This is a genomic window from Bacillus sp. IBL03825 (genome assembly GCF_024712505.1).
GTDB classification, from domain to species: Bacteria; Bacillota; Bacilli; order Bacillales; family Bacillaceae_G; genus Bacillus_A; species Bacillus_A wiedmannii.
The window spans coordinates 115,343-230,685 of sequence record NZ_JAMXKE010000002.1; the positions used below are offsets into that span (position 1 = coordinate 115,343).

General features: G+C 32.8%; 88 protein-coding genes and 18 pseudogenes (1 of these 106 cut by a window edge). 74 read left to right on the forward strand and 32 right to left on the reverse strand.

Going from position 1 to position 115,343, the window contains the following annotated elements; genetic code table 11:
- On the forward strand, window positions 1-438 hold the final stretch of the coding sequence (locus NHG49_RS28235) for a hypothetical protein (protein WP_258126948.1). 465 nt of this gene lie to the left of the window's left edge; 438 of the gene's 903 nt are visible here — the last part of the coding sequence; its start codon lies beyond the left edge, outside the window; it ends in the stop codon at window positions 436-438.
- A gap of 547 nt (window positions 439-985) precedes the next feature.
- Here the strand turns inward: NHG49_RS28235 and NHG49_RS28240 are convergent.
- Window positions 986-1,309, reverse strand: a complete 324-nt coding sequence (locus tag NHG49_RS28240) for a helix-turn-helix domain-containing protein (protein ID WP_098867365.1) — start codon at window positions 1,307-1,309, stop codon at window positions 986-988.
- Window positions 1,310-1,469: 160 nt separating this feature from the next.
- Between NHG49_RS28240 and NHG49_RS28245 the strand changes: the two genes are divergently transcribed.
- Together NHG49_RS28245 and NHG49_RS28250 are read left to right on the forward strand one after the other, a co-directional pair.
- A complete protein-coding gene (locus tag NHG49_RS28245; RefSeq protein WP_098867366.1) occupies window positions 1,470-1,658 on the forward strand; it encodes a helix-turn-helix transcriptional regulator in 189 nt (62 codons plus the stop codon).
- 116 nt (window positions 1,659-1,774) lie between these two features.
- Window positions 1,775-2,185 (forward strand): hypothetical protein, encoded by a 411-nt coding sequence (locus NHG49_RS28250; RefSeq protein WP_098867367.1) that lies wholly within the window; start codon window positions 1,775-1,777, stop codon window positions 2,183-2,185.
- 697 nt (window positions 2,186-2,882) lie between these two features.
- Here the strand turns inward: NHG49_RS28250 and NHG49_RS28255 are convergent.
- The 4 genes from NHG49_RS28255 to NHG49_RS28270 form a co-directional block, all read right to left on the reverse strand.
- Window positions 2,883-4,244 carry a YncE family protein gene (locus tag NHG49_RS28255; RefSeq protein WP_170264842.1) on the reverse strand — a complete coding sequence of 454 codons (1,362 nt, stop codon included), beginning with the start codon at window positions 4,242-4,244 and terminating at the stop codon, window positions 2,883-2,885.
- 431 nt (window positions 4,245-4,675) lie between these two features.
- Window positions 4,676-5,320 carry a GNAT family N-acetyltransferase gene (locus tag NHG49_RS28260; RefSeq protein ID WP_001019433.1) on the reverse strand — a complete coding sequence of 215 codons (645 nt, stop codon included), beginning with the start codon at window positions 5,318-5,320 and terminating at the stop codon, window positions 4,676-4,678.
- Between the two features lie 100 nt (window positions 5,321-5,420).
- The gene (locus NHG49_RS28265; RefSeq protein ID WP_001152302.1) at window positions 5,421-7,076 is read right to left on the reverse strand and encodes a pyridoxal phosphate-dependent decarboxylase family protein; all 1,656 of its coding nucleotides are present in this window, start codon (window positions 7,074-7,076) and stop codon (window positions 5,421-5,423) included.
- A 484-nt stretch (window positions 7,077-7,560) separates the two neighbouring features.
- The gene (locus NHG49_RS28270) at window positions 7,561-8,487 is read right to left on the reverse strand and encodes an aldo/keto reductase (RefSeq protein WP_258126949.1); all 927 of its coding nucleotides are present in this window, start codon (window positions 8,485-8,487) and stop codon (window positions 7,561-7,563) included.
- Between the two features lie 365 nt (window positions 8,488-8,852).
- Between NHG49_RS28270 and NHG49_RS28275 the strand changes: the two genes are divergently transcribed.
- Window positions 8,853-16,451 carry a non-ribosomal peptide synthetase gene (locus NHG49_RS28275; protein ID WP_258126951.1) on the forward strand — a complete coding sequence of 2,533 codons (7,599 nt, stop codon included), beginning with the start codon at window positions 8,853-8,855 and terminating at the stop codon, window positions 16,449-16,451.
- A gap of 239 nt (window positions 16,452-16,690) precedes the next feature.
- Here NHG49_RS28275 and NHG49_RS28280 read toward each other — a convergent pair whose 3' ends face one another.
- Entirely contained in the window at window positions 16,691-17,317 is a 627-nt protein-coding gene (locus tag NHG49_RS28280) for an ATP F0F1 synthase subunit alpha (protein ID WP_098715503.1), read from the reverse strand.
- A 164-nt stretch (window positions 17,318-17,481) separates the two neighbouring features.
- Between NHG49_RS28280 and NHG49_RS28285 the strand changes: the two are divergent.
- The 3 genes and pseudogenes from NHG49_RS28285 to NHG49_RS28295 form a co-directional block, all read left to right on the forward strand.
- Window positions 17,482-18,039, forward strand: a pseudogene (locus tag NHG49_RS28285) (S-layer protein); the annotation flags it as partial.
- A 9-nt stretch (window positions 18,040-18,048) separates the two neighbouring features.
- Complete coding sequence (locus tag NHG49_RS28290) at window positions 18,049-18,462, forward strand: CDI toxin immunity protein (protein WP_258126952.1); 414 nt, start codon at window positions 18,049-18,051, stop codon at window positions 18,460-18,462.
- 258 nt (window positions 18,463-18,720) lie between these two features.
- On the forward strand, window positions 18,721-19,110 hold the full coding sequence (locus tag NHG49_RS28295; RefSeq protein ID WP_258126953.1) for a hypothetical protein: 390 nt from the start codon (window positions 18,721-18,723) through the stop codon (window positions 19,108-19,110).
- Window positions 19,111-19,327: 217 nt separating this feature from the next.
- Here the strand turns inward: NHG49_RS28295 and NHG49_RS28300 are convergent, their stop codons facing one another.
- Entirely contained in the window at window positions 19,328-20,002 is a 675-nt protein-coding gene (locus tag NHG49_RS28300) for a hypothetical protein (RefSeq protein WP_242290328.1), read from the reverse strand.
- Between the two features lie 471 nt (window positions 20,003-20,473).
- On the opposite strand from NHG49_RS28300, the gene NHG49_RS28305 reads away from it, so the two are divergent.
- The 3 genes from NHG49_RS28305 to NHG49_RS28315 all read left to right on the forward strand — a co-directional run bounded on the left by NHG49_RS28305 (window position 20,474) and on the right by NHG49_RS28315 (window position 22,286).
- Window positions 20,474-20,656, forward strand: coding sequence for a hypothetical protein (locus NHG49_RS28305; RefSeq protein ID WP_242290327.1), 183 nt, complete (start codon window positions 20,474-20,476; stop codon window positions 20,654-20,656).
- A 143-nt stretch (window positions 20,657-20,799) separates the two neighbouring features.
- The gene (gene tnpA / locus NHG49_RS28310) at window positions 20,800-21,201 is read left to right on the forward strand and encodes an IS200/IS605 family transposase (RefSeq protein ID WP_242290326.1); all 402 of its coding nucleotides are present in this window, start codon (window positions 20,800-20,802) and stop codon (window positions 21,199-21,201) included.
- 5 nt (window positions 21,202-21,206) lie between these two features.
- Window positions 21,207-22,286: an RNA-guided endonuclease InsQ/TnpB family protein gene (locus NHG49_RS28315; protein WP_258126954.1), complete on the forward strand. Its 1,080-nt coding sequence runs from the start codon at window positions 21,207-21,209 to the stop codon at window positions 22,284-22,286.
- Window positions 22,287-22,709: 423 nt separating this feature from the next.
- Here the strand turns inward: NHG49_RS28315 and NHG49_RS28320 are convergent, their stop codons facing one another.
- The gene (locus NHG49_RS28320; RefSeq protein WP_000219732.1) at window positions 22,710-23,006 is read right to left on the reverse strand and encodes a hypothetical protein; all 297 of its coding nucleotides are present in this window, start codon (window positions 23,004-23,006) and stop codon (window positions 22,710-22,712) included.
- A gap of 547 nt (window positions 23,007-23,553) precedes the next feature.
- Here NHG49_RS28320 and NHG49_RS28325 point away from each other — a divergent pair.
- Complete coding sequence (locus NHG49_RS28325) at window positions 23,554-23,916, forward strand: PH domain-containing protein (RefSeq protein ID WP_242290130.1); 363 nt, start codon at window positions 23,554-23,556, stop codon at window positions 23,914-23,916.
- Window positions 23,917-24,384: 468 nt separating this feature from the next.
- Here NHG49_RS28325 and NHG49_RS28330 read toward each other — a convergent pair whose 3' ends face one another.
- Both NHG49_RS28330 and NHG49_RS28335 read right to left on the reverse strand, forming a co-directional pair.
- Window positions 24,385-25,104 (reverse strand): S-layer homology domain-containing protein, encoded by a 720-nt coding sequence (locus NHG49_RS28330; RefSeq protein WP_242290129.1) that lies wholly within the window; start codon window positions 25,102-25,104, stop codon window positions 24,385-24,387.
- Window positions 25,105-25,667: 563 nt separating this feature from the next.
- Window positions 25,668-26,657, reverse strand: a complete 990-nt coding sequence (locus tag NHG49_RS28335; RefSeq protein WP_258126955.1) for an S-layer homology domain-containing protein — start codon at window positions 26,655-26,657, stop codon at window positions 25,668-25,670.
- A 294-nt stretch (window positions 26,658-26,951) separates the two neighbouring features.
- On the opposite strand from NHG49_RS28335, the gene NHG49_RS28340 reads away from it, so the two are divergent.
- Window positions 26,952-27,953 (forward strand): LacI family DNA-binding transcriptional regulator, encoded by a 1,002-nt coding sequence (locus tag NHG49_RS28340; protein WP_016136255.1) that lies wholly within the window; start codon window positions 26,952-26,954, stop codon window positions 27,951-27,953.
- Between the two features lie 86 nt (window positions 27,954-28,039).
- Here the strand turns inward: NHG49_RS28340 and NHG49_RS28345 are convergent, their stop codons facing one another.
- Complete coding sequence (locus tag NHG49_RS28345; RefSeq protein ID WP_048562795.1) at window positions 28,040-29,320, reverse strand: MFS transporter; 1,281 nt, start codon at window positions 29,318-29,320, stop codon at window positions 28,040-28,042.
- A 492-nt stretch (window positions 29,321-29,812) separates the two neighbouring features.
- Between NHG49_RS28345 and iolG the strand changes: the two genes are divergently transcribed.
- The 9 genes and pseudogenes from iolG to NHG49_RS28390 form a co-directional block, all read left to right on the forward strand.
- Window positions 29,813-30,838 (forward strand): inositol 2-dehydrogenase, encoded by a 1,026-nt coding sequence (gene iolG / locus NHG49_RS28350; RefSeq protein ID WP_064475215.1) that lies wholly within the window; start codon window positions 29,813-29,815, stop codon window positions 30,836-30,838.
- 103 nt (window positions 30,839-30,941) lie between these two features.
- Window positions 30,942-31,940 carry a 5-dehydro-2-deoxygluconokinase gene (gene iolC, locus NHG49_RS28355; protein ID WP_064475216.1) on the forward strand — a complete coding sequence of 333 codons (999 nt, stop codon included), beginning with the start codon at window positions 30,942-30,944 and terminating at the stop codon, window positions 31,938-31,940.
- A 78-nt stretch (window positions 31,941-32,018) separates the two neighbouring features.
- Window positions 32,019-33,482 carry a CoA-acylating methylmalonate-semialdehyde dehydrogenase gene (locus tag NHG49_RS28360; RefSeq protein WP_258126956.1) on the forward strand — a complete coding sequence of 488 codons (1,464 nt, stop codon included), beginning with the start codon at window positions 32,019-32,021 and terminating at the stop codon, window positions 33,480-33,482.
- A gap of 154 nt (window positions 33,483-33,636) precedes the next feature.
- Window positions 33,637-35,571: a 3D-(3,5/4)-trihydroxycyclohexane-1,2-dione acylhydrolase (decyclizing) gene (gene iolD / locus NHG49_RS28365; RefSeq protein ID WP_258126957.1), complete on the forward strand. Its 1,935-nt coding sequence runs from the start codon at window positions 33,637-33,639 to the stop codon at window positions 35,569-35,571.
- A gap of 122 nt (window positions 35,572-35,693) precedes the next feature.
- Complete coding sequence (gene iolE / locus NHG49_RS28370) at window positions 35,694-36,590, forward strand: myo-inosose-2 dehydratase (RefSeq protein ID WP_258126958.1); 897 nt, start codon at window positions 35,694-35,696, stop codon at window positions 36,588-36,590.
- A gap of 128 nt (window positions 36,591-36,718) precedes the next feature.
- Window positions 36,719-37,564, forward strand: coding sequence for a class II fructose-bisphosphate aldolase (locus NHG49_RS28375; RefSeq protein WP_258126959.1), 846 nt, complete (start codon window positions 36,719-36,721; stop codon window positions 37,562-37,564).
- A 105-nt stretch (window positions 37,565-37,669) separates the two neighbouring features.
- Window positions 37,670-38,461, forward strand: a complete 792-nt coding sequence (locus tag NHG49_RS28380) for a 5-deoxy-glucuronate isomerase (protein WP_258126960.1) — start codon at window positions 37,670-37,672, stop codon at window positions 38,459-38,461.
- 175 nt (window positions 38,462-38,636) lie between these two features.
- A pseudogene (locus NHG49_RS28385) lies at window positions 38,637-39,526 on the forward strand (Rpn family recombination-promoting nuclease/putative transposase).
- Window positions 39,527-39,764: 238 nt separating this feature from the next.
- Window positions 39,765-40,289 (forward strand): annotated as a pseudogene (locus NHG49_RS28390) (metallophosphoesterase); the annotation flags it as partial.
- Between the two features lie 552 nt (window positions 40,290-40,841).
- Here the strand turns inward: NHG49_RS28390 and NHG49_RS31940 are convergent.
- Window positions 40,842-40,961: pseudogene (locus NHG49_RS31940) on the reverse strand (SunI/YnzG family protein); the annotation flags it as partial.
- Between NHG49_RS31940 and NHG49_RS28395 the strand changes: the two are divergent.
- A pseudogene (locus tag NHG49_RS28395) lies at window positions 40,952-41,468 on the forward strand (M15 family metallopeptidase); the annotation flags it as partial. The pseudogenes NHG49_RS31940 and NHG49_RS28395 overlap by 10 nt on opposite strands.
- A gap of 320 nt (window positions 41,469-41,788) precedes the next feature.
- Here NHG49_RS28395 and NHG49_RS28400 read toward each other — a convergent pair.
- Window positions 41,789-42,193 (reverse strand): DUF3221 domain-containing protein, encoded by a 405-nt coding sequence (locus NHG49_RS28400; RefSeq protein ID WP_222661654.1) that lies wholly within the window; start codon window positions 42,191-42,193, stop codon window positions 41,789-41,791.
- Window positions 42,194-43,057: 864 nt separating this feature from the next.
- Between NHG49_RS28400 and NHG49_RS28405 the strand changes: the two genes are divergently transcribed.
- The 3 genes from NHG49_RS28405 (at window position 43,058) to hlyIIR (ending at window position 46,864) form a co-directional block, all read left to right on the forward strand.
- Complete coding sequence (locus NHG49_RS28405; protein WP_222661653.1) at window positions 43,058-44,293, forward strand: N-acetylmuramoyl-L-alanine amidase; 1,236 nt, start codon at window positions 43,058-43,060, stop codon at window positions 44,291-44,293.
- A gap of 301 nt (window positions 44,294-44,594) precedes the next feature.
- Entirely contained in the window at window positions 44,595-45,833 is a 1,239-nt protein-coding gene (gene hlyII / locus NHG49_RS28410) for a hemolysin II HlyII (RefSeq protein ID WP_258126961.1), read from the forward strand.
- Between the two features lie 425 nt (window positions 45,834-46,258).
- Window positions 46,259-46,864, forward strand: coding sequence for a hemolysin II regulator HlyIIR (gene hlyIIR / locus NHG49_RS28415; protein WP_258126962.1), 606 nt, complete (start codon window positions 46,259-46,261; stop codon window positions 46,862-46,864).
- A gap of 193 nt (window positions 46,865-47,057) precedes the next feature.
- On the opposite strand, the pseudogene NHG49_RS28420 reads toward hlyIIR, so the two are convergent.
- Window positions 47,058-47,205 (reverse strand): annotated as a pseudogene (locus NHG49_RS28420) (Lsa family ABC-F type ribosomal protection protein); the annotation flags it as partial.
- A 444-nt stretch (window positions 47,206-47,649) separates the two neighbouring features.
- Between NHG49_RS28420 and NHG49_RS28425 the strand changes: the two are divergent.
- From NHG49_RS28425 to NHG49_RS28455, 7 genes and pseudogenes are all read left to right on the forward strand, one after another.
- The gene (locus tag NHG49_RS28425; protein WP_258126963.1) at window positions 47,650-50,379 is read left to right on the forward strand and encodes a sensor domain-containing protein; all 2,730 of its coding nucleotides are present in this window, start codon (window positions 47,650-47,652) and stop codon (window positions 50,377-50,379) included.
- Between the two features lie 907 nt (window positions 50,380-51,286).
- Window positions 51,287-52,012, forward strand: a pseudogene (locus NHG49_RS28430) (hypothetical protein).
- Between the two features lie 328 nt (window positions 52,013-52,340).
- The gene (locus tag NHG49_RS28435) at window positions 52,341-52,970 is read left to right on the forward strand and encodes a hypothetical protein (protein WP_258126964.1); all 630 of its coding nucleotides are present in this window, start codon (window positions 52,341-52,343) and stop codon (window positions 52,968-52,970) included.
- Window positions 52,970-53,605 carry a hypothetical protein gene (locus NHG49_RS28440; protein ID WP_154131519.1) on the forward strand — a complete coding sequence of 212 codons (636 nt, stop codon included), beginning with the start codon at window positions 52,970-52,972 and terminating at the stop codon, window positions 53,603-53,605. Before NHG49_RS28435 ends, NHG49_RS28440 begins: the two co-directional genes overlap by 1 nt.
- A 343-nt stretch (window positions 53,606-53,948) precedes the next feature.
- Window positions 53,949-54,330 (forward strand): annotated as a pseudogene (locus tag NHG49_RS28445) (hypothetical protein).
- 16 nt (window positions 54,331-54,346) lie between these two features.
- On the forward strand, window positions 54,347-54,979 hold the full coding sequence (locus NHG49_RS28450) for a nuclease-related domain-containing protein (RefSeq protein ID WP_258126965.1): 633 nt from the start codon (window positions 54,347-54,349) through the stop codon (window positions 54,977-54,979).
- A gap of 302 nt (window positions 54,980-55,281) precedes the next feature.
- Window positions 55,282-56,022 carry an epoxyqueuosine reductase QueH gene (locus NHG49_RS28455; protein ID WP_374987934.1) on the forward strand — a complete coding sequence of 247 codons (741 nt, stop codon included), beginning with the start codon at window positions 55,282-55,284 and terminating at the stop codon, window positions 56,020-56,022.
- 150 nt (window positions 56,023-56,172) lie between these two features.
- Here NHG49_RS28455 and NHG49_RS28460 read toward each other — a convergent pair whose 3' ends face one another.
- Window positions 56,173-56,331 (reverse strand): hypothetical protein, encoded by a 159-nt coding sequence (locus NHG49_RS28460; RefSeq protein ID WP_222661644.1) that lies wholly within the window; start codon window positions 56,329-56,331, stop codon window positions 56,173-56,175.
- A gap of 563 nt (window positions 56,332-56,894) precedes the next feature.
- Here NHG49_RS28460 and NHG49_RS28465 point away from each other — a divergent pair.
- The 5 genes and pseudogenes from NHG49_RS28465 to NHG49_RS28485 all read left to right on the forward strand — a co-directional run bounded on the left by NHG49_RS28465 (window position 56,895) and on the right by NHG49_RS28485 (window position 58,858).
- Window positions 56,895-57,406: pseudogene (locus NHG49_RS28465) on the forward strand (thermonuclease family protein).
- Window positions 57,407-57,457: 51 nt separating this feature from the next.
- Window positions 57,458-57,656 (forward strand): annotated as a pseudogene (locus tag NHG49_RS28470) (hypothetical protein).
- Between the two features lie 75 nt (window positions 57,657-57,731).
- A pseudogene (locus NHG49_RS28475) lies at window positions 57,732-58,001 on the forward strand (hypothetical protein).
- 43 nt (window positions 58,002-58,044) lie between these two features.
- Window positions 58,045-58,464 (forward strand): annotated as a pseudogene (locus NHG49_RS28480) (disulfide oxidoreductase).
- A gap of 100 nt (window positions 58,465-58,564) precedes the next feature.
- On the forward strand, window positions 58,565-58,858 hold the full coding sequence (locus tag NHG49_RS28485) for an ArsR/SmtB family transcription factor (protein ID WP_098585287.1): 294 nt from the start codon (window positions 58,565-58,567) through the stop codon (window positions 58,856-58,858).
- 388 nt (window positions 58,859-59,246) lie between these two features.
- Here NHG49_RS28485 and hfq read toward each other — a convergent pair whose 3' ends face one another.
- The 3 genes from hfq to NHG49_RS28500 all read right to left on the reverse strand — a co-directional run bounded on the left by hfq (window position 59,247) and on the right by NHG49_RS28500 (window position 60,979).
- Entirely contained in the window at window positions 59,247-59,432 is a 186-nt protein-coding gene (gene hfq, locus NHG49_RS28490; protein WP_222661642.1) for an RNA chaperone Hfq, read from the reverse strand.
- Between the two features lie 318 nt (window positions 59,433-59,750).
- Complete coding sequence (locus NHG49_RS28495; protein WP_173602309.1) at window positions 59,751-59,909, reverse strand: hypothetical protein; 159 nt, start codon at window positions 59,907-59,909, stop codon at window positions 59,751-59,753.
- Entirely contained in the window at window positions 59,906-60,979 is a 1,074-nt protein-coding gene (locus NHG49_RS28500; protein ID WP_258126968.1) for a Rap family tetratricopeptide repeat protein, read from the reverse strand. The genes NHG49_RS28495 and NHG49_RS28500 overlap by 4 nt, the downstream gene beginning before the upstream one ends.
- Window positions 60,980-61,185: 206 nt before the next feature.
- Between NHG49_RS28500 and NHG49_RS28505 the strand changes: the two are divergent.
- The 3 genes and pseudogenes from NHG49_RS28505 (at window position 61,186) to NHG49_RS28515 (ending at window position 62,529) form a co-directional block, all read left to right on the forward strand.
- Window positions 61,186-61,456: pseudogene (locus NHG49_RS28505) on the forward strand (transposase).
- Between the two features lie 63 nt (window positions 61,457-61,519).
- A pseudogene (locus NHG49_RS28510) lies at window positions 61,520-61,771 on the forward strand (ATP-binding cassette domain-containing protein); the annotation flags it as partial.
- A 251-nt stretch (window positions 61,772-62,022) separates the two neighbouring features.
- Window positions 62,023-62,529: a GNAT family N-acetyltransferase gene (locus NHG49_RS28515; RefSeq protein WP_222661640.1), complete on the forward strand. Its 507-nt coding sequence runs from the start codon at window positions 62,023-62,025 to the stop codon at window positions 62,527-62,529.
- A 183-nt stretch (window positions 62,530-62,712) separates the two neighbouring features.
- Here the strand turns inward: NHG49_RS28515 and NHG49_RS28520 are convergent.
- A pseudogene (locus NHG49_RS28520) lies at window positions 62,713-62,874 on the reverse strand (IS4 family transposase); the annotation flags it as partial.
- 571 nt (window positions 62,875-63,445) lie between these two features.
- Here NHG49_RS28520 and NHG49_RS28525 point away from each other — a divergent pair.
- On the forward strand, window positions 63,446-65,428 hold the full coding sequence (locus NHG49_RS28525; protein ID WP_258126969.1) for a methyl-accepting chemotaxis protein: 1,983 nt from the start codon (window positions 63,446-63,448) through the stop codon (window positions 65,426-65,428).
- A gap of 218 nt (window positions 65,429-65,646) precedes the next feature.
- Here the strand turns inward: NHG49_RS28525 and NHG49_RS28530 are convergent, their stop codons facing one another.
- A complete protein-coding gene (locus NHG49_RS28530; RefSeq protein ID WP_016090024.1) occupies window positions 65,647-65,868 on the reverse strand; it encodes a helix-turn-helix transcriptional regulator in 222 nt (73 codons plus the stop codon).
- Between the two features lie 293 nt (window positions 65,869-66,161).
- Here NHG49_RS28530 and NHG49_RS28535 point away from each other — a divergent pair, with 293 nt between their 5' ends.
- The 6 genes from NHG49_RS28535 to NHG49_RS28560 all read left to right on the forward strand — a co-directional run bounded on the left by NHG49_RS28535 (window position 66,162) and on the right by NHG49_RS28560 (window position 71,504).
- Complete coding sequence (locus NHG49_RS28535; protein WP_222661638.1) at window positions 66,162-66,482, forward strand: hypothetical protein; 321 nt, start codon at window positions 66,162-66,164, stop codon at window positions 66,480-66,482.
- A gap of 15 nt (window positions 66,483-66,497) precedes the next feature.
- Window positions 66,498-67,664, forward strand: a complete 1,167-nt coding sequence (locus tag NHG49_RS28540; RefSeq protein WP_222661637.1) for an FtsK/SpoIIIE domain-containing protein — start codon at window positions 66,498-66,500, stop codon at window positions 67,662-67,664.
- Between the two features lie 22 nt (window positions 67,665-67,686).
- A complete protein-coding gene (locus NHG49_RS28545) occupies window positions 67,687-68,262 on the forward strand; it encodes a replication-relaxation family protein (RefSeq protein WP_258127027.1) in 576 nt (191 codons plus the stop codon).
- Window positions 68,263-68,544: 282 nt separating this feature from the next.
- Window positions 68,545-68,685: a hypothetical protein gene (locus NHG49_RS28550; RefSeq protein WP_222661636.1), complete on the forward strand. Its 141-nt coding sequence runs from the start codon at window positions 68,545-68,547 to the stop codon at window positions 68,683-68,685.
- 267 nt (window positions 68,686-68,952) lie between these two features.
- A complete protein-coding gene (hemL, locus tag NHG49_RS28555; RefSeq protein ID WP_222661635.1) occupies window positions 68,953-70,260 on the forward strand; it encodes a glutamate-1-semialdehyde 2,1-aminomutase in 1,308 nt (435 codons plus the stop codon).
- Window positions 70,261-70,262: 2 nt separating this feature from the next.
- Window positions 70,263-71,504 (forward strand): cysteine desulfurase, encoded by a 1,242-nt coding sequence (locus NHG49_RS28560; RefSeq protein ID WP_222661634.1) that lies wholly within the window; start codon window positions 70,263-70,265, stop codon window positions 71,502-71,504.
- 366 nt (window positions 71,505-71,870) lie between these two features.
- Here the strand turns inward: NHG49_RS28560 and NHG49_RS28565 are convergent, their stop codons facing one another.
- Window positions 71,871-72,767 (reverse strand): LysR family transcriptional regulator, encoded by an 897-nt coding sequence (locus tag NHG49_RS28565; protein ID WP_097817265.1) that lies wholly within the window; start codon window positions 72,765-72,767, stop codon window positions 71,871-71,873.
- Window positions 72,768-73,186: 419 nt separating this feature from the next.
- Here NHG49_RS28565 and NHG49_RS28570 point away from each other — a divergent pair, with 419 nt between their 5' ends.
- The 5 genes and pseudogenes from NHG49_RS28570 to NHG49_RS28590 form a co-directional block, all read left to right on the forward strand.
- On the forward strand, window positions 73,187-73,912 hold the full coding sequence (locus NHG49_RS28570; RefSeq protein ID WP_222661633.1) for a type 1 glutamine amidotransferase: 726 nt from the start codon (window positions 73,187-73,189) through the stop codon (window positions 73,910-73,912).
- A 148-nt stretch (window positions 73,913-74,060) separates the two neighbouring features.
- Complete coding sequence (locus tag NHG49_RS28575; protein WP_222661632.1) at window positions 74,061-75,221, forward strand: aminotransferase A; 1,161 nt, start codon at window positions 74,061-74,063, stop codon at window positions 75,219-75,221.
- Between the two features lie 58 nt (window positions 75,222-75,279).
- On the forward strand, window positions 75,280-76,149 hold the full coding sequence (pdxK, locus tag NHG49_RS28580; protein WP_222661631.1) for a pyridoxine/pyridoxal/pyridoxamine kinase: 870 nt from the start codon (window positions 75,280-75,282) through the stop codon (window positions 76,147-76,149).
- Window positions 76,112-77,356, forward strand: a complete 1,245-nt coding sequence (locus tag NHG49_RS28585; RefSeq protein WP_258126971.1) for a serine hydroxymethyltransferase — start codon at window positions 76,112-76,114, stop codon at window positions 77,354-77,356. Before pdxK ends, NHG49_RS28585 begins: the two co-directional genes overlap by 38 nt.
- A 99-nt stretch (window positions 77,357-77,455) precedes the next feature.
- Window positions 77,456-77,651: pseudogene (locus NHG49_RS28590) on the forward strand (D-alanyl-D-alanine carboxypeptidase family protein); the annotation flags it as partial.
- A 41-nt stretch (window positions 77,652-77,692) separates the two neighbouring features.
- On the opposite strand, the gene NHG49_RS28595 reads toward NHG49_RS28590, so the two are convergent.
- Genes NHG49_RS28595 through NHG49_RS28605 form a run of 3 tightly spaced genes read right to left on the reverse strand, consistent with a single transcriptional unit; the run spans window position 77,693 to window position 79,722 of the window.
- The gene (locus tag NHG49_RS28595) at window positions 77,693-78,067 is read right to left on the reverse strand and encodes a hypothetical protein (protein ID WP_222661629.1); all 375 of its coding nucleotides are present in this window, start codon (window positions 78,065-78,067) and stop codon (window positions 77,693-77,695) included.
- Between the two features lie 48 nt (window positions 78,068-78,115).
- On the reverse strand, window positions 78,116-78,457 hold the full coding sequence (locus tag NHG49_RS28600) for a YolD-like family protein (RefSeq protein WP_222661628.1): 342 nt from the start codon (window positions 78,455-78,457) through the stop codon (window positions 78,116-78,118).
- Window positions 78,458-78,510: 53 nt separating this feature from the next.
- Window positions 78,511-79,722: a Y-family DNA polymerase gene (locus NHG49_RS28605; protein WP_258126972.1), complete on the reverse strand. Its 1,212-nt coding sequence runs from the start codon at window positions 79,720-79,722 to the stop codon at window positions 78,511-78,513.
- Window positions 79,723-80,060: 338 nt separating this feature from the next.
- On the opposite strand from NHG49_RS28605, the gene NHG49_RS28610 reads away from it, so the two are divergent.
- The 5 genes and pseudogenes from NHG49_RS28610 (at window position 80,061) to NHG49_RS28630 (ending at window position 85,212) form a co-directional block, all read left to right on the forward strand.
- The gene (locus tag NHG49_RS28610; protein WP_222661626.1) at window positions 80,061-80,288 is read left to right on the forward strand and encodes a hypothetical protein; all 228 of its coding nucleotides are present in this window, start codon (window positions 80,061-80,063) and stop codon (window positions 80,286-80,288) included.
- Between the two features lie 312 nt (window positions 80,289-80,600).
- A complete protein-coding gene (locus NHG49_RS28615) occupies window positions 80,601-81,869 on the forward strand; it encodes a glycoside hydrolase family 5 protein (RefSeq protein ID WP_258126974.1) in 1,269 nt (422 codons plus the stop codon).
- A gap of 362 nt (window positions 81,870-82,231) precedes the next feature.
- A pseudogene (locus NHG49_RS28620) lies at window positions 82,232-82,506 on the forward strand (putative mucin/carbohydrate-binding domain-containing protein); the annotation flags it as partial.
- A gap of 255 nt (window positions 82,507-82,761) precedes the next feature.
- Entirely contained in the window at window positions 82,762-83,310 is a 549-nt protein-coding gene (locus NHG49_RS28625) for a fascin domain-containing protein (RefSeq protein ID WP_258126975.1), read from the forward strand.
- 1,566 nt (window positions 83,311-84,876) lie between these two features.
- Complete coding sequence (locus NHG49_RS28630; RefSeq protein ID WP_222661623.1) at window positions 84,877-85,212, forward strand: hypothetical protein; 336 nt, start codon at window positions 84,877-84,879, stop codon at window positions 85,210-85,212.
- A 475-nt stretch (window positions 85,213-85,687) separates the two neighbouring features.
- Here NHG49_RS28630 and NHG49_RS28635 read toward each other — a convergent pair whose 3' ends face one another.
- The 4 genes and pseudogenes from NHG49_RS28635 to NHG49_RS28650 form a co-directional block, all read right to left on the reverse strand.
- Window positions 85,688-86,062: a hypothetical protein gene (locus tag NHG49_RS28635; protein ID WP_222661622.1), complete on the reverse strand. Its 375-nt coding sequence runs from the start codon at window positions 86,060-86,062 to the stop codon at window positions 85,688-85,690.
- Between the two features lie 723 nt (window positions 86,063-86,785).
- Window positions 86,786-86,947: a hypothetical protein gene (locus NHG49_RS28640; protein WP_081339476.1), complete on the reverse strand. Its 162-nt coding sequence runs from the start codon at window positions 86,945-86,947 to the stop codon at window positions 86,786-86,788.
- Window positions 86,947-87,087, reverse strand: a pseudogene (locus NHG49_RS28645) (tetratricopeptide repeat protein); the annotation flags it as partial. The gene NHG49_RS28640 and the pseudogene NHG49_RS28645, both read right to left, overlap by 1 nt.
- A gap of 140 nt (window positions 87,088-87,227) precedes the next feature.
- Window positions 87,228-88,217 (reverse strand): LacI family DNA-binding transcriptional regulator, encoded by a 990-nt coding sequence (locus tag NHG49_RS28650; RefSeq protein WP_088047399.1) that lies wholly within the window; start codon window positions 88,215-88,217, stop codon window positions 87,228-87,230.
- 98 nt (window positions 88,218-88,315) lie between these two features.
- On the opposite strand from NHG49_RS28650, the gene NHG49_RS28655 reads away from it, so the two are divergent.
- From NHG49_RS28655 to NHG49_RS28710, 12 genes are all read left to right on the forward strand, one after another.
- Complete coding sequence (locus NHG49_RS28655; RefSeq protein WP_016135571.1) at window positions 88,316-89,641, forward strand: DegT/DnrJ/EryC1/StrS aminotransferase family protein; 1,326 nt, start codon at window positions 88,316-88,318, stop codon at window positions 89,639-89,641.
- A complete protein-coding gene (locus NHG49_RS28660) occupies window positions 89,628-90,488 on the forward strand; it encodes an HAD-IIB family hydrolase (RefSeq protein ID WP_088047397.1) in 861 nt (286 codons plus the stop codon). The genes NHG49_RS28655 and NHG49_RS28660 overlap by 14 nt, the downstream gene beginning before the upstream one ends.
- 17 nt (window positions 90,489-90,505) lie before the next feature.
- On the forward strand, window positions 90,506-91,555 hold the full coding sequence (locus NHG49_RS28665; protein ID WP_064474049.1) for a Gfo/Idh/MocA family protein: 1,050 nt from the start codon (window positions 90,506-90,508) through the stop codon (window positions 91,553-91,555).
- 74 nt (window positions 91,556-91,629) lie between these two features.
- Window positions 91,630-92,832: an MFS transporter gene (locus NHG49_RS28670; RefSeq protein WP_222661621.1), complete on the forward strand. Its 1,203-nt coding sequence runs from the start codon at window positions 91,630-91,632 to the stop codon at window positions 92,830-92,832.
- A gap of 303 nt (window positions 92,833-93,135) precedes the next feature.
- Window positions 93,136-93,351 carry a DUF2164 family protein gene (locus NHG49_RS28675; protein ID WP_046954493.1) on the forward strand — a complete coding sequence of 72 codons (216 nt, stop codon included), beginning with the start codon at window positions 93,136-93,138 and terminating at the stop codon, window positions 93,349-93,351.
- 395 nt (window positions 93,352-93,746) lie between these two features.
- Window positions 93,747-95,729 carry a serine hydrolase domain-containing protein gene (locus tag NHG49_RS28680; protein ID WP_308665768.1) on the forward strand — a complete coding sequence of 661 codons (1,983 nt, stop codon included), beginning with the start codon at window positions 93,747-93,749 and terminating at the stop codon, window positions 95,727-95,729.
- A gap of 621 nt (window positions 95,730-96,350) precedes the next feature.
- Complete coding sequence (locus NHG49_RS28685; protein ID WP_064474052.1) at window positions 96,351-96,938, forward strand: TetR/AcrR family transcriptional regulator; 588 nt, start codon at window positions 96,351-96,353, stop codon at window positions 96,936-96,938.
- 8 nt (window positions 96,939-96,946) lie between these two features.
- Window positions 96,947-97,591, forward strand: a complete 645-nt coding sequence (locus NHG49_RS28690; protein WP_222661620.1) for an HXXEE domain-containing protein — start codon at window positions 96,947-96,949, stop codon at window positions 97,589-97,591.
- 522 nt (window positions 97,592-98,113) lie between these two features.
- Window positions 98,114-98,782 (forward strand): exosporium leader peptide-containing protein, encoded by a 669-nt coding sequence (locus NHG49_RS28695; protein WP_222661619.1) that lies wholly within the window; start codon window positions 98,114-98,116, stop codon window positions 98,780-98,782.
- 439 nt (window positions 98,783-99,221) lie between these two features.
- Window positions 99,222-100,421 (forward strand): NAD(P)/FAD-dependent oxidoreductase, encoded by a 1,200-nt coding sequence (locus tag NHG49_RS28700; protein WP_258126977.1) that lies wholly within the window; start codon window positions 99,222-99,224, stop codon window positions 100,419-100,421.
- Window positions 100,422-100,487: 66 nt separating this feature from the next.
- Window positions 100,488-101,909, forward strand: coding sequence for an MBL fold metallo-hydrolase (locus NHG49_RS28705; protein ID WP_258126979.1), 1,422 nt, complete (start codon window positions 100,488-100,490; stop codon window positions 101,907-101,909).
- A 341-nt stretch (window positions 101,910-102,250) separates the two neighbouring features.
- On the forward strand, window positions 102,251-103,378 hold the full coding sequence (locus tag NHG49_RS28710) for a hypothetical protein (RefSeq protein ID WP_064474057.1): 1,128 nt from the start codon (window positions 102,251-102,253) through the stop codon (window positions 103,376-103,378).
- Between the two features lie 226 nt (window positions 103,379-103,604).
- Here the strand turns inward: NHG49_RS28710 and NHG49_RS28715 are convergent, their stop codons facing one another.
- Entirely contained in the window at window positions 103,605-104,186 is a 582-nt protein-coding gene (locus NHG49_RS28715; protein ID WP_222661543.1) for a hypothetical protein, read from the reverse strand.
- A 119-nt stretch (window positions 104,187-104,305) separates the two neighbouring features.
- The gene (locus NHG49_RS28720; RefSeq protein ID WP_064474059.1) at window positions 104,306-105,559 is read right to left on the reverse strand and encodes an MFS transporter; all 1,254 of its coding nucleotides are present in this window, start codon (window positions 105,557-105,559) and stop codon (window positions 104,306-104,308) included.
- A gap of 910 nt (window positions 105,560-106,469) precedes the next feature.
- Here NHG49_RS28720 and NHG49_RS28725 point away from each other — a divergent pair.
- From NHG49_RS28725 to NHG49_RS28745, 5 genes are all read left to right on the forward strand, one after another.
- Window positions 106,470-108,554, forward strand: a complete 2,085-nt coding sequence (locus tag NHG49_RS28725) for an alpha-amylase family glycosyl hydrolase (protein WP_064474060.1) — start codon at window positions 106,470-106,472, stop codon at window positions 108,552-108,554.
- Between the two features lie 172 nt (window positions 108,555-108,726).
- A complete protein-coding gene (locus NHG49_RS28730; RefSeq protein WP_149173813.1) occupies window positions 108,727-110,049 on the forward strand; it encodes an alpha/beta hydrolase in 1,323 nt (440 codons plus the stop codon).
- 28 nt (window positions 110,050-110,077) lie between these two features.
- The gene (locus tag NHG49_RS28735) at window positions 110,078-111,166 is read left to right on the forward strand and encodes a hypothetical protein (RefSeq protein WP_222655540.1); all 1,089 of its coding nucleotides are present in this window, start codon (window positions 110,078-110,080) and stop codon (window positions 111,164-111,166) included.
- Window positions 111,167-111,333: 167 nt separating this feature from the next.
- Window positions 111,334-111,651, forward strand: a complete 318-nt coding sequence (locus NHG49_RS28740) for a hypothetical protein (protein ID WP_064474063.1) — start codon at window positions 111,334-111,336, stop codon at window positions 111,649-111,651.
- 38 nt (window positions 111,652-111,689) lie between these two features.
- Window positions 111,690-113,042, forward strand: coding sequence for an ANL family adenylate-forming protein (locus NHG49_RS28745; RefSeq protein ID WP_154131533.1), 1,353 nt, complete (start codon window positions 111,690-111,692; stop codon window positions 113,040-113,042).
- Between the two features lie 518 nt (window positions 113,043-113,560).
- Here the strand turns inward: NHG49_RS28745 and NHG49_RS28750 are convergent.
- Both NHG49_RS28750 and NHG49_RS28755 read right to left on the reverse strand, forming a co-directional pair.
- Window positions 113,561-114,361: a CPBP family intramembrane glutamic endopeptidase gene (locus NHG49_RS28750; protein ID WP_258126981.1), complete on the reverse strand. Its 801-nt coding sequence runs from the start codon at window positions 114,359-114,361 to the stop codon at window positions 113,561-113,563.
- Between the two features lie 324 nt (window positions 114,362-114,685).
- Complete coding sequence (locus NHG49_RS28755) at window positions 114,686-115,261, reverse strand: recombinase family protein (RefSeq protein ID WP_222661540.1); 576 nt, start codon at window positions 115,259-115,261, stop codon at window positions 114,686-114,688.
- Window positions 115,262-115,343 lie beyond the last annotated feature (82 nt).

Consider the following 115,343-nt stretch of genomic DNA (forward strand, 5'->3'; position numbering starts at 1 on the left):
GCTTGTTCTCTATGTTTCCCAAATCTATACTTACATTCTAATATAGTAGATACTATTAAAGGTTTAAGTGCCCCTTTTATAAAGTTTAAGAATGAAATTATACGTCACCTTATTGCTATTAATGATATTTTTCACCCTGTATACAATGAAAATCGAACAGGAGGGATAAATGAAAGTCTAAGAGTCTTACAAGCAGAAGGAAAGTTAAACTGCTCATTAGAAGGAAATCCAGAGTCTGCTAAAAAGAGATTTATGTTTAAATTTAAAAATGCCCTGGATAGAGACGAAGTATTATTGTGTGAGCCCCATACTAAATTAGAGAAAACTAACCAACCAGGTGACACTGAGTATAGATATGATAGGATCTATTTTCATGGCGGTAAAGAAAATATAGCTAATGGTAAAACACTTATTGCTCATATTGGGTGTCATCTGTAACACAAGACATTAAAAGGAGTACCTGTATCGTTTTCTAATTAAAGTTAAAACTTTTAAAGTCTTTCTATGTTATAGAAAAATGAAATGTAAATTTTTAATTAGATTGTGACTTTGATAGCTTTTAACTTCTAATCAATATATAAGGTCAGAAATACTAGATGTTAAATAATAGGGAAATGAGGAATTTGAAATATTTGATTTTAGAGTCATTACGAGAGTAAAAGAATAGTTGATTTATTCAAGAACTATTTCAAAAATTTGCGATGCCAGCATAATTACTAGATGTTTCGGAATAAAAGTTGATAGAATTGTTTTCGCCCCTCCATATAATCATGAGGATCAAAAGTTATTTATTAAATTTTTAATAAAATCATAAACGTGGAAAAAATTGTTATTGACCAAACAGCAAAAAGTTTAGCTTTCAAAAAGAGACAAAAGTTTGCTACATAAAGAAAACCCCTTGACTATCAAGGGGTTTTTCATGTGATCCCGCCTGTTCTCGAACCAGCGACCTCCACCCTGTCAAGGTGGAGGTCTTTTAAATAATCTAGTCTTCTCTTTGCATTATAAACTCCCAAAACTTTTTTAATTCCTCACGTTTTTGAGGAGTAGCATTTTTGATATCTTTAAACCATTGATGAAGCTCAGGATCTTGTAAGTCTGTAACTTGCCTTATTTCGGTTGTACCGAGGAGGTAATCAATTGATACTTCAAAGAAAGTGGCTAATTTTATCAATGTATTATAATCAGGTTCTCGATTTCCTTGTTCATACATTGCATATGTAGTTCGAGCAATCCCTAGTTGCTTTGCCATGTCTTCTTGACGCAGTTTGCGTTCTTTTCGAAGAGTGTGTAGTCTAGTGCCAAACATATGCTACCTCCTTTTAGGTGTTTTCTATTTCAATTATAACGTCACAATATGTAACATTTAATAAAGTACACGAAATGTGTAAAAAACATTGATTTTAAACTTGTTATTATGTAATATAATCATTAGTTACACATTTTGTGACAATGAAAGAGGGGGAAAAATGAGGTTTTGGTTATTGGAAAAACGTATAAATAAAGAGAAAACACAAGATTATATTGCATATAAGGCAAGAATATCTAGAAGTATGTATGCAATGATTGAAAGTGGTGAAAGAAATCCAAGTGTTCCTGTCGCAAAGAATATAGCTAAGGTACTAAATTTTGATTGGACTCTTTTTTTTGAAGATTAATGTCACGATTCGTGTAATTGGAGATGTGATAAGTTATGTTTCTATATTGTTTTCCTAAAACGAAATAAACTATTAATTGTTTTTAAGAAAATATTAGATAAGGGAAGTGTTTAAATATGAATATGAAAACATTTGAAATGCGCGAAAAACGATTAGCAGAACTATTAGGTGCAAAAGTATTATGGGAATTTATAAGTGCTGTCACAGAGGAAATTGAAAAACAAGAATTAGAGTCTACACCAGGTTTATTAGAAGATCTATTTGTACATGTGAAAGAAACCATTCAAATTCAAAATATGAATCAACGCATAACAAAAGCCCCTGTAAAAATAGGGGCTGATGGTATAGATAAAGATATATTATTTATGGAAGCATATGTAGAATTAATTAATCATAAATTTCTTATTTCTGAATTAGCTGCAGAGCTTTCATCTGTTCTAAAAGAATTAAATTGTTTTGTTCAATCATCTTTGCCACTGCTTCAAAGTGAGCTTGATTCTCAAGAACCTCAATCTGCTTCTCTTTAGGGAGTGATTGAAGTATTTCTTTTATTTCTTTACACTCGTATATGTTATTCTCCGAGTCTTCGATTAATTTATTGCGACGATTGGTGTATTCAAGTGCACCTAAAGTCGCTAATGCGCGAGGATCTAATCCTAGAATTTCCATGTATTCCTCTCCTTTCCTCTACAATAATTCGATAGGGGAAAGGAGATTCCTTTAATGATTTGGTAAATTTTTAATATAGCCATATAATATGATATTAATTAGTGGAATGTTATGTAGCAGGAATAAAATAGAATTAGACTTAAAAGAACTTCTAAAAAACATGAGAAGAAAGGGGAATCCAGTAATTTCACTTCTTTTTCTTAAATTCTCTACATATGGAACGGTTGTTTACTTGTATAATGAATTTTAAATTGGATTCCTTTAAGAAGATTAGATAGACATAAGGAATAAGGTATGCATTTGTAGATAAACAAAATGAAAGAGAGTTGTTATGGAAAGAATGATAGAAAATATTCAGGAGTTATTAGATAATATGTTTTAAAGTGTTCAAGAGAGTAGCCGTATATAAATCGTTACTTAAAAAGTAAAAACTTAGTCCTTGAATATAGAGAAAGGACTAAGTTTTTTGTATATATGAAATATTGAGTGTATAAAGTTAAATTAAGTAGGGCTCTAAAACCTGAGTGTCCCTTAAATGTTAATAAGCATTAAACTTTATATTGCAATACTTCCTGGCGATGCTCCAACCGTTACTACTGTATTTACCGTATAATCAACGGAGTTAAGGATCGTAACTGTGTTTTGTTCTGGCTGGGCAATATAGATGAATTCCCCATTAGGTGTAAAGGCAGCGTCTGCTGGTCCATTGATAGAAATTGTTCCTGTAGATAGTCTTTGTGCTGTATCAATAATATTGATTTCATTGTTTGTTTTGTCTCCTAACAATGCTAGAGGTTGATTAGGTGAGAGAGAAAGAAACGAGTTGTAATAGGCCCCAGTAAGAATATCTCCAATCTTTTGGAAAGTAGACAAGTCAATCACTGTAAGAGTGGTCCCAGACGCCACCATTTCTTCTGTAACATAAGCGAATCCATCAAATAAACTGATTTCAATAATGTTTGGATAATCATTTGAAGTAGGACGCTCTTCTACGATATCACCTGTATTTAAATTAACTTTTATAATACTCCAAGCGTTAGCATTTACGATGTAAGCGTATTGTCCATTTGGATCAATGGCTATACTTGAAAACCCACTTACTCCGATTGAGATCGTATTAGAGATCGTTTGAGTTAGAATGTTAATTGTAGTAATATCCATTGATTCAGTTGAAATATTTAGTATATATGCGAACTGACCGTCTGGAGAAAATGCAATATCAATCGGTTTATTTATTGAGAGAGTAGAGGTAATGGCAAGGGTTTCATTTGTAATTATAGAAACACGGTTATCATAAAAGTGCGAAACTAACGTATATGTTTTATTGGGGTTAACAGCAACCTTAATTGGCTGATAAGGGAGATCAATTATTTGCTGAACAGTCTGTGTTGCTGTATTAATTACTGAAAGAGTATTATCATCTTGATTTGCTGTAAAAGCATAAATAGGAGGATTTGGTGGCACTGGTAAAAGGGAAAGGGTGCCACTTAAGATAAACGTATTATCATCTTGTGGTGTGATTGTTAGACTCTTAAGTTTAAAGCCACTAAAATCAAAGCAGCAATTAGAATCCGTTGTATAATAAATAATCTGATTGATGGAGAATTTGTGCCATTTAGAAAAAGCTGCAGCTCCTTGTCCATATTGATTTTGAACAGGGGAAATACTAACAAGCATAGAAAGTACACCATAGATGCGAACACTGTGTACTGGATAGGAACCATCTGGTAAATCAGTTTGAAGAAGACAAGGGTTCGGTGTTTGTAGCGTACATGGTTCAAATGCACATTTTAAGCGGTTTGTATTCCAGGTGACGGCACCAGTATAATTGGTATCATTAATTATATATCCTTCAGGAGCTTTAATTGAAACCTCAAAATTTACATATTGATTGCACGTACCTTGGCAAGGTAACATGGACTTCACTTCCTTTATTAAAAATTATGTGTTATTTCTTTTGGTATATAAAGTTACTTACATACCATATTAAGAAAAAACCTATGCCTTTTTATGAAATGAATCTATTTGAAAGGCATCTACTTGTTGATACAACATACAAATAGGTAGCAATATTCTATATTATGCTTCCTATTTTCTAATGCTTGTACATATAGTGGTTGTTTTAATTTGGATAAAAGTTAATCCAATAATGGTATAACATGTTGAAGTAAATAGAAGGTGGATACCGCTAGGTTAAGTTGAGAAATAAGACATGCTGAGAAAGTGTTATTAATTCGAATAAGTTAAAGCTTAAAAGGTGTCACCTAAGTTAATTTGAATATCTATTACTAATGCACTCTATATAGAAGACTAGCTGCACTCAAGTACAGCTAGTCTTCTTCACAAACTTATATGGCCTCGATGACAAATTGGGATTGAGGTATATATAGTAATTGGGCTGCTAAGGAAGTTGTTGTATTAGCAAATGGGTATGCTTCCTTATAAAGAAAATTACTATACACTATTTCATTCATTTCATAGGTCGTACACAGTTTTTTTAGGATTTTTTGAGAAATTTTATTTGTACAAGCAGCAATAAAATCATAATCTCTTTTACTTATTTCTTGAATGGCATGTGAAAGAAGGGTAGTGACTATACCACTTCCCATCCAATCTGGATGACAAGCGCCCATATCTAGATAGACCAGTTTTTCTTTATCTAAATGAGAAAACTCAATAGATTCTGTCTCTAATGTATCTAAAAGTTGAAAAATAGGTTCCATTTGTGGGCATAGTTCAATCGCTTTCTCTGTATCTATTAGTGGCTGGGTTAATTTTTTTGTTAAAAGAACTCCAATAATTTGAAAATTTTCTATTGCTACAAATGACATAGCTTGAGATACAGCTTGTTTCATCATTTCTTCGCACATTTTGTGAAAAGGAGCAAAAGGAATTTGTAAACTGCTTACAAGAGGTTCATTATTCACAAAAGAATGTGCAAGTAAATGTGCTGCATCTTTCACGTGGTGTGTATCAAGTAGCTCTATATTCATATGTTTTTCCTCTTTCCTGATATAGTGAATAGTAATTAAAAGGATTAAAAATTTTATTTCATCTAGTTAAGTTTAACTATTAAAGCGCTAACAAATATGGTTATGAAACATATGAATGAATCTGTTTAGTAGCAATCGAAATATGTTCATAAAGAAATTCTACGATCTCATCTATACATTCAACAGTTGTATATGGAGAGATAGAAAAGAATTTTAATGTAGAAATCGGATTTCTATCATAACTGTTTATTACATCTACTACACAAGAACGAGTTGTATCACCAAAAAATACTTGATCGCGATTTTTTCCTAGGTAATTAAATAGTTCTATATTTAATCGGTTTGTATCCTCAATCTCTTCTTTTGTTGCAAGGCCAATTCGTTCTTTTTCCCAATTTTCTTGGCCATCTCCATTCAGATAGAAACGGAAAGTTGTAATTGGTCCATATGTAAAATCATTTGTGATTGCGACTTGAGGCAGGGCCTTACGCAACTTCTCTCTAAATAATAGATTTACACGGATATAATTTGCTAATATTTTTTGATATCCTTCAATTCCAAAGGCTAATAGATTGATATACATTGGAATAGCACTACCAGATCGTGAACATTCTAAGGTATAGCCTGTATGATAACTTCCATATGACCTATTACCAAGATAAGGTGTGTCATCTTGTTCAATGTCCATCAGTTGTAAATCAGTATGATTTTTTACGATTAAAATACTTGAAGCATAAGGTGTTTGTCCTAATTTATGAAAATCAAAACATACACTATCAGCAAGGGACATATATTGCATTTTATCTTGTACGTATTGTAAGGCATTTTTTACATTAGATTCAAATGAGAGTGGATTTTCTTCAAAACTATAATTATTAAAGAAACTATAGAATCCGCCCATTGCAGAATCAGCATGGATATAAATCGGTTTTAATTTATATTTTTTCTGTATTGCTTCAGCGCTCTCTTTAATTTTTCTTATATCATCAATAGTAAATGTGTCTGTTGATCCCATGGTAGCTAGAATATAAAGGGGGATACCGCCATTGTTAATAACTTGTATCATTTTAGCCTCTAAATCTTCTATATCCATAGAACTTGTATAAGGATCAGTTTTCACTTTTATTAAGTGATTTGACCCAATACCAGTTGCTTCAGCTGACTTTAATAAACTATAATGTGCATTTTCAGAAGCAAAGCAATATACATTTTGTGGAGCACCATGTTCTTTTGCCGATGGAAATTGTTTAGAAATTGCTAAGCGTAAGCTCGAAAATACACAACCTTGTCCACCCCATGTGGTATATCCACCGCTATTATGTGGATTATAACCTATCAGTTTTGAAAGCATGGATACCACTTTTACTTCTGCTTCTGCTGCCCCTGGACCATATACATCCCAAACACCATTACCATTTAAAAGTGCCATTGTCATTACCCCTAATAGTGAAGGTATACTTGGTAGTGGTACAGCGTTAGACAAGTAATATTTATTTGGATACGGATGTCCATTCATAAATTGGTTTAGCTCTTCTATAACCTCAGACATAGTGATTCCAGCTAGTGGAATATGACTTTGGTGAATTAAGCCATTGTAGTATCCTTCTGATTTTTCCTCACATTTACCTAAAGTAGCTCGCTCTTCATTTTTTAATTGGTCAAGATTTTTAATTATTTTCTGCATAGATTCTAATAAAAGTTGTTGTTTTTCTTCATTTCCGTCAACGCTCGGAAATAGTTTTAAAATATCTTGCATGCAGTCACTTCTCCTTGTGAAAAACTGGATTTTTATTTTACTTGGTTAAACATAAGGGTATAATAATTTGTAATTGCCCTTTTGAATACTTAGAAATGAGGAGCTATTTAGAAAAAAATGTAATTCCATAGAAGATTATATGAATTATGGAATTTAAAGTAAAGAAAAATTTTTTGATTTATTTTAAAAAAAGTAATTGTGAGATAATGAAGTTTCTAAAAATATTTCTGAATTAATTGTTTATTCGGTTTGCATGTTGCCTTAGCATGTATTCAACTAGTGTAGTAGATATTTTAATATAATGTAGAACGTATTATAAGGTAGTTGAATAAAAGGGTTCAACTACCTTATAAACTGTAGATATTGCTGAGAAAAGGGAAAAAATAAGGTGGAAGTGTTAAAGATATGTTTTAGTGGAGAAGAAGTAATGGTATGGATTTGGTAGCTACATCAGTTTGATTTTTATGGGAGAATAACGAGCTGATCAAAGCTTTTTAATGAATTCAATTTCATTATCTAATAATAATGGACGAGTTAAGTGGGAAGAGTTTTCTTCAACCTGAGTAGAATTTTTTGCACCAGGAATAGCAACTGAAACGGCAGGGTGACTTAAAACATAACGTAAAGCAACTTGCGCTAAACTTCGATTTGAGCGTACAAGTGAACGTAATTTCTCTACTTTGTTTAAGCTATCTTTAAACCACTTTTCTTTGGGCCAATCTTTTCTTAAATCATCGTCTGGAAATTGAGTTTCATGATTAAATTTTCCAGTTAAAATCCCCATCTTAAGTGGACCTCTTATCACAGCACCTAAATTATGTTTTTCAATATAATGAAGGATGTCTTTTTCAGGTTCTTTATTCAAAATACTATAATCGAATTGTACGACATCTAAATCATTATCTTGATTAAAATGTCTTATATAATCTAAATCATTAGTAGAAACACCAACGGCTCTCACTTTACCAGATTTTTTTAAGGTTTGGAAAGCTTGTAGAAAGGCTTCTGTTTCTTCATGTTTATCCCACCAAATATGACAAAAGTACACATCTATATAATCCGTTTTAAGCCGCAGTAAACTAGCCTCAAACGCATCAATGATCTTTTGAGGATCTCCATAAACGGCTGGTTGATTTGGGTCATAATGATGACCAATTAATCCACCTTTTGTAGAAAGAATGATATCCTGCCTGCGATTATTTATGGCTTTTGCAACGAGTGTTTCACTATGACCTAATCCATAAACATCAGCAGTGTCAATAAAGTTGACTCCTAGGTCAATCGCTTTCTCAATTGCATCAAGTGATTCATTATCTTTTACTGCTCCCCATTCATCTCCACCAATCGCCCACGAACCGAATCCTATCTCTGAAACTATTAACCCGGTGTTACCTAATAATCTATATTCCATTATGTACGGACTCCTCCTTTACAGTTTATGTTATTAGAAGTATATATAGTGACCAGTTGGAATATTCTTGAATTTATATTCGGAGTATAAATTAGACTATTTCCTTTAATAAAATATGTAAGATTGCTGTATAAAAAGAAATTAGAATTATTAGTGAAATGGTTTTTTATGCTTAAATTGAATAAAAGTATGAATTGATACAGTATAAATATGAGTTTTATTCATAATTTTAATAACTATGCAATAAGCGAAATAAATGTTGAATTTAGTCGGAAAATATAGATTTACAAATTGCAGAATGTGTACATATAGTTGTAACTGTAAATATTATCCGTTTTTAAATATTTATAAAAGGAGAAATTCATATGAAAGAAATACAAAAGAAATATGAAATTGTAGAAGAATTGGATGTAACAGTAGGCCAAGAAGCATTATGGATAGCTCATCAAATGGAAATAGAAAAAGGAATGAACAATGAACCGATTATAATAAAGTTAAAAGGAAAACTTCAAATAGAGGTTTTAAAGAAAACGCTTACTACGATAGTGCAATCACATCCGGCGCTACGTACAATATTTAAGAAGAGGGATGAAAAAATAAAGCAATTAATTCAAAAGAATGTAGAATTTGATATACCAATTAAGGACTTAACTGCTTTTAAAAACACAGAACAAAAATCTATTTTTAAAAATTTCTTAGAATCTATAGTGAATGAGAAATTTAGTTTAGAAGAGGGGCCTTTGTTTAAATTCCACATTATTAAATTCAGTGAAGATACATTTGTTTTACATTTAATGTTTCATCACATTATTTACGATGGATGGAGTTTAGGAGTTTTCATCCGACAATTATCCAATACGTATGGTGAATTACTTCAAGGGAAGACAAATGTAGAATTTGAATTTCCTTATAAGAACCTCGTAGAGTATGAGGAGGGTTTTATTGATAGTGCAATATATAAAGAAGGATCATCGTATTGGAAAGATTATTTACAAGGTGAATTAACTCCTACAGAGTTTCCTATTGATTTTAATAAAATAAATGAAAAGAGATATACAGATCAAAATATAAGCAAGAATATTAATTCGGATCTATTTTATCAAATACAATGTTTTGCTAAAAAAAATAATATAAGTATTTATCGAGTAATGTTAAGTACTTATTGTACATTACTTCATCAAATGACAAATGCTGAAGAGATAATTGTTGGTATTCCAATTAATACTAGACCACATACAGAAGAACGAGATACTTTTGGCTACTTTGTTAATACAGTACCTATACGTATAACAATAGAAAAGGGAGAAACATTTAAGGGGATACTTAATAAAGTTAATAAATCTATTCATCTAGCTATTACGTATAAACATAATCCTTATTCACATATAGTAAAAGATTTAAATCTAAATACAAATACAAATCATAATATGGTATATTCCACAGCATTTAATACGATGAAGATACCGGAATTAAAAATTCCGGATATTGAGTCAACAGTTTTAACAGATTGTAAAAGAGTAAATCCTTTTAATATGACCTGGAGAATAATGAGATATGAAGGGGAAACAGAGAATAAAATTGAGGTTGACTATAACTCAGCATTATATAAACCAGAGAGTATTAGTGATTTAGTTGAAAGATATATATATTTGTTGCAAAAACTAATAAAGAATGTGAATGAACCTATTCATTCATTGGATTTGCTTTTAGAGAAAGATCATCGTCTATACAAAGAAATGAATTTAAACGCTCTTACGTATCCTAATTCAAAAACACTAGATCAATTAATCGATCTACAAACATTAAAATCGCCAAATCAAATAGCAATTTCTATGGGGGATAAATCCATTACCTATTATGAATTGCAGCAAAGGTCAAATCAAATAGCGAATTATTTACGTGAAAATGATTTGGAAAAGGGACAACGTGTAAGTATTACAATGGAAAGAGAGATTGATATCATTGTATGGATTCTAGGTATCCTAAAATCAGGTGGAGTTTATGTACCAATTGATCCAAAGTTTCCTGAAAAAAGAATAGAATATATCTTAAAAGATAGCGAAAGTCAAATGATTATTACGAAGAAAGAATACAGGGGATTGGTTGAAAGTTTTGCGATTCATACAATTTATCTAGATGATTTTCATTACGCTAATTCTATAGAAAATATTGCGCCTACACATACCATAGAAGATGCAGCTTATATTATCTACACGTCAGGTTCAACAGGTTTGCCAAAAGGAGTCGTTGTACCACATAAAGGAGTTATTAATTTATCATATTCAGTAATCAATACATTTAATTTGGGTAAAGAAGATGTATTTTTACAATTTGCAACGATCATTTTTGACGCCTCCATTATGGAAATATTTCCGATTTTGCTATGTGGAGGGAGAATGCATTTAATTTCTGAAATCGAAAAACGTTCAGCAGAGGAATTTATAAATGTAATTCAAAAGAATGGTATTACAAATGTGGTTTTACCAACTGCGTTTTTTAAATTAATAGCTGATATGCCAAAAGAAATGTTACTTAAATTAAATTCTGTAAAACGTGTATTTGTAGGAGGAGAAACTTTACCTTCTGAATCAGTTCGTAAATGGCAAAGTAAATTAGGGTTAAAGATTCCAGTTCTTAATGCATATGGTCCTACTGAAACTACTGTATGTGCAACGATGTATGAAGTAAATGGTGAGATACAAAAAGAAATCTCTAATATCCCAATAGGTAAACCAATTGCTAATAGTGAAGTTTTCGTGGTTAGTCCGTTTAATACGTTATGTCCGTCAGGTGTAGTAGGTGAGTTATTTATTGGCGGTGATGGAGTTGCCAACGGATATTTAAATCAAAAGGAAAAAACAAAAGAGGCGTTTATTTCTTTCGATAAATCCTATAATTATGATAAAAAGATGTATCGTACTGGAGATTTAGTACGTCTTTTACCGAATGGAAATTTAGAATTTATCGGAAGGAAAGATAATCAAGTAAAAATACGTGGGTATCGAATTGAGCTTGATGAAATCGAAGGAACATTATTTAAACATCCAGAGGTGAGAGATGCTGTAGTATTCACTTATCAAAACGACAAAATCGTTAGTTTTTATTTATCAAAAGACAATACAGAACTAAAACAAGAGGCATTAAAAACATTCTTAAGTGAAAGTTTACCAGATTTTATGATTCCAAATTATGTATTTCACCTTGAAAGTTTTCCTGTATCACCAAGCGGGAAATTAGATAGAAAAAAATTAGAATTACAAATCCCATCTTTACTTGCAAACATGCAGAAGCAATATGTCCCACCAATAAGTGAAACAGAAAAAAGATTGGCAAAAACATGGGCAGAGATTTTAAATTTAGGGAAATATAGAATCGGCAGAGATGATGACTTTTTTAAACTTGGGGGACATTCATTGATTGCTGTGCAAGTGTTAAATCAAATTCAAAAAGAGTTTCATCTAAAAATTGAAATTAGAGATATTTTTGAGCATACAACGATTGCTAGTCTGTCTGCTTACATCGATAAATTAATGGCAGTAAATCATGATAGGGAAGAACAGGAGACGCAAGTATTAAAAGTTGCAGATAAGGAAAGTTATCAATTATCAAGTGCTCAAAAAAGAATCTGGTTTTTAAATAAGTATAACGCCATTAATAGAGTATATGATACACCACTACACATATATATTGAGCCGAGTTTAAAAAAGGATATTTTACAAGATACCATAAGATTTTTAGTTGAACGACACGAAATGCTACGAACAGTGTTTATTGAAAGAAATGGGGAGCCTAGACAAGTCATCTTAAACTCAATAGCGATTGATTTGATTCACGATGAGATTGAACACATGTCTAAAAAAGAACAACAAGAATATATACGTACAACAATAAATCAAACGGATCATACACCATTTGATTTAGAAAATGGCCCTCTTTTTAGGATTAGAATTTTTAATCTGAATAAGAAACATTCTTATTTATATATCAATTTACATCACATTATTACAGATGAGTGGAGTGTAAGGAATTTATTAGATGAATTAATGAAGGTATATAGTGCCTTTGCAAAACGTAGAAATCCTGAGTTGCCAACTATCTCTAATCGATATGTAGATTATGCTGAGTGGGAACAGGAGCAGTTAAATTTAGGTCGGTGGGATACGGAAAAATCTTATTGGATGGCCGAACTTGCAGCACCTCTTCCTATACTAAATCTTCCTTTAGATTTTAGTAGGAATCGTCAAAGTACAAATAAGGGTACAGTATTTGAAATGAAGTTAGATAATGAAATGAAAGAGTCTTTGAAACAAGTATGTGAACAAGAGAATGTTTCTATGTATATGCTATTTTTAGCAGCGTATATTCAATTGTTACATTATCTAACGGATCAAAAAGATATTATTGTAGGTACACCGGTTGTTGGAAGGAATCATCAAGAATTTGAACAAATACAAGGATTCTTTGTAAATACCCTAGCAATTAGAACACAATTAAATGATGTGAAAAATTTAACACAGCTATTACAAGTAGTGAGAGAAAAATGTTTGAATTCTTTCCAAAACCAATCGTACCCATTTGATAAAGTAATTGAACAAATAAATCCCGATAGAAGCTTTGGAAATAACCCGATCTTTTCTACTATGTTTAGTTATCAGAAAGATATTCTACAGCAACATGATGCGTACAAGCTTCAATTGTTACCTAATAAACAAGATATTAGTAAGTTTGACATTTCTTTAGCTGTTGAGGAAGGATTTGATTATGTAGGGGTTTCATTTGAGTATGATATTAATCTCTTCAAGGAAGAGTCAATTAATAGGTTTACTCAAAATTTACTTACTATACTGGACGCATTCATTCATCAACGAACAGTAGCATATGAAAATCTTTCATTCCTATCACAGGAAGAAGAATCTTTATATAAAAAGGTAAATCATACAGAAAGACCATATCCTTATTTTCAAAATATACAGGAGCAATTCCATATGCAAGTAGATAGACAACCCGATCGGATTGCTATAGCGACTGCAACGGAATCTTTAACATATAGACAATTAAATATGAGCTCTAATCAAGTAGCTCAACATTTACTCGAAAAAGGTATAAAAAGAGGTGATAAGGTAGCCATATTTTTAGATAGAAGTATGAATAGTATCGTTTCTATGCTTGGAATATTAAAAGCCGGTGCTGCCTATATACCAATCGATGTAAAATACCCTGAGGATAGAATAAATTATATAGTTCGTGACAGTGAGGCATGTAGAATTATAACGAGTAACAAATTTAAAAGTCATTTGAATGTAAGTGATTATAAGGTTTCAATAATAGAGGATATATATCGTACGACTATAAATGATGATGTAAAAATTTTAAATAAACCAGATGACTTAGCATATGTAATTTATACTTCAGGCTCAACAGGAAAACCAAAAGGTACATTATTAACGCATAAAGGAGTATTAAATTTAGTTGAATGGAGAAATGAAGTGTTTCAGATCTCTCCAAATGATAAAGTAACACAGTTTTATTCCCATAGTTTTGATTCTTCAGTATCAGAAATTTTTTCTACCTTGTTAAATGGGGCGGAACTATATGTATTAAGTGATGAACAGCGCTATTCAACTGTCGCATATGCTCAAGCTATTCAAGAAACTCAAGCAACTATTTCTGACTTACCAACAGTATTTTTCAATGAATTATCGACTTCATTAACGAAACTGGATAGCGAAAAGATACGTTCTTTAAGATTTATAATAATGGGAGGGGAAGCTGCATCAACAAATGCTATTAGAAGTTGGCAAAATACTTTTAAAAACCAAGTACAGCTGGTAAATGAGTATGGCCCTACTGAAGCAACCGTTTCAGCAATGTATTATTTCATACCAGTTTTAGAAGGCGACAATAATCTTTTAGGAAGCATACCAATTGGTATTCCTATTTCTAATACAAAGGTTCATATATTGAATTCATATATGCAACATTGTCCGGTAGGGGCTATGGGTGAATTATATATTGAAAGTTTAGGATTGGCCCAAGGGTATTGGAAGCAGGAAGAGAAAACAAAACAGGCATTTATACTAAACCCATTTTCAGAAGACAATAGTAAAAGATTATATCGAACAGGTGATTTAGCAAGGTGGTTACCAAATGGAAATATAGAATTTATGGGGAGAAAAGATAAGCAGGTTAAAATTAGAGGGCACAGAATTGAATTAGGAGAAATAGAAGATGCAATGTTACAACTTGAGGGGATAAGTCAGGCTGTGGTAACACAAACGAAAGATGGAATGTTACTGCAAGCTTATTATAAAACAGTGGACGGTATAGGGATAGAGAAAGATAAGTTAGCAATACATTTATCAAATGTATTGCCAGAATATATGGTCCCTAAATATTACTCTCATGTGTTAGAAATACCAATAACGGCGAACGGGAAAATTGATTTTGAAAAGCTGCCCAAAATAGAGTTTGATTATGAGCAAAACGATGAGTGCAAACTTAAACCTCAAACTAAAGTGCAAAAAAACATTGCAAAAGTATGGTCTGAAGTTCTAAACATAAAATCTATAGGTTTAAAAGATGATTTCTTTAATTTGGGTGGACATTCTTTAAAAGTTATGCCGGCATTAGTCAAATTAAAACCGTTATACCCTAACTTGAAAATTCAAGATTTCTTTAAGTATAGAACAATAGAAAAATTAGCCTCTCATATTGAAAAGATGGAAGATATGTCGTTCAAGAAAGAGAAAAATATGAATGTAGCTCGTATGGAAAATGAAACGAAAACGACTCCTGTTTATGAAACAACTAAATTAGAAGAATGTGAGTTAGATATGGTAAATTATCCAAAAGCAGTTTTTCTTACAGGGGCAACAGGATATTTAGGGGCACATATTTTAGAACGGTTATTACAGTTGCCATCTACGACTATATACTGTTTAGTAAGAAAAAATGAGAATCAAGTAATTGGTGCAAAGTTAAAAGAAAGAATGGAGTTTTATTTCGGTAAAGAAATCCTTCAAAAGTTAGAGGAGAGAGTAGAATTAATTGAAGGAGATCTATCTTTGATGAATCTAGGTCTAGATTCAAAGCAATTGGACCATTTAAAGAATAAGGTAGAGTCAATTATACATTGTGGTGGAGAAGTTAGACACTATGGAGAACGTGAGCATTTTCAAAAGGTAAATGTTCAGTCTACAAAATACTTATTGGAATTAGCTAAGAACACAAATGCACGTTTTCATTATATATCGACTTTAAGTGTAGTAGGTCAGGCTGAAAGCGATCCAAAAGAATTTGAATTCTTTGAGTCTAATTTTGATAGAGGGCAAAATTTAGATAATCTGTACCTAGAAAGTAAGTTTCAAGGCGAGAAAATGGTCAGAGAAGCAATGGAAAAAGGAGTTCGTGCCACGATATACCGTGTGGGGAATTTAGTGGGTAACTCTAAAACAGGTAAATTTCAATACAATATTAATGAAAACGCATTTTATAGATTATTAAAAGGGATATGCCTATCTAGCATAGCTCCTGACGTCAATACGTATGTAGATTTAACGCCTGTAGACTATGGAAGTTTAGCTATTACTGAATTATCTTATAAGGCCAATACAGTAAATAAAACCATGCATATCTGTAATCCAAATCAGCTTAAATGGAATCAATTTATTAATAGTTTACAATCTTTTGGATACGATATCCTGCTAATGAAACAAGAGAAGTATATAGAGAAGTTTTTTAATACGAATCTAACTACTGATGAACAGAAAGCTTTAGAGCTCATAATGCCTTTATTAGAATCTGTAGAAGAGTTATCAGTAGCTATACCATCTTGTTTATACACGCAAGGATATTTGAAGAATATACATTGTTTAGAGCCAAATCAAGAGTATATCAATTTGTTATTAAATTATGCTATGAGTATCGAGTTTTTACCAATCATTAAAGAACCAATATTGCTATAGAATATATAATCGATTTTGAACAGATTGGTTTATAAATATGAAGTTTTGAATATTTGTTTACTTTCGCTTGTTATTTGGAAAAGTAAAAAGAACTTGTAGTTTTATCTACAAGTTCTTTTCGATTAAAAGGTTTATACATTTAGTTGGTTGGATAGTATTTCAATTCTTCATATTACTAACAGAAGAAATTAACCAAGACAAATAATTCTTTTCAATAAGAGAAAAAATACAATTTTATATTAAGACCAAATCCATCGATCATCAGTTAATGCTTGAGAATCATTAACTTTTTCAATCTCATCTGTTATCGACCACTCATTACTTCTTTCAGCGTTCGCCATATGAACTTTAACCTTTTCACCTACATTAAATTTCTGCCCGTGTGTCAAATAAACTGTAACATTACGTTTACTGCCGTCATTTCCAGTATATTGAACAATTACATAATTATATTCTTCTATTCCAGATTTAAACTTATCTACTTTTGTAACATGTCCTATTTCATATTCGTATGCAAAAACATGTTTTAAATAACTTCCCTGGTGTAATGTATCAGTACCTTGAACCTTTTCAATTGACTCTGCAACCATATAGTCCGTAAAATTACGCATCATTGCACCAGTAGCTTTTATTTGATCACCAACTTTTACATTTGGTGTAGAGTTTAAATAGATACTAATAGGCTCTGAATACTTTGTTGATTCAACAGAGATAACATTATCAGTAACCTCAATTACACGCCCTTCAATTGTTGATAAATTTGACTCGATAGAAGCTGCACTTGCTTTTGTTACTTCTAATCCTGGTAGATTTGTGCCTGCAAGAGCTGCAATTCCTAATGCACCAGCTAAAATGATTTTTTTCATACCTTATAACATCTCCATTCCGGTTGTAGTTAAATGCGCAGTTAGGTTTAATTCGTAAATAACTTTCGTATATCACCTAACATGTAATCATTATAGTTACAATAAGAATGATTATCAACTCCAATTGAAATGTAATTTTGCATAATAATAAATCTTGATTTAATAATTTATCATTCGTATTGGGTATTACATCAATAATTGGTACAGGAAAAGAAATTGGACAACTTATCAAAGGTGAAAACTTAGTAACAGGTCAAAAATACGGTCCAGACGATTATGTATGGGGCACATTGGCCGTCGTATCTGGTGGTACAACACGAGTTGTTGGTAAGGTTGCAGGGAAGATTGGCGATCTTGAAAAGAAAGGAAAGGCACTAGAAGCAGCCGCTAAAGGTGGTCGTTCAGGAGAGATTGTTCTTGATAAGGTTCAAACATATGAACAAGCAAGAAATAAAGCAATGAGCTTATTGGGGGATTTTGGGGCAGATTCACAACCATTTATAGGAACAATGGAAAAAAGCGCTGGTTATGGTAAAATTGTTGGCAGAGAGACAGCTAATCATAAAGCAAGATGGCGATTAGATTATGACCCTAGTAAAGGGATGCATATAAATGTAGAAGATTTTAGAAATGGAAAAAAAGATAAAGCAATTAAATATGCAATTCCTTTTGAAGGAGACGAAGAAACCTTTAAATCATTATTAAAATATCTAAATAAATAAGGTAATAAAATGGCAACATTGTTGGAAGAGTGTATTGAAGCATTAGGTGAAGACATTGAAATTTTAGACAATACTCAAGGGAAAATGGTAGTAAAAAGTTTTGAAAATACATTCCCTATTACACAATGGGGAAGAGTAGATTGGTCCAACATTGAAAACTATGGTGATTTATATAATGAGGATGAAATAAAATTTTATCTACAGAACTCTTTTGGAACATATTCTCAGACAGTATATATTATTTGGGATAATGCTAGAGTACCAGTAATTAAAACAAATTTACATCAAGTTTTAAATGTAATATATGATGTTACAGCTGTTAGTTTTGATACCTGGATATATTCACCAGATATGGGGTTTATTATTGAGTATCATCATGATGGGGATATACGTATTGGAGACGTAAAAAATATTATTAAATAAATAGATTTTTATAAACAAACGTAGAATGATTGATTCCTACGTTTGTTTAGTGTTAAGTAAAAATTTAATCACCAGAGAGTATTAGAAAATAAGGGTAACTGTAACTATGAACGATTCTAGATAGCCTAATGAAGATGGATAGGTCAAAATGGCCCATAGTGTAAATGGTGTGGAAATACATTATGTTAAAAAATACAAAAACTGGTGAATTTGATGATTTTAAATTTAAAGATAAAAAATGAATAAGGGGCGTTTATTATGAAAGTAGCTTGTTTGTACAACACTGGAGATTATCTAACAAAGGCAACCGAGGAAATATTTAACTTAGTTATTAAGAAGGAGTATATTGTTTATGGCATATGTAAGTTACAAAGTGGTGAGTTGACATATTTAATTTTAGGAGAACGTGAAAATATGCCATCTTGGTATCCAGCAGAATTATTTGAAATATCCGATGCGCTACAACCTATAGAATGGTATTGTGCAGAACACAGACATGTCAAAGATAAAACTATAGATTATATATGGGGATATAAAGAGTTAGCCTTGGATGATACACATGCTCTTGGTTTAATAGAAAGAGAGAGTAAAGATATGGAACTATTTTTAAAGCGTAAAGCTGAAATTGATGAATTTGAGACATTGTAATAGTAAGTGAATGAATTGATTAGCCTATAAAAAGCGTAGAAATTAAATATTTCTACGCTTTCTTATACATAATATTTAAATAAACAGCTTATTTTTGAAAAAGTTTAAAGATGTCATTTATATTGGCGCAGATATCTATTACAATGTACTCTATAGAAAAAAGTAGCTGCAAGTGCAACTACTTTTTCACAAAAACATTATGATTCAAATAACACCTTTAGCGTAAACTTGCGCTTAATGGTACTTGAGAATAAACTGTGAAATTGTTACCATAAGTACCGTGTCTTGAAAATGAGGAAGAAATTGAACTGTTCCAACTTTTGTAGGTAGCCCCAGATGTATCTGCTCTTAGAAGTACATTTGAAAAGCTAGCTTGGCTAAAGGAGTTACGTCCAGTATCTTCAACCCCCTGAACCATTTTTACTGGTTCATATTGAGAAAATGAGCCATATACAGGCTGATTTGCATATCTAGGGTTTCCATTTACATACATAGTAACCGTACCATTTCCGTTATTAACGAGTTTAAGGTTTACTCGGTCACCATCTTTAATTGATTCATCATACTGTGTGTTCCAATACTTACTGTTTTGACCTGATTCATTATACCCTGAATTTAGAAATACTTTATATCCACTTGGTGTTTTGGAAATACCACCCTCAACTTTAGATGCTCCAATACCTAAATACCAATTCACATATCCATCTTTAACAACAACTGATTTTGGTAGATTTATATCAGCTGCAATCCCAGTATAGGTACTATTTGTAACACTTTTTACAGCACCTTCTGTAGCTGCAAAACTAGTAGTTGAAAACATTGATAGAGAAATTAGAAGTGAACCAACTAGATACATCATTTTTTTCTTACTTTTCCTTAATACTTGATTCATGTTAGATCCCCCATATTTTAAATTATTAAATTGTATGGAAAGTTGGCCAACTAACTACAACTTACAATTTAAAGATATATCAGGTTTTATTTAATGTATATATTTTCCTGTCAGAAGTCATCGAAATGTCAAATAAATTTGTTTTTTCGTATTTATCAATATAGGTGAAGTTGACAGATTAAAGTGGTATGTCTATTTAAATATAAGAAGATTTTGTAAAAATACTATTAAAACCTATAAATATGTTGTAGATAATATGTACTACGGTTCATTTAGGAGAGAAAAATATGGAATGAATATAGTGGGATTTATCAAAGAGTATATCTGAAATGTTTATAAATAGATTACATTCAAAGGAAATAAATAAATCGTTTTTCTTAAGGAATTCATTGAAATAGTCCGTAGATTAAGGGGAATATATGATTTATAAGATATGGATTTCCTATATAAAAGAAGAAAGGGGATCCAGGTATGGGAATTACAAATACAAGATCGAAGTTAGATAATGCAGCTATTGAAGAGGCTATAGAGGCATTAAAAGAGGAAAATGAATGTTTACGTATGGAAATCGATTACTTAAAAAAGTTAAAGGCCTTCGTTCAAAAAGAGATGGAATTACAGCCCTTCCCGAACGAGAAAGCCCCTCGTCTTTAGGCATGGGATGAAAGTGAGGTTGGATAAGGAGTGCTACTAAAAACCGCAAGGTTTGTGGCACTCTAAGTATCCAAAATGTTTGTATCTTTTATTTTTTTATCTTTCGTGTTGCAGTTTTATAATCTAACTGATACAACGCACACATGATGAATGATTATAGAAGAACCAAAACAACCGTGTCATTAATTAACTATCATTTTGTGTTTTGCCCAAGATACAGAAGAAAGATTTTTCTTAATACAAAAGTAGAAGAACGTTTCAAAGAGTTGGTTCAAGAAATATGCGGAGAATTGGATATTTCTATTGTTGCAATGGAATGCGACAAAGACCACGTTCACTTGTTCTTAAATACACCACCAACACTTAGTCCTGCTGATACAATGGCAAAAATTAAAGGAGTGACATCAAAACGTTTGAGAGAAGAGTTTCCTCATCTTCAACACTTGCCGAGCCTATGGACGCGTTCTTATTTTGTTTCTACTGCTGAAAATGTATCAAGTGAGACAATAAAACATTATGTTGAAAATCAAAAAACGAGGGGGTGAAACTTGTGCCACAAATCATCACAGTTAAAGTTAAATTGCTTCCAACAAAACAACAAATCATGCTATTGGAACAAAGTAGCCACGAGTATATAAAAGTCATTAATGCCCTTGTATCTGAAATGGTTGAAGCAAAGAAAAGCACGAAGAAAAGTACAAAGGATATTGAGGCTAATATCCCAAGTGCGGTGAAAAATCAAGCAATTAAAGATGCGAAAAGTGTGTTTTCTACAAAGGTGAAAAAGAGTAAATACAAAATCGTTCCGATTCTAAAAAGACCTGTCTGTGTATGGAATAACCAAAACTATTCATTTGACTTCACGCACATTTCAATTCCGTTTATGGTAAACGGAAAGTCAACTCGTTTAAAGGTTCGCGCTTTATTAATCGACAAATATAATCGCAATTTCGAATTGTTGAAGCACAAGTTAGGTACACTTCGTATCACGAAGAAATCTGCTAAATGGATCGCTCAAATATCTGTCACGATACCTACAAACGAAAAAACAGGAACAAAGATTTTAGGAGTAGACCTAGGTCTTAAAGTTCCTGCGGTAGCCATCACAGATGATAATAAAGTTCGTTTCTTCGGGAACGGTAGGCAAAACAAATTTATGAAACGTAAGTTTCGCAGTGTTCGCAAGAAGTTAGGAGAAGCTAAGAAACTGAATGCCCTTCGTCAACTTGATGATAAAGAACAAAGATGGATGCAAGACCAAGACCACAAAGTAAGTCGTGTAATCGTTGATTTTGCAACGGATAATAATATTTCTGTCATTCGATTAGAGCAACTAACGAACATTAGACAGACGGCACGAACAAGCCGTAAAAACGAAAAAAATCTACACACTTGGTCATTCCATCGTTTAGCACAATTCATCGAGTACAAAGCGACATTAGTTGGCATAAAGGTCGAATATGTGAACCCTTCTTATACAAGTCAAACATGTCCGAAATGTTCTAAAAAGAACAAGGCGCAAGACAGAAAATACAAGTGCCAATGTGGATTTGAGAAACATCGTGATATCGTTGGGGCGATGAATACTCGCTACGCAACTGTGGTTGGCGGTAATAGTCAATCAGCCTAAGAACCTATATGGTCTGTCTTAGGAGGGGTGATGGCACACCCTCATCTTGAAGGCTATTCAAAACAGAAATGGACTGCGAATGCTTAGTCATTCAAGAATCTCATCCGTTACACCGTAAGGTGTAGGACTTGCGGCTTTAGCCGTGGGAGTGTCAAAGAACAAGACAAAGCAAGAGTAATTTATCTTACAAAATTTGAAAGTATATAACATATTAAGATAGTACTAGATAATTATAGAGGTCATTACAATCGCAAAAAAAATCAAAGTACACTAAAAAGGAATGAGTCCAGTAAAATACCGGACTCACATTCAAACAGCCGCTTAATTTTTTGTTTAATTCTTCAGGCCCAATTCATCATAGGCGATCGATTGTTGGCTTGCTACGCTCAGTGAGTGTTATTCTTTAACTCATCTCATATTACGTTAGTTTAAGTATTGAGAGTAAAAGAATAGGAATAGAAAAATTAATGTCTTACTAAATAATCTATTAAAGAAACTTAAAGGAATAACAAGTTCTCCTATTGTAAGGATTTTAAGTTTATCCTTATTTAGTCCTATTATTAATTCTTTTAATGTTTGGAAGTTTATTTTATTAACGAACGACCAACTTGGCACAGCTTTTGTATCTGAACCTATTTTGAAAATAATATGAATACTATGTGCATGAAAACCGCTAATTATTAAAATAAGCATAAATCCTAAAATAATGAACCAAGTCATTTTTCAACACCTCCTTTCAGTATCTAATATTAAGATATTAAAACTGCTGAGAAAGTGTGCTGTTGTCCATGAAAAATATTGAGAAATTGTTGAGGAAACATTGAGGATGTTGCATTGCTATTGATTGTAGCTGAGTTAATAATGCTTGTCATATTATATGTGTGAAAAAAGGAAATAGGAAAGAGAACAGTTGCGTAGACTGTTCTCTTAAGGAGCGGAAGTGCTGAACATTTTCCAATGACAATGATTCAAGCATTCCGCTAATAGTATGTGTAAATATTTATAATCCATACAAGAAAGGCTGCTATAAAAAATAGCGGCCTTGCCTCAGGGAGAATTCAAGAAAATTAGAGATTCATTATGGAAATAATTCCATAAATTATTCATAAATTAAAATCTCAATTCATCGTAGGATTGTTCACAGTTAATAAAGTTGTTCGAAAAAAGTGGTATTAATTGGAATTTGGAGTCTTTATCCTGTATGATGAAAATAAGGATATCTTAATATTTTTATAGTTAATAAAGAGAGAATGCAGGAGGAGTCGTCATGAAAAATATAAAAACGGCTATGACATTGGTACAATCACATCTTAATGAAAATGAGATTATTGAAAATAGCCTATATGGAATGTTTCAATATCAAGTATTTGGTATGGGTAGTCAAAGAAAAGGGATATTGGTCGCTACAAATGAACGTATGTGTTTTTATACAAAATATTTAGGGAGTGAAACGTTTAAAGTATTTAATTATGCCAAAATTAATTCAATAGATGTAGAAAAAGGATTATTAACAGGAAAGAAAATCATCTTTTTTCATGATGGCGAACGTGAAGTGATGAATTTAATTGAGGAAGGTGACCTGGAGAGGTTTGTGGTACTTGTAAAAGAAAAAATTATGATCTTGAAATAAAGAAGTTTGTTTTTAAAATTTGCTTCTCAAATTAAACAATAGTATGATTTGCTAAAATCGAAAACATTAAAACAAAAAACAAATTTTAAATGACTATAATAACCTTCTATCATCCTGCTTGATGGGAGCTTATTGCCTTTCTAAAGATAAAATTAAAGAGTTTTATTATCCTTATACATGGATGGATGACATGCAAAGTAAAAAGAGCACTTTTTAAAAGTGCTCTTTTAAGGTGTGTATTAGGACTTGAAAGAGGCATCAATGAAAATTTAGAAGGAGATATCTCTATACAACATATGGAGGTACTATGGAAGAGTGACGATAAAAATAAAAAGAGCAGTTAGAATGAACTAACTGCTCAGCTCCAGGGGAATTGGAGACTTGGTATTTTATATTATTAGCAAACTTTTGGTGTATTATTCGAAAGTAGATATAGATGGTTAATTATAAATATTGTATTAGTGCATCTTATCCTTTAAATAGTGTTTCTCCATTAGTAATATGAGACTCTCCAATTTCTCCAACTTCCTCAACAGGTATGAGTGGAAAATTATTATTATCTGGTTCATTATTCCTGTTCATAGCATTAAAGATAAATTGTGCGTACTGTTCTCTAGATACATTCATATAAGGACTATAGTTATTGCTACCTGTGCCTTCCGCGATATGGTTGGAATGAATAGCATGAATTGCATCTTTTGCCCAATATCCATTCGGTATATCTTTAAAAGTAAATGCTCCTGTTGCTTTTAAGTGGAATGCCTTCGTTAATACAGAAGCCATTTCAGCACGTGTTAAAGTATCCTTAGGGCGGAAGTTACCATGTTCATCTCCAGTGAAGATTCCTAAGTTTGTGAGAGATAAAATCTCCTTTGAGTAATGGGTTGTGAGAGAATTGATATCTGAATAAGGATTAGTATATGTTTCTTTATTATCTGGTTTGAGGTAATTGTACATAAGAATGGCAACTTGTTCTCGTGTTACATCATCTCCAAAGCCAAATATCCCATTTCCGTATCCAGATAGGATCTGTTTTTCTTTTAAGTCATATATGGCTTTAAATGACCAGTGGTTTTGTGGTACATCAGTAAAGATTTCTTCAGCATGGGCAGTATAATGTCCAACTCCAAGTATTGTTAAGGTACTAATAGATAGTGCAGAACATAATATAACTAATTTTCTTTTCATAAAATTTCCTCCGTAAAAGCGATATAGTATTTTAATAAGTATACCGAAACCTATTATAATTATATATAAATATAATAGGTTTGATAGATGTATTTATGTAGATGTAATAAATAATGGTGCCGTATTAAAAAAATTGTAAGATGGACCAGTAACTAGATTTGGTTATAAAATTCTTGATTTTATAAAGGGGAAAGGGATATTTTCAATTATCGTATAACTACGTCCTATATAGCTAGGGAAAATGAATGGATAAATTGGAAAGAAGTCTTTGTATATCCTATAGGCTTAATTCTATGTATGATACTTGGATATTTAGGGTTACTAGAGTTATTAATTTTAGTAGGGTTAGTATCCTTATGGCAATAGGAATTAGTGTAATATAGAAAAAGGAACCCAGGAGGGTTCCTTTTCTTATTCCGATCTATCTTAAGCGCATATAAGATAATGTTATTTTACATCTTAATATTAGGAATTACAATGAATAAAATGAAGGAATTGAATAAATAAAAAGATTTCAATATATTATAAAAAGAGCCACATTTGAATGACTTTTTTCTTGTAAATTATTTTTTTACCTTCCCAAAAGAAACACTTAGTTTATATGTATTATCTACTTGAACTTCTCTACCATCTAATTCAAAAGTTTGTCTTGTTTTCGGTAGGCTTGGATTATTAACTATAGAATATAAATAATCTCCTTTTGTTGGCAACAATTGATTGAATAATGCTTTGATAGGCTCATTAATTGCAGAATCTCTACTCTCGATAAAAATTATAGAGTCCCAATAACCACCACCGTTACCATATGGGAATATAGTTATAATGTCAGACATAGGGTCAGCTTTTTTTCCATGGAGATTATATCCAAGTGTTCCATATTCCTCATCCCTATCAACAAAACCTAAAGATTTTGCAAGGTTAATTAATTCTGAGGATCTATCTTCTTTACCATGAATGAAGATTGAATTGTACATGAACTTAGCAAACTGTTCCCTTGTTACGCTATATTGCCCACCGTACTGATCTTGTCCGACACCACTTGTTATCCCATTGCTATACAAGGCACGTACGTAGTCTGTTGCCCAATGCCCCCTTGGTATATCATTGAATGGCATATTCCCTTTAACTTCTAAACGAAAAGCTTTTTGAAGAATAACGGCCATTTCATAACGAGTTAACGTATCATCAGGTCGGAATTTATCTGTATTATCTCCACTCATAAAACCTGCATGTACAACAGCTTTGATATTACTTTCAAACATATGTCCTTTGATATCTGAAAAGTTTTTACCGTAATAATTATCATCCCGTAAACCGTAATATTTAGAAATAATAGCAGAAACTTGCCCACGTGTTACTTTGTCTCCAAATCCAAAATTCCCATTACCATACCCACTTATTACATCCTTATCAGCTAAATAATAAATCGACTCTTCAGACCAGTGTCCTTGTGGTACATCGTTGAAATGTTTAGTCTGTGCATGAGTTGGATTTGTTGCACCAAATAAAGTAGCAGCAATTAAACCAGTTGCGATTACGTTTTTGAATTTCATAGTTAATTTCTCCTAAAATAAATTTTTTTATTTTTAATACAATATATACCTATAATACATATTAATATTTATATAGACATTAGTATAGATGTAAATTGTGCTTTTGTAAAAAGTTGGTATGTGATATTTATTAGTTGAAGTATTCACTTTGAGCTAGTTGTTATGTTAATGAGAGGAACTACGCCTAAAGGTAGAGGTATTTACAAATTTTAAAAGAATTCCTTTTGTCTAACAAGAAGCAAAATATTTTTATGATAAAATATAGAAAAAGATGATTAAGAAGGGATAATTAAAGTGAAACCAACAATTTATGATGTTGCGGAAAAAGCAGGTGTATCAATAGCGACTGTATCCAAGGTAATTAATCAAACTGGGCGTATTAGTGAAAAAACAATAAACAAAGTAAATCAGGTAATGGATGAATTAGATTACCAGCCAAGTAGTGTAGCAGCAGCGTTAACAGGTAAAAAAACATATACGATTGGGGTACTTGTCCCAGATATCTCAAATCCTTTTTTTGCAGAAGTAGCAAGAGCTTTTGAAAATAGTGCACGAGAATCAGGGTATACACTCATTTTATGTAGTACAGATCATCAAACAAAACGTGAGCACGAATACATTGATTTACTATTTAAAAAGCAAGTAGACGGCATTATTATTGCGACGGAGCTAAACGATTATAAACTTGTAAAAAAAATCGTGAATCGAGATTTACCACTTGTACTATTCACTGTAGATCATCCTTCCATCACGACTCATGTTGTGACAACTGATGATATGAGGGGAGGCTATCTAGCTGGAAGTTATCTAACGCAGAAAGGCCATACATCTTTAACGATTATGTTGGAGAAGGATAGAAAAAGTAGCGTAGGGAGATTGAATGGTTTCAAACAAGCTCTAACGGATTCGGAGATTTCGTTAGATGATGAGGCTATCATTAGCTGCTATTCGACAGTGGAAGATAGTAAACGTGCAAGTAAGGAATTACTTAATTTGCCTTACAGGCCTACAGCGGTTTTTGCTTGTACAGATTTAATTGCTATATGCCTTATGAATGAAGCAAGAAAACAAGGGCTTTCAATTCCAGAAGATTTATCAATTATCGGATTTGATAATACAATCTATGCTGAGATTGCAGATCCGGGGTTAACAACAATTGAACAGCCAATTAAACAAATGGCAGCCTGTACGTTTGAACAACTGCTAAAAACGATGGAAATGAAGGAGCATGCTAAGCAAAAAATTACAATTATTCCTCAGTTAGTAGAGCGATCCTCAGTAAAGGATATTACATGATAGATTTTTCATAAGCCTATTTGAATGTAACAAAAGAAGGTCATCGTAACTAAGTATAGTTAGGATGACCTTCTTTTATATAGGGTTTATACAGAGAACTGCTCACCGCTTTTCGTATTTAAATCCTGCTCCATCTCATTTTCTTTTGGAATAGTAAGGAAATGGGTTAAAAATGCACCAAAGAAATACAAACCAGCAAAGATCCACATTACGCCACCAACACCTAATGGCCCGATGAAGGCAGTTACTACTAATGGTCCAACAAATGCTGATAATCCTGAACCTAAATTTAAGACAGACATTGCAGCTCCTTTATTTTCAGGAGATAAAGATGGGACTAACGCGGTAAGAGGTACATAGCCGGCAAGTGTTGCTCCATAGCAACAGGCAACAAATAATATCGCCCAATAATTATGTCCTACCATTTGTGGCACATAATAGAGTGCAAGAGTTACAATTCCGCAACCGACTCCTCCGAACCATTTAATTGTATTTACCCAACCAAACTTGTCTCCAACAATACCAAAAATAATATTAAACACCATATTTACAAAGAATAGAGTACCCCAAATTTGAAGCCATTCAGTCATCGTAAAATTATATTTCATCATATAGGTAGGTAGGAAAACAACAAATCCAAACTGAGCGGCCGAGTTTATAATTTTTACAATACCGCCTATACCAACTTTAGGATTTTCAAATGCGATGGTAATGCCTTTTAGTAATTCACTTGATTTGTTAGCGCTTACGGTTTGTGCTTTAAATTTATCCTTATTTACAACAATTGAGAATAATCCACCGACGACAACAAAAATTAAAGCACTCCATAATGTAGCGATTTCTCCGATTTTAGGAACCATATAGCTAGAATAAAAGGCTCCTATAACACTAAGCCCCAGCTGGAATACGAACCAGAACCAGCCAACTGCTCTTGAAAGCATTTGTTGAGGAGTACTGTAAGATACCCAAACTAGAAAAGAATAAGCAAATAAAGGATAACCGAACCCTCGTAGGGCATAGCAAATTAATATTACGGGATAATTCATATGTTGAATTCCTATACCTATGAACCCGATTGAACCTAAAATGAATGATACTAAACCAAACGTCATGACTTTTCTTGGTCCCCACATTTGTACAAATACCCCCGAAAACCAAGAAGAAGCAGATACAGTAATTCCGTAAATAGTAAACAAGAAAGCAGCGTGTTCTAGCGTTAGTCCTTTTTCAACGAGATAAGGGGATAACCATCCCTGTTCTAACCCGTCCCCAATCATAAAAACAATAATCCCTATGTATCCCCAAGTTAAATTAGAAGGGATCCCAATCCTGTCCATAAATGTTTTGTTTGAACTAATAGCGTTCATTCTCCCACCACCGATAAGTTATTTTTGGTTAAGCGCTTAATTCTTTTTGATAAAAAAAGTATACGCTTACATTATGAGGTCGTCAATTAAATTTTTTGACAATTTACAACTTTCTTTTATAGAGGCATTCTATTTACTTATTGGACAATAAAATAATAGTGAGTATGAAAAGAAAGAAATACCTTATAGATGGGGGTTACTATTTAAAAGGCTTGGTTTTCTTTGTTATATCAGTATTTTAAAAGAATATATTTATAGCTTTTTAGATGATTTATTTCTAATTATTATTTTTTATTTTTATGTAATACGTTTATTGAGGGAACTTAAAATTCGGATGAAAAGGGGAGTGTTCAAAAAAATAAAAATGTTTTCAATTTAGAATCAAGTGTGTATAATGAAGAAAAATAGGGAAAGCGCTTAACTGATTTGATACGCTAAACCCTATAGACTTTCATTTCGTTTCTTAAATTTTAATATAGAGGGAGAAATCATATGAACGTTTTAAAAATTGGGATTATTGGTGCTGGACGAATTGGGAAACTACATGTTGATAATTTGCAGCTTATGCCACAAGTAAAAATTAAAGCGGTTTCAGATGTAGTAATTGGTCATCTAGAAAAGTGGGCTCAAGATAAAGGAATTTCCACTCTGACTACAAACTATCAGGATTTATTAGCAGATCCAGAAATTGATGCTGTCTTTATTTGCTCACCAACAAATACACATGCGCAAATTATTAAAGAAGCGGCTCTTGCGAAAAAACATATTTTCTGCGAAAAGCCAGTTAGTTTCTCAGTAGAAGAAACATTAGATGCATTGGAAGTAGTAAAAGAACAAGGAGTATCTCTTCAAGTAGGTTTTAATCGTCGTTTTGATCCTAACTTCAGGAAAGTTTATGATCTTATTCAACAAGGCGAAGTGGGGCAGCCACATATCTTAAAAATTACGTCACGCGATCCACAACCGCCAAGTATAGAATATGTTCGCTCTTCAGGCGGATTGTTTATGGATATGATGATTCATGATTTTGATATGGCTCGTTATGTGATGAATAGCGAAGTCGTTGAAGTATTTGCATACGGAACAACATTAATTGATCCCTCCATTCAGGAAGTAAATGATGTTGATACAGCAATTGTCACATTAAAATTTGCAAATGGAGCTTTAGGAGTAATTGATAATAGCCGCCAAGCTGTTTATGGATATGACCAGCGTGTTGAAGTGTTTGGTGAAAAAGGTGCGGTTGCTGCGGATAATTGCTGCCCGACAACAGTTCAAGTGTCAAAAACAGAAGGTATTGTAAAAGATAAGCCGCTTTATTTCTTCTTAGAGCGCTACACGCAAGCTTACATTGAGGAAGTAACACAATTTACAAAGTCAATTATAGAAGGACAAGCTGTTATTTGCAGTGGTAATGATGGGTTACAAGCAGAGCGAATTGCGAAAGCTGCGAAGGAATCTTTGCTAACAGGAAAACCTGTTCTAATTGAACATAAACAGCCTGCATTAAATCAATAAAGAGAGCGCTTACTTATAGATAGATAAAGAGTAATGAATAGTAGGTTAATAAAAATATGAACCACAGCATTCATTCTTTCATAAAGCATGGGAGGTAGTAACAATGAATCCACTTATTTTTAAAGAAAGTCGTCCATTGGACCTAATTGCAGTTGGACGTTTATGCGTTGATTTAAATGCTAATGAAACAAAACGTCCTATGGAAGAAACAAGAACGTTTACTAAATATGTAGGAGGTTCTCCTGCAAATATTGCAATTGGTGCTGCACGTCTTGGTTTACAAACAGGATTTATCGGTAAAGTGTCCGATGACCAAATGGGCCGCTTTATTACGGGGTACCTAAAGGACAACAATATTAATACAGATCAGATATGTATCGATCGTACTGGTGCAGTGACAGGTTTAGCATTTACAGAAATTAAAAGCCCTGAAGATTGCAGTATTTTGATGTACCGCGACAATGTCGCAGACTTAAACCTTGATCCAACAGAGGTATCTGAGGACTATATTAAACAATCAAAAGCACTCTTAATTTCAGGTACAGCTTTAGCGAAAAGTCCATCTCGCGAGGCAGTATTTTTAGCGCTAGAATATGCGCGTAAGCATGATGTAGTTGTATTTTTTGATGTGGATTACCGCCCTTATACATGGCAGTCAGAAGCTGAAACGGCTGTGTATTACAATCTAGCAGCTGAAAAATCTGATGTCATTATTGGAACGCGTGAAGAATTCGATATGATGGAAAAACTATTAAACTATGAAAAATCTAATGACCAAGTTACGGCTGAAAGATGGTTTTCTCATCATGCGAAAATCGTTGTAATTAAACACGGCGGAGATGGTTCAATCGCTTATACGAGAGACGGTCAATCTCACCGAGGCGGTATCTTTAAAACAAAGGTGTTAAAGACGTTTGGCGCTGGCGACTCGTATGCATCTGCGTTTATTTATGGCTTAATGCAAGGGCTTGAAATTCCTCAAGCGATGCGATTAGGTGGGGCTTCTGCTTCGATCGTTATTTCTAAACATAGCTGTTCTGATGCAATGCCAACAAGGGCAGAGATTTCTGCATTCATGGAAACGGCTGAGGAATTGGTATAGAAACGTCATGAATCAATAATCAAGTAAGGGCGTATCCTATTGGACGCTTCTACATTACATAAAAGGGAGAGAATGAATATGACAGTACAAACAGCACAAATTGTAAAAAACTACATTGGCGGCGAATGGGTAGAATCCATTTCAACTAAGATGGAAGCTGTATATAATCCTGCAATAGGAGAAGTAATCGCTCAAGTACCACTTTCAACAAAAGAAGATGTTGAACATGCTGTATTAGCAGCAAATGAAGCGTTCAAATCTTGGTCTAAAACTGCTGTACCTAAACGCGCTCGTATTCTATTTAAATATCAACAATTACTAGTAGATAACTGGGAAGAGTTAGCGAAACTTATTACGATTGAAAACGGAAAAAGCTATAACGAGGCTTACGGTGAAGTTCTTCGTGGTATTGAGTGCGTGGAGTTTGCAGCGGGTGCTCCTACATTAATGATGGGAAAACAGCTACCTGATATTGCAACAGGTATTGAGTCTGGTATGTATCGTTACCCAATTGGTGTTATAGGCGGCATTACACCATTTAATTTCCCGATGATGGTTCCATGCTGGATGTTCCCACTTGCAATTGCTTGTGGTAATACATTTGTATTAAAACCTTCAGAGCGTACACCACTTCTAGCAGCGAGATTAGCAGAATTAGCTGCAGAAGCAGGCATACCTAAAGGTGTATTAAATATTGTAAATGGTGCTCACGATGTAGTAAACGGTCTTCTTGAACATAAATTAGTGAAGGCAATTTCATTTGTAGGTTCTCAGCCTGTCGCAGAATATGTATACAAAAAAGGAACAGAAAACTTAAAACGTGTTCAAGCACTAGCGGGTGCGAAAAACCATTCCATTGTATTAAATGATGCAAATCTTGAACTAGCAACAAAGCAAATTATTAGTGCTGCATTCGGTTCAGCTGGTGAGCGTTGTATGGCTGCTTCTGTTGTAACAGTAGAAGAAGAAATTGCAGATCAATTAGTTGGAAGACTAGTAGAAGAAGCAAACAAAATTATCATCGGAAATGGTCTTGATGAAGATGTGTTTTTAGGACCTGTTATTCGTGATAACCATAAAGAGCGCACAATTGGTTACATAGATTCAGGTGTAGAACAGGGCGCTACATTAGTTCGTGATGGACGCGAAGATTCAGCTGTAAAAGGAGCTGGTTACTTCGTTGGGCCAACAATTTTTGACCATGTTACAAAAGAAATGAAAATCTGGCAAGATGAGATCTTTGCTCCTGTTTTATCTATTGTTCGTGTGAAATCATTGGATGAAGCAATTGAAATTGCAAATGAGTCTCGTTTTGCAAATGGCGCTTGCATTTACACAGATAGCGGGGCAAGTGTACGTCAATTCCGTGAAACTATTGAATCAGGTATGTTAGGTGTGAATGTTGGGGTTCCGGCACCAATGGCATTCTTTCCGTTCTCTGGCTGGAAAGACTCTTTCTATGGTGATCTTCATGCAAACGGTACGGACGGCGTTGAGTTTTATACTAGAAAGAAAATGCTTACATCTCGTTGGGAAAAGTAATCATTAAGAGAGAAGTAGAATCTGTCTAATTGCTTGGAAGCGAACGTAACGCAAGTAGTAAAACATAAGAAGGAAGTATTAGGAATCTATCAAATTCCTAATACTCCTTTTTCATATGCAGAATGACTGTTAGAGATAGAAAGGAGCAAATTATATGCAAACTGTTAGAATGACGACGGCGCAAGCATTGGTGAAGTTTTTGAACGAGCAGTATGTAGAGTTTGATGGAAAGCAACAAAAGTTTATTAAGGGAATCTTTACGATTTTTGGTCATGGAAATGTAGTAGGTCTAGGTCAAGCTTTAGAAGAAGACGCAGGGGAATTAGAGGTATATCAAGGGAGAAATGAACAAGGAATGGCAAATGCTGCGATGGCTTTTGCAAAACAAAAACATAGAAAACAAATTATGGTATGTACTTCTTCTGTTGGTCCTGGATCAGCAAATATGATTACTTCTGCAGCAACAGCTTCTGCAAATAATATTCCCGTGTTACTACTTCCAGGAGATGTATTTGCAACGAGACAACCTGATCCTGTTCTTCAACAAATTGAACAAACACATGACTTATCTATTTCTACAAATGATGCTTTTCGTGCAGTAAGTAAGTACTGGGATAGGATAAATCGTCCTGAACAATTGATGACAGCTATGATTCAAGCGATGCGTGTTTTAACGAATCCGGCAGATACAGGAGCTGTAACAATTTGTTTACCACAAGATGTCCAAGGAGAAGCATGGGATTTTCCAGATTACTTCTTCCAAAAGCGTGTTCACCGTATTGAACGTCGTCTACCTACAAAAGCCAGCTTAGCGGATGCAGTGGAAATAATTAAGAGAAAGAAAAAGCCAGTTATGATTTGCGGTGGTGGTGTAAGATACGCAGAAGCGGCAGAAGAGTTAAAACAGTTTGCTGAAACATTCCACATTCCATTTGGAGAAACACAAGCTGGAAAAAGTGCAATTGAAAGTAGTCACCCATATAATCTTGGCGGCATTGGAGTAACGGGAAATTTAGCAGCTAATACAATTGCAAAGGAAGCCGACCTTGTTATTGGAATTGGGACGAGATTTACTGATTTTACAACGGCATCGAAACAATTATTTCAAAATGAGGAAGTTGAGTTTTTAAACATCAACATTTCAGAATTTCATGCGAATAAGTTTGATGCATTAAAGGTTATAGCAGATGCGAAAGAAGCGCTTCTTGCTCTAATAGATGAACTGCAAGTAATTGATTATCGATCTAGTTATACAGTAGAAATTGTTGATGCAAAAGAGGCTTGGGAAATAGAATTATCACGTCTACATAATATTTGCTTTACAGGTCAAGATTTCACACCAGAAGTAGAAGGCCATTTCGATGGAAAGTTAAATGAGTATGTAGACGCACTTGGTACACAATTAACACAGACTGCAGTCATTGGACAAATCAATACATTACTGGATGAAGATGCAATTATCGTTGGAGCGGCAGGAAGTCTTCCAGGTGATTTACAAAGAATGTGGGCATCAAGAAAACCAAATACATATCACATGGAGTATGGATACTCTTGCATGGGCTATGAGGTTGCGGGTGCACTAGGTGCAAAGCTAGCTGAACCATTGAAGGAAGTATATGCAATGGTAGGGGATGGTAGTTACCAGATGCTTCATTCAGAGCTTGTCACAAGTCTTCAAGAAAACAAAAAAATTAACGTCTTATTGTTTGATAACTCCGGATTTGGCTGTATTAATAACTTACAAATGGGTAATGGAATGGGGAGCTTTGGAACAGAGTTTCGCTATCGAAATCAGGAAACTCGTAAATTAGACGGGGGAATTATGAAAATTGATTTTGCAGCTAGCGCAGCTGGATATGGTGTGAAAACATATCATGTTACATCACTAGAACAATTACAGGAAGCGCTTATCGATGCGAAAAAACAAACAGTTTCTACATTGATTGATATTAAAGTACTACCAAAAACAATGACAAATGGATACGAGTCATGGTGGCATGTAGGTGTTGCGGAAGTATCTAAAAGTCAAAGTATACAAGCTGCGTACGAGAGTAAAGTAAGTAACTTGCAACAGGCAAGATCTTATTAGATTAGGACACAAAGAGAGCTTTTTATCTACATGCATATTGATTAGGAAGCTCTCTTTTCAATAACCAGTTAAGAGAATTTGGCGAAATTCTATCACATTTTGTAAAGAGGAGAGACAAGGGGATGTTTAAAGAAAATACAGTTAAGCTTGGAATTGCACCAATTGCTTGGACAAATGATGATATGCCGGAGCTAGGGGCAGAAAATACGTTTGAGCAATGTATTAGTGAGATGGCACTAGCTGGATTTAATGGAAGTGAAGTAGGGAATAAATATCCGAGAAACACAGTTGTATTAAAAAAATCTTTGGAATTACGAAACTTGGAAATTGCTAGTGCATGGTTTAGTACGTTTTTAACAACGAAGCCGCTTGAAGAGACAGTACAAGCATTTATTAAGCATAGGGATTTCTTGCATGACATGGGTGCAAAAGTCATCGTTGTTTCAGAGCAAGGGCATAGTATTCAAGGTTTAATGGATGTACCACTATTTAAAAATAAGCCTGTTTTTACAGAAGAAGAGTGGTATAAGCTTGCGGATGGATTACATCACCTCGGTAAATTAGCTCAGGAAAAGGGGCTACATATTGTATACCATCACCATATGGGTACGGGTGTTCAAACAACGGCAGAAATTGAAAAGTTAATGGACATGACTGATCCAGCGCTTGTATCTCTGCTTTTTGATACAGGTCATCTTGTTTTTTCAGGAGAAGAGCCACTTTATATTTTGAAAAAATATTTACCTCGTATTAAACACGTACATTTAAAAGATATTCGTCAAGAAGTAGTAGATGCTGTAAAGGAAAACGAAGTGAGCTTCTTACAGGCAGTGAAGAATGGGACATTTACAGTTCCCGGGGATGGCGTAATTGTATTTGATGAAGTGTTTACTATCCTTGCAAACTCTGATTATCAAGGGTGGTTTGTGGTAGAAGCAGAGCAAGACCCAGCTTTAGCGAATCCTTTTGAATACGCATTAAAAGCCCGAAAATTTATACAAGAAAAAGCAGGTCTGTAATTTAAGCATTTTAAGATTATCCCTAAGTAAATGGTATGGTAATTAACATGTCTTCTTACAAAAGGGGTAAAAAGACGTGACGGTTGGTTTTACATGTAATAAATAATATTGAAATAGGGGAGTATGTAATGCCATTAGTTCAAATGAAAGATATTTTAATGAAAGCAAATCAAGATAATTATGGGGTTGGAGCTTTTAGTGTCGCTAATATGGAAATGGTAATGGGAGCTATTAAAGCAGCTGAAGAGTTAAGTTCACCGCTTATTCTACAAATTGCGGAAGTTCGTTTGAATCATTCGCCAATTCATATGATTGGTCCTTTGATGGTAGCTGCAGCGAAAAAAGCAACTGTTCCAGTAGCAGTTCACTTTGATCACGGGATGACGTTTGAAAAGATTAAAGAGACGTTAGAGATTGGTTTTAGCTCGGTTATGTTTGATGGCTCTCACTATCCGTTAGAAGAGAATATCCAAAAGACAAAAGAAATTGTAGAACTTGCGAAACAGTATGGAGCGACGGTAGAAGCTGAGATTGGCAGAGTTGGTGGTAGTGAGGACGGATCAGAAGATATTGAAATGTTGCTGACAAGCGCTACAGAAGCAAAACGATTTGCAGAAGAAACAGACGTTGATGCCTTAGCGGTTGCAATTGGAAATGTGCATGGTATGTACAATGGCGATCCTAATTTACGATTAGACCGCCTACAAGAGATTAATGAAGTAGTCCATATCCCACTCGTTTTACATGGCGGCTCTGGCATTAGTCCAGAGGATTTCAAGCAATGTATTCAACATGGTGTTCGAAAAATTAATGTAGCAACAGCCACCTTTCAGAATGTAATTACTGCGGTTAACAATGCCGTCCTAAATACTCTGTATTCAGATTATTTTATGTACCATCAGGATGTTATTGAGGCTGCATACGAAAATGTTAAAAGTCATATGCAAATATTCGGAAGTGAAAACAGAGTATAAATAGAAAAGCTTTCTTCAGTAATAGTTAGACGAAACTCGGAATGTAGTTAGCTGAAAAAAGTAGAGAATGATTGAGTAGCCATTAAATAAAAGGGGGAGAAAGCCATGTTAGGAAAATTAGGTGAATTAAATGAGGGATATAATGTATTAACAGAAATGAACGGTCAATGCAGTGATATGTTAATGGATATAGGCATATATAAGATGTCTAATGGAAAAGAAGAGTTGCTATTTGATAATAAGAATGAAACAGCGGTTCTTTTACTGGAAGGGGCAATACGTTTAGAGTGGGAAGGAATCGAACAAGTTATTCAAAGACAGTCTGTGTTTGAAGAAAACCCTTGGTGCTTACATGTATCTAAAAATGTGAAGGTTACAATTACTGCTCTTTCAGATAGTGAAGTGCTTGTTCAAAAAACAGATAATGATCAAGAATTTGCGTCTAAGTTATATACTCCAAATGAGTGTCAAAGTGTTGTAGCTGGAGATGGAGTATGGGAGGGAACGGCGCAGCGTGTTATTCGTACGATTTTTGACTATAACAATGCAGCATATTCTAATATGGTAGTAGGAGAAGTTATTTCTTATCCAGGGCGATGGTCCAGTTATCCACCACATCACCATGATCAGCCAGAGGTATATTATTATCGCTTTAATAAGCCACAGGGATTTGGATGTGCAATGGTGGGTGAGGATGCATATCGCGTTGTACATAATAGCTTTATTACAATTCCGGGTGAGCTAGACCATCCGCAAGCAACGGCGCCTGGATATGCCATGTATTTTTGTTGGATGATTCGACATCTTGAGAATAACCCATGGAATGATCGTATCATGGAGGAAGACCACAAGTGGTTATTAGAACCAAACACGAAAATTTGGCCAGAAAAAGAATAGATAAAAATAAAGGTTCTGGACAAAAATGATGTTACTTACAATTTTTTTGCTCAGAACCAATTTTTTGAATTTACGAAGGCTCTTATGTGAGATAACATAAGGGTCTGTTTGCATGTTCTACCTTTTATTATGTACAATAAGAATAAGAGATGATATAGACAGGGAGAGGAAATCCATGTCCACTAAATTAGTAAATTTACGAATTGATTTTGCTTTTAAACAGTTATTTGGGACGAAAGGAAATGAAGAAATTTTAACGGGTTTCTTAAATGCAATTTTAGAAGAATCGTTAGAGACACCTATTACATCGCTACAACTAGATGATCCACATCTCCATAAATCTTATGAAGATGATAAATTATCAATTTTAGACCTATTAGCAACTTTAGATAATGGGACGCAGGTAAATATCGAAATTCAGCTTCGAAATACACATGATATGGTGAAGCGATCTTTATATTATTGGAGTAAACTTTATACATCCCAAATGCAAGAAGGGATGCCATATCGTTCACTTCGGAAAACAATTACCATTAACTTATTAGATTTTATTTTATTTTATTTTCTCAGGAAGATGAATTTCATACCATCGGACAATTATGGAATACAAAAATGCAACAAATTTTAAGTGACGACATTGAAATCCATTTTGTAGAGATACCGAAATTAGTAAAACAATGGCGTGAAGAAAAAGTAAACCCTTGGGAAAATACATTTGTTCGTTGGATGTTATTATTACCAGCACATGAAGATGAACATTTAACTCAAACATTGGAGGAGATTGCGATGAATCAAGATCCAATTTTACAAAAGGCAATTAATAAATGGGAAAATATGAGCCATGATTCTTCTTTCCGAACAGCTTATGAAGCTCGAGAGAAATTACTTCTAGATGAACAAGCCAAGTTAGCACATGCAGAACAAGAGGGCGTGGAAAAAGGTATTGAGCAAGGTAAGATGCAAATGATTCGAGGGATGCATGAAATAGGTGTACCGCTTGAAACTATTGCAAAAGCAAGTAAGTTGAGTGTAGAGGAAATAGAACGTATCTTGAAATTAAAGTAAATATAAGAACCTATAGAACTTATGAATAACAGAAAGTAGACGTTCATTGTTATAGTACGTTTAACAGAAAAGTATTGCTGAACAATTCGGCAGTGCTTTTTCTATATCATTTTTTGTTTTTCATGCAGAATCACCCGCAAAATTACTTTGTGTAGTTTAAGTTTTCTGAATAATAATTTATATTTTCAAAGTTCAAGCAACTTTATGACAGTCCAAAAAGAAGAGAAATATTGTTATTATGCATAAAATGAAATGGAGAAACTATGTATGTTATTTTGTTATTCTTATACTTCTTGGAACAGCAGTAACAATCAAGCCATCTATCTCAAAAGCTGAGGAATCTGATGTTAATATTACATTGTTAGGTACTGCAGATATTCATGGTAGATTTATGCCCTGGGATTATGCGCTTGATGGTGCAAATACGAGTGGAAGTTTAACACAGATTTATACGGTTATAAAGAAAGTACGTCAAGAAAATCCAAATACCATATTAGTAGATGCCGGGGATACTATTCAAGGAAACTCAGTAGAATTATTCAACGATTAACCACAATCGCCAATGATGGTAGCGATGAATGCAATGGGATATGATGCTTGGGCATTTGGAAATCATGAATTTAACTTTGGATTAGATACATTGAAAAAAGTTAGTGAGCAATATAAGGGCAAGACATTGGCAGGAAATATTTATAAGGAAAATGGAGAGCGTTTTCTTCCTGCATATACAATTGTTGAAAAAGGGACAGATCATTTGGATGGAGATTTATATGGCAGAGGTAGAGTAAGGGTACATTCAGACTTGAAAAGTATGAATGTTGTGTAAAAGGAATGCAAATTGTTGAAAATATAAAAAACGTATAGTACAGTGAGGGTGTATGCTAGATAATAATGAATAAGAAGTCGGGTGGTTCTGATTCTTGTTGATTGATAGGTCGTAAGGTCATAAAAAAAGTCTTGGTTTGGTCGCCAAGGCTTTTTTTATGCTGTATTCAGGAATAAAAACCTTGTATATCTCGAATAATTTTCCAAGCTTAAGCACGGGCTTTGTTCTTTCAATTGTAAAAAATATATTTGACTTACATGGTGCGAAGTACGGTGTAACTAATACAGAGAATAGGGGATTGTTCTACTTTACTTAGAAAAATGGGATGTAAAGTAGTAAGGTGTGATAGAAGTGATACATATCTTACTGAAGTGTTAAAGGGGATTTACATTCATATAGAGTATTTAAAAAAGGTGTAAAGTCAATTCTAGGGCTTCGCACCTTTTTAATTAACTTGGCCTTTGTTTCAGCCAGTTAATATGTTCATTTTTAAGCGTTTATTGCATTTAAAATGGAAACTTTATCTGTTGTAAATAAGACATAATTTTGTTTGATCGTTTTTATTAATATACGGTCAGTTGTTCCATATGCTGTTTTAATACGGATTGCCCGAAGACTATAAACCGGAGGATTTAGTTGTACCAAATGTTCAGTGGAACGCTAGAAAAGAGTTACCTTCGTAAAGAGGCAGCAGAAGCACTAGAAAGGTTATTTGATTTAGCAAAGAAAGAAGGAATCCAGTTGAATGCTGTTTCAGGGTTTCGCTCCTATGATTATCAAATAAACCTGTATGCAAACAACGTGAAAAGAAAAGGACAAGAGCATACGGATCGCTTCTCGGCAAAGCCAGGACATAGTGAACATCAAACAGGATTAACGATGGATGTTTCTTCTAAAAGTGCAAATAATGAGCTGGAGTTAACCTTTGCGAATACGAAAGAAGGAAAATGGCTGAAAGAAAATGCGTATCGTGCAGGATTTATCATCCGTTATCCAAAAGGTAAAGAGAGTATTACTGGATATGCATATGAACCGTGGCATATTCGCTATGTCGGGGATATTGCTGAAAGAATATATGAGAAAAAGCTGACTTTAGAAGAATTTATGAATCTTTAAAAATAGAATTGAAGAGTTAAACCGGCTAGCGATAGCAGTAAGATTATAAAAGATAGGGGGTATGAAATAAGGTATTTCATAATGCTTTTAAAGGGTATACCATGTAATTATAAACGAAACTACTAAAAGGAGCCATTTATATCTTTACAGTAATGTGAGATGTAGGATCTACGTCAGGCATAGTTTGATAAATATTAGGTTAATATATAATGGGAATCAGAGAGTAACGAAAAAGAATATAAATATTATGTATTCGGTTTTTTACTAAATAACAGGGCATCATTCTAATTAGAATGATGCCCTGTTATTTTTAGCATAATCTATTGAATTACTTTTTCAATTTTAGGCATTACAGCAATTGGCGGTAAAGAATTGGTCCATGCAGCAGCATAAACATTTATCTGTTCACCTATAGTGTAATTTTCACCATCTGAAATAGGAACCCTTAAAATTTTATTTTGAGAAACTAACTCCCACCAATCATTTTGAAAAGCGAGAGCTTCATCTTTTGTAGATGTAGCAGCAACCACTAAATAATTATTTTCTACTGAAATGACATATCCAGTAAACGGCTCTTGTTCTTGTTTTTGAATAGAATGAATAGGTGTAGTGCTTACAGACGCCTTATTAGAATCTGCAAATGCCGGTGTTAATCCAAAAGTAAATCCACATCCTAATGTTAAAGCTGTTACGGTTGTTACTAATTTTTGTTTTTTTGTAAACATAATTATATATCCCCCTTATATTTTATCCCTACACTAGCCATTTTCTAGTTCTATACATATAAAGCCTTTTAATATTAAGATGTTTAACAGTTATGTCACAATTATTCCATAAATGTAAAAATCATCTATTAATGGAAGTGTAATTATGTTATAATTCACTAGGTGAACTGTTATTATTTCATTCATCTCCTGATGAATGGATACCCTTCCTTAATTGTAAATATGTTCGACTTTATTGGTGAAGAGGGAAGAAATCCCTCTTTTTTTTTGTTCCTTCTAAAGTTCAAAGGTGCCTTAAGGGAGTAAAAAGGTGAATTGTGTTTTTATACTAGCAAATACATTCGTGGCCGCTTTCGGTGGTTTCTAGATATGTTATTTCGAGGGGCATAATTCTTGAAAATTCTAGTAATCATGGCTGCTAATTGAGGAGCATTCACAGTGGTATTTAACGGAGAATTGAAGTGTAAGTAAGTTTTAAAGGGATCGTCGAAAGGGTAGTTATTATAAGTTGTTTTCCTAACAAATAATCAATTTTTGTTTAAAATATAAGACCACTATTTAATAATATAAAGTAATTATTTATGCTGTTACCTTACAAAAATGTAAGATTGTTTTAATTGACACTCGTATATATAAGTAACTATACTAGTTACACGATGTTGGTGAATATATTTAATAGTATCAATCTATAAGTGTATGTCGAAGGGTTCTTCTCGAAATAATAGTTCGATATAAGATTCTTTATCTGTAATATAGTGATGATACCAACTTAATCTATACTTTATTCGGAATCATATTATTTAAAGATTAACTATAATTTATATAATTTACCAACTTGTAATAATTTCTTAGAGGTGCTAAATTTTGAAGAACAAATTAATTGCTACAGGAATTCTTGCTGGAAGTTTACTATCATATTCTACTAGTATTGTTGCAGATACTCACAGATTCCCAGATGTTCCCGCATGGGCTGACAAATCCGTTACTTATTTAGTTGATAAACAAGTATTGAGTGGATATCCAGATGGGACTTTTGGATCAAGTGATACACTAGATAGAGCTTCTGCAGCAACAATTATGACAAAGGCTCTTGGTATACACATTGATTTAAATGCAAAACCATCTTTTAAAGATTCACAAAACCACTGGGGAACCCTTTATATTGCCGCAGCTGAAAAGGCAGGAATCATTAAAGGTGAAGGAAATGGAATATTTAATCCTTCTGGAAAAGTTACTCGTGCTGCTATGGCTACTATGCTAGTGAATGCATATAAACTACAAAATAAAAACACTAGCAATGGACAAAGTAAATTTGAAGATTTAAAGGGCCATTGGGGTGAAAAGTTCGCAAATACTTTAATTGATTTAAAAATTTCAGTTGGTACAGATAATGGTTGGCAACCAAATAAATTCATAACACGCGCTGAAGCTGCACAACTAACTGCAAAAACAGATATGCTTCAATATAGTCATAGTAATCCCTTAGAAAGTAAAACCATAATTATTGATCCCGGACATGGTGGCGAAGATCCTGGAAAAGACACAAAGGGATTACCTGAAAGTAAGATTGTACTAGACACTTCTTTACGTCTACAAAAATTGCTTGAAAAACATACACCATTTACAGTTTTATTAACTCGTAAATCTGATACTAGACCAGGACATGATCAAAAAAGCTCTTTACAGGAACGTGTGAAATTTGCTAAACAAAATCAGGGGGATATCTTTATAAGTGTTCATGCAAATGCTTATAATGGTAATGCAAAAGGGACAGAAACATACTACTATAAATCTTCTGAATCTAAAAAGACAAATCCTCATGTGGAAGAAAGTCGTGTTTTAGCTGAAAAAATTCAAACTCGATTAGTAGACGCTCTTCAAACACGTGATAGAGGCGTTAAACATGGAGATCTCCATGTTATAAGAGAAAATGACATGCCAGCTGTGTTAACGGAACTTGCTTTTATAGATAATGGTATTGATTACAGTAAGTTATCTACAGAAAACGGAAGGCAGGTCGCAGCAGAAGCCATTTATGAGGGTATTTTAGATTATTATGAATGGAAAGGGAATAATGTATCTGAATATAGGTTGCAATAAGTAAATGAAAATATAGTAATTCTCGAAATAAAGAATTCTAAAATTTTTTTGCACTTTTTTAAACAACAATTTTAAATACATATTTAAAATTGTTGTTTAAATCGTTATTCTGTGTTTTAATGATATTGATAATAGTTATCAGTAAAGAAGAGATGGAAATTAGCAAATCAAGTGTTGATAGTTATTGGCATAAAGATTAATAAATTTCTACATTGTAACGTTATAAATCTATCTCTAGTATTGAGAGCTAAAAATAATACGTTTATATTTTTTAAATGTTTAAGAAGGAGTGGCTGTCTGTATGAAAAAAGCAAAGGGAATAGCTAAAAGTGTTGCCGTAGCGTCCGTTATTATGTCTGGATCACTTGGTATACAAGCAACATCCGCATTTGCAGATTCTAAAGGAACTGTAGAAAATCTTCAAAATGGTGGAAAAGTCTATAATAGTTTTAAGACTACTTATGACATGAAGCAGAATATCAAAAATTCAATAAAGGTTTCTTTTATCGAGGATCCTTACGCGGATAAAAAAATTGCAATTGTTACAACTGATGGTAGTAATATAGATGCTAAATATACAATTAATAGCGGATACTATAACGCAGGTTTAAAATGGCCATCGGCTTATCATACTGAAGCAGAAATAACTAGTAGTGATAGCGCTCAATTCCATAAAGCTGCCCCAGTTAATACAATGACTTCAGCAAAGGTTACTTCTGAGGTAGGATATACACTTGGTGGAAGTGTTAAAGTTGGGGTAAATGATAAAGGGCCAAATGCCGATGCAAGTATTACAGGTAGCTTTGCTTGGAAAGAAAGTGTATCTTATGATCAGGTAGATTATAAAACGGTATTAGAGACTCACACAGATAAAAAATTAAATTGGAAAGTAGGATTCCAATCGTTTAATTTCCCAGAGTGGGGAATTTATAATCGTGATTCATTCAATACTTTCTATGGTAATCAACTATTTATGAAATCGCGTAGTTATAATGAAGGAACCAATAATTTTGTTTCAAAAGACACAGTACCAGCTTTAACAGGATATGGTTTTTCTCCTAATGTAGTAGCGGTTATCACTGCTGATAAAACAGAATCTACATCAGATTTAAAAATAACAAATCGTAGAATTTCAGATCAGTATAATATTGAATGGGTGAGTTCAAAATGGTGGGGAACAAATAATAAGGATACATATAATGAGTTCTTTACAAACAACTATAAATTAGACTGGAAAAACCATCAAGTTACTCTTGATAACCAAAAAGCCCTTGAAGAACAAATGATTGGTATCAACAACGTGAATAACCAGCTTAACAAAGGAAAAGGAAAATTATCTTTTTCAATGAATGGGGATCAGCTTAAAGCTACATCTAGCAATGCTGGTTATGGTATCAGTTACGAAGATAAAAATTGGGGTATCTTTGTAAATGGTGAAAAGGTCTACACGTTTAATGAAAAAACAACTGTAGGTAATATTTCAAATGACATTAACAAATTAAGCATCAAAGGACCTTATATTGAGATTAAACAAATCTAATCAGTAAATAAGGTACAATTGATGGGTAATTATTTCATCAAAATATGAGTATAAAGGTTTTATAAAATCTGTATAACGTAATGAAAGGATCAGAGTTTATCTGTTTTTACAGATAAACTCTGATCCTTATTATTTTTTGTTCATTCTTTTGCTCAAGTAGAAAAGAGCGTAAAATATTTGAAAGCTATTCATGTCACGCAGGGGGATATTTTTTTAAGCATGACGTTTAATTAGGATAGGAGAGATTGAAGAGCTGTCTCTTTTTGAGGCGTACGTAGTGTGGCGAATTGTTTAAAGTAATGAAGACCTCATCGGTTGTTAAGTTACTACTTTAAATATATAATTAAATTTTATTAAAAAGATACTCTATTCAAAGTCCTTATTGGATTTTTGAAGTGAAATATATATTATTTGAGGTGTGTGAAATGGGGAAATCTCGAGAGCAGACGATGGAAAATATTTTGAAGGCTGCTAAGAAAAAATTTGGAGAGCGTGGCTACGAAGGTACGAGCATACAAGAAATTGCAAAAGAAGCGAAAGTGAATGTCGCTATGGCTTCATACTATTTTAATGGGAAAGAAAACCTGTATTATGAAGTATTTAAGAAATATGGCCTTGCTAATGAGTTACCTAATTTCCTTGAGAAGAATCAATTTAATCCTATCAATGCTCTTAAAGAATATTTAACAGTCTTTACTGCACATATAAAAGAAAATCCTGAAATTGGAGCATTGGCATATGAGGAGATTATTAAGGAAAGTGAACGATTAGAAAAGATTAAACCATATTTCATAGGTAATTTTGAACAGTTAAAAGAAATATTAAAGGAGGGTGAAAAACAAGGGGTTTTTCATTTCTTCTCCATAAATCATACGATACATTGGATCACTTCTATTGTTCTGTTTCCAAAATTTAAAAAGTTCATTGATTCTTTAGGACCAAATGAAACGAATGATACAAATTATGAATGGATGCCAGAAGACTTAGTGAACAGGATTATTTCTGCTTTAACAGATAAGCCTAGCAGGTAAATTATTCATTGTTTATGGATCATAATTTTCCTATTAAAAAGTCTAATTTCTCAATGTATTGTAGAGAAATTAGACTTTTTTCGACACTATATTCAAAGACTTTATAAACTAATGGCTTGATTTATTAGTGATTCGAGTGAAGTTACATAGATATAGTTTTAGTTGCAACATTTTGGTGAAATGCCTTATCATGCTAAACAATAACCATTGTGAGATTAAATTGTTGAATCAGCTCTTCAATTTATATTCGTGAATAAATGTCTATAATGTTTAATGGTTCAGCACATATATATATGGGCTTTTTCACATAAACTTTTAGCGATAAGTAGTTCTTTCGTTTGTTCTTTAAAAGGGGAGTTATTCGAAATTGACATCACTTCTTACTGTAACTATAATAGTTACAGTAAGTTTGGTCTTTTAATTCGAATTTCTAAGTTAATGATAGCATATTTTCCTTTTTTCTAAGTGCGATAATAAGCGACTAGCTATGTTGCAATTAAAGCTTAGATTCTATCTCATATTCAAAGAACAGTTAATTTGTATCATTCAAATTAACGATGAGCGAATACTTAAAAAACACATTTTACATCTTATTCTTTTGGGAATCCTTAGTTGAAAATAGGGAATATCTGCGGGCAGCAAATAAGACTGTGGTATGTAGAAAGAAATCTTTTAAAAAGGTCATAATATGGAATGATAGGTAACACTCAGTTTAATGAATACGAGCTGTGCCGTATCAAGTCATTTTTAGTAAAAGTCTAGAAAAAATTAAGAAGGTGAGTCCATTGCGTAAACATTCACATGTGCAATTTTATGTATTGATATTGGCTTTAGTAGCTTATTTAAGCTTTTGCTTTATATTTTTATTTGTTTTTCCGAATGAGTATTTTGTATCAGATTTTAATATACGACTATCATCCTTAGTTGTTGAAATTACTGTATTTATCTCATTACTTTACTCGATAGCATCAAGAAAAATTAAACTAGGAGTCTTTTGGGTTTGTATTACTATTGCAATAGGGTGTTTCTTGATAGGGAATTTTATATCTACTTTTCAAGTACTTAATGTAGAATTACCAATACAAAATTTTAATATCTCTGATGTATTTTTGTTGTTTTTCTTATTCTTCTTTCTCTTTGCGTTCTTTTATAAAATCATGTTGGAATGTAACAAGTGGGAAAAAGCGTATTTAATTTGTGATTTATGTATTGTTGTTACTGCTATTTTCACCTTAGAGTGGTACCTATTTAATAAACCTTCTGCAAATATCTTATTCTTATCAATTGGAGATGTCTTTCTTTCATTTATTTTCCCAATTATAGATTTATTGCTTCTTTTACTAGGAGTTAGCCTGATTTTTCGACCAGCAATTTTTAATGCGAAAAGTAAATTATTTATTTTTATCTTAGTATTAACTGGATTGTCCATTACGGATTACTTATATTTCTATTTACAAGATGATTTATCACAACGTTCACTTATATTATTAAGGTGTTTGTATAGAGTTTTTCTATTATTTATTGCCATTGCTGCCGCTATTCCAAGGAGTACATCTTCTAAAAGAAATTATTTTATTATTAATCCGACATTTGGAAAGAAACTTCTTGTCATATTCCCTTATCTTGCAGTTGCAATCTTAATTGGTTTTACTTTGAAAGAGCAAACTTCTTCATCTACACTGATTACGGGAAATTGTATTGCCTTTGTATTTGTACTGATTCGTCATATAATTGTACGCATGCAAAACAAAGATTTAACCGAAACATTAAAAGTGTTTAATAATCAATTAGAGCAAAAAGTATTTCAAAGAACAGCGGATTTAATAAAAAAATCTAATGATTTGGTAAAAAATCAAGAGAGGTTTAAGTCATTATATGAGTATCATCCAGATCCTATATTAACAATTGATTCAAATGGTACCGTATTAAATATAAACCAGTCTGGAAGTATGTTATTAGGGGAAGAAAGTGCTGCATTAATAGGAAAAGAGTGCCTCTCTATTTTTTTAGATGAAGATAAACCTGAATTGGCAGCAGCTCTAAAGAAAGGGAAACGATGTAGTTCGTCTTCGTTACAGTTACGTGTGAAAGATAATAATGAGAAGGATATACATTTTTGGTATGTCACTATTGTTCCTATTATGATAGAAGGACAAACTTTTGGGAGTTATGTAATCGTAAAAGACATAACGAGGTTGAAGCAACAACAGGATGAGATAAACTATCTAGCATTTCATGATACGGTGACGGAGATTGGGAATCGAATATTCTTCCAACAAGAATTAGACAGATCCATTGAGCGTGTACAAAAAACACAGGATAAGTTTGGACTCCTGTATATAGATTTAAACCGCTTTAAGACCATTAATGATACACTAGGTCATGCAATTGGTGACAGGGTTTTAAAAGAAGTTGCCAAACGTTTTAGGACATGTCTGTCACCAACTATTCCTTTAGCAAGAATAGGGGGAGATGAGTTTGCAATCATTGTCCATAATAAAACAGAGAAACAGCTATTAGATTTGTGCGAAATACTTTTTCGTATAACTGAAGAACCATTTGTAATAAATCAACACAGCTTTTATTTATCCCTTAGTATAGGAATAGCGTTGTATCCATTTGGAGGAACCAATGCCACAACACTTTTACAACATGCTGATATCGCCATGTATAGCGCGAAGGAAAAAGGTAACAATGCTGTTTGTATGTATGACGAGACATTATCTCAAAAAATAACAAGACGCTTACGATTAGAGCAGGATTTACCAAATGCAATAGAAAATAATGAGTTGTTTTTATTGTATCAACCACAAGTTGATAGTAAGGCAGGAAAGGTTATTGGTGCAGAGGCTTTAATACGTTGGCAACATCCAGAGTTCGGGCTAATTTCACCTTTTGAGTTTATACCTATCGCGGAAGAGACGTCGCAGATTATTTCAATTGGGAAATGGACGTTACAGGAAGCGTGTCGGCAACTAAAAGAATGGCATTCTGCGGGCTATTCAAATTTAAAGATGGGGATAAATTTATCAGCTATAGAGTTTGAAAAGAAAGATTTCGTTCAAACGATTATTTCTACCATAGAAGAAATAGGAGTACCAGCTAACTTAATTGATTTGGAATTAACAGAGCGAATTGCCATGGTAGATGAAAAAGAAACTTTATCGAAGTTAAAAGCATTAAAATCATATGGTGTACATTTATCAATTGATGATTTTGGTACAGGATATTCTTCATTAGCATATCTACCTTTGTATCCAATTGATACTTTGAAAGTTCCAAGAGAATTTGTGAATAGGATTGGAACTTCAAATGATGGAGATGAAATTATACAAACGATTATTTCGCTAGCTCATACTTTAAATATGAAAGTAATAGCAGAAGGGGTAGAAACGAAGGAACAGTTAAAAGTGTTACAAAGTAATTCATGTTATCTAATTCAAGGTTATTACTACAGTAAACCTATAAATGAAGATGAATTTATCAATTTTTTAAATACGCCACAAAATAAATAAGTCCCCAAAGATATATTATGAAGTAAAGAGAGAAGACGTTCTATCAATTTGGAATAGAACGTTTTTCTTATGTTTATTTTCAAAAGATATGCTGCTAGGTTTCTGTTTTTGAGAGTAAAATTAATATATATATTCCCAGTATTAGATTTGTTTTAAACTTAGAAAATATCTTGATTCATCTATCCTAATTGTGTAATGTATGGTTATATTGTTGATTTATTTGATTCCGTTTATTCCCACACCTTCTTGTGTTGTGGTTGAGTTGTAGAAGCAAGTTACGTCTTGTTTCAATTGTGAAAGGGCTTCTTTGAGCCGATTAGTGTATATATAGCTTATTTTGCTATGCACATTATTAATCGACTTGAAGAAGCCTTTTTGTACTGTTTTCAAGTTCGCAGGCTGGGTTATGAATCTTAACAAATTACAAGAAAGAAGAGATATGAAAATGAAAAAAGATAGCATTTGGATGGTATTAGATGATTCAAAAGAGCAGGAAACAAGACAGTAATCCAAAGAGCGGATGATATATTTGCTGGTAGGGATGCGCTATCTAAAATTACAGGTGAAGAACTACTATTTTAATAAAATTTAGGTAGTTTACAGAGGGGAAAAGGAAGAACTGAGTTATGTATATACTTGGATCTTCTTTTTTTATTGAAAAAAAGAACTGGGGGGCAATTATTATGGATGTAGGAAATGTTTTAGTGGTGAGATTTTATCCACCCACACTAACAGTAGGGAAACACTGAATGTGGATAAGCGTATGCTTATACATAAACAAGATTTTGCATTCTAGGGTAAATGGATTGTAGAAGTAGATACTTCTCAAAAGAAATGGAACGAAACAGCAAAGTAATCGATGGGAAATTTGAATTCGATTTATTTGCATAATCGAGAGGGGAATACCATGTTTACAAACATTTTTATCGGTTTATTTTGTTATGTATTTTTTGTAGTTCGTTATTCAAGAAAAAAATTTCTAATAGAAGAAGCGAAGAGGGAAGAAAGAGAAAATACACCGGTAGAACGTCCCGTTTATTGGTGCCCGAGAGAAAATAGACCTATTGGTAGGGAACAAGAGCGTTTTACTGTCCTAACAAAAGAAATCACCTTAGAAAAAGATGTAGCAGGTATATATGATTTAGTTGCTATTACTGTTCAAAAGAATTTGGATGAAGAATTCAGTAACAAGTTAGAATAGGAAATTGATGCTGAAGTAGTGGAGCATGTTAAGGGTTTTCACTATACTCCTGATTCTGAAACAGTATATGATACCTCATTTCCGATTGATGAGGACATACCATTTTCAAGCAATATGGATACACTAGAGGGATTATTAGGATATGAAGATACATTTCATGAACTAGAACAGCTGAAAATCCTACAAGAAACAGCACATGGTACTTCTGTTCAAAATTTAGTATTAGAAGAGGAAGAATTTCAGGTTGTGATATGGACGGCTAAAATAGTACAACGAAAGCAAGAACTCACCTGCATAATAAACATATCTAATAACAAGCGCTATTGGATTCATACAGGGGGAGAAATATTACCAGAAAATCAACTGCTGTATTTAGAATTGAAAATTGATTCATCTTATTCCTATACATTAGTTAGATGGAGTGGTAGATAGCTAGGAAATATATGAATGTATCTCCTAGTTATTTTTTCTTAGATAGCATGAAAAACAGCATTTTCTCACTCATTTGTACAAGGATGAAATTTTTTTGTTTTTGTACAAATGAGTGGGATAGAACGATTCACCATATGAGAATATTCAACTATAATGAAAAATTGTACGTCATTGTAATATTAAAATGTTTTGAGATTCAGGTGATTAACAGTCTTAGAACAGGAGAATTGAGAACTCTTCGTAATTTTACAATGCTTTAAATAGATAGTACCAAATCATGAGTATTGTATGAAAAAAATTTTATTAAAGTAAATAGGAGTGATTATATATGGCAATCGATCATATAAGCAACAACGTAGTAGAAAAATTAGAACAAGCGGTGCGCTACGAAAAGAAACAAGTTCAGTTATTACGTGTAAGTAAAAGTAGTTCTAATATACACGCGTATATGATTTTTCCGGAATTCTCAGAGGTTAAAATTTCAAATACCGAACTGGATGAATATATAGAAAATCTAACAATAAGCTTGAAATACTTCATTGATCGCAAGTTGAGTCAACAAGAAATAGAAAAACAAAATCATTCGTTCATTATGACATGTTCAGTTGAGGAGGATGGATTAATAGATGATGAAACTATTCATTTTAATACGACTTATGTCAAACCACCAACAATTGCAAATAAAATATTTAAGTTAGTGTGTGGATTAGGCAATCTTTTAGATAGCTTAAAAGAGTTACATCTTACAGTATTAAATAATAATATTAATCGAATTGAAATTGGATTTTACAATGAAAATGAAACACATATGGCAGTAGAGAAGGAAGGAATTGCGAATGCAATTATGGGGGCATATACAAAAGCAAATATCTATTATGCAGCAGATCTCTATTATGTTGCAGAAAGAAATCAAATCAAATTAAAGAGCGTTAAACCAAAATTAGCGGGTGATGTGTGATGAAACAAGAAAAAAGGATGATAGGAGTCTTATGTACGCTTGTTTTGATGGTGTTACTATTTGTCCCCTTACAAGCTGTCCAGGCCTCTGTAAAAGTAGATTTTAATGAATTGAAGGGGAACGATGTTTCGTCATCCTTTAAAGAGGGATTAAACAATCGAACGAAAACAAAAGAAAAAGATGATTCATTTGGCTCATCAATCATACAAAAGATTGAAGGTCTGTATGCTCCGGCTTTTAAGGTAGGAGTAAATATCTTTTCTATTTCATTCGTATTAGGCATTATTGTCATGGTTATGGCGTTAATTACAAAGAATGGCCAATGGATGAAGTGGGCAACTGGAAGTATGATTTTCTCATTTATTAGTATGATGTCCCTGAGACTAAGTGTGTACTTCTTGTTCAGTTCGGATGTATTTTCGTTTATGAACATCTTTACGGATTTTTTAAACCTGTTTAAAGCAACAGCACTTATTTTCACACCGTTTATGCTAATCGCAGGTATTCGTTTAAGAAAAATTCATGAGAGTACGAAACAGCCAGAGTATTACCGTTGGTCCAACCGTGTTATAACGGGCTCTTGTTTGCTGTGTATGTTAGCCGTACTCACTCCATGGTTATTTGTTAATATGTAAAAACTATATATAAAGATGATAAAAGGTATTGAATCTACATTCAGCACCTTTTATTTATCTATTTGGTTTCTTTTTTCATATTCTTCAAGTATCTTCGGCGATATAGGAGATAATATGTCACTTAGAAATACAGTTGTATTTTTGCAGGTGAAAAGGTTTGAAAAAGCTGAATCTGTTTCTTGTTCTGTTACCGTATTATCTACTAAAAGTTTTAACATATCAATTACAATCCTCTTTAGGCTAGTTCGTAAATTAATAGAGATGTATCATATTATACTTATAATTGAATGTGAATATTTCTCAATTGAAAATAACCTTATCTATTTTGAAAGGACTGTTTGTTTTGAAAAGAAATCGAGAGTATATCGTTTTACGAAATTCCATTTTAATCGGTTGGCTGCTCACAATTATTGTTATGGGCCTATCTGTCTATTTTTCTTCCATTATATATTTATTAATCGGATGTTTCATTCTGTCGCTAAAATACGGATTAATGGGCACAATAAAGAATGTAGAAAACCGTTTACCTACCTGGGCTAACTTTGGAGTCATTGAAAAACCAGTAAATAGAAGGGTAACCAGACTCTTTCAGTTTGGGGGGGCTCCTTGTTTCTTTAGCATTGGGATTCGTAGAGATGGTGATAAAAGGCTTATGTATGTCATATTTTATTTTAGGGTTAGAAACGTATGTATATCGTTTGATGCGCAGAAACGCAAGAGTGTGAAAAGGAGGTTTTTATTATGAAAGTATTGATATTTGAATTGATTCTCATTGTGATTCTGATTCCTTTGAACATTGTTTTAAAAAAACATGTACCGAAATGGAAAGCCGGGGAAAGACTAGTGAAACGTATATTGGGCAAATTAGATCCCAAAAGTTATTATGTGCTACATGATGTGACGGTTCATACGGAGTATGGTGATACAACGCAAATTGACCATATTGTTATTGCAGAAACAGGTGTAATTGTTATAGAGACAAAGAACTACGAGGGCTGGATCTATGGAAGTGAGAAATCAGCCAGATGGACACAGGGTATTTTTAGAAAGAAATCCTCTTTTCAAAACCCATTTCGACAAAATTATAAACATATAAAAGCAATTGAATGGGTGATGGAACAACAGCTGCCGTGTATCTCTATTGCGGCGTTTCATCCAAAATGCAGTCTAAAAAGGGTAAATGTTCATTCTAAAGATAAACATGTCCTATATTATAACGATCTAAAAAAATGTATCGAATCTTATATTAATCTGAGACTAACAAAAGATGAGGTTGAGCATATCTACCAAACCATTTTGCGAGCAAATATTACCGGTAAGGATATTGAGAAGAAACATGTGAAGTATTTACAGAATAGATTCGCTAAACAATAAGAAACGGAGAAAGGAACAATGTTATATATAATAGGTTTTTTGGTAATCATCGTAGTAGTTATTCGTCTTAACGTGAAGTATTACCAGTTAAAAGGTAACCCAAAAGATTTTGTGATGAAAAAGAATGACTAAAGATATATTGTAGACATAAAGCTAATAGACTACGTACATTATTAGGACCGTCATGAAAAGTTCAAAAGAACAATTTTAAGGCTTGTAAATAGATGTATATAACTATATTTGTGAATTCAGATGATAAAATAGATAAATAAAAATAAATAGGAGGTTTAGTTGTGAAAGAAGTGTTAGATGTTGAAACGTATTTAAAAAAAATAAAGAACCAGAAAATAAATTATGACAAAGTATTAAGAAAAATGATTAAAGATTGGGAAGCAAAGAACGAAAGACCAAAAGTGTTACTTCATTCATGTTGCGCTCCTTGTAGTACCGCTTCATTGGAATTTCTTGCAGAACATTCAGATGTCACAATCTTCTTCTCAAATTCAAATATCCACCCGAAAAGTGAATACATACGGCGCTCTAATGAACAAAAGATTTTTGTAAACAAGTTTAATAATCGTACAGGGCACACAGTAGGATTTATTGAGGATAAATATCGTTCAAATGTATTTTTTAAAATGGTAAAAGAAGAAGGTTTGGCAGAAGAGCCAGAAGGTGGACTTCGTTGTTCAGCTTGTTTTGATATGAGATTGGATCGTTCAGCTGAGGTAGCACAAGAAAGGGGATTTGATTACTTCGGCAGTGCAATTACTCTTTCTAAAAATAAAAATAGTCAATTAATAAATGAACTTGGAATTGGTGTGCAACAAAATTATGATTCACGTTATTTACCAAGTGATTTTAAAAAAAGTAATGGATATCAACGCTCAATTGAAATGTGTAATGAATATGATGTTTTCCGTCAATGTTATTGTGGTTGTTCATTTGCAGCGGAAAAACAAGGTATAGATTTGCGAGCGGTGAACAAAGATGCAATAAATTATCTGAAAGAAAATAATCTTAGTTTGAAAAAAGAGATTTAATCGTGAAAATTTGATGTGAAGTTAACCTATGATCTACAAAAGAAATGCAGTATGTTTTTAAATGATAAATGTAAAAAGCTAAAATAGTTCTGGAATAACTCCTTACTGGTTAAATTTCTAGAAAAGAAAAAACCAATAAGGAGTGTTTTCTTAATCTCGCATTGCCCCTGCTTCTCGGGAAGTCATTGCTCCTTGTCCCGCTCTTACATCATTCTGAATTTCTTGTTTCACTTTATGTGCATCAGTTTCAGCAAAATCTGGTTTCATAACAGAACCAGTACCTTTTATAGATTTTTTATGATCTTGCATACAACACCTCCTCGATTTAACGTTTAACAACCTTATTATTTACAAAAATATACTCGGTATACCCGAGTAGTTGAACGAATATCACGTAAAGTAAAAAGGTGATCAAGTAAGTTTCTCAATATACGATTTAGATAAGAAGAAATAATACATTAAAATCTTAAATTCTGTATATAAAACTAATAAGAAATACGATATGATGAAAGTAACAAAATTCTTCTAAATCTTTCTTGCAAAAGGACACACCTACGCATACATATGCTATAGGTGTGTCCTTTTTTATTTATTTTAAAACTTTGGAACCAAAAGGGGAGATAAATGTCGTATGTTAATGAAATTACATTGACAAATGTGCCATTTTAAAAAAGTATATAGGCAAAAAAGAACGAGAGAGGCATGGTATTGAAATGTCCAGAATGTAAAAGGCACTCATTTAAACCTGTTTTTAATGATTATCCGAATTGGATTCAGAGTTGTATTTGTTTTAATTATCAAGGAGTCAATTCAATATATAGTCTTTTTGTTTATTAGGTAGAGAGAAATGCTTATTTGGAGGATAAGACATTATGAAATCTTGGATTAAGGTTATTTGTATTACGTCATTCGTTTTTTTAATGACAGCATACAACAATTCGATTCAAGTAAATGGTTCGAAACCTGCCCGAACAGTACAAAAGGGAGTACAACAGCAAGTACAAGGGAAAAGTATTGTTGATATTACAGAAGCTTATAAAGAAAAATTACATGGCTTAGAAACAGTTAAGAGGAAAGGAAGCGTCGTTATTTCTAAAGAAACAATTAAAAGGAAAAAGCGTAACATAAGTCTATGATTGTGGACCTAAAGAGGACAAGTATGGCGGGAAATTGGCATATGTATTTTGTGAAGGGATACATATCAACGAATTAATAGTTAAATCAGGATATGGCATTGTAGCTTACATTTTAAAACCTAGCACTACACTGCTTCCACAAATGCTAGAAAGCGAAACAGAAGCAAAGGCGACAAAATTGGTGTGTGGAGCATAAAAAGGTTTAGGATGAAGAGAAACATCATTATAACCGTAATGATGCGGTTTAGCCCCCTAATCCATTGCAATATAAATATTCGTACAAAATGGAGGTTTTTTGAATGAATGAAAACAAAAGAAATATGCTCTTATCCTTTATCATTTCAATTTTATTTATTTTCGCGAGTTTATTACCTTTTAGTAGTAATGAATGTGTGTATGTTATCTCCAAAATTGGTGCTGCAGCTGGTGTAATAAATATTGTAATGATGAGTGTCTTCTTGTATTTTCAAATTAAAAACGGGACATTTGTTAAATTAGTAAAGTAAGACGTAATAGTTTTCCTTACCCATTCTTTTTAATAAGGGTAAGGAAAGCTGAAAAGGGGTGCGAAAGGTGAGTCAAGTACTTGGGCTTTTGAAGTTTGTTTTAGCGAATGAAAGACGGTATGTATATTTAGCGGTAGTAAAAAAGAAAAACAAAAGAGTACATACACATATTGTATATGGTTTTGGTCCGCTAGAAAAAGCATTATAAACCATGTACGAAGTGCGTGATGATTTTGAGAACCTTTTCCTTTTAGAATTAAAAGAGAGGCGATACGATTGGATATTTTCTTTTGAAACAGGGTACTCGAAACATGGTAATAAACTAGTCATATATTAGCAAACGTTTTGCATTCTAATAAGATAGGTGAGGCGAATATAAGATGTCAATCATTCGAAAGTATCACATTGCAATTGCTTGGATGATAGCTACAAGTGCAATGCTCATAAGTTTGGTTTTTAGTGAATGGATGAAACTACCTCCATGTGATTTATGCTGGTATCAAAGGATGGCCATGTATCCATTAGTATTAATATTGGGTATAGGAATGTATAGAAAAGATCCCAACGTAAGTACATATGCATTTCCATTTGCATGTATTGGTTTAATAATAGCCGTTTACCAGATAACAATTCAGACTTTCCCAACAAGTGAAATGAAGATATGTTCAGTAGGCGTTTCTTGTACAGAAGATTACTTGAATTTATTTGGTTTCATCTAGATACCTATGCTATCTTTTGTTGGATTTTTAGCCATTATAATACTTCTATATGCAAAAGGTCACAAAGATAAAGAAGAGTAAATAGCTCGGTGATTATGGACTATATATACTTGTACAAATATTAAACACTCATAAATTGATATTAAAAATAATAAAGAATGTAGAAAAGGAGAAATAAAATATGACAGAAATGCAAATAAGTAAAGAAATGCACAAAATTCCAGAGGCGGATGTAGAATTATTGAAGATTATGGCTCATCCAGTTAGATTACAAATTGTGAAAGAATTAGAACATCGCAAAATTTGTAATGTAACACAATTGACGGAGCTATTAGAGGTACCTCAATCTACTGTTTCGCAGCATTTATCTAAGATGCGTGGGAAGATTCTTCGTTCGGAAAGAAGAGGGTTAGAGATGTACTATCATATTGTAAACTCCAAAGCATGCCAGATTGTTAGTGTATTAGGTTTATAAATAACTTAAGCGAAATAGTAGAGCAGGTTACGAGAATAAAAATGAAACAAGGGCAGCTATGTCAGGCTGCTCTTATTTCATTTGTGATTTTGCATATATTTGTGCGAATTTAGTATAGCAAACATTTTTTCTTTTTTCTTTTTTATCAAATAAAAAAGAAAAAAGAAAAAATGTTTGCACAGGCCAAAATTACGTATGAAAAAGAGTTCGGGATACCCGACCTCTTTTTCAAACAAGGGTTAGAGATTAGTTGTTATTTAATTCATACTCATTTTATGTTTAATTATTAGAATGTCCAATTTAACTATTTGTTTCAAACAATAATAAAATTCAAATTTAATTTTAAAGTGGAGTATATTCAAAATGAAACATCAAAACTTACGGTAGTTTATACGGCAACTGTTGAAATCGCCTGCTTATATAGGCATTTTTGTTTTCCATCGCTAGAGATTAGAACTGAAAATTTATCCACACCAATAATGATTCCAGGTATTCTAACTCCGTTAATTAGGATAATATTTACTATTCTTTGTTCCCCAATTAATTTCTTATAAAAATCGTCTTGTGTATACATTAATAATTTCTTCCGCTCTTTAAATATTCTAATCTTTTTAAATTTTTCTTATTAATATAAAAGGAATGGAGTAATTATAACATTTCTAGGATGGATTTTTATAAAAAAATAAAAGCCCTTACAATGAAGTAAAGACCTTTACTTATTTATTATAAGATACCTTTTTTATTATCTCTTTATATTATTAAATATAACTGTATAGATTTGTTGAGGAGAGTCTTACACCCTAATTATCACAAAGTAAGTATATATAATATAGGAAGAAAACCTCCCTGCAAATAATAGTGTATCAATTGTAGGAGAGGATTTCTTCAGTTATTACATTCCTTCACCATGGGTATTTGTATATTGTATAATTTCCTGCTTTTGTACTGCAATCATTGCCTCGCCGTGAGTATTACTTAAAGTGATTGGTGCTACTAGCATAAAACCTGAGAATAAAAGTCCTGCTGTACTAATTAGTATTTTTTTCATCATTTTAAAGCACTCCTTTTCTCCATTTCAATTTTAGCTTTGTATCCCACACGGAAGTACTGGCTTACTTTTAAGTGGTTACCTTCATCATAATACTTGTTTGCTAATTCATCAGCATATATTTCAACAAAGTGCCATAAATTTTCTTCTTGGAGATAATGGATTCCTTCAACAATAATCTTTTCGTATTCATCTATAGGAGTATGCTGTAATCTTGCATTTAAAATCGATAAATGATGATAATATTCTTTATTATTTTGTGCATTACTAATTTGCAATCCTTTATTTATATAATCAGCGGCTTCATTTATATTCCCTAGTTTCTCATGTTCTTTAGCTAACAAATACATTGTTTTACAGCTACCTTCCAGTGCCTTGGAGAGATAATTGATTGCTAGTTGAGGCATATTTTGATCTGAATATAGAAGCCCTATATTATGGCGAATCATATGAGTAAGTTGTGTTTGCTCTTGTTTGGTTGCAATATCTAAAGCGGAAAGGAAATACTCTTCAGCTAACTCGTATTGCTTTAGAGAAGTACTTGCAAGTCCCAAAATATTATTACATGAAGCTATATTTATTTCATACCCAACTTCATTAGAATAGATTTCTTTCGCTTTATTAGCGTATGTTATTGTATTTAGTGGTTGGAACTGATAATAGTTGAACAGGGCATACTGATAATTAAATTCTGCTTGTTCTAATTCATCCGGAATAAGAGATAGAAGTGTTTCAGCTTTGTGATAGAAGTGCTTAGCGTCAATGTATTGTCCAATCTTCATTGCGTGTATAGCATTGAACAAATAGTAGTAGTAATTGAGCATGTCTATAGTAGACTCTTCAATATGTTCTCCAGGTATTAATAATCCAGATGTATTATTTATCAAAAGATTATACCTAAACTCTAGTAAAGAATAGTAAATAAGAAGCGTTGGATCTTGTTCCATTTCTTCGAGAAGTTTTTCAACATCAGACCTTAGATTTTTGGCTTGCAATAGCTTTTGAGAACGCATAGCTTTGTACCAATCGTTCATTAATGTAGTAATGTTTTCATTTCCTTTTGCTACGATCACATAGCTTCCCCCTTTGTATGTTTATATCTATATGTTTTTATCATAGCAGTGAAATCCATATTATTACAGATGGTATTAGTTTAAATTGTATTTCTAAATATTTATCAGAAAATTCAGTATTAAAAACAGACCAAGTTCGATACCTCTTCATATTAAGTTAAAATAAATGATTAGTATAAATTTAAAATAGCGACGAAGGAAAGGCAGTGAAAAATCATACAAAAGGTCCTAAAAGGCAACTATTGCAAACGAAAATGATATGGTCATATCTAAAAGCCAAAACAGCGTAAAACCATATCAAATTGGTTGAAAGAGGCATATATATAGAAGATTATGGCTCATAACAGTAGATTGAAACCGAGAGAATATGAGGATGTTTTGAAAAAAGTAATGAGAAAAATCTATGATCGTGAAATTTGGATTCCAGATTACTCATTTGATTGGGTACGAGCGTATGTATCATCAAGAAATGTATAAACCTTGTTAAAGAAGAGAATTTTTAGAATAAAAACAAACATATTCTTTATATTCAGTAACTGTCATTTAATTCAATTAAGTGGCAAACACCGGCAACGTGTAGCAATTGCTAGGGCACTATCTTGCTATGTTGTTTTATTTATTGCTGATGAACCAACAGCAAATAAAATGATTGAGTTGTTTCAGGAACTCGATCGTCAAGAAGGTAAGTGCGTAATTGTTGTTACGCATTCGCAAGAATTTGCAAAAAAATCAGGTCGAGCAGTTTATTTAAGTAAAAAGAAGTTAGTAGTAAGAGAAATTAAGAACAGTTAAGAAAAAAGCTATTTTTGTTCTCAATTAACATAATTTTCAAAAATGTACGGATGTTAATATTTGTTATATGATATATTTGTCAAAGTACTATTCCTGTAGTTTTAATGATGAATCTGTAAGATAGTTTGTTTGTCACATATATTCATCTTAAATTAAAAAGAACTTGTAGAGATTCCTACAGGCTCTTTTTAGTTTAGGGGTTGAATGTGGATTTGAAGTAAAGAAACAATTTTTTGAGAGGAGAAAAGTAAATGTTTATAAAAGCGGAAAGATTATTAATACGAAATTTTGAATTCAAAGATTGGCAAGCTGTCCATGAGTATACATCAGATAGCAATGTAATGAAATACATACCCGGAGGGGTTTTTACTGAAGAAGATACAAGTAACTTTGTAAATAAAAATATGGGTGAAAATGCTGAGAACTTTCCTGTGGTACTGATTGATGAAAATATTCTGATTGGTCATATTGTTTTTCATAAATATTTTGGTGAGCATACTTATGAGATTGGATGGGTATTCAATCCTAAATATTTCAATAAAGGATATGCTTCTGAAGCAGCACAAGCTACATTGAAATATGGGTTTAAGGAAATGAAATTGCATAGAATTATAGCGACATATCAGCCACAAAATACCCCATCATATCGATTGATGGAGAGAATTGGAATGAGAAGAGAAGGCTATTTCAGGAAGTGTATCCCCCATGGAAATGAATGGTGGGATGAATATTATTACGCTATTTTAGAAGAGGAGTAGTGTTTCAGAGCACATTAATTAAATCGCTTGGTCTATAAAATCTTTAAAATGTGGGCGGTCCACCATCCCCATCAAGCTAACATTATTTTAGTTTAATTTCATGTAATATTTTTTCTGAAAATCAGTATAAGTTCTTTAAAAATTTGCATCCTAAATAAACCCTATCTTGTTTCAGATTTTTGATTACGCTACATGATTGTGGGGCATAGAAAAATTATATACGACGCCTAAGATAACAATGACTGTTTTCTTCTCATATCTATGGGGTTTTCGACCGTGTTTCTGTAAGAAATTAAACAGGCGAAACAATACCTTTGTTAATTCTTGGGTGTTTTTTTGTAAAGATTAATAAAAAATATTTCTTAATTTTAATATTTAAAACTTATGTATACGTGTTACAATGAAGTCCTCCATTTTATTTTATTCTCCTATTTAGAATTTATGGTTTAGTTTCCAATAATACAAAAGTGGCTGTAGTAAATAGATAAATGAATGAAGTGAAGCGGTTAGAGTGGTTAAAAGGCTGTTAAGCATAATTATCCAGAAAATAAATTCACTTAATAAAGTTTTAGGGGTTTATTATGGTAAGGATTTCATCAAATTTGAATCGTTCTAGATTAAACTTTTGATTCAATTAAAGTCAAAAATAATCTTTAAATGAAGTTCATGTTTCATCCAGGTAATTTAGAATAATTCGTAGCCTTAACATTGCTTAATATAGCACAATAACATATTCGAAAGGTGGATAGATAAAACTCCGCTTGTAAAAACTAAATTGTAATATAAGGAGATATATGTAAAAGGATATAATGGTAATTTTATTTCGAATAATACCATAAATCAATGTAGAAAAAATAAAGAAGCAAACAATTAAATAAACTATATCAGTTGTAAGAATGAAGGGAAGAAGTAAAAAGTGTTTAAAATAAAAGAGAGATTGGAACAAATGAAGCTTAAAACGAAGTTATCTATGGCATTTATTGCAATATTAATTATACCAAGTCTTATCGTAGGAGTATCGTCTTATGATAAAGCAAAAACAGATCTTAATGAAACAATTCTACAAACTGCGAAAGATAATGTAAGTATTTTAAATAAGATAGTTGATGATGAATTAGAAAATAAACATGTAGATGTAACTCATTTTGCAAAGATACTTACACAAGGTGATTATAATGCTGACCAATTGCAAAATGTACAAAGTAAATTTGATCAATATATACAGTTACATCCAGAGATAGAAACAATTTATACTACATCCAGTAATAATCAATTTATTCATGCACCTGTTGGAAAAATACCAGAAGGATTTAATCCGTTAGAAAGTACTTGGTATAAGGATGCAGTAAAAGCTAATGGTGAGATTATTGTCTCGTCTCCCTATAAATCAAAGGCTACAGGAAATATGGTAATAGCAATTGCAAAGCAAAATGCTGATAAAAGTGGTGTCATTGGTATGGATTTGAATATTGATGATATCGTAAAAACTTCTAAAATGATAAAAATAGGAAAACAAGGCTTTGTATCTGTAGTAAGTCAAGATAAGACTATCGTTGTTCATCCTACACTTAAGCCAGGTGAGAAATTAGAGAAATCATTAGCAGATAAACTATACAAGAAAGAAGATGGAGTAATTACTTATAGCCTTAATGGTGAGGATCGAAACATTAGCTTTAAAACAAACAAAAAAACAGGTTGGAAAATAGCTGGTGTAATGCCTATTAAAGAAATTGAAGAAGCTACCAATCCTATTTTTTATAAAACGCTCACTATAATAGGGGCTTCACTGTTGTTAGGTGGAATTGTAATTTTCTTCTTTCTTAAATCTATTATTAATCCACTAAGACAATTAGTTATTTCAGCTCAAAGAATTAGTCAGGGAGATTTAACTGAGAAAATAGATATTCGTTCAAAGGATGAACTTGGTCAATTAGGTGGTAGTTTCAATACAATGGCAGAGTCGTTATGTAATATAATTTCTCAAATTAACACATCTGCAGGACATGTGGCTGCTTCGTCTGAAGAACTAACTGCTAGCGTAGAGCAAGCAAGTGTTGCGACAGAACAAATCACAAAAGAAATGGAAGAAATATCGAATAGTGCAGAAGTTCAAAATAATGAAGTTGCGTCTGGAGCTACATTAATTGGTGAGGTAACACGAAACATTCAATGCGTAGCTGATAATGCTTCTGAAGTATCGGCTTCATCCTTATACACAAAACAAAAAGCCAATGAGGGTGAACAATTAGTAGAACAGACTGTAACGCAAATGCAGTCTATCCATCATTCTGTTTCTCAATCTGATAATGTAATTAAATTATTAGATAAGAAATCGCAGCAAATCGGAAGTATATTAGAAGTAATTCAAAATATTGCAGCACAAACAAATTTATTAGCATTGAATGCAGCGATTGAAGCGGCTAGAGCAGGAGAACAGGGGCGTGGCTTTGCAATTGTTGCCGACGAGGTCAGGAAGTTAGCGGAGCAATCATCCGAATCTTCAATGGAAATTGGAAGTTTAATTAATGAAATACAAGCAGATGTACATGAGACTGTAAAAGCTATGAATGAAGTAGGAGTTGAAGTGCAGTCGGGGATTCAGGTTGCGAATGATACAAAACAAAGTTTTTATGAAATCTCAAAATCTGCAAATGATATTGTGTCAAAAGTACATGGTATGGTGGAATTATCAAATAAAATGACAAGTGATGTAATGGAAGTCGATACATCAATTAATCAAATATCTATGGCTGTGAAAGAGAATTCTTTAAGTATGCAAACGATAGCCGGTTCATCTGAGGAGCAACATGCTTCTATGGAAGAGATAAATTCTTCAGCAATACAATTAGCACAGATGGCCGAAGAGCTTCAAGAATTAATTGGTGGATTTAAGATATAAGTTAAGATTCTAGGATAGAATCCTAGATAGTATGTTTAAGGATAGAAGTTAAAAACCTTATAATGTAGTAAATAAATATAATGTGTATTTTTTATAGAGTTTGCACATGAAGATCAACTACTTAAAATGTAGTTGATCTTTTTTATTAGATATTCATTTTTGAATATCTCTTTCATTCAAGTGTAGTGTTGATACAGTAGTATATATTGAGTGAATTATCACATCCAAAAATCTTCAAAGTCTACGCCGAATCCTTTTCTTTTTAAGGCCCTAATTATCTTTTGACCATTTCCTAATGAAGGCTTGTATTGATTCGAACGGGAGATACGACTAATTGTATTTTGGTTTACCCCACTCCATTCCTTTAATTCCGTTTGAGTAATATCATTCTTTCTTAAAAATTTACCAAACTTAGATAACGGTTTTCCTAAGCCAAACACTGCGAACACTCCTATTCGTAGATACTCTATTAATCACATTTTTACCAAAGCCTGATTTTTTTAAACAAAAGTGTTAATAATGTACAAGCTGTTCGCAATATGATGTATCAAGGTCGCTATCAAAGTTGCTAGCAAACGTATTATCAAGATAGATATCAAATCAATTAGCTTTTGTATTGGCAAAGTACATACCAAATTAACTATCAAAGTAATGTTAACAAGGTAATAAGTGAATCAATCCTATGTTTTATGAGTTTTCTTATTCTGTTTATAAAGAGAACGGAGGCATTTAAATGCGAGTAAGGAAAGAAAGGATTTTTTTTCGTAAGTTTATAGAGCGGCCATACAAAGATAAAGAAAATACAATTCGTAAATACAAGTCATTAAGTCCGTTTGCATTCTTTCATATGTCCGGTCAAGTGTTAAATACTTATATTGCATTAGGAATAATGGGGACGGTTTTAATTGGGGCAGTCTTGTTAGAAAAGTATTTGGTACAAAATGAACATATATTTGCTGCAAAGTTTGTGAGTGGAAGTATTTATTATGGTATGCGAATTGGTGGAGTTAGCTTGATTGGATACGTATTTGTTCGCATCGTAAGTATGTTTTAGGGAGGAATGGAGTAAATGAGGATTATAAAGGAGTGGCTTCATACACAAAAGCTAAGGAATCGACTTAAAGAGGTTTTTGCAAAAGCAGGTCTATATACAGAGCATCAAACACGTGGAGGGAAAGTGCCTATTTATCCAAAGGTACATAATGTTTCTTCTTCAACAGAAAGTGTGAGGTATGTATTTACGATACCAAACGGATTAGATCCACAAAAGATTGAGAAGAAGTGGTTTTGTTTCCAACAAATATTAGGACGGAATATTACGATTGAAGGGGATGTGAAAAAATTTGTATTACATGTATTCCATTCAGATTCGGGACTAAAACCTTATAAGTACTATTATAAAGAGTGGCATTCATTATTAAAGGAATTTCGCCTTCCTGTTGTGGTTGGCCGGGATCAATTTGGGAAAATGATTACATACGATATGCTTGATTCCAATTCACCACACTTATTAATTGCGGGGGAAACGGGAAGCGGGAAAAGTAGTATGGTGCGTGTTGTACTATCCACTTTCATTCAATATATGTCACCTGATAAGTTGCATTTGTATCTTGGGGATCTAAAAAACTCTGAATTTCATTTTTTGCGAAGAGTGAAGCATGTAAAAGAAGTTTGTATGGAAGAAATGGAAATGAAAATTATGCTTCAAAAGGTGTGGAAGGAAATCAGAGAAAGAAGAAAACTCATGGAACAATTCGAGGTTGATCATATTGATGCGTACAACAAATTGAATCCTGATAATCAAAAACCATATATTTTACTGGCTATTGATGAAGTGGCGATGCTTAAAGATGAAAAAGAGTGTATGACTACAATTGAAAAAATTTCAGCAGTCGGTCGATCACTAGGGGTCTTTCTTATGCTTAGTATGCAGAGGCCGGATGCAAAGGTGCTAGATGGTAAGTTAAAACTCAATATGACCGTAAGAATTGGTTTTAAATGCGATAGTGCGATTAATAGTAATATCATGGGTACTCCTGGTTCAGAGCATTTAGAGCAATCGGGCCAAATGATATTAAAACGAAATGGATTAAAGAAAGTGCAAGCACCTTATTTGGAATTAAGTAATGCGAAACAAATTGTTGAACCCTATCGCATGTCTAAAGAAGAGAAAATGCTCCAAACGCCTTTAAAAGAAGAAATTCCTTTATTTGGGGTGTTAGATGATGAGGAGTAGAGATATAGGAATTTTAAATGATTTGAAGCGATTTAGATGCATGTCCCGTGATGATATTATTGACTTGCATTTTCAAGGTTTAAAGAATGCAGTAACTTGTTGTAATACGGTTATGAAACGATTAAGGAGAGATGGTTATGTTGATGCAAACGTATTACAGCACCCATACATTTATTTTCCACAACCAAGTTCTATCAAAAAAACGAGTCAAAAAATTCCTCATTTCCTTGGTATTGTGGACGTATACAAACAACTTGTCTACTACGAAAATCCTAAACTATTCAAAGTGGAACCTAAGTATGGGAAAGAGTATATGGAGCCAGATGCCTTTACGATATGGCGTAGATCCCCATTTTTTATTGAAGTTCAAAAGTCAGTATACAGTAAAAAAATAATGCAAGATAAGATAAATAGATACGAATTATACTTCCATAGTCAAGAATGGCACAATGAATCTTGGCAACCGAAAGCTTCTAAATTTTTCCCTTCAATCCTAATCATTACTGACAAACATTACGACGTTCAATCTTCTTATTTCCGTATATTCCAGGCGAATTCTATAGTGGATTTTATGAATAACTTAATAATTAAATCATAAAGAAAGCCTGCGAAGTGCAGAGCTTTTTTCTTTCCAATAATCTATTAAGCGATGTATGATGCTCTATTACAGCAAAGCAGATATAGTCACCCATCAAATTAATAGCGATAATGTCCGTTTGGATATGAATCACAAATTAAGGAAAGTAAATTTCTATCTTGATTTTATTGTAATAGGTAATTCCTATTGAAACCATATTTATTATTATATTGAACTATGAATCGCTGCATTTTAAACTAAGTTGGAATACAAAATACTATTGGAAAGGAATTTAGTTTCATTATGAACGATGAATGTACACCATTGTTTACAGATTTAGTAGAACATGCAAAGCGAAAAATGTTTTCTTTCCATATACAAGGTCATAAGAAAGAAGAAAGAATGGAGAACCCATTAAAATTATTATTAGGTAAAAATACCTAATCCAATAAAATCATCATAGCGTGTAACTTACACAAGTCGATTTTATTGGTAATTATTTTTACAGGTGCAAAAGTCGTGGTCGTGAAGCAATTTTTTTAGTGGAAGATAAATGTATTGCTGATTTATACAATAAATGGTTATAAATAAGCTTTCGGATAAGAGGATGAATGAAAGATAGAGTAGTAGGGAATTTGTAGAGTATAATCTCATATTTTTTTATGTATGGCGACGTATTAGTCGTTGAAAAGGAGGGGATAAAAATTGCACATGAAAAGGAAAGACACAAATTCTGAAATAGCGTTCAATAAAGCTAAAAGAATTATGCCTGGCGGAGTTAATAGTCCGGTTCGCGCATTTTCATGCGTAAATCTAGCACCTATCTTTGCTAAAAATGGGCAGGGTGCACACGTATTTGATATCGATGGGAATGAATTTATTGATTATATTGGTTCATGGGGTCCACTCATATTAGGGCATGCTCACCCGGAAGTTGTTAAAGCCATACAGGAGGCAGCAAGTCAGGGAACAAGTTTTGGCTTACCAACAGAAGCTGAAACAAAAATGGCGGAGTTAATATGTAGAAGTATTCCATCTATTGAAATGATACGTATGGTCAATTCTGGTACAGAAGCTACCATGAGTGCCATACGTTTAGCAAGAGGATATACGAAACGGCAAAAAATCGTGAAATTTCAAGGAGGCTATCACGGACATGCGGATCCCTTTTTAATCAAATCCGGATCTGGTGTGGCAACATTGGGTTTACCTGACAGTCCAGGAGTCCCGAAAAGTGTTGCTTCCAATACCATTACAGTACCTTATAACAGTATAGAGAGTATTCGTTTTGTATTTGAAAAATTTGGTGAGGAGATTGCTGCTGTTATTGTTGAGCCGATTGCAGGAAATATGGGGGTCATACCACCATTGCCCGGATTTCTTCATGGGTTACGTGAGGTTACTGAACGCTACGGAAGTCTACTCATTTTTGATGAAGTGGTAACTGGTTTCCGTGTAGGCTATTATGGAGCGCAAGGTTTATACGGAATTAAGCCAGATCTTACATGTCTAGGAAAAGTAATTGGAGGAGGGCTCCCGGTAGGCGCTTATGGCGGAAAGCGAGAAATTATGGAACAAATGGCCCCTTCTGGATCGATTTATCAAGCTGGAACATTATCTGGGAATCCGGTCGCAATGGCAGCCGGGTATGCAACTTTGCAATTATTGTCTCAGCATGGAATCTATGAAAAACTAGAAAGAAAAGGTGCTAGGTTAGCTGAAGGCTTTATACAAAATGCCAAACTGACTGGTATTCCATTGAAAGTAAATAGAGTGGGTTCAATGCTTTGCTTTTATTTTACAGAACATGAGGTTGTGAATTATGAAACTGCTCAACTTTCAAATATGCGTTTATTTAAAAAATATTATGCGGCTATGTTGAATCATGGTGTTTTGATAGCTCCTACGCCCTATGAAGCCATGTTTATATCGAATGCTCATTCGGATGAGGTAATTGAAACAACAATTGAGGCTCATTATCGAGTATTAAGTATGATAAGTAAAGGATTGGGGGAGTAATCATGAATTTTTCAGAAATACGTAAACTTTTTCCGATTCTTAATCAGCAGATTAATGGGCATCCCCTAGTATATTTAGATAATGCTGCCTCTGCACAAAAGCCAATTCAGGTAATTGAGGCACTAAAACACTACTATGAGTGGGATAATGCAAATGTCCATCGTGGGGTTCATTCACTGAGTTCACGGGCAACGGATGTTTATGAAGGAGCACGGTTTAAGGGAGGTCGTTTTCTTCACGCGAAATTAGAAAAAGAAATAATATTCACTCGAGGTGCCACAGCAGCAATTAATCTAGTAGCAAGCAGTTATGCACGATCAGTATGTAAAAGCGGGGACGAAATTGTTATTTCTGCAATGGAGCATCACAGTAATATAATTCCCTGGCAGCAAGTAGCAAAATGCACCGGAGCTGTATTGAAATATATTCCACTGCAACCAGATGGAACATTTACTCTAGAGGATGTAGAAAATACAATCACAAAACGGACGAAGATAGTTGCTGTATCACACATATCAAATGTATTAGGTGTCGCTAATCCGGTGAAGAAAATGGCAGCTATCGCACATAAACATGGAGCTGTTATTGTAGTGGATGGAGCGCAAAGCGTTCCTCATATAAAAGTGGATGTTCAGGATTTAGACTGTGATTTCTATGCATTTTCAGGGCATAAAATGTGCGGGCCGACGGGAATTGGTGCTTTATACGGAAAAATATCACTCCTTGAGAAGATGGAGCCAATTGAATTTGGGGGTGAAATGATTGATCATGTTAATTTATATGATTCATCGTGGAAGGAATCCCCTTGGAAATTTGAAGGGGGTACACCAATTATTGCTGGGGCTATTGGTTTAGGAGTGGCGATAGACTTTCTTGAACAAGTCGGAATAGAAAATCTTGCAAGGCATGACAAGCTTTTAACTGGCTATGCAGTAGAGCAAATGAAGCAGATTGAAGATTTAACGATAGTTGGTCCAGAAAAAGAGCGCTTGGGACTGGTGACTTTTCAAGTGGGGAATATTCACCCGCATGATATTGCTACTGTTTTGGATGCATATGGAATAGCCATACGTGCTGGACAGCATTGTTGTCAGCCACTAATGGAACATCTGGGTACCAGCTCCACGGCACGTGCGAGTTTTTATTTGTATAACACAGAAGAGGAGATTGATCGATTCATATTTGCTCTTCATAAAGCAAGAGAATTCTTCAAGATGGAAGGGTTAATAGGCTTTGCAGACTAATAATGAGTATGATTAGAAGCTTGAAAAGAAAGCAATTATTTAAGTGATCATCTATAAAGGAAGAGGAGGGAGGAAAAGACTACCAGTTATGAATTTATAAAGAAAAATGAAAAGGAATACCATATATGATTCCCTAATTTTTTCTTAGCTTTTGCTGTCTCCATTTTCTATGCATTTCATATCAGTTCCAATAGATTTAGTTCAAGTATGCTCTATTTTGTGGAATAAGAAAATAAAAAATCCTGTATGATAAATACAGGATTTTTAATCAACTCTTATCGGATGTACATTATAGTTTAAGTAAAATACAATAGGTCAAAAGGATTCTTAAACTTCAGACTGATTTCGATGTGTATAAAGTGCAATTTATTTAAATTGTTCACTTTTTATAGTGGAAATCAACTGCTCCATGAATACTCGACTTGCTGCACACAAATATTTGTTTTTACGGTAAGCGATGCCAATTTGCGTAATAAGCATCGGGTTTTGAATAGGGATTGTCCGTATAAGTTTATTGTCGATATAGTCAAGGTAACCTTTGGGTAGAATCGTGACGCCGACGCCTTTGCTGACCATTTGTATGATTGATTCCATAGTCGTCATTTCCATAACTGGTTTTGCTGTGAATCCAAGCTCATTACATTGTTCATTAATTAGCTGCCGCAAAAAATATGTGTCAGGTAATAAAATAGAAGGTGTATCTTTTAAAACGTCAAGCGTGACAAATTCCTCTTCTGCAACGGAATGATTGATTGGAACTGCTAAAGAAAGATGTTGTTTAAAGAGTGGAATAGCTTCTAATTCATCATGTTTCATTGGCAAAAATACTATGCCCAAATCGAGTTCATTTTGTAAAAGGCCGTTATAAATATCCCCAGTTCGCATACCTGAAACAGCCAATTCAATATTGGGATACCTTTGGTGAAATTCGATTACAGTTTGAGGAATCAAGTAATTTGTAACTGTCAGGAGCGCTCCTATCTTTAATGATCCTCTTTTTAGACCTTGTATTTCACTAATTGCGGCACGAGCTTGTGATAGCTCATGGAATACATTATAGCTATGATGAAGCAGTGTTTTGCCCGCTTCGGTAATAGTGGTTCGTTTTCCAACACGATCAAACAATGGCGTACCGATTTCATGTTCCAGCAATCGGATCTGCTGGCTTAATGAGGGTTGGGCGATTCCTAACTTTTCGGCGGCACGAGTAAAATGTAGTTCCTGACATAAGGTCATGAAGTATTCCAATTGCTTTAGATCCAATAGTTATTCCTCCAAAAGTTATTATTTTTTTTATAGGAAATAATAATCATTATAGGGTAAATTATAGTAAATATCTATTGTTTGTGTTCGTACATACAGTCATTTCTTTTACATTGAAAAGGTTTTGTTCATATGACAGTAATCACCTTGTTTCATACAATCTTTAGGTGAACTTGTCTTTTGCCATTTGTACGTATGCATGCTGAATCTGTGAATTAATAGATTAATTGTGAATGGAAAGGTTTTTTTCAGGTATCCGTACTGCAGGTGGGTTTTTACGTATGTTATGAGTCATCAATTAGACAAAATGATAGGTAAAAACTATCGTTTCTATAATAATGATTGAATTGTTTAATGGTAATCTCAAGATTATACTTAAAATCTAAATAATTTAACTACATCTTAAGGAGGGAAAGAATTTGAGAATACACTATTTGCAGCATGTATCTTTTGAATCACCCGAACACATTTTAACTTGGGTGGAGGAAAAAGGGCATGAAGTCACAGGGACATTATTATATGAAAGCAATTGTCTACCCTCTTATTCGGAATTTGACATGCTCGTCATACTAGGTGGTCCGATGGGTGTTTATGACGAGAAAATATATCCATGGCTTGGATTGGAAAAACAGTTAATTAAGAAAGCTATTCAGCATCGAAAACTAGTACTTGGGATATGCCTTGGAGCTCAGTTAATCGCAGAAGTCCTTGGGGGAAAAGTATTTAAAAATCATTATAAGGAGATTGGTTGGTTCCCTGTTAAATTGTCGGAGGAGGCCAAGCAAATCGATTTCTTTAGCAGATTTCCTGAAGTGTTTGTTCCTTTCCATTGGCATGCAGACACATTCCAACTTCCTCCGCAAGCAAAGAGAATTGCGTATAGCAAAGGATGTGTTAATCAGGCATACGTATATGAAGACCATGTCATTGGATTACAATTTCATTTAGAGTCAAATGCTGCCAGTATTGAGAGATTAATAGTACATTGTGCTGATGAAATTGAGCAAGGGATGTATGTACAACGGCCGCATGAAATGCTTGAAGAGACACACTCGTTGGTTCTATCAAAAATCATCCTATTTACTTTGCTCGATGCAATGGAGATGAAATATCAGGTATTTGCAAACGTAGAAAATAGTCTATAAATTTCTAATGCTACAATTAATCACTTTATTTTAATGTGAAAAATCAAAGATTCATATAATATTTAACTTTCTGGTCACCATCATTGGCAGCGAGAGGTGGCTTTCGCTACATAAAATACATCCCACCTCTAAAAGGAGCTATGGAAACATGAAACACTTATTAAACAATAGAGTAACACGATTGCAGTCCTCAAAAATGGACACCTTTTTTGATATGGCTTCGCAATATGAGGATGTTATCCATTTAACTATTGGTCAACCTGACTTTCCTACTCCAGCACACATAAAGTTAGCTGGACAAATGGCAATTGAAAACAACCATACCACGTATCCACCTTCTTCTGGTTATACAGAACTTCTTAAAGTTACCTCAAACTACATGCATGTAAAATATGGACTTACTTATGATCCTAACCACGAAATACTAGTAACTAACGGATCAACCGGAGGGATTTATCTTGCTCTTAGAACTATACTTAGCGAAGGTTCCGAAGTTATTCTACCAACTCCTATTTATCCCGGATACGAACCGGTTATTCATTTATGTGGCGCAACACCTATTTATCTAGACACAAGGGATACGGGATTTAAGGTTACAGTAGAGGCTCTTCAAAAAATGATGACAGATAAAACACGGTGTGTCATTATCCCATCTCCGATGAATCCTTCTGGAGTTACACTGAACCAAAAAGAAATAAAAGCAATTAGGGATTTACTGGTAGATAAAGATGTAATGGTTGTTTCAGATGAATTATATAGCGAATTGGTTTTTGAAGGGGAGCATGTGTCAATTGCGAAAATGGAGGGAATGAAAGAGAAAACAATTGTCATTAATGGGCTATCAAAATCTCATGCGATGACAGGATGGAGAGTAGGATTTGCTTTTGCACCAAGATATCTGATTGAGGAAATGAAGAAGCTACAGCAATACACGACGGCTGCTGTCTCATCGATTAGTCAAATTGCTGCAATCGAGGCATTGACAGTAGGAATTAACGATGCTTATATCATGCGTGAACAATATCGTATACGTCGTGACTATGTATACGAGAGGTTACAAGATATGGGACTCAATGTAATCAAACCAAATGGTTCATTTTATTTTTTTCCGTATATCTCAAAGTTTGGGAAAACCTCATCAGAATTTGTTGCTGATATATTAAAAAAAGCTAAGGTTGCACTCATTCCTGGAGACTCATTCACGGAATATGGAGAAGGGTATGTGAGGATTTCTTATATTCAGCCAATGAATGTGTTAGAGGAAGCTCTAAATCGTCTTGAAAAGTATCTAGGTGAATTACAATCCTAGATACTCGCTTTGACGAATTTCGTTCATCACTATTAGCAGTTAAAAAGGAGTTTTTCTTATGGTAAAAAATAAGGTCTTATCTATAGCTGGTTCGGATAGCAGTGGAGGTGCTGGAATCCAAGCCGATTTGAAAACATTTCAGGAGTTAAATGTCTATGGGATGACGGCATTAACAACTATTGTTACGATGGATCCTAAAAATTATTGGGAGCATCGTACATTTCCACAAGAAATTAAAACAGTAAAGGAGCAATTAAGAACTAGTATTGAAGGAATCGGTATTGATGCGGTAAAAACAGGAATGCTTGGATCGGTCCAACTAATTGAGCTGGTTTCCAAGGTAATTGATCAACATCAACTCGAAAATATTGTTATTGATCCGGTTTTAGTTTGCAAAGGTGTAACAGAAGTAATGCATCCAGAAACAGTGGATAGTTTACGAGATTTGCTCATACCAAAAGCTACAATTGTCACACCTAATCTACTGGAAGCGGCACATTTAAGTAAAATGCCCCCAATTAAATCCATTAAAGGGATGAAAGAAGCAGCAAAAATTATTCACGTTTTAGGTCCAAAATATGTTTTAGTGAAAGGTGGAAGCCGCATAGAACATGAGACAGCATTAGATTTACTGTATGATGGAGAAAATTTTAAATATATACAATCAGAACGATTTCAAACCGACCATATACATGGTGCTGGATGTACTTACTCTGCAGCGATTGCTGCTGAACTAGCGAAAGGGAAGTCTGTTATAGAGGCAGTAAGCATTGCAAAGTTATTTATTACAGAAGCAATACGCAGTTCATTCGCTCTCAATCAATATGTTGGCTCAACAAATCATAGTGCATACAAAAAAACTACTAATTCATTAGAAGGGATAGTTAATAATGAAGAAATTAAGGGAAAAAGATTATCAAGTAGCTGAGGCAATTGATTATGAATTACAACGCCAGCAAAAACATATTGAACTAATTGCTTCTGAAAACTTTGTAAGTCTAGCCGTTTTAGAGGCAATGGGCACAGTGCTGACTAATAAGTATGCTGAAGGATATCCAGGAAAGAGATACTATGGTGGATGTGAATATGTAGATATTGTAGAGAATTTAGCTATAGAGCGAGCAAAACAATTATTTGGAGCGGACCATGCGAATGTGCAGCCTCACTCCGGGGCACAAGCAAATATGGCTGTTTACTCTGCTTGTTTGAAGCCTGGAGATACAGTATTAGGAATGGATTTATCCCACGGTGGTCACCTTACACACGGGAGCCCTGTTAATTCCTCGGGTGTATTATACAATTTTATATCTTATGGAGTAAATAAGCGACATTTCAATATTGACTATGATGAAGTTAGAACTTTAGCGCTGAAACATCAACCTAAAATGATGGTAATTGGTGCAAGTGCATATTCAAGGATTATTGATTTTGAGAGATTATCGAGCATCGCAAAAGAAGTGAATGCATTTTTTATGGCAGATATAGCCCATATTGCTGGGCTTGTAGCTACTGGAATGCATCCGAGCCCAGTTCCATATGCTGATTTTGTTACTACCACTACCCATAAAACCCTGCGTGGTCCTCGAGGGGGAATTATACTCTGCCGAAGAGATTGGGCTGCTACAATAGATAAGAGTGTATTCCCTGGTATACAAGGAGGGCCAGCTATGCACATGATTGCGGCCAAGGCAGTCGCTTTTAATGAAGCGTTGCAGCCCGAATTTAAAAAATATGTTTCAAATACAATAAAGAATGCTAAGGTGCTAGCAAAAGAACTAAGAGAGTTAGGCTTTAATGTGTTGACAGGTGGAACGGACAATCATTTGCTACTTATAGATCTTTGTAATATGAACCTAACAGGAAAAGAGGCTCAAATATTATTAGAGGAAGTAGGGATAACGGTTAATAAGAACTCCATTCCTTTTGATAAAAAGGGTCCTTTTATTACGAGTGGAATTCGTTTGGGGACACCAGCAGTTACAACACAAGGAATGGGTGAACTAGAAATGATTAAAATTGCTGAAATCATTTGTTTAGTATTAAAGAATCCCCAGAATGTAAGAGCTAAAGAAAAAGCATGCTCTATCGTAAAAGAATTAACTAAGGAATTTCCTATATACAAGGATATTACTTAAATGAAAGGGATAATAAGGAATTAAATCAGGACGTTTTTTTGCGCCTTGTATTTAATTCTTAGCAAAATGAATGGATTGCCCGAAGGCTAGAAACCATAGGATCTAGTTGTACCAAATTTACCATTCTCATTGAGTGGAACGTTAGAATAGAGTCCCCTTCGTAAAGAAGCAGCAGAAGCACTAGAAAAGTTATTTGATTTGCAAAGCAAGAAGGAATCCAGTTGAATGCTATTTCAGGGTTTCGCTCCTATAATTATCAAAAAAACTGTATGCAAACAATGTAAAAAGAAAAGGACATACATAACGATAAAAGGAGCAAATTAATTTGCTCCTTTTTCACTTGAATTCTACATGGAATGTAGTATCAATGATTCCAAAAGAAACTTTACATGGGAACGGATTTCTCCCTGTTGAAGCAGCACACATACATAAAAGTACCCAATATTCCAATTCTAAAGGTAAGCGGAATGCTTGGATACTACCATCATTGTTTTTTACTGTTACGATCGGTGTATTTGCCCTAGTTGTAGCGAAACCATCTGTTGTTATCATCGCTACTGCATCATTATTATGAAAACCAGCACTTAAAACCTCGTAAGTAAGTCCATCTTTCTCATTGATAATCATAGGTATATTTAAATAGGGATAGTTATTTATATCATTATGAGTAATTGCTCTCGCTGTATTCTTTCTTATCTGATTCCCTTGCATTCTATATACTCCTTTATAATACTCCAAAGATAATCACCTAAATCTATTCTATTTTACGTCTATTATATTCGTAAATTGTATTGTCAACTTATTATAGAAAGCATCAGTACATATGATAGAGCTATGTAATGGATCTATATCGATAGCGGTCATATAATTGGTGAGTAAATAACCATCTTCATAATATGTAATTAATATCTCTTCTTCAGATAGCAATGAACATAGTAACATGTTCTCAATCAGTTCTTTCTCTTCAGAAGTTAAAATGGGACGTGCTACTTTATTTTTCTCTTTGATCATTTCACGTATTCCAACGAATTGTTCTGGCATTGCTGCAAATGGCGTCCATTTTACCATTCCTCTGCCTTTTGGCATATTAGCGTTGTTCATGCTTTGTGTCCCCCTAACAGTGTGTTTCTGTATCTTGCTGTTGCATTATTTGTTTAGGAAATTCCTCTTAATATGCTATTTTTTCCAAACTTTGTGCGTATTTCATCCATTACTTTCGTTAGCTTTATTTCTTTTTCTCGTTGTATGATGTTATCAAAAAGGGAAATTTGTTCTTCTCCTTCACCAATTAGTTTTGTTAGAGAAATAGTAATACTTCTAATTGGTTCTCCAGTATATTGTTGATGTAGAAAATATAGACAAACTTGATAAATGTCCATAGTTAAGTTTGTGGGACGGCTTAAGGTATGTGTTTTGCTAAAGCCACCCGAATAACTTTTACTACTATATCCAATTGAAAATTGAACGGTTTGAGCAAGTTTGTTTTGTTGTCTTAATCGATAGCAAACTTCTTCGGTATGTTCCAATAGGATAATCGGAAATTCTTCTATTGTATAATCACGCATTAAAATTTGGCTTTTTCCTATAGAAGTTGTAACCGGAACATATTTTTCTGAAATCCGACTAAAATCAATCCCATTACTATGTAAGTGTAATTCTTCGCCAATCACGCCGAAGCTTTGTTTTAAATATTTAAGAGGATAATTAGCTAAATCACCAATTGAATGTACTCCTTTTTGATTTAATTTTGTTTCTGTTTTATGCGAAATCCGCCAAAACTTACTAAGCGGCCGTATGCTCCATAATTTTGTAGGTATATCTTCGTATGTCCAATAAGCGACTCCGTCTTTATTTTTCTTTGCTTCAATATCTAAAGCTACCTTACTCATCAATAGGTTAGGTGAAATCCCGATTGTGCATTCAATTCGTGTGTGTTCATATATTTCACGTTTAAACTGTAATGCAAATTCATTTGGATTTCGGGCAAATAGATGGATGCTATCGGTAATATCCATAAAAAATTCATCGATGCTGTATTGATGAAAGTCTTCAATAGGAACATATTGTAGAGCTAACTTCGTTATGTAATTGGAGCACTTAATATAGGTTCCCATAATTGGATTCACAATAAGGATATCTTTTTGCCGAGGAATCTCGTATAGCCTTGCCAACTTCTTTACTCCCATTGCTTTTAAAGGTGGAGTTGCGGCTAAAACAATGGATCCATTCCTATTCACATCACCAACTACAGCTAATTTTGTATGAAGTGGGTCTAATCCCATTTTGATGCAACTAACAGAAGCATAAAAGCTACGAAGATCAACATATAAAATGATTCTATTCGGTAAAATTGAATAGTCATACACTATAACTCCTCCTAATAATAACAAGAACATTTGTTCTCGCTCTCGTTCTTATTATACACGAACTTATGTTCTTTTATGAAGTGGTTTTTGAAAAAATATTTAATTATATGTAGTAGAAATATGTTGAACGACAGAGAGAAGTAACAGCCTAATGTTTTTGGAATTTCTAGGATATAAACTGTATCATTTATATTAGGTAGTACAGTAAGAAAATGATAGGAGTATGTAAGGTATATTATCCTTTCAAAAAGTTACAGTAATTTATCGTAAAAGAGGTTGCGATTACGAGTTTATGTAAAAAAATAATTTCACATAGATTTAAGGAGGATATTTCATAAATGGAGCAGGTTATACAAGAGTTTTTTTCTCCAGGTAAAAACTATAAGGTTCAAATCATTAGAAGAAAAGATGGGCTATATACAACAGAAGTTAATAGATGGATGGAGGATTGTGGTTATGAATTTTGGAGTTATATATCACAAGGATTGACTCTGATAGATAGTGAGGAACATGCGCGTAAAATTGCTATGGAACAACTAAAGGAATGTTCAAGAGATGAGTTTTAATAATACGCTATTTTATTTGTAAAATTATAAGGGAATATGACATTTTTTGAAAATATAGAAATAAAATTTATTTAATCTTATTTATTTTATAAGAATTGTAAGATATACTAAAAGTAGGTGCAAAAATGCACTATTTGAAAAAGAGTGCAAGTCAAAAAGGAATCCGTAAAGGATTCTTTTTTGTTTTTTAGAAAATGATGCAACTTCTTAATTATTTCTTATTTATTTATGAGTGAATGACCTTCCGTTTTATAAACATAAAAGATATTTTTGGAAAATTGCCATATTCCTGTAACAAAACACAGGTATGTTATGTGTGTAAAATATAAAGAGAAAGAAGGAAAAGTTGTGAAAAAATTTTTACCAATTGTTGCGTTGTTAGGCATGATGAGTTTTGGAGTACAGGAAATGAATGTAAGAGCTGATACCTATTACAAGAGCGATTCAAAAATTAGTTTTTGGGATTCAAAAAGGAAGGGTACTAATTTCATGAATAGTACGTCATTACCTGAGAACTATAAAAGTGCAAAAGAAGCTAATATTGAATATGTTCGTTTAGCACCTGATAAATGGGCAAAGGATAAAGATTTTTTATTTGAGGATAAACCAGATACCTCTGGAAAGGATTTTCTGATAGGGAATGCAGATAACTATCAGGGATTAGTAAAGGAGGATTTAGAAAAATTAAAAGCGGATTTAGATGCTGCGCAATCGCAGGGAATGAAAGTTGTTCTTACAATGTTATCCTTGCCTGGTGATCGATGGCGCCAATTTAATAATAACAAGAATGACGACAGAATATGGGAAGAAGAGAAATATCAAGATCAAGCAAGTCAATTTTGGAAAGACCTTGCATTGGAGCTAAAAGATCACCCTGCAGTGGTGGGTTATAATATTATAAATGAACCGCATCCAGAAACAGCTAAAAATAATAGATATAATGACTTTTGGACGGAAGATTACGAGAATTGGTATGCAAAAGTGAAAGGAACGACAGCAGATTTAAACAAATTTTATGAAAAGGTGATTCATTCTATCCGTGAAGTGGACCAAGAAACACCGATTATTTTAGATTCAGGTTTATATGCTACTCCATGGGCCTTTAAATATTTAAACCCAGTAGAGGATAAAAAAACACTTTACGCATTTCATATGTATGAACCATATGAATTAACGAGTCAAGGTGAAAAACAAAATAAGGAATATCAATATCCAGGATTAGTAAAAGTAGGGGATTTAGAGAAACCTGTAATGTGGAATAAACATGGATTAGAGAAATTTTTAAAGCCGATTCAACAATGGTCTAAGAAAAATCATGTACCATCTAATCGAATTATTGCAGAGGAGTTTGGAATTAACCGTACCGTTCCAGGAGCTACCCAATACATGCAAGATCTTATTTCTATCTTCAACCAAAAAGGTTGGCATAAATCATTCTATGCATTCCGCGAAGACACATGGACGGGAATGAATTATGAATTGGGAACAGGAAAAATAAAATGGGACGAAGAGGATAAACCGATACGTCAAGATAATTCACTATGGGATGTAATAAAAAAAGATTTACAGGGGCATAAGTAGTTTAGAATGCTTGGTTTAAGAACTAAATGTAAGCATCTAATTCAAATAGAATTAGATGCTTTTTATATCAAAAAAGGCGGAGTCATATTAAAAATTCCACCTTTCTTTTACATATAGAGTAGCAACCTGGTTTATTTACAATAAATAATAGGATTCTTAGAGAATAGCTTAGAAAAAAGTTGAGGAAGTTTAAATAAAAGTGGTTGCAACTATTTAAACCTTTGAAGTTAAAAAACTTTTATGAATTTTTCGCTAGATTATAAGCTTTAAATGTTGAAATTTATTTACTTATTTCGCAAAATTAATATATTAATACAACTAGATGGGAGTTAAGGGTGTTAAATCAAAACATAATAGTTTGTTATTTTAATAATACGTATGCGAGTATCAAAGTACAGAATTCATCCGGTAGTGTTGTGTACAATAAAGAAATAGTGGGAAATAGACAGCAAACGGCTGAAAGCCAAACTGTGCCAGTCAAAATGGGAGATTATAAGAGTTTACCCATATAGAAGGGGAAGCAGTGAATGAAAAGACTTGGGCTACACTTACTAACCTTGAGAATAATAAGCAAGAATATATAGGCAAAAAAAGAATCTATCAAGTTACTTCAACGGGATTAAACAAAATAGATTAACATGAAAAATATTCAAATTTTTAGTTAGATGCTTAATAGTCGTTCATTATGAACGGCTATTTGGCTTTTATTTAAAATAAAGTGAAATTAATTTTAAAAATATGTTTGAGGACCGAGTGATGTTTAGGTGCTATAGATTTGAGAAAAAAGAAACAGAATAATAAGGTATTTGTTGATAAAGACTTTCTTGTATTACAATATTTTACATATTTGGTATGATGTATATGAGTGTTATATATTAAGGGAGGAATGGGAATGAAGAGGTTCATAACTCATGCAAATGGTAATAAGATCTTTAAAAAGTTGGTTTTAATGGTGTTGCCAATGGTTCTAATGATAATGATGATAACCCCATCGAATGATGCATCGGCAGCCAACCAATCAAATGCAAGTTCACTAAAAGGTGTGAATCTATTTAATGGAAGCTGGACTGTTGCTATACAAGCTGCAAATTTACAATATGTGTCTGCTGAGCCATCGGGAAATGTAGTAGCAAATCGTAGTGTAGTTAATGAATGGGAGAAATTTGAATTAATTCCGACTGGGGAATTATATACGTTTGCTTTAAAAGCGAAAAGTAATGGAAAGTACGTTTCGTTTGAGCCAAATGGTAGAGTAGTAGCAGATCGTACATCAATTGGGGCGTGGGAAAAATTTATTTTATATAATGGTGGAGACAATAGGATATATGTATTACAAGCGTTAAGTAATGGTAGATTTATATCAGCAAATGGTGGTAGAGAATTAACAGCTAATAGTTATGTAGCTGGAAGCTGGGAAAGATTTGTTATTGTGTACTTCTAAATTTGGAAGTGTTATATTTCTAAATGATAATGACATGTTTAGTTAATAATAATGCATAATAAAATAAAGGATTAAGTACTTAAGACAAGTGTATATTTAGGTACAAAAAGGACTACAAGTAATTGTCAGTCCTTTTTGTATGTTAAATAAGTAACTGCTGTAGATGTAATAAGAAGAAAAAGAACCCTATAGGGTTCTTTTTCAAGGCATATTAACTGTAAGGAGAATCATGAAATGCTACTTCAAATCTTTATTAGGGGAAAGATTTTGAAAAAGCTTAACATACATCTATTTTTACATAAATGTAAGATATAGTAAATTGATAATGTTTATACTTACTATTATTAATATTCAATTAAGATAGTTAACACTATGCTTATAGTGTTAACCGGTGTTTAGTGAAGTATACATTGAGATATCTAGTATTAGATTACAATTTTCAAAAAAGCTAATAGATTTATCATTTCAAATTTTAACTAAGATTTAAACGATTTTAATTGAAATTGCGTGTGTATTAACTCTTATAAGCCAATGAAAGTAAATAAAATCAACAAAGACCCTGTAAAAAATACAGGGCCGGATACAGGGTTAAGGGAACACATAGTTTCTTAAAAACATAATAGCATATATTTTTTGTATAGCTATATGAGGATTTTGACAAAATTAAGAACAAGACAGAAAATCTTTGAGAAAGCAAATATAGTAGTGGAAATATGATTTGGAAGTGAACTAATAACATGTTGAAATTGATGAAAATTCTTAAGCATACTGATCAAAATGTCTTTAAATAAGAGGTTTAGGTTTGTGAGATCATTGAATCTTCCTGAAAAAGAAAAATGTTTTTAGATTATAAGAAGAAAAGACACCTTTCGGGTGTCTTTTCTTTTGGTATACAGCTCACATATTGTTGAATTAGATACAAAACCATAATTCGACTATGAAATAAACAACATAAGAAATTTTAACATAATCTGGACTGAACAGAATATGTAATAGTACATTTTTAGTTTTCATTTGGTTTATTGGATAGAGAACAGCAATATAAATAAAAAAGGGCATGCAGTCGTATCTGCCGCCCTTTTTTAGGAGGAATTTAAGACACCAATAGGACAAGTAATGGTAAAAAGGCTCAAAAATAGTATATGTAAAAAGAAAATGTCCTATACCAAAAGTGGACTGAGCTTTATCTTTTTTACTTATTCAAAATCAAATTCCGTCCTTTTCAAAATCAGTAAAGCAAACGTATGGTTTGGAATGAAATTAGAAAAAGTATACATGAAAATGGCAGACAACAATTTTGTTGCCTGCCATTGCCAATGGACTGAATGAGTTAGTCAATTACTATAAATTGCAACCCCATATCAGAAGAGTGAAGCCGCTAGTTCAAACGGCTTAAACCTAGTTTGCCTAATAAAGAGAAAATTATGAGAGGAAATTTTGTTTGCACTATATGAAAAGATAAATAGATATTCATCAGACAAGGATAATACAGCATACCTTGAATAGGGTGTAGGAACGAATTAAGGAAAAGAATGTAATGTTATTAGGGAAGGGACTGAATCAGGAGTGGGAATTTCGGACAGGATTTGGGGAGCCGTGGTTGCCTTTGGTATTGCGACTAATATCACTGCTTGTATAATGGCAGTATACATTCAAAAGTATGAGCTAATGATAAACTGCCTTATAAATATTTTATTTTTAATACTTATAGCTAAAACGTTTATTAAGATGAAAATTAACAAATGGATGGCATTAGGATTTACGTTGGTTGTAATAGAAAAAGGTATTAAGGCAGGTTATGACTTCTACACACATGATTATTATGGTGTCAGTTGGAGTTTAGCTATCATTGTTTATTGCATATACGAGATGGAAAATTATTATGTTGAAACAAATATTTAGCCCCCAAAATAAGTGTTAGTAGGTGGAATTCTTGTTAAAGTATACAATTTTTTTGAACAATGATATTACGGTCCTGTTTTTTACTTCAAGAGAATAAAAAAAGACGCCATAAGGCGCCCCCAATTGGGTAAATGAGGTTTTAGTTTTTTAATTTAAAGAAATTACGTATCAGCTCACAACGAAAGTATATCATAATATGCAATCGAAATAATATGTATTATTACATATCTTAATTTAACAAAAGTAAGATGAGAGTAAATCAAAATATTATAAAAAAGACACTACAAGAGTGTCTTTTTGGGGAAAATACTCTATAATTAACTTTGGGGAAGGTAATGTTAGAGTATTCGTTTAGCATTATCTTTATATTTGATAAACCATGAAATCAAAAGATTTTGTGGTTTATTTTTTGAACAATAGATATTACAGTATTGGCAGTGCGCTATTGATCATTATAAGAGGTAGGATTAAAAATCTAACATCGAATAACGGTTCCAGAATATAGCGTTACGAAATGATTTCCCATATCCAAAACGGTACTTGCCTGTATATAGCCCTTAAAACCTTCTGAAGAATAATAAATTTCTTTTGGTATACTTTCTTTAGATTGGAAATGTGTTTTAGAGTATTTTACATAATGGTTTTTAATAACTTTTGATTCTGGAACAATAGTGTTTTTTTGTTCCAATGTTTGCCTAGCACTAGAAGGTGGTATGAAACTTATAGTGTCTTGGTAATTATGATCTAAGGTGTCAGCTTGTACACTGTGTGACGACACAAAGACGCTTAAACTACTTCCCACAATTAAAGTTGCAAATGCTAACTTTGAGAAATTTGTTAATCTAATCATTTTATAATCTCCTTTTCATTATTTTGCAAGGTACCTCCTTACACCTCACAGTCTATATCCACTACATAAGGGTGTACATACATATTGATAGACAAAATTCTACAAAATACTTCGTGTTTTTTGGTTTGTGAATAATAATTCAATGTTCAAGAATTTATCAGAAGTGAAAATGTAGGCCTTATATAAATGAAAATGAATAATTTATGCAGATCTTGTATATAAAATTATTGTTCAAATATTCTAAAATGAGTTGATAAAGATGATGTGGTATTATTAGACAATAATTGATTCGATAGGATGATTTTGAAAAGTGGATTCTCTTTTTGAGTTTTTATCATATAAAATAACTAAAGAATCAAGTACAAGACCACAATTTAAATAAAAAAAGTGAGAAAAATGATACACATTTTTCTCACTTTCATCAATTAGGGTGGCATATACATAAATATGCGTTTAAGAGGATTTTTGGATGAAAAATCCACATACATAGTATAACAAAATATTTAAGACTCTTCGCATGTAATATTGCATATGAAGAGTTGGTAGATATAATAGTTAGTCTATTTCTATTATTTAACGGATTTTCCGAAAGAGCTCTCCTGTCTTAAGAGAGTGCTGGATGATAGATGAGAGAAGAATTTTGGTTTGGCGTAGCCAAAAAGAACAATACATATTTTGATATTTAAAGACCTTCCAAATGGAGGGTCTTTAAATACACTTATATTAATTTTGTTGTGGTGCACCACCATGATCGCCAACACTATATGAAGGAGCAGGATAATGTCCATGGGTAGCAAGCTGATCTGTTTTAGAAAACTGAGAAATTCCCACCGTTAGAACCCCAATAAAAGCAACACCTGATAATAATAGGCTGATTTTTTTCATTATTTGAACACTCCTTTTTCAATTGATTTTCTTCTTGCTTGGTAACAAATATGGAAATAGTCACTTACCTTTTGGTGGTTCTCTAATTGTCTACATTTTGTAGCAAATAATTCAGCGTATTCGACAACATATTCCCATTCTTTCTTAATAACATTATATATTTGGCTTCGTGAAAAGCATTTTAATGGATTGTTTTAGCTTAATATAAAAAGAGGACGCATTATTATTTACGTCCTCTTTTTATATAATAGATAAATTTAAGCAGAAACATTTATTTTAATTATGTAGATTCACGAATAATTAAGTTAGTAGGATATTCGATAATTTTACGTTTAATAGATTCATCTGTATTTATATATAGTAGTATCTCGTTAACGGTTCGTTTACTCAGTTTAACAATTGGAATATCAATAGTACTAATTGTTGGGGTTGTAACTGTACAAATTAATTGATTATCATAACCACAAACAGCTAAGTCAGTTGGAATAGAATATCCTTTAATAGTAGCTCCTTTAATGACTCCAGCAGCAACTTGATCATTTCCTGTAAATAATGCAGTAGGTTTATCTTTTAATTTATCTAGCTTCTCAAAAATTCTAAACCCATCATTAATAGTAATTGCATCTCCAAATAGCCATTTTTTATTGAATGGTAATTGTTTTTCTTTTAAGGCATGCAGATAACCTTGTTGGCGTTTTAATTGTGCTTGACTATTAAGAGAATCAAAACAAAAGCCAATTTTTTTATGACCTTTGCTTATTAAATGTTTAACAGCTTTGTATCCAGCTTCAAATTCATCGTAACAAATTACCGGAATAGGTGCATTTTCCTCATACTCATTACAAAGTATTATGGGCCCATATGCTAAATAATGCTCTATATTTTCCCAACTATTTTCTAGGGATGCGAGAATTACACCATCTACAGCTTTATTCTTTAGTAAGGAAAGTAATTCAAGTTCAATTTTTTTCTCATAAAAAGTCTGATAAATTAGCAATTTGTAATTATGCTTTAATAATTCTTTAGAAATTTCTCTAGCTAATTTTCCGAAAAAGGGATGATCTATATTGGGAATTGATAGTGCAATGGTTTGTGTCTTATTTATCCTAAGATTCCTTGCAATAGAACTAGGAGTATAGTTGAATTCTTGCATTACTTTTATTATTTTCTCACGTTTTTCTGAATTTACATAAGGATGATTATTTAGAACTCTTGAAACCGTAGCATTTGATACATTACATAATTTAGCTATTTCATTAATTGTTACCATAGAGAAACCCTCCGTAAAAAATATGTTGACATGTAATCGATAACATAAAATATAGTCTACTCATGATTTTCAAAATAATTTCTTAGAGGTGATTTAACGTGAAAACTCTTACTACAATTTCTGGACATAGTAAAGACAATTTAGCTTTATTAAAGTGCCTCCAGGGGGAAACAAAAGAAAAAGAATTTGAAATTAGTAATATATTACCGAATCACAAGATGAAAGAGAAATTATTTAGGGAAAACAAATTGAAAATAGATATTGATATAGAAAAAGATATTTTCAATTATAGCAGAAAAAATATACAGAAAATAGAATTTATGCCAGTTAATCGGTTGATTTCTCAAGATGAGGTTGAAAAAATTATAGGGGTTTTAAAAGATGTTTTACCGACAGGTCAATTCACAAGTGGACCATTTTCAAAAAAACTAGAAGAAGTAATCGGAAGTTATTTAAATAAAAAGTTTGTAATTGCAACAAGTAGTGGCACAGATGCTCTTATGGTGTCATTGTTATCTATTGGTATCCAGCCGGGGGATGAAGTAATTATGCCAGCTAATAGTTTTGCTGCTACTGAAAATGCTGTGTTAGCAGTCGGAGCAAAACCTATATTTGTAGATATAGATCAGAAGAGTTATTGTATTGATCCTTCTAAAATCGAAGAAGCTATCACCCAAAAAACTAAATGCATTTTGCCTGTACATTTGTATGGTAAACAATGTGAAATGAAAAAAATTCGTGAAATCGCGGATATATATCAATTAAGAGTTATTGAAGATGCATGTCAAGCTATTGGTTCTTCAAATCTTGGAGAATATGGAGATATTATTGTTCTTAGTTTTAACCCATATAAGAATTTTGGTGTATGTGGTAAGGCAGGTGCAATAGTTACCGATAATGAAACTCTTGCAATACGTTGCAATCAATATAGTTATCATGGATTTGAAATTGATAAAAAAAATAAAAAGGTATTAGACTTTGGATTCAATTCTAAAATTGATAATTTGCAAGCAGCGATTGGTTTGGAAAGAATTAAGTATTTATCATACAACAATTTAAAAAGAGCGTATTTAGCTCAACGATATATACGTGATTTAAAGGAATTAGAAGATAGAGAATTAATTAAGCTACCTAAGATGACAGAAGATAATGTCTGGCACCTTTTTCCGATTAGAGTTGAAAATGGAAGAAGAGACGAGTTGAAAAATAAATTGTACCAATTGTATAACATTGAAACAGATATTTATTATCCGGTATTATCTCATAAACAAAATACTAAGTGGGTAAAGGAAAATGATTTGCAAAAAAATATATTAAATACAGAGCAAGTTCATAAAGAAATATTACATTTACCTTTACACCCAAACATGATGTTAGAAGAGCAAAATTTCGTTTTGGAGGGATTATTCAATGTCAATAAATAATGAAGTTTTAAAGTCTTTAAATTTTGAAAGACTACCGCAGGTTAAAAAGCCTAAATATGTAGTGTTCTGTGATTTTGATGAAACTTATTATCCTCATAACATGGATGATTCTAAAAGAAGCAATATGAAATTGTTAGAAAAGTATTTGTATGAACACGGAAGTAAAGGGGATTTAGTAATTGGTTGGGTAACGGGAAGTAGTTTAGAATCAATTGTTGAAAAAATGAAAAAGGGTGGTATGCAGTATTTCCCTCATTTTGTGGCGAGTGGATTAGGTACAGAAATAACGTACTTTGATAGTAATGGGACTACTATAGATGATCAAATTTGGGAAGGGAGAATTATAGAGGGTGGTTTTGATTCTTCAAAGATTGAAAGAATTCTTAAATTGCTAGAAATAAAATATGAAATTTTTTTAAGACCTCAGACACAATTAGGAAGTTCTAAGTACAAATTTAATTTTTATTATGAAGAGCAAAATGAATTTATTGATGCAAAGAATTTAGAAAAGATAGAAGAAATCGGAGAAATATTCCAAGTTGGAGTTAATATTAACAAATGTAATCCATTAGCTGGTGATCCAGAAAATTGCTATGATGTAGATTTTATTCCACTTGGAACAGGTAAAGATGAGATAGTGAAATTTATTTTAGACAAGTACGAACTAGATAAAACAAATGCAATAGCTTTTGGAGATAGTGGGAATGATTTAAGAATGCTACAAGCTGTAAGACATGGTTATTTAGTAGAAAATGCAACAGAAGAGGCTAAAAAAATACACTCAATGTTAGCTCAAGGTGAATACTCGATTGGAATTTTAAATACTCTAAAGCACATTATTAATTAAAAGGGGATGTTCATATAATGAATATTGGAATTATAGGTGCAGGAAGTATTGCAAGAGCTCATTCTAGAGCATTATCAACTGTTGATAATTGTAAATTAGTTGGAGTGTATGATGTTAATTATGAGAATGCCGATAAATTGATAGGGGATTTTGGTGGGAAGGTTTTTAATAGCTATGAAGAGTTACTAGAAGTAGTTGAGGGGGTAATAATATCTTCCCCGAATTTTTGTCATAAATCTCAAGCTGTTCAAGCGCTATTAAAAAACAAACATGTGTTATGTGAAAAGCCAATGGCAATCTCTTGTGAAGAAGCAAAATATATGATGACAATAGCAAAAAATACTAATTTAGTCGCTTCAATGGGTTTTAACTATCGCTACTTATCTTATGTAAAGGCTTTAAAACAATTAATTCAAAATGAAGAATTAGGGGATATAGTAGTGATAAGATTGCATTTTAAAAAGAATAGCGCTTTTAGAAGAACTTCGTTTACTTGGCGAGATGATTTTCAAAGTAATAAAACTAGTGGGGCCTTGGGAGATTTGGGGATCCATCTAATAGACTTACTATGGTTTTTGTTCGAGAGTGATTTTAGAGAGGATACCGTTCGTACTAAAATTAAAACAAATGTTAAGGAAAAAGAAAGCAAACCAGTATTTGTTGATGACTATGCTGAGGTGTATGGCCAATTGAAAAATAAGGTTTTTGTTAATATTACAACATCTAAAAGTTCGTTTCTTGACGATTGTGGTTTTAGTATAGAGGTAATAGGTACGAAGAAAGAATATAAGTATTCTTCTAAAGAGCCAAATAAATATGTACTCTTTGATGGATTGGAAAAACATGAAATCCCATTACCATTACCTTTACTAGTCGATCCAGAAAATGAGATTTTTGAATGGTCTGATTCTTTTAGAAGTGAAATTATAGAATGGGCAAAGGCTGCGGAAGGTGGACCTAAAAAGTCTGTAGCAACATTTGAAGATGGATTTCGTTCACAAGTTATATTGGATATGTTTTTTGATAAGAGCAGTAGTAATAAAGAACGATCTGTAGCAACTATTTAGTTTTATGGTAAAAACAGGGGTTTAGAACATTTACTTAAATCCCTGTTTTTATTTTGGATTGGAGTTGAGAAAAGATGCGGTTAATGTTTTATTATGGTTGCTTGTTTTATTTTATTGTAGGAATAATACATGTTTGCATAGGTAGTTTAATTCCTTCATTAATACAATATTATGGAAGAACCCCTGATCAATTAGGTGTTTTAATATTTTTTCAATTCACAGGTTTTTTATTCGGTGTTCTAAGTTCACCCATACTAGTAAGAAAGTATCATTATTTTAAAACTATAACATTAGGTGTTTTAGTAATGTCCATTGTTCTAGGAGGTTTTATATATATTAAAGAATGGGCATATTTAGCCGTTATTTGCTTTGTATTAGGCTATGGAGCAGGTTTGTTAGAAACTACGGTGGGTTCCTTTATTATTTCAGCAGAAAGGAATAGTGCTGCTAAATTTAGCATTCTCGAAGTATGGTTTGGGGTTGGGGCGCTAGGGTTTCCGTTACTAGTTAATTATATTATAAAATTTTATGAATGGTATTTTATTCTTTATGGGATATTACTATTCTTTATTTTTACACTATTTGTTTGGTACATGTTTGGACGTACAAAATTTCTGAATTTTTCTCCTCAAAATAATGAAAAGGGAGGAGTATCCCTTTCCTCATTTACTCTAAAATTTAAAAGTGAAAAGATTACAGTTATATTATTTATTTCACTTTTTGCATTCTTATATGCAGGCATAGAAACTAATCTTGCAAATTTTTTATCTACAATAATGATTCTTACCAATAATGAATTAATCAGTTCAGTAAGTATATCTTGTTTTTGGCTAGCAATAGTTATAGGAAGATTACTTGTAGGTAAGCTAGCCCATAAATTTAATTATTGGACATACATTACATATAGTTGCTTTACATTAGTGATTCTTTTATCTCTATTTCCCTTTGTTCGAGGTACAGGTATGTATTTGTTTATCATCTTTATTATTGGTTTAGTCATAGCGGGTGTTTTTCCAATAACATTAATCCTAGCTTCCCGTATTATGGAAAATAATATTGATCAAGTGACTAGTCTATTTATTGCATCGGCCAGTTTAGGGGGGGCATTAGTATCTTTCCTAATTAGCTGGAGTCTATCATTAAATACTATCACTGTTACTTTTGGGATATTTTCTCTTTTTGCATTTAGTCTAGGTTGTATTATTTTAAAAATGAGGAAAATTTCAACTTACAGTAATGAAAGTACCAAAAAAGTAGAAAGTATGAAAAATTTATAGAAAAAATTTTTCATAATGTGAAAAAGGTAATATTATGTGGAATCTCTAAAAAAATTGATAAAGTTAAAAATTCCGTATTTGGGCTTTGTTTTATATATTGTAATGTGTAATATAGAAATCAGAGTTACTTCAAAAATAAAAATGATATGCAATAGTGAACAGTTTTCAGGTGATTGAATGTCATGATATGAAAAGAATGCCTTGTTGTATATACAATAAGGTGGTAAAGAACATATTTTCATAAGTAATAAAAAGTTATTTTAATTAGCTTTTCAGATTAATCTAAGAGGGGTTTGTTATCGAATGGAGATAAAGATTAGTAAAAAGGATAAGATTGTTATCTCTAAAAAATTAAAGTCTTTTTTAGCTGAACAATATTCACTGGAATTGGGTGAATACATAAGCTATGAGTTACTTGAATTCATAATAAAGGAATTAAATCCACATTTTAATCAAGTTACTAGGGACAGGTTGGAAATGTTGTTAAAGAATATAGAGAAAGATATATACAGTCAATAGACTTTAAATGAGAATTGAAAAACTATAATATCATTTTAGATATCTTAATACCCAGTAAGAATAGAATAAGTAATGCGTTATAAAACACCCATCCAATTTTATTGATTATAAAGGATGGGTGTTTTCTTCATATAGGATGTTATGAAAAAACTGTCGATGAAAGTCTACATTAAAGACTATCCCGCATTTTTGTATGCTATAGCACACTCTACAACTAAGACCTAATGATATATATATACTAATTCAAAAGCGGAACGGTTAATAAATGGCAGAATAGAAATGAAATTAGAAAAAATACCTATATAATGGTAGAATATGGTTGGTAAACCTATAGATGAATAATCAATAAATCTAGTTTTAAAGGGGGAAATAATTTGGGGAATAGGAACAAAAGAATGAAAATTTATTTTCAAAGGTTAGTAGCTGTAAGTGTTTGTTTTTTGTTAGTTTTTTTGGGGAGCAATTATTCAAAAGCCGAAACTGTTGCACCAATAACATTAAATCCTAAAGATATAGAAGCGTTCACCAATAAAGTAATCCCAGAGAAAATGAAAAAAGAAAACGCGGCTGGTGTAGCTCTTGTCGTTGTAAAGGATAATCAAATTCTATTTCAAAAGGGATTCGGATTTTCCAATAAAGAAAAGAATACTCCCATCGATCCTAAAAAAACAGTTTTTCGATTAGCGTCAATATCAAAAGTTTTTACTGCTAGTGCTGTCATGCAGTTAGTTGAACAAGGAAAAATTGATTTAAATAAAGATATAGTAAATTATATGGGGGGATTAAAGTACCAAAATAACATGGGTGAACCAGTTACAATGGAGCATTTACTTACCCATACAACAGGGTTTGATTACGTAGATCCTAGACCCGAGGACATCCATTATCAAGAAAATGATTATACAATGCTTAAAGATTATGTAGAAGATAATATGCCCACTGTAGTGAGAAAGCCAGGAGATACATATACATATGATAATTTTGCTTCTATGCTTCAAGGGTATATTGTTCAAAATCTGACAAACACACCTTTTTATAAATATATGGCCAAAAATATTTTTTACCCTCTAGAAATGCATAATAGTAGTTTTGTTATGACTAATTTTATTAAAGAAAAGTTAGCAACAGGATATGATGCTACAGGTAATGCCATCCCATTTTACCAAACTAGACCAACAGATATGCCACAAGGGAGTATGTTTTCTACAGGGAGTGATGTAGCCAATTTCATGATTGCTCAATTGAATGATGGTAAATTTAAAAATAACCAAATACTACAAAAAGAAACTGTAGAAGATATGCAAAAAACAAAATTTGCTTTACATCCCAAATACCCTAACATGACATACGGATTTGAGTTCTTTTCACCACAAAGTCATAATGGGCAATATGTGTTCGGTAAAGGTGGAAATATACCAGGTTTTTCATCTTTAATGTGGTTAATTCCAGAGCATAAAATTGGAGTTTTTGTTGTTACAAATAAAGATAGTTCAGCACTTCCTGTTGAAGTATTTGATGATTTTATGAATCACTATTTTCCAGATAAAACAAAGCCTGAATATTTAACCCCTAATGAAGAAGAATTAAAGAAATTTGAAGGTGTTTATCGTGATTTGAGATTAAAAAACCTAATGTCACATGTAACCATAAGTGAAGGAAAGTTATATGTAAGTGATAAAGTATATGGTAAACAGGAGCTAAAACAAATAGACCCTTTACTATTTGAGGATGAAAAAGGGAATTATATGGCATTTAAACTTCACAAAGATGGTACTGTGAAAGAAATGATACATTGGAACTCTGGCAGCTCAGCAGTGAAGTTAAGTGAGCCCGAGAGATTTAAAGACGTAGATGAAAATCATCCGTATGCTAAGTTTATAAATCCTTTACATCAATACGAGGTATTACAAGCAAATAAGGAGGGGAATTTCAATCCAGAATCTTCTCTTACACGGGCAGAATTTGCATATTGGTTATCTCAAATTGCTTACTTTTCACCACCTTCAAAAAAAGAACCAGTGTTTTCTGATGTGAAAAATCATCCGTATGCACCACATATTCAAAAGTTATATGAATTTGGTATTTTATATGAAAAAGAAGGGGAACAATTCTCTCCAGACCGTGCAATTACTAGACAAGAAGCAGCATGGATTACCTGGCAGTATTTAAAAATGTTAGGAGCGCCATCTGCAGATGCAACATTAAAAGGAGAAACTGATGATTGGGCAATAGAATCCGTGAAAAACATTGTAGGTCATCGTTTAGTAGGGCCTGAGGTTATATATAATGAAGATGGATCAGCAGATTATCTATCAAAACAAAGTATGAAACGACAAGAGGCAGCAGCATTGTTATTTTACGTTTTGTTATCTAGTTAATTTGTTTTGAGGTAAATTTCACAAAAAGAAAACATCTAAAGAGCTTGAAATAATACACAGAAAAAGAATAGTCTTCGATCAATGATTTATCGTAACAAACAGGGATGAATAAGTTATAACCATGCTCCAAATCTTAAGTAGAGCTGGTAATAGAAGGATTTCTTAAATGTTTTGTAAGGTGAGGAGCTCCTTTCAGGGGAGCTTTTTTTTATTTTATTATTAATAATTTCATATACCGTAATTATTAATAATAAAATAAAAATCTACAACAAGGGGATTCAGTCCAAGCTAGGTCTTAGTAATACACTAGATACCAACAAATATGATGTATAAAAAATTGTGTTCATCTTTTTTAGTTAAGGAAAATAATGTTAATTTATTTGATTATTTACACAACAGTTCAATTATTAAAATTACTGACTGCTCACATTATGGAGGGACTGGAAAACAACAAAGACGTTCTCAAATGTATATATAAACTTTAATAACAAAGATAAAAAAGAATAGGGAATCGGAAATGTCGAAAGGATTAAATTGATATTAAAAATTGAAGGTGATACTATAAATTTAAACAATGTTTAAAACGTTGTTTAATTGATAAATTTTAGAGGAGGAGATAAGTTGAGGGGAAATGAAAACATATCTACGAAAGAAAAGATTTTAAATACAACATTAGAGTTAATTAAAGACAAAGGCTTCGAAAGTGTAACAATAAGAAAAATTGCGGCATTGTCAGATACTAATATTGCGCTTATCAATTACCATTTTGGCTCAAAAGAAAAGTTGATTAGTGAAACAATTAAAGTCTTATTAATTAGCTTTCAATACACTTTTTCTATTTTAGATGATATTAAAGTGCCAGCAAAAGAAAGATTAAAAATATTTTTACTTGATTATGTACTAGTAATTCGGCAATACCCCGAGTTAGTTAGGAAAATTATTGCAATGGGAACTACGGTATTTACATCTCAATACGAATATGGAGATTTTTTGAAGAGGCTCGGTTTTAGTAAAGTGAAGAATATTTTGAGTGAAATAACAAATGAAACGGATCAGGAAATTTTAATGATGATGACAGTGCAAATATTCGGATCCATTTTTCTTCCAGCATTAATGATGCCAATTCTTGAATCAGGGGCAGATATAAGAATACTGCCTGTAGAAAAGCAAATTGATTTCCTATTTGAACGCTATTTTTATAAAAATTGAGATAGTGGGTGATAGAGATGATTAGTTTCTTTAGAAAGCATTGGTGTGATGTAGGGTTAGTTATGGCAATTGTTGTCGTAGGTTGTTTGGTCACCAATTTTGGAGAAATGAGTGAAATAAAAGTACTGTTAGCGTTAAGTTTTGTAGCCATTTTAGTGCATCAATTTGAAGAGTATCGTTGGCCAGGTTATTTTGCTGGTCTGTTTAATGTAGTTATATTTAAAAGTGATATACCAGATCGCTATCCATTAAATACACAATCTGCTATGGTAATAAATATTTTGATTGCGTATGTTTTTTATTTACTTCCGGTTTTCTTTCCAAATATTATATGGCTTGGGTTGGCCCCTATTTTAATGGGATTTTTTCAATTCATATGGCATGGTATTTTTGCGAATATAAAAGCTAAAACAATATACAACCCAGGATTAGGTGCGGTTGTATTACTACATGTTCCGATTGGTTATGCATATATGAGATATGTTCTTTTACACAATTTAGCTACAAATTTGGATTGGATATTAGGGATAATCTATTTTCTAGTAGCTACCTATTTTTTAATTATAAAAGGAAATATGTTACTGAAAAGTAAGGAGACAAATTATTATTTTTCTAAAAAGCAATTAGGTCCGTACAATGATGCATTAAAGTGATTCAGAAGGGATTTTGGATGCAGAATAAAGTACAAGTGGATTACAAAAGGTGCGTAGGTGCCTTTTTTTGAAGGAGATTTTTGTATTTTGGGGTATCACTATATCGCAATCAACTTAAGAAATTAATTGTTCACCAAAACGAAAAAAATGAGCCAAATTGTATAAATAACTGTAAAAGGGGCAAATTTTCGTTTTTGGATGTCATAAAATTCTTAAGTTGATGGGCATGTGGCGGTACTCCATATACCACCATTCTAAATCAATTATTTTACTACCTTATTCATAGTTTCTATATATTTATTAAATTCATCATCTTTCATATCACCATCCATCTGTAAAAAGGAAATTCCCTCCGTACATCCAATTCGGAAGATTTAGACCAAGCATAATAAATCCAGCTACAAGCTTTTTTTCATATTTTGTAAAATAAAAAGGAGAAATTCCGCTTATGTGAAGATCATTTGTCTAGTAATGAGCATTTAATAATTATGGTAAGTACAAGCATCATAAGGAGATGTGTGCATGAATAAAGAAAATGAATTTTTGATTGGAGCAGCATTTGATCCGAACTTACTGGGTCCTACATTGCCACCTATCCCGCCTTTTACATTGCCAACAGGACCCACTGGTTCGACTGGGACTACAGGTCCTACTGGTCCGACTGGAATAACAGGACCTACAGGATTCACTGGATCAACCGGAGAAACCGGATTAACGGGACCAACAGGAATTGGAAGTACTGTAGCTTATGGAGCATTGTATGATAGATCTAATACACTTCGTACAGCAAATGTAGGCCAAAAAGTAGTTTTCCAGAATCTTGGTCCATCTTTGGGAACAAATCTAGATTTATTAAATAATAGTATCCAAGTGTTGAGTGGTGGAATATATGAAATTAATATGGATTTAACAGCAAGAGTCTTTAATCGTGATTTAACCCCTGCAAATACAGTTTTAAAATTTAGGTTATATATTAATGACATTACACCTGTTCAAGAAAGTGAATTTGAAGGTACGACATCTATAAGTACAGATGTCCCTGCAAACGTTTTGAATGCGTATACCATCGGGAAAACAGTATTAATTAGATTAAATGCAAATGATTCATTAAGTATTATAATTGATGTTGCACAAGGTGAAGTTTCTTCTTATGGAAATCCATCTTTAGTGGTAACAAGAATTGCAGATTAATATCGGGCGTTAGAGAAAAAATTTTAATAATAAATTGAACGAAGCTGTTCAATAAGAAGTGAAAAAGTTCGCCATTTAATACAATAAGAGCATGTTTTTAATAAACGTTTTTAAAAACATGCTCTTTCAGTTTGTTAATATTTTTGAATCTTGTGGTAGCACGCCATGCCCATCAAGCTGATATTCTTAGACATCTCCATAACGAGAATTCTACCTTTTTACAGTTATTTATAAGAATTCGTCTCATTTTTTTCGTTTTGGGTGACAATTAATTTTTTAAGTTGATGACCATGTGGTGCTACCCCATATAGTAATGTCGATGGGTGATATTAACAAAATATTCATTTAAATCAGATAAAACAAGAGTGTTTTTAACTTATAATAATATTATTACTCCGATGAGTTAAATTGAAAACTAATTTCAGGTAGGAGGAGGATAATGAAGACCAGAGAAAGTTATAAAATTGTTGTAATTGGTGCTGGAACTGCTGGAATATCTTCTACTGCACATTTGTTACGAAATGTACCCCTATTGAAAGAAAGTATAGCTATTATTGATTCATCTAAAAAACATTACTTCCAACCATTATGGAGTTTAGTTGGGGGAGGAATTGTTTCAAAGGAATGTACGATGCGTGATCAAGAATCACTTATTCCAAAAGGAGCAACGTGGATTCCTAAAAGTGTTATTAAGTTGTTTCCAGATCAAAATAAGATACTTTTAGATGATGGAATGCTACTTGAATATGAGATTCTTATTGTAGCAGCCGGTATACAAATAAATTGGGGTGGTATTAAAGGCTTAAAGGAGTCTATTGGGACTAATGGGGTTTGTAGCAATTATTCTTATAAATATGTTGATTCTACTTGGAAAGAAATCGAAAAATTCAAAGGAGGAAATGCGATTTTTACCCACCCCAATACTCCTATTAAATGCGGTGGTGCTCCACAAAAGATTATGTATTTAGCAGAAGAGTATTTTTCTAATAGCGGTGTAAGAAACAAAAGTGAAGTAATGTTTTATACCGCGAACGCTAACATATTTCAGGTTCCACGATATGCTAATACATTAGAACAAGTACTTGAAAGAAAGAAAATAATAACAAATTATAATAAAAACTTAGTAGAAATTATCGCTGAGAAGAAAGAGGCAATTTTTGAAGATACGCAAACACTGAAAAGAGAGACAGTACCGTATAGTATGATCCATGTTGTTCCACCTATGGGGCCACCTAATTTTATTAAAGAGAGTGAAATAAGTGATTCTCAGGGCTGGGTAGATATAAACCCTTATACTTTGCAACATGTACAGTATAAGAATATTTTCGGACTTGGAGATTGTACCAATTTACCAACCTCTAAAACTGGAGCGGCAATTCGAAAACAAATACCTGTCTTAAAACAAAATATTATGGACGTACTTAACGGAAGAGACTTGCATGCTAAATATGATGGATATACATCGTGCCCCATTGTTACAGGATATAAAAGTCTTATACTCGCTGAATTTAACTATGAACATGAGCCTCAAGAAACGTTTCCGTTTAATCAAGCGAAAGAACGATATAGTATGTTTTTACTTAAAAGATATATGTTGCCCTATATGTATTGGAACTTTATGTTGAAAGGGATCCTATAGAAGAATATAGAAAGCGATTACAAGTGTTGAAAAGTAATTTGAAATAACTAATTGGAGGGAATAGCTATGCTTTTAAAATATTTTTATGATGAAAAATTAGCACATGCTTCTTATTTAGTTGGTTGTCAGAAGGAAGGCGTAGCAATTGTAATTGATCCAGGTCGCTATATAGAACAATATATAGAATTTGCTAAGAAAGAGGGGATGGAAGTAATTGCTGCGGCTGAAACTCACATTCATGCAGATTTTCTTTCTGGGTCTAGAGAACTTTCTACTCTTTATCATGCCAATTTATATGTATCTGATGAAGGAGATTGTGATTGGAAATATCAATATCTTAACGAAGGTCGATATTATTTGGTTAGAGAGGGGGCAGAGTTTAAAGTAGGTCATATAAAATTTAATGTAATTCACACACCAGGGCATACACCTGAAAGTATTTCTTTTTTAGTAACTGATACAAGTCAAAATAACTATAAGAATGATAAGCCAATAGGAATATTCACAGGTGATTTTATATTTGTTGGAGATATAGGAAGACCCGATTTATTAGAAACTGCTGTAGGTATGAAAGATACCGCAAAAATAGGAGCGAAAGAATTATTTGATTCTATACAAAAAATAAAAACACTCCCTGATTATTTGCAAATATGGCCATCACATGGTGCAGGAAGCGCATGTGGAAAAGCATTAGGAGCAATTCCCACTTCTACCTTAGGCTATGAAAAGATGTTCAATTGGGCATTTCAGTGTAATGAAGAAAGTGATTTTGTATCGACTTTATTGACGGGACAGCCAGAGCCTCCAAAGTATTTTTCATTAATGAAGAATTTAAATCAGTATGGTCCTCCAATTCGTAAGAAGAGAGAAGTTTTTGCTATTAAAACAGTAGAAGAACTTCAAGAAGTTATGAGGAGCGTTCAGCAAATAGTTGATATAAGGGATATAGAGAGTTTTGCTTCTGGGCACATCGAGAAATCAATTAACATACCGTATAACAATTCTTTCACAACTTGGTGTGGGTGGTTACTAGAATATAAAACAGAAACTTTAATCATTCTAGATGAGGAAAAGGTTAAAGCGGAGGAGGTTATTAGAGACTTTGAGTCCATTGGCTTAGATAATATTATTGCTTTTGCACCTTCAAAGGTAATTCGAAGATGCCAAAATTTAGAAATTTATAAGGAAAAAACATCAAATGAATTATATCCGTTAATAAAAGATGGAAGTGTAAAGGTTATCGATGTGCGTAGTAAAAAAGAGTGGGATGAAGGATATCTTTATGATGCAATACATATTGCTTTAGGTAATCTACTTGAACGGCTAGATGATGTACCGAAAAATTGTCCAATAGTTTTACAATGTCGAACGGGGTTACGTTCCGCTATAGCAGCTAGTATTTTACAAAGAGCTGGTATAAAGGAAGTAGTTAATCTAAAGGGAGGATTTCTTGCGTGGAAAAAGTCGGGATTACCATACGAGAATTAATTTTTTTATAAACTAGTTTTTTAATCCTGTAACTAAATAAACGAGATATTATGAAATTATTAAGTCTTATAATATAGATAATATACAGTTAGGGTATAAAAAAGAAATCTAGTTCGATAGCTAGAAATTGCATCGCCTATTTCTAGCTATTGAACTAAAAGTGGGAGATGCTTATTTTATTTAATGAAATATTTTAGAATGAATTAATAACATTAGATTTAATTAATTTATCCAAATGAATCAGTATTTCTCAATAACAACAGCTGTATATTTTATTTACATTTATTGTATGCGAAGCGTATGCTAGATTTAGTTGTAATAAATGGAAGGGAGCTGTATTTTTGAAAAGAAAAGTTTTTTCATCAGTTTTGCTATCGTCACTTTTGTTTTTAGGAATAACTGATTCAGGAGGGGTAGATGCTTCTACGATTACACAAGTAAAATATAACCAAGGCGGGGCAAAGTATATATATACAAATGCACCTGAAGTTGTATACGATAATCCAAATATGGGATCGAACTTTGACGATGGTAAGTATGCTTACTACACAAACGAAAGAATATTAGAAGCAAATCAAGAATATAGTGCTGAATTTTTTAATCGAAATTATACTGGGGCTACATTGAAATTTGGATATGCTATACACAATGAAGATCGTATACCACAAACTATAAGAATTAAAAATAGCGCTGTAAATGCGGCATACCCGGTTAGCCCTGACGGTTCGTGGGACATAATGGGGATTACATCTAGTACTATAGTTAAATATGGAAATAGTAGCAATGATCAAGCTATTACTATTCCAGCAGGTGGCCATGTATTTATATTAGAGAAAGAGGTAGAAGACACTTTTGCAGTTAATGGGAAAATTAAATTCATTCCGAATACAAAATTAACACTACGTCAATTTGTTTCAAAGAAAAAACCAGATGGACAGTTCCCTAGCCCTTCAGAAATCTTTGATTCCATAAAAACACCACAGGTTAAAAATTATAATAAAAATACTTCAACTGCTAATTATAATTACGATGAAAGGTATGCTGTTATTGATAATGCGACAACAAGTAGCTTTTATGTAGGTTTAAAAACAAGTAAAGCCTATCCTCAATCCAGTGTTGGTATTAATGAATACGAAGCACCTCTATGGTATTTAGGAAATTCTAACCCAACTCTTGAAGGGAATTATGGAATTGTTTACGACTTTCAATTTAAAAATGCGGCAGGAAAGAAAATTAGAATTAAACCTGAAATTATTTCAGAAAATGATAAGCCATCTGATCCAGAGAAATTTCCGCCACTAGCATTTTTTTCACAAGTAACTTATTGGACTTCAGGAGCTTGGAAAAGTACTACTAAATTAACCAAACCCGATCAATATCATTATATAACTATTCCAACAGACCAACATGTAAAATTCATTTTACCAAGTGGTAATAATGGTAATAATCTTTTTGAAATCATTGAATAATGATTTGGGATTAAGATTAAATAAGAAGGTGGAGCATATTGCAGATGCCTTTTTTGTCACAATGGTGTAAGAGCATAAAAAATCGTCAGTGGCTGTTTAAAAGCACTGACGATTTTTTTGTATAGTTCATAGTTATACTTAAGTGTTTAAAGTTGTATAAATTTCTTTTGAGTGTAAAATCAAAGGAGCGTCACATATTTAATAGAAATTTGGAACATAATTTATTTTAAAGAGATTCAGGTGGGTTTAACTTAATTGAATCTATCATAACTGTAATATTTTTCGAATTACCTTTGACTGATAGTTTTATCTTTTCAAGTTGTACTGTTTTTGAAAAATCTTCATGTCCAATTGACTCAATTAATTGATCTAATTCATTAGTCCAGGTAACGTTAGTAGCTTGTATCATCGCTTTAATCGTAGGTTTATCTGCATGGCCATTATACATAATTCCATCAATCATTTTTCCGCCTTCCCTTAACATAACACTTACCCATTTCGCATTTCTATCTAAATCATCTCTTGTTTTTGGATAATAAAATCTATATGTATTAGATTTTTTTTCTAGCTCAAGATTAAATGGGAGAATTTTGACACCCTGAGTAGATAATGTACTCTTTATATTATTATAGTTCTTCAAATATTCTTCTGCTGTCATATTATTAAATGGAATTTTTTCTTTTTCACCTTCATGCTTTTTTTGAGATGTTTCCATTTTATTTAGAGTATCCTTGTGTTCTGTATCTTTGCAACCTAATAGGCTAGCTGCTAACAGAAAGGTTCCTAGTAGAAGGATTTTTTTTGTCATATGAATCTCTCCTTAAGTAGTATAGAAAAATGCAGAAAGAGTGGGTATCGGTATCCCTAACACTTTCTGCATTTTTCATGTTTAGATACTTATTGTGTTTTTGGTATATCGAAAGAATATTATTTATATGATCTAATTGATTTAAGAAAGAACAGCACAATTAGCCCTGAAATAAATAATAAGACTCCATTTATTAATAAGATTAATGGTGGACCATATATGTCAGCAAAAAATGAGGAAATAGCTAGAGCAATTGGTGATGCTATACTCGTAAGGGAACCAAGTGTTCCAAAGGTTCTACCTTGCAATTCTGGTGATACTTCAACCTTAATAATGACATTGACTAAGAGTGTGCAGAACGAAAAAAGTATTCCCAAGAGTAGAATTAAAGGCACTGCATACAGTACTGATGGAGCAAAAGATATTCCTACAAAGATTGGAGCCAATAAAACCATACTAAGAATTATCCACCAACCACGACGATGTAATTTTTTATCAAAAAAGATGATAATCCCTGCGCCTAACATATAACCTATTGGAATACTGGATTCTATTATTCCAAATTCAATAGGATTTGCTTTCCATACTTTTACAGACATTACCTGGATAAGCATTAAAGAAGCGGTGAAAAATGTAATTAAAGTGGGTGAGAGAATAATAATAGACTTAGCAAATGGATTCTTCCATATATACTTAAAGCCTGCAATAAGGTCTTCATGAAATGAGTTTTTCACATCAGATTTTTTAATAGAATTAGGAAATTTTCCACTTAACAACACTAGAATGGCAGATAGCATAAAAGTAAATGCGTCGACTGAAATAGCGATGCTCCCACCAAAGGCTGCAACGACAATTCCTCCTATAGCTAGCCCTGATATTCGGGAAACGTTATCTGCGACATTTAATACACCAGTTGCTTGTTGAACTTTTTCTTTTCCTACAATATCGATTAAGGAAGCATGGAAGGCGGGAGATTGAAATAGCCCTGCGCAAGAAGTGAGGGCAGTTAAGATAATAATGAGAATAAATGGTGTGCCAGGAAGTGCAATACAAAGTGCAATACCTAGTATCAAAAGACTTCGTATCATATCTGTTATCCACATTAATTTTCTGCGATCGACCCTATCAGCAACAGTACCTGCGATGGAAGAAAATAACATGCTCATAACCATATGAGTTATAGCAATGGTAGACATTAATTTAGCACTACCGGTGGATTGCAGTACCCAGAGATTTAAAGCAATACTGTGAAATGAATTCCCAAACATTGACAAAGTATAACCTGTAAATACAAATGTAAATGTACGATTTTTCCATATTGTCTTTTTAGAAGAAACAGCAAGAGAAGAATCTAATTCGACTTGTTGTTGCATAGTATGGCCACCTCACAAATTTAAGTATTTAATTTTGAAAATTTGCTTACAAACTAAAAGTGGTGAATTTAAGTAATCAAGTTAATTAGAAGGCTAATGAAATAGAATCTTGCTGCATTAGAGTTATATTAATATAAAATATTGTTATTCTGAGGTAATAAAGGCAGTGATGAGATAGATTTAAGTACATAAGTAACTAATATAATCCCTATACATTATTTTTATGAAATCAAATTACATGAAAATAACTACTAATAGCATTATTACATTCGTAGAAGCAAGTCTATAATGTATAGAGAAATTGTTAATGAATATTTAAGGGAGAACATTTTAACTGTACAATAATGTTTTAACTTTTATATAAGATTTTCAAAAATAAAATATTTCTCCAGATTATTTTGAAATTTCCTTACAACTTTTTCCTAGGTTTTTAATATTTGTAAGAACAGAAACTATATTTGTATTTTATAGTTAATTTAGGCATATAAGATTGAAATTAGTAGTATAAATGGTGATTTTATTAAAAATCTAGCATTTATTATAAATACTCCTCTCTTCAGAAAATTTTACCAAATATTTTCAGGTGAATATTACCAAATTAAAAATGTTTTGTCTATATATTTTATTAGTTCTCTATTTTGTAAGCTGATTCAATGAAAATATTTTCTATATTTATCCTCCCTATATAATGACAATTTTTCCCTTACTTCGACATAAATCAAATGGTACAGTTTACAGGACAAATATAGAACCTACTTGTAGACGTTATTTTATATAAAAATTAAAAAAACAGTAGTTACTAGTTAGGAGGGAAAATATATTCTAACTATTTTTCAAATGGTACTTAAGGGTAGGGTGCTGAATGTTTGAAAATAGCTGATTAATACTTCTATAGGATGGAGGTTGTCATTTGAAAGAAAAAGATAGGCTTAAATTTAGTAGGAGTAGTGTGAATTTTTCTAAAGATATAATATATCAAATTGTAACTGACAGATTTCTTAATGGATGTCCATCATATAACCCAAAAGGAGAGTTATACGATGAATCTAGGAGAAATAAAAAGAAATACTTTGGTGGGGATTGGATAGGGATTATTGAAAAATTAAATGCAAATTATTTTACTGAACTAGGTGTGACGTCTCTATGGATATCTCAACCGGTAGAAAATATCTTTACACCAATAAATGATTTGGTAGGAAGTACTTCATATCATGGGTATTGGGCTCGTGATTTTAAAAGAGCAAATCCTTTTTTTGGGACATTTGAAGACTTCCAAACATTAATTAAAACTGCTCATGCAAAAGACATAAAAGTTATTATGGATTTTGCGCCGAATCATACCTCACCTGCATTACACGATGATGCGACCTATGCTGAAAATGGTAGATTATATGATGATGGATTATTACTTGGTGGATACGATAATGATTACAATCATTATTTTCATCATAATGGTGGGACGGATTTTGAAGAATATGAAGATGGAGTTTATCGTAATTTATTTGATCTTGCAGATCTAAATCATCAAAATATCGTTATTGATTTGTATTTTAAAGAAGCTATTAAACTATGGTTAGATCAAGGAATAGATGGCATACGGGTTGATGCAGTGAAACATATGTCATACGGCTGGCAAAAAAGTTGGCTAAATTCAATCTATAATCATAGGCCAGTATTTATTTTTGGTGAATGGTATATAAATCCGAATGAGTATGATCATAGAAATATTAACTTTGCAAATAATAGTGGTATGAGTTTGTTAGATTTTAGTTTTGCTCATAAAGTACGTGAAGTTTTTCGAGATGGAATTGATTCCATTTATGGTTTACACAAAATGATTGAAGAAACATATCAAATTTATAATGATGCGAACAATCTTGTTACTTTTATTGACAATCATGATATGGATCGTTTTCACATGAAGGAACAAAGTAAACGTGGAGTAGAACAATCATTAGTATTTTTATTAACTTCAAGGGGGATCCCTTCTATATACTACGGTACAGAACAGTATATGGTTGGGAATGGAGATCCGAATAATCGTGGTCAAATGGAATCTTTTAATGTAAATACAGACAATTTTAAGATAATACAAGCTTTATCTTCGTTACGTAGATTAAATAATGCACTTCCATATGGAACTACTAAGGAACGGTATATAACAGATGATCTCTATGTATATGAAAGATGCTTTGGCGGTGATGTGGTATTAATAGCTTTGAATCGAAATTTAACAGAAGGGTATGAAATAAAAGGTGTTAAAACAGCACTTCCTTCTAGAAAGTATAAAGATATATTAGAGGGCCTTTTAGATGGTGAGGTAATTACGGTTGAGAATAATAGTATAAATTCATTATGGCTCGGACCAGGATCAGTACATGTTTGGCACCATAAAGGAGTAAATAGTTTACCTTTAATAGGAACTGTGGGACATAAAATGACTACAGTTGGTCAAATAATTTGTATTGATGGATGTGGTTTTACTTCTAAAAAAGGATCTGTATTTTTTGAGGAAGAAGAGGCGGAAGTGATTTCATGGTCACATACTAGTATTCAAGTGAAAATTCCAGTGGTGAACGACGGTAAATATGGAATTACTGTTGTAACAGATAAAGGAACTAGAAGTAATATCTATAAACATGTGGAGGTCTTAAATAAAAAACAAGTTTGTATTCGATTTGTTATTGAAAACGGATATGAAATACCCGAGAGTGAAGTTTTTATAATGGGGAATACATATTCATTAGGGGATATGAACCCTTGCAAAGCAGTAGGGCCATTTTTTAACCAAATCATGTATCAATTTCCTATTGGTTATTTTGATATATGTGTTCCAGCAGATACCCTGCTTGAATTTAAATTTATTAGAAGGGTAAATAAAACACTACATATTGAAGGGGGAGAGAATCATAGATACCAGACACCAAAGTTTGGAACAGGTGAGGTTGTGGTAAAATGGCAAACCGCAGAAAAATCTATCTTGGTTGAGATTTAATGATATGAATCTACTTGCTATTAAAAATATTAATTTATATCCATGAGCTATTTCGTTTTAAGGGTTAAATCAGAAATTTATACTAAAGATTTCTAGAGTATAGCTTTGGAGTTTAAAAAATCCGTGTTGAACTGTATGAAGAGAAGTGAAAAATACAATTTTGGAGGTTGCTATGGTACATGCTTCTAAAGTGATTACTATTGAAGATTTTTACTCTGAAACACTAGAAAATAGTAGGAAATTATTTGTATATTTACCACCTGGTTACGAAAAGCATTCACAGGAAAGGTATCCTGTATTATATATGCATGCCGGGCAACGTCTATTTGAGCCTTTAATAAAAAATGATGAATCTTGGAATGTCCACAAGACAGCTGATGAGCTAATTCTTGAAGGGAAAATTCAAAAAATAATAATTGTAGGTATAGCACATAAAAGAATTATAGAGAACAATGAGTTTTGCCATTTTATTTCACCAGATAAACATATAAAATGCTCAGGTTTATTATATGAAAAATTTATAATCAATGAGGTGAAACCTTATATCGATGATAATTTCAGAACAATGTCTGACGCTAAAAATACTGCTTTAATAGGTTCTTCAGCAGGAGGTTTATCAACTTATAATATCGGTTTCCGTAACCCTAAAGTGTTTGGGAAAATAGGGATGATATCTCCATTCTTTGTGAAAGTCGAAGATGACCATTCAGAATTAAAATTATATGAGATGTATAAAGGGAAAAAAGACTTGAAAGTTTGGATGGATATAGGTAGTGCAGAAGGCTTTTTCTTGGTGAAACATGTAAGAGATATTGCAGAAACTTTATTAAAAAATGGTTATAAATATAGAGATAATTTAATTTTTTATCAGGATCCAAATGGTGCTCATTTTGAAAAAGACTGGGGAGATCGTATGCATCTTCCATTAATATATTTCTTTGGAGATATAGGGAATATAGTTAATGTTACCTTAGATGGGCGAGATGAAGTTGGATTAACTGGAATGAAGGTGAAAATTAATCCAATTATGACGTACGATAGTGGCTTTAAAATGAGTGATTTAGATGGTGTGTTTTTAGTCAATAACCCAGATGTATTAGAGGTTATGAATGATGGAACGATTATACCCAAAAAAATAGGAGAAGCCGAAGTCACCTTTGTAACACAAGGTGTAAAGGGAATACCAAAAAAATATAAGGTAATAGAAACATTATCAGAATTTGTAGATGTTTCCGTAACAGTCGAAGTACCTGAAAATACACCAGCTGGTGAACGAATTTATATGAGTGTAGGAATGATACTAGATAGAATAGAAAAAAATCGTTTTGCTGGGAACTTTACAGTGCCTAGGGATCTTGCATGCAAGTTTAAGTTTTCAAGAGGCTTTAGGCTCTTTGAAGTGGATAAATTTGGACAACCTATTCAAAATAGGAAATTTAAAGCTACTAAGGACTTACAGTTAAATTATACTGTCGAGAACTGGATAGGACTATAAAAATTAAAAGTGTGGGGTGAGTGCTGCAGTGAAAATGAAGGAATTAACACCAACCTTTGATGTTCCTTATTATTATTCATGTTATATACCAATTCTTCACGATAAATTAAAAAGTATGGGTAGTATTAGTTACTTGAGCTTAATAGCAAATGAAGAATTATATAGCATACCATCTTACCGTGTGGATACTACCACATCTGCACCTTCTGTAGCTAGATATACACAGTTGTTAGAATATAATCAAACATTTCGCATGGAGAAAAATGTGTATTCTGATTTTGGAAATGGTCTTCAATTTATAAAAGAATGTCTGAATCGTCAAGAAGTTTTTATTGCCTTAGGAAGTACATTTTTTCTACCTTATAGTAATGATTATTTGAATCCAAAATTTATAAAGAGTCATATAGATATCCATACGGATAAGTATGTTACAGACCACTACTTAGCGATTAACAAACTTACAGAAGATAGTGTATTTGTTCAAGATCCTGTCCCTAATAAATATATGGGAGAGATATCACTTGAGGAGTTTCATTCTTTTTGGAAAGGTGGAAGAGGTATACCTGAATTGGTTCAGGCAAAAGGAATAGAAAGAATCTCATCTTACTCCTCAATTAATGTGATTATAGAGACAAAAATAAACCTAGAAAATATTAGAGATATTTTTTTGAGAACATTACAAAAGATATCGAGTGAGTATATTAGAGGTTTAGTTATGAGAAAAAACAATAAGATATATTATTTTGGCAAGACTGCAGCACTTGAACTTAAAGAAAATATAAATACCGATTTTCATAAGCAACGAAACATGTTTCCGTTGTATTTAAAATGTTTATTTGATATGAGATGGAGTAGATATTTTTTATATGACTTACTTATAGATATGAATGATTTATTTAAAGATAAATTTATGCATCTTGCTAGTGACTTAATGGATATAAAGCAATCATGGGAAAGACTGTATAAGATTGCACATATTAAATTATTAAAAAAAGATAGTAACTTAAGTGATCTTGAATCTTTTAATTTGATAATGATGGATGTTATTACTAGAGAGAGTGTATTACACGAGAATATTTTATTTCTTCTGCAACATAATTATAGTCTCCAGTCTTGATAGAGAAGAGATAATTGAGAAGTAAAGTAAGGGAACTACTATGTGTATACTTATGTATCTTAGTAGTAGATGAAAACGTGTATCTAGTGTTCATGTTAAACACTTCTACAGGTGTTGGAAGGAAATCTTCATAGTAAAAAATGATTTATAAAAAGGAGTGCATTTACTTGGAAAATACTAATAAAGAAAAGATTATTCAAATCGTATTGTGCTGTGTTGAAGAAGTGAATGAAAATCTTGAAAATAAAATTGATCTTGAAAAAGGCTTGAAAGCACATCTTTATGATTGGGAAGGGTATTTAGATTCGTTGGGACTGGTATCTTTGCTGGTAAGTATTGAACAAGGCTTAGAAGATGAATTGGGTTTATCCGTTGATTTGGTTAATTTAGATACAATGTCACAACATAATAGCCCATTTAAAACAATAGATACATTAGTTGCGTATATCATACAATCCCAGGAAACATTAAAATCACTAACATAGCAAAATAATAAAGGATAAAACTTAAAAGGAGGTTGGGTATGCATATTGATTTTTTATTAGAAAGGTTTGAACTGAACAAAGAATGCGAAGCTATTGTTTGGGAGGATAAAAATTACACGTATGAGTGGTTACTAAATCAAACAAAGATTTATACTAGGGAGTTAAATGAACATAGAAAGATGGAGTATAAAATAGTCTCTTTAGAAGCGGACTATTCTCCATATTCCATAGCAATGTTTTTAGCACTTATTGAATTAGGATGTACAGTAGTACCAATCTTAAATTCCTTGGTTGACAGCAAGAAGAAAGAATACTATGAAATAGTTGAATTAGAAAAAGTGATTAAAGTTGAAAGTGGATGTTTTGAAATCATTAATATGCAAAGAGATTACATTCAAAATGAATTATTATTACAACTGAAAAAGTTAAAACATCCAGGATTAGTATTGTTTTCATCTGGCACAACTGGACGCAGTAAAGCAATTGTACATGACTTTACGTTACTTCAAAAGAAGTACAGAGTTGCAAGAAGTGCAAAGCGGGTTATACCATTTATGTTATTTGATCATATTGGAGGAGTTAATACGCTCTTCCAAATTCTTTCTAGCCTAGGGTGTTTGGTAATTATAGATGATCGTACCCCTAATCAAGTATGTAATATGATTGAGAAACATCAAGTGCAAGCTTTACCCGCATCACCAACTTTTATAAATTTACTTATACTGAGTGAAGTTTATAAAAAGTATAAATTAAATAGTTTGCAGACTATTTCTTATGGATCAGAAGTTATGCCGGAGGCTACATTAAATAAAATAAACGAAATTTTCCCTCACATTAAAATTATACAAATGTATGGCTTGTCAGAATTGGGGGTTTTATATTCACAATCTAAATCGAATGATTCTTTGTGGATCAAACTAAGCGATGGGAATATTGAGACAAGAGTTGTGGATGGAATGTTGCAGGTTAAATCAGTGTCTACGATGATTGGTTATATTAATGCTCCAAGCCCATTTACCATAGATGGCTGGCTTATGACAGGCGATATGGTGGAAGTAGACGGAGATTATATTAAAATCTTAGGAAGAAAATCAGAGCTTATAAATATTGGCGGAGAAAAAGTATTTCCAGCTGAAGTTGAAAATGTAATACAGCTAATGAGTGGAGTAGAAGAGGTCGCCGTAGTTGGTGAAAAAAATGTAATCACGGGGCAAATGGTTAAGGCTGTTGTTAAATTGAATACGAATGAAACTGTAAGTGAATTTAGAAAGCGATTGAGAGAGTTCTGTAAAGATAAACTACCAGTATATAAGATTCCACAGAAAGTGGTTCTAACAACTGAGAAAATGCATACAGATAGGTTTAAAAAAAACAAGAAAGTATTTATGTAATTATAGTTTTTATAATAGGGAGAGGTCGCCTTAGATTAAAATACAAATAAAAAAGTACTTCTATTTAAGTTCTTTTAATTGGGGTAGCGTCAGGAAAATGCGAATTTACAACGTTAAGGAAATTTCAATATTAAAAAGCCTAATTTCTCAATTTAATGCGAAGAAATTAAGCTTTTTTCATTACTCAATTAAAGCGCCCTTTAATGGAATAACTAAAATAGGATCTCTATCCTAAAATCACTTCTTTTTCAACTATAGCACCCGTTTTAAGAAAAGCCGCCGAAATGGCAGCCAGATTTTCCACAAAAGCTACCCGTTACTTTAAGTACAACATTTCACAATCTTATACATTGATGTTAATCACATTTCTTTCAGAAAGGGGAATTATAGGTTAATTTGCACCCCTGTTAGATAATGGGGGCTATTCATGTAGTCGTAGCTTGGCCACTCCTGCAAAGACGTTTCGTTTATGTAAACGGCTATTCAACAAACTGGAATTTGACGAACACGGATTATGCTTATACTATTCGCCTGTTCTTTTTGTTGTATATCACAACGGTTACAATTGAAACAAGAACAATCACAGCATTTGCGGCAATGGTTCCCGCCCAAGTCATAGTCATGGTGCCGAAGATAGGGGATGCCGCATTGAACATGGTGTGGAATAATACGCACATAAACACACGGCCTTTCCCTGATATTTTGTAGATTGCCCCGTTGAAAAACCGAAACGCAATGAGTTGAACTGCAAACATCCAAAAGTTAATGAGTCCCTCTCCGTGATTCGTCCCCGGAATGAAGAAGAGAGGGATATGCCATAAAATCCAAATGATTCCAACAAAAACAGAAGACAAAACAAAACCGTATTTTTTGTCAAGCTCAGGCTGCAATATGTACATCCAGCCAGCTTCCTCCAAGCCACCGATAAAAAGATTACCAAGCAGAGAAAGGAAGAACGTATAAAATGGAAGCACCATTTCCGTGCGGCCTGAAACTGCAATATGTATCAAAAAATACAGTGCAAGTCCTGCAACAACGAACAAATAGAGAGATATGCTATTTTTGACATAAAAAACAGTTCTCAACCATTCCTTGAAACCTGCTATTTTGTTATTTTTCTTTAGAACGATATATGAAGCAATAGCGGGCGACAAAATATAGATTGTAAAAGGGATATTCATCCCGAATTGCTGTAACGAGTGAACCCAATTGTGAACCGAATATCCGAATTGCCCAAGAGCAATCAAAGCACCTGACACAAGATAGGCTATGCAAAATGTCAGCATCGTAAATTGTACTGTGATTTTTTTGTCTGTCACAATTTCTTCACCTCACATTTTAAAGTATACATTAAATTTTAACGGATTGACGCTTTGACTTTTATCACCTAATGTTTGCTTTCTGCTATCAAAGTTGCGCTCCGCACAAAATATAAATAATCTCCATTACAAATTCTAATTTATCGACTTGTTTCTAAGCCCAATTATCGCACTATTTCGTGGTACAGTTATTTTTTCGGTACTTCATTACTTCCCAACTTATTAAACTAAACGACTGTTCGTTAAGTACATCTCTTCTCAATCTTCACGAAACAAATAAAAATGTTATTCCACAATCTGGCCCTTTAACGGAATAAGGAATGATTATTGTTTCCCTTCTGATAGCTTTCTATATAATGAAGCCCTAGACACATTTGTAATTTCACAAATTTGATTTACAGTCATACCTCCTTCTTTATATAGCTTTACTGCATAATTCATTCCTGCGTGATTTTTATGATATTTCTTTAACCGGCCTTTAAACTTGCCTTCTTTCTTAGCCAGCTCAATCTCTTCACGTTGACGCATACGGATAAGATCTCGCTCTAATTGATTAACACCAGCCATTACCGTAATTAAGAATTGACTGTATGGATTATCTTCTGATAAATCTAGCCATGAATCCTTGAGTGATTTTAAGCTTGCCTTTTTACTTCGTATTAAATCAATCAATTCAAATAAATCCTGCGTACTTCGAGTGAACCGAGTTAAGTCTGTAACATAAATAATGTCACCTTCACCTAAATCTTCTAACATTTTTTGAAGTTGCTCACGATTCTTCGTTGCTCCAGAAACTTTTTCCTCAAAAATAATATTCATTCCTATTTCGTTGAGTTGCTGAAATTGCCTTGAAGGATTCTGGCTAGTCGAACTGACACGTATATAACCGATTTTCCGCAAAATATCACCTCGTTTTCGAGACAAGTCTTATGAGACGCTCTTAACTATGATTTTATCAGTCTGCAACACTTGTATCAATAGA

What these genes read in the sequence shown, in the direction of transcription:
- NHG49_RS28560 (WP_222661634.1), top strand. Translation starts at nt 70,263, where the DNA reads ATGAATTTTTCAGAAATACGTAAACTTTTTCCGATTCTTAATCAGCAG.
- NHG49_RS28745 (WP_154131533.1), top strand. Translation starts at nt 111,690, where the DNA reads ATGCATATTGATTTTTTATTAGAAAGGTTTGAACTGAACAAAGAATGC.
- NHG49_RS28280 (WP_098715503.1), bottom strand. Translation starts at nt 17,317, where the DNA reads ATGAAAAAAATCATTTTAGCTGGTGCATTAGGAATTGCAGCTCTTGCA.
- NHG49_RS28360 (WP_258126956.1), top strand. Translation starts at nt 32,019, where the DNA reads ATGACAGTACAAACAGCACAAATTGTAAAAAACTACATTGGCGGCGAA.
- NHG49_RS28680 (WP_308665768.1), top strand. Translation starts at nt 93,747, where the DNA reads ATGAAAATTTATTTTCAAAGGTTAGTAGCTGTAAGTGTTTGTTTTTTG.
- NHG49_RS28720 (WP_064474059.1), bottom strand. Translation starts at nt 105,559, where the DNA reads ATGCAACAACAAGTCGAATTAGATTCTTCTCTTGCTGTTTCTTCTAAA.
- NHG49_RS28270 (WP_258126949.1), bottom strand. Translation starts at nt 8,487, where the DNA reads ATGGAATATAGATTATTAGGTAACACCGGGTTAATAGTTTCAGAGATA.
- NHG49_RS28440 (WP_154131519.1), top strand. Translation starts at nt 52,970, where the DNA reads ATGAAACAAGAAAAAAGGATGATAGGAGTCTTATGTACGCTTGTTTTG.
- NHG49_RS28345 (WP_048562795.1), bottom strand. Translation starts at nt 29,320, where the DNA reads ATGAACGCTATTAGTTCAAACAAAACATTTATGGACAGGATTGGGATC.
- NHG49_RS28305 (WP_242290327.1), top strand. Translation starts at nt 20,474, where the DNA reads ATGGGAATTACAAATACAAGATCGAAGTTAGATAATGCAGCTATTGAA.
- NHG49_RS28705 (WP_258126979.1), top strand. Translation starts at nt 100,488, where the DNA reads ATGCTTTTAAAATATTTTTATGATGAAAAATTAGCACATGCTTCTTAT.
- NHG49_RS28375 (WP_258126959.1), top strand. Translation starts at nt 36,719, where the DNA reads ATGCCATTAGTTCAAATGAAAGATATTTTAATGAAAGCAAATCAAGAT.
- NHG49_RS28260 (WP_001019433.1), bottom strand. Translation starts at nt 5,320, where the DNA reads ATGAATATAGAGCTACTTGATACACACCACGTGAAAGATGCAGCACAT.
- NHG49_RS28320 (WP_000219732.1), bottom strand. Translation starts at nt 23,006, where the DNA reads ATGACTTGGTTCATTATTTTAGGATTTATGCTTATTTTAATAATTAGC.
- pdxK (WP_222661631.1), top strand. Translation starts at nt 75,280, where the DNA reads ATGGTAAAAAATAAGGTCTTATCTATAGCTGGTTCGGATAGCAGTGGA.
- NHG49_RS28660 (WP_088047397.1), top strand. Translation starts at nt 89,628, where the DNA reads ATGTCAATAAATAATGAAGTTTTAAAGTCTTTAAATTTTGAAAGACTA.
- NHG49_RS28675 (WP_046954493.1), top strand. Translation starts at nt 93,136, where the DNA reads ATGGAGATAAAGATTAGTAAAAAGGATAAGATTGTTATCTCTAAAAAA.
- iolD (WP_258126957.1), top strand. Translation starts at nt 33,637, where the DNA reads ATGCAAACTGTTAGAATGACGACGGCGCAAGCATTGGTGAAGTTTTTG.
- iolC (WP_064475216.1), top strand. Translation starts at nt 30,942, where the DNA reads ATGAATCCACTTATTTTTAAAGAAAGTCGTCCATTGGACCTAATTGCA.
- NHG49_RS28495 (WP_173602309.1), bottom strand. Translation starts at nt 59,909, where the DNA reads ATGATGAAAAAAATACTAATTAGTACAGCAGGACTTTTATTCTCAGGT.
- hfq (WP_222661642.1), bottom strand. Translation starts at nt 59,432, where the DNA reads ATGTATACACAAGACGATTTTTATAAGAAATTAATTGGGGAACAAAGA.
- NHG49_RS28635 (WP_222661622.1), bottom strand. Translation starts at nt 86,062, where the DNA reads ATGATTAGATTAACAAATTTCTCAAAGTTAGCATTTGCAACTTTAATT.
- NHG49_RS28290 (WP_258126952.1), top strand. Translation starts at nt 18,049, where the DNA reads ATGGCAACATTGTTGGAAGAGTGTATTGAAGCATTAGGTGAAGACATT.
- NHG49_RS28295 (WP_258126953.1), top strand. Translation starts at nt 18,721, where the DNA reads ATGAAAGTAGCTTGTTTGTACAACACTGGAGATTATCTAACAAAGGCA.
- NHG49_RS28665 (WP_064474049.1), top strand. Translation starts at nt 90,506, where the DNA reads ATGAATATTGGAATTATAGGTGCAGGAAGTATTGCAAGAGCTCATTCT.
- NHG49_RS28300 (WP_242290328.1), bottom strand. Translation starts at nt 20,002, where the DNA reads ATGAATCAAGTATTAAGGAAAAGTAAGAAAAAAATGATGTATCTAGTT.
- NHG49_RS28595 (WP_222661629.1), bottom strand. Translation starts at nt 78,067, where the DNA reads ATGCAAGGGAATCAGATAAGAAAGAATACAGCGAGAGCAATTACTCAT.
- NHG49_RS28695 (WP_222661619.1), top strand. Translation starts at nt 98,114, where the DNA reads ATGAATAAAGAAAATGAATTTTTGATTGGAGCAGCATTTGATCCGAAC.
- iolE (WP_258126958.1), top strand. Translation starts at nt 35,694, where the DNA reads ATGTTTAAAGAAAATACAGTTAAGCTTGGAATTGCACCAATTGCTTGG.
- NHG49_RS28265 (WP_001152302.1), bottom strand. Translation starts at nt 7,076, where the DNA reads ATGCAAGATATTTTAAAACTATTTCCGAGCGTTGACGGAAATGAAGAA.
- NHG49_RS28640 (WP_081339476.1), bottom strand. Translation starts at nt 86,947, where the DNA reads ATGAAAAAAATCAGCCTATTATTATCAGGTGTTGCTTTTATTGGGGTT.
- NHG49_RS28485 (WP_098585287.1), top strand. Translation starts at nt 58,565, where the DNA reads ATGACAGAAATGCAAATAAGTAAAGAAATGCACAAAATTCCAGAGGCG.
- hlyIIR (WP_258126962.1), top strand. Translation starts at nt 46,259, where the DNA reads ATGGGGAAATCTCGAGAGCAGACGATGGAAAATATTTTGAAGGCTGCT.
- NHG49_RS28330 (WP_242290129.1), bottom strand. Translation starts at nt 25,104, where the DNA reads ATGAAAAGAAAATTAGTTATATTATGTTCTGCACTATCTATTAGTACC.
- hemL (WP_222661635.1), top strand. Translation starts at nt 68,953, where the DNA reads ATGAAAAGGAAAGACACAAATTCTGAAATAGCGTTCAATAAAGCTAAA.
- hlyII (WP_258126961.1), top strand. Translation starts at nt 44,595, where the DNA reads ATGAAAAAAGCAAAGGGAATAGCTAAAAGTGTTGCCGTAGCGTCCGTT.
- NHG49_RS28250 (WP_098867367.1), top strand. Translation starts at nt 1,775, where the DNA reads ATGAATATGAAAACATTTGAAATGCGCGAAAAACGATTAGCAGAACTA.
- NHG49_RS28575 (WP_222661632.1), top strand. Translation starts at nt 74,061, where the DNA reads ATGAAACACTTATTAAACAATAGAGTAACACGATTGCAGTCCTCAAAA.
- NHG49_RS28380 (WP_258126960.1), top strand. Translation starts at nt 37,670, where the DNA reads ATGTTAGGAAAATTAGGTGAATTAAATGAGGGATATAATGTATTAACA.
- NHG49_RS28730 (WP_149173813.1), top strand. Translation starts at nt 108,727, where the DNA reads ATGGTACATGCTTCTAAAGTGATTACTATTGAAGATTTTTACTCTGAA.
- NHG49_RS28245 (WP_098867366.1), top strand. Translation starts at nt 1,470, where the DNA reads ATGAGGTTTTGGTTATTGGAAAAACGTATAAATAAAGAGAAAACACAA.
- iolG (WP_064475215.1), top strand. Translation starts at nt 29,813, where the DNA reads ATGAACGTTTTAAAAATTGGGATTATTGGTGCTGGACGAATTGGGAAA.
- NHG49_RS28650 (WP_088047399.1), bottom strand. Translation starts at nt 88,217, where the DNA reads ATGGTAACAATTAATGAAATAGCTAAATTATGTAATGTATCAAATGCT.
- NHG49_RS28535 (WP_222661638.1), top strand. Translation starts at nt 66,162, where the DNA reads ATGCGAGTAAGGAAAGAAAGGATTTTTTTTCGTAAGTTTATAGAGCGG.
- NHG49_RS28550 (WP_222661636.1), top strand. Translation starts at nt 68,545, where the DNA reads ATGAACGATGAATGTACACCATTGTTTACAGATTTAGTAGAACATGCA.
- NHG49_RS28335 (WP_258126955.1), bottom strand. Translation starts at nt 26,657, where the DNA reads ATGAAATTCAAAAACGTAATCGCAACTGGTTTAATTGCTGCTACTTTA.
- NHG49_RS28515 (WP_222661640.1), top strand. Translation starts at nt 62,023, where the DNA reads ATGTTTATAAAAGCGGAAAGATTATTAATACGAAATTTTGAATTCAAA.
- NHG49_RS28240 (WP_098867365.1), bottom strand. Translation starts at nt 1,309, where the DNA reads ATGTTTGGCACTAGACTACACACTCTTCGAAAAGAACGCAAACTGCGT.
- NHG49_RS28400 (WP_222661654.1), bottom strand. Translation starts at nt 42,193, where the DNA reads ATGTTTACAAAAAAACAAAAATTAGTAACAACCGTAACAGCTTTAACA.
- NHG49_RS28325 (WP_242290130.1), top strand. Translation starts at nt 23,554, where the DNA reads ATGAAAAATATAAAAACGGCTATGACATTGGTACAATCACATCTTAAT.
- tnpA (WP_242290326.1), top strand. Translation starts at nt 20,800, where the DNA reads ATGATGAATGATTATAGAAGAACCAAAACAACCGTGTCATTAATTAAC.
- NHG49_RS28610 (WP_222661626.1), top strand. Translation starts at nt 80,061, where the DNA reads ATGGAGCAGGTTATACAAGAGTTTTTTTCTCCAGGTAAAAACTATAAG.
- NHG49_RS28275 (WP_258126951.1), top strand. Translation starts at nt 8,853, where the DNA reads ATGAAAGAAATACAAAAGAAATATGAAATTGTAGAAGAATTGGATGTA.
- NHG49_RS28600 (WP_222661628.1), bottom strand. Translation starts at nt 78,457, where the DNA reads ATGAACAACGCTAATATGCCAAAAGGCAGAGGAATGGTAAAATGGACG.
- NHG49_RS28540 (WP_222661637.1), top strand. Translation starts at nt 66,498, where the DNA reads ATGAGGATTATAAAGGAGTGGCTTCATACACAAAAGCTAAGGAATCGA.
- NHG49_RS28585 (WP_258126971.1), top strand. Translation starts at nt 76,112, where the DNA reads ATGAAGAAATTAAGGGAAAAAGATTATCAAGTAGCTGAGGCAATTGAT.
- NHG49_RS28255 (WP_170264842.1), bottom strand. Translation starts at nt 4,244, where the DNA reads ATGTTACCTTGCCAAGGTACGTGCAATCAATATGTAAATTTTGAGGTT.
- NHG49_RS28715 (WP_222661543.1), bottom strand. Translation starts at nt 104,186, where the DNA reads ATGACAAAAAAAATCCTTCTACTAGGAACCTTTCTGTTAGCAGCTAGC.
- NHG49_RS28700 (WP_258126977.1), top strand. Translation starts at nt 99,222, where the DNA reads ATGAAGACCAGAGAAAGTTATAAAATTGTTGTAATTGGTGCTGGAACT.
- NHG49_RS28625 (WP_258126975.1), top strand. Translation starts at nt 82,762, where the DNA reads ATGAAGAGGTTCATAACTCATGCAAATGGTAATAAGATCTTTAAAAAG.
- NHG49_RS28435 (WP_258126964.1), top strand. Translation starts at nt 52,341, where the DNA reads ATGGCAATCGATCATATAAGCAACAACGTAGTAGAAAAATTAGAACAA.
- NHG49_RS28615 (WP_258126974.1), top strand. Translation starts at nt 80,601, where the DNA reads ATGTGTGTAAAATATAAAGAGAAAGAAGGAAAAGTTGTGAAAAAATTT.
- NHG49_RS28460 (WP_222661644.1), bottom strand. Translation starts at nt 56,331, where the DNA reads ATGCAAGATCATAAAAAATCTATAAAAGGTACTGGTTCTGTTATGAAA.
- NHG49_RS28670 (WP_222661621.1), top strand. Translation starts at nt 91,630, where the DNA reads ATGCGGTTAATGTTTTATTATGGTTGCTTGTTTTATTTTATTGTAGGA.
- NHG49_RS28450 (WP_258126965.1), top strand. Translation starts at nt 54,347, where the DNA reads ATGAAAGTATTGATATTTGAATTGATTCTCATTGTGATTCTGATTCCT.